The following is a 115,343-nucleotide window of genomic DNA, read 5'->3' as shown; positions in this document are numbered from 1 at the left end:
GCCCGGTAGAGGCCATTCCGAAGGCGCTGAAGCAGGCTGGCCTGAAGCTGGACGATATCGACCAGATCGAGCTGAATGAAGCGTTTGCCGCCCAGGCATTGGCCGTGGTAAGAGAAACGGGCATCGATCAGTCGAAACTCAACCCGAACGGCGGGGCTATCGCCTTAGGCCATGCCTTAGGCTCTACGGGCGCCCGGCTCTCTGTTCAGATCCTGAATGAAATGAAACGCCGGGGTCAGAAATACGGCATGGTGACAGCCTGTGTGGGCGGTGGCCAGGGCGTAGCGGGCATCTATGAGATGCTGTAAAGCGATTGATGTTATGATATTTTGGATAGGGGCGCCGTGTGCGCCCCTTTTTTAGTTTATATTTTAATAATTATGTCTGATAAATCGAGGGGTGAACCAGAGGAGAGGTTAAGCATGAAAATTGAACCAATATTTCTTTTACCTAACCCTAAAACGGTTGGTAGTTGTCTACCTGTTTATATTTGAATCCGAAGCTGGTTGACGTAGCTGATAGACCGTTTTCCCGGATCACTGCTTATATACTTTCCCGTCTTTCATGACAAATGTTACGTTCATGAGGGTGGCCACATTGGTTTCCGGGTTTTCATCTACTGCAATGATATCAGCCAGTTTTCCGGGTGAGATGCTCCCGATCTGGTCTTGCATTTCAAGAACTCCGGCATTGACTGCTGTAGCCGTTTTCAAGGCTTCCATAACGGGCATCCCGGCTTCGGTCATATAAATAAATTCTTTGGCATTGTATCCGTGAGGGAAGACCCCGGCATCGGTTCCGAATGCGATATGTACCCCGGCTTGGTAAGCCCGGGCAAATGCTGCCTGGATCAGAGGGCCTGTTTCCAGCGCTTTTTTGGCGACGAACGGATGATAATAACCCGGAACCCTGGCCGAGTCAGCCACCGTTTTTCCTGCAATAATCGTTGGCACCAGGTAAGCTCCTTTTTCCTTAAAAAGCGCTATGCATTCGTCATCCAGAAAAGTACCGTGCTCTATCGTTCTTACACCTGCCCTAAGCGCCCGTTTTATACCTTCTGTACCGTGCGCATGTGCTGCTACCCCAAAGCCGTAATCGTTTGCCGTAGAAATGATAGCATCAAGCTCGTCATCCTGGAATTGAGGTGCTTTTCCGCTCCTGGCAATGCTCAGCACACCCCCGGTAGCCGTAATCTTGATCCAGTCGGCTCCATCCTGGTAGCGTTTCCTGACGGCTTTTCTTGCTTCATCGGCTGAATTTACCACTCCGTCAGCCCTGTTTCCCTGCAGGGCCAGACCGTTACCTATTCCATTGGAAGGGTCAGCGTGCCCGCCGGTGGTAGCGATACTTTTCCCCGCTGTCAGGATCCGGGGTCCATCTACCAGGCCTTTATTAATGGCGTTTTTCAACGCAATGTTCACTCCGCTTCCTCCCAGATCGCGCACGGTGGTAAACCCGGCCATGAGCGTGGTCCGGGCATGCTTCTGGGCTTCGTAAGCCACATCGGCCTCGTTAGACTGAATCCTCCGCTGAAACTGGTCTTTAGAGGTTTCTCCTTCCAGGTGAACGTGCATGTCTATCAGGCCGGGCAGCACATATTTCCTGCTTAAGTCCACGATGGTTTCCCCGGGAGCGGCTTTTGTGAAACCGGAGCTCACCGCTGTAATCTTATTCTTTTCCACGGTGACGGTTACATTTTTCCGGATTTCTCCCTTTTCCGTGTCAATTAAGGCACCACAATGCAAAAGTGTTTTCTGGGCCAATGCCGGTACAGAAAGAAGCAACAGAGGGAGGAAAAGTTTTTTCATGATCGGGTTTTTTATCAAAGATACAAAGACAGGGTCAGATTGTAAAACCACCCCTGGATGATTTAAAAGGGCGGTGCTTCTATTTATAGCTGAGCCCCATCAAAATAAAAAACAGGATGGGCAGACTCGCTAAAAAAACACTTAGCCACCCCCAGAAGCGCCCTTTGTATTTACGGGGCTGATCGCCGATCCTGACCAGGCTGGCAATGCCCAGCGATGCGCCTGCTGCGAGGAGGATTAACAGGATAACAGGGTTAATGCGGTAAAGATTATAGTTGCCTAACAGGCCCGCCACGGCGGTTGTTGCGGCTGCGGCGCCAATAGCCCCCATAGGTTCTGTTTTTCGGCGATCAGGGATAGAATCGGGTTGGATGGCTTCCCGGTAAAAGCGGACTTCCGGCGACGGTTGCGGCAGAACCTGTACCTCATTTACGGCCAGGCTTTCCGGGCTTATCGTGCTGATTTCGCCTGGAATCACCCGGGGCTGATCGTTAATTACCGGGATTTCCGATACAGTAAGCACCGGCTCTCTCTTCAGACCCGGATAGTCGATAGAAGAAGAAGGCATAAAAGCCGTTGGCCGTACCTGGCACGAGCCCAGCGTTAAACAGCAGATCAAAATCAGCCCATGTCGCATATGGTAATAATAATTATCCCCGAAACTTTTACGAATATGTAAAAATTCCGGGGATAATCCGACTTATCCGGCCATTATTTTGAAAGATTGCGGGGTATCAGGACTTAATCCACATAAATCGACCCTGCAGAGGTCCGCATCTTTACTGATTTCCCGCCGCCGTTCACACGTCCGTTCACTTTTCCTTCTTTCAGGGTATTGGATACTTTGGCCAGCTTATCGCTGTAAACGCGGTTTCCTTTCAGGTCCAGGTCCATGCCTTCGTTGAAGGGCAGGTCCACCCTGATGGAGCCGGCGCTGGTGCTCAGGGTTACGAAGTCTTTGATGGCCACGATATTGCCTTCAATGCCGCCTCCTGAGGTGCTACCGCTGATATTGCCTTCCACATTGGCAAATTTAATGCTTCCGCCGCTGGTAGATATGTTCAGGTCTCCGTTGATATCGTTGGCCCGGATAGAGCCGCCGCTGGTAGTGCCTTTGATGTTTCCTTTCAGGTTGGAGAAGTTCAGGCTTCCTCCTGAAGTGGTCAGCCTGATCTGGCCGTCAGAGTTGTCTGCCGTGATGCTGCCGCCACTGGTAGACAGGCTGATATCACCGCTCAGCTGGTTCATTTTGATGGAGCCTCCTGACGTGGAGCCTTTGATGTTCCCCCTGAGAGCTTCAAGGTTCATGGAGCCGCCGGAGGTTTTAAAGCCCAGGTTCCCGTTCAGCTTTGACAGGGTGATGCTTCCGCCTGAGGTAGACAGGTCGGTATCTACCTTTTCGGGAGAGTCGATCTCAAACCCGATCGACAGGCGGTTCGAGTTGTTCCACGAGAAATTTTCTTTTTTAGGCTTCGCCGAACAGATCAGCGTGCCGTTGCTTACCTTCACTTCTAAAATATAGTTTTCCAGGCGCTCCCGGATCTCCTTCTCTGAAAGCTTGGTATTCCAGCTGTTTGAGCGGATAAAAACCTTTACTTTAGGCGTTGAAGCTCCGCCGTTTACTTTAATAGAGCCGCCGGATGTGCTTACGTCCAGGCGGTTGATGCGCTGACCCGAAAAGTCTTTTACCATATACGGTTCGATGTTCTGAGCGATAGCTACGCTCCCGCTGAACACCAGTGCTAAAAAGAGATTAAGTATTTTCATATAGTATTGTTTTTTGTAGAAGATGCAGAATCGTCAGAAATGGTTGCACAGATTGTAAAAAAAACGCGGAGAGTTTAGTAGGTTTGTCGTTCTTTCCTTAAAAACAAATGAAAAAGATCAATATAGACGGAATATATAAGGCTGCCGAGCGACTCTCAGACGTAGCCATAAAAACACCTCTGACCCGGAACAAGAACCTTTCAGACCTGTACGAAGCCAATATTTACCTGAAAAGAGAAGACCTGCAGGTGGTACGGTCCTATAAGATCAGGGGGGCGTATAACAAGATGGCGTCATTGGGGAAAGAGCAGCTGGCCCAGGGGGTGGTATGCGCCAGCGCAGGAAACCATGCTCAGGGGGTAGCCTATGCCTGCCATAAGATGGGTGTGAAGGGCACCATTTTTATGCCGACCACCACACCGGCCCAGAAGATCAGGCAAGTGAAGATGTTTGGAAAGGAATGGGTGGATATTGTGCTGGCCGGCGATACCTATGACGACTCTTACGAGGCCGCACAGAAGTTCGACGGTGCCGTGTTTGTACATCCTTTTGACGACATCCAGGTGATTGAGGGGCAGGGAACCGTAGGACTGGAAATCTTTAAGGAGCTGGATGTGAAGGTAGATTACCTGGTCTTTGCCATCGGTGGTGGCGGACTGGCCTCGGGGGTTTCTACCGTTTTCCGCACATTGAGCCCCTCCACCCGGCTGATCGGTGTGGAGCCGGAAGGGTCACCTACGTTAAAAACTTCTCTTGATAACGGCCGGGTAACCCCTTTAGAGCACATTGATAAATTTGTAGACGGCGCAGCGGTCAAGAAGGCCGGTGAGATCACGTTTGAGATTGTGAAGGAGAATATAGACGATATCCTGCTGATACCGGAAGGGAAGGTCTGCTCAACGATCCTGAAGCTATATAACGAGGAGGCCATTGTGGCAGAGCCTGCCGGTGCGCTGAGCATTTCCGCCCTCGACTTCATGAAAGAAGATATCCGGGGGAAAAACGTGGTCTGCATCATCGGGGGAGGAAATAACGACATCACCCGGACAGAGGAGATCAAAGAACGCTCGCTCATTTATGAAGGGCTGAAGCATTATTTCATTGTGCGGTTCCCGCAACGCTCCGGAGCCCTTAACGAGTTCCTGGGCAAAGTGCTGGGCCCTACGGTGGATATTGTGTTCTTCGAATATTCTAAAAAAACCGCCCGCGAAAAAGGCCCGGCGCTGATTGGTGTGGAGATTCCCCGCAGAGAAGACTTTGTACCGCTGATTGAGCGAATGAACGAGCATAAGGTTAAATTTACCTACATCAACGATAAGCCTGACCTGTTTGAATTCCTGATCTGACCCGCGCTTTAACCTTAATTAACCTTACATTAAAGTTGATTAACCCTGCCGCATGGTTCAGGGATATAACTTTGTGCCCGATAAACTTTGTAAACGTATTCTATGAAAAAACTGATTACACTGGTGCTGGCGTTTGTCATGCATTATGCAGCGCAGGGCCAGACTTTAAAAGGACAGGTAAAAGGCCAGGACGGTGCTTTCCTGGTGAACAGCACCGTTATGCTGCTGGATACCAAAGACTCTACCATGCTGTCTTTTACAAAAACAAAAGAAAACGGGCTTTTCGAGGTTAAAAGTTCGGGTAAGGGCGATGTGCTGCTCCAGGTAAGCAACGTAGGCTATGAGAAATTCCTGCGGTATATTTCGCTTACCGGTGCAGACCAGAACCTGGGCGTGATCACCCTGGATTCAGCCACCCGTGAGCTGGCCGAACTGGTAGTGAAGGGCGAAAGGGCTGCTGTAGGGGTCAATAAAGATACCGTAGAGTTCAATGCAGGCTCTTTCAAGGTGCAGGAGAATGCCATGGTGGAAGAGCTGCTGAAGCGTATGCCGGGTATGGAAGTAGACCGCGAAGGGAACGTGACCGCACAGGGGAAAAACGTGACCCGTATCCTGGTAGACGGGAAGGAGTTTTTTGGAAGAGACCCTAAAATGAGCACCAAAAATATTCCTGCCAATGCCATTGATAAGGTACAGGTTTTTGATAAGAAATCAGACCGGGCCGAGTTTACAGGCATTGATGACGGGGAAGAAGAAACCACCATTAACCTGAAGCTTCGGGCCGATAAGAAGAACCTGGGCTTTGGCCGTTTTGTGGCGGGTGCCGGCGTAGACGGAAACAGCAAGTCGCGGTATAACCTGGGAGCAAATTATTACACGTTTAAAAACGGGAACCAGCTATCGTTTATCGGGAATGCCAACAATATTAACGAACAAAGCTTTTCTACCTCGGACTTCTCCATGGCCGGCATAGGCCGCGGGGGTGGCGGTATCAGCTTTGGCGGTGGCGGCATGGGTCTTGGCAGAACCGGCCTGATGCGGAATATCTCGGGAGGTCTGAATTTTAACAATAAGCTGAGCCCGAAAACCGAAATTAACGGGAGTTATTCGTACACCAATACCAACCTGTTTACCACAAGAGAGAGCACCACGGAAAGTGTGATAGGTACGCTGGAAACGAACGGTAATGCCGGATCACAGCAAAATACCGAGAGCGACTCGCACCGGCTGAATGTGACCCTGAACAACAAGATCAACGATAAAAACTCTATCCGCTGGATCAACCGCGTGGATTACCGGAATAACACGGGTAATACGCTCAGCGAAAGTGAAGAATACCTCAAATCAACCGGCGAGCTCAGGAACAGCACAGACCGGATGAATACCTCTAAGGGCAACAGCTTCGGACTGACCTCCCAGGCGCTGTACCGCAAGGCATTTGCCCGGAGAGGACGTTCCTTCACCACTAACCTTACCCTGGGTATCAATAACGGCGACACTGACGGTACCCTGGTTTCACATAACGGCCTTTTTGATTCAAAAACCGGTAGCATAGCGTATACCGACCTGAACCAGGTGAATAACCAGATCAGCCGGAAGTTTACAATGGGTGCAGAGGTTTCGTATACCGAGCCTTTGAATTCAACCAATTTCCTGGAATTTAACTACTCGTACCAGAAGGTAAATAATGACCTGGATAAGAGTGTATATAACGTGAAAGAAACCGGTAATACCCTGGATACTACTTTAAGTAACCGGTACAACAACGACTACGTGTATAACCGGGCCGGACTGAGCTACCGGATCAGCAAGGACAAATGGAACGGGAACATTGGAGCGGCTATCCAGGATTCCAAACTGGAAGGTGACCTGATCCTGAGAAACGAAACCATCCGGAAACGGTTCACTAACCCGGTATTTACCGGCCGTGTGCGGTATTCCATCAGCTCGGCCCGCTCTATGGACCTGAGCTACAATACCAACATTTCAGAGCCGTCAATGACCCAGCTGTCGCCGGTTCCGGATAATTCAAACCCGCTGAACATATTTGTGGGTAACCCGAACCTGAAGCCGCAGTATTCGCAACGGCTGAACCTGAACTTCCGCGATTTTAACCAGCTGAAGTTTACTAATTTCTTTGTAACGGCCGGCCTGAGCTTTACCGATGATAAAATTACCAATAAGGTGATTTACGATGAGGTAACCCTGGCACAGACCCGTACGCCCATCAACTACGGTAATGATGTTTCGGTTAACGGTAATATCAACTACGGTTTCCGGGTGAGGGCGATCAATACCCGTTTCTCTCTTAATTCCAATGTGAACTACGGCCGGTCAATGACCCTGATCAACAATATCGATAACATTACGAAAACCTTACGGAATGGAAATTCGATCCGGGCCGACTTTATGCCGGGAGATAATTTTAACATGGGTGTAAGTACAAGGCTGACCTTTAATAACTCGAAATACTCCCAGAATACCCAGCTGAACCCCAGCTATATGAACCAGGATTACACCGGTGACCTGCAATGGATACTCCCGAATGTGTTTACCCTGACCAGCTCACTGGATTATTCGATCTACCGGTATGCTACCAGCAACGAGGTGCAGCGCATCCCGATCTGGAACGCGGCATTGCTGAGACCGGTATTGAAAAACAAGCGGGGAGAGATCAAGTTCTCTGTAAATGACCTCCTGAATAAAAACCAGGGGATAACACAAACCGCCAGCGGGAATACGTTTACAGAAGAGAGAACCAACGCCCTGGGACGCTATTTCCTGTTTACCTTTACCTATAACCTGAACGGTGGAATACAGGGAAATATCCGCCAGGGCGGTGGGGGACCAAGAATAATCGGAAGATAAATTTATAAAACAATGAAAAGGATAATCATTACAGCATTTGCCGGGTTGCTTATGGGAGCAACCGCCCAGGCACAAACATTTGAAGGCGTAGTTAAATACAACCGCGTGAATGACCCGTCGGTAAGGTTTGCAAACAACCCCAATGCCGACCGTATGCGGGCCCAGTTCGGGAACATGGCCGAGCAGGCCCGGAGACCCATCATTTATGAGCTGACCGTAAAAGGCGAGGAGTCGGTATTTAAGATAGATGCCCGGCAGGATCCGGGAGAGAATACCGTGGTGATTAACGGCGAGAGCCGGTCGTTTACCCGGCGGCTGCCCAAAGACGAAACTTATTATAATGTATCGGATAAAACCTATAAAAGATACGAAGAATACGCGCAGCAACCTTTCCAGCTGTCGGGGAATTTTGGAAACCTGCGCTGGAAGGTAGACCCTGTAAGCACCCGTGAGATTCTGGGATACACCTGTATGAAAGCTACGGCCAGTGAGACGGAGAACAGGACCATCCCTTCGTTTGAAGACGGGAAAATGAACATGAGAGATACGGTCATCACCAACCAGATCGTGGCCTGGTTTACTGACGGCATCGCTTCTAATGTGGGCCCGGATAAATATAACGGCCTTCCCGGCCTGGTACTGGGTGTGGAAATTAATAACGGAGAGGTAACTTATACGGCTACGAATATCGAAAAGAAGGCGGTTACCGATGCGGATATGAAGATCAACTCCAAAGGGAAAAAGGTGACCCGCGAGCAGCTGGATAAGCTGAAGAAAGAGCACCAGGCTGAACAGATGAAGAACTTCAGGGGTGGCCCGGCAGCAGGAGGCCGCCCGATGATCATTATGGGAGGAGGGAATTAAATGAAAAGCAGCCAGAATACCACCGCACTTGTACTGATGGCAGCCAGCGTTTTGTTGCTGGCTGCCTCGCAGTATTTCTGGCTGAAAAGCGAGTATAAAGAACACAAACGGGCGTTTTACAGCAATTCCGACCTCTTGTTTAAGGAAACCGTGCGTACCATTGAAGATTCGCTGGTTTCCCGGATTGTCACCCATGAATTTTTTAACCGGCCGGATGAGAAGCAGGAGCCGCCCCGGAAAAAGACCGTGGTAATAAAGCAGCCTCCCCGGCTGCGGGTTCTTCGCCAGGCTTCTTTCCAGGCCGATACCATGGTCAGGGTAGAAGGTATTGACCTGGCCCATTTACGCACCGATTCTTCCGGGTCGGTCATTTTGAACGACTCAGGAGTAATTAACCTGATCCTCCGGTCGAGGAAGCAGGAGGATACCCTGAACCGGCTGAAAAGGGTGATTGCACAAATCCCCCGGATCACCATCCAGGCTGATTTTCCTCCCGGCCAGGAAAGGGAGGGTAACCCGCCGCACTCTCCCCGGAGACGACTGATGTTTGTGAGCGCACCGCTGGATTCTGTGGAGAAAAAATTCAATCACCGGATCCGTGAAATGGGGTATAACGTGGCGTTTGTCATTAAAAAAGATTCCATTACCCCGGATACCACCGCCCAGGGATACCGGCGGAACCTGAGGTCGTATTCCCTGATTCAAAAGAAGCTGCGGAATTCGCGCGACTCGGTGGTGGTTAACGGCGTGGCCGTGCTTAACCCGGAGAGCATCTCTTCCCTGTCTATCATTCCCACGGTCATTTTCAAGGCCTACCCGGATGGCCTGAATACGTATTTGTTCAGGAAGCTCAGGAAGAATGTGCTGTTTTCTTCTTTCCTGCTGGTGGTGACCCTGCTGACTTTCGGGTTAATTTTCAGGAATTTACAGAAGCAGTCGCGTTTAAATACCTTAAAGAACGACCTGATCAGTAATGTTACCCATGAGCTGAAAACGCCTTTGGCCACCCTGAGTGTTGCCCTTGAAGCGCTGCAGCAGTTCGGGGGCAATGCCAACCCGGAAACTACCCGTGAATACCTCGAGATCTCCCAGAACGAAGTGAATCGCCTTTCGCTGATGGTAGATAATATCCTGAAGGCTTCGCTGCTGGAGAAGCAGGGTGTAACCATCTACCCTTCACCGGTAGATCTGCAGGGGCTTTCAGCCATAGCGGTGAAGTCATGGCAGCCCCGGTTCTCCCAGGCCGGCGGGAGCATTCGTATAGATACGGAAGGCGCTGATTTCGTGGTGGAAGCTGACGAGGTCCAGGTAAGCAGTGTTATCAACAACCTGGTAGATAATGCGCTGAAATACTCAGGCACTTCACCTGAAGTTCATATAGCGATTCATTCGGAACCTCATTTTGTTACTCTCAAAGTAAGCGATAACGGTATGGGTATTCCGAAAGAATACCGCGACCAGGTATTTGAGAAATTCTTCCGTGTACCCACCGGTGACCGGCATAATGTGAAAGGGTACGGGCTGGGGTTAAATTATGTGAAACATATTATGGATCTGCACCAGGGTTTGGTAACTTTAGAAAGTGGAAGCAATGGCACCACGTTTATTCTTACTTTCAAAAGGAAACTATGAGACTGTTGTACGTTGAAGATGAGATCTTCCTGGGGAAAATTGTAAAGGAAACGCTGGAAAGCCGGGGTTTCCAGATCAGTATGGTGACAGACGGCGACCAGGCGGTGGAAGAATTTAAGAGCTATAAACCCGATGTTTGTGTGCTTGATATCATGCTGCCCAACAAAAGCGGCTTTGAGATTGCACAGGAGATCAGGGGTACAGACCCTTCTGTGCCGATTCTTTTTTTAACGGCCAAAAGCCAGGTAGAAGATGTCTTAAAAGGATTTGATTCGGGAGGAAACGATTACCTGAAGAAACCTTTCAGCATGGAAGAGCTTATAGCCCGGATTCATAATCTCAAAAATATGTCGGGGAAAAAGCGGGAAAACCCGGAGGCTGTAAGCCTGGGAAAGCTGACTTTCTTTCCTGCCAAACAGGAGCTGGTTTTGCCGCACAGGGAAACCATCAAGCTGTCTTTTCGCGAAGCGGAGCTGCTCAAAGTGCTGAGTGAAAACCTGAACCGAAAGGTGCTTCGTAAAGATATCCTGCTACGGGTATGGAACGACGATTCGTATTTCAACTCGCGCAACCTCGACGTTTACATTACCCGCTTACGGGATTACTTCAAGGCCGATCCCGGCGTGGAGATCATCACCCTGAAAGGGGTTGGTTACCTTTTCAAGGTAGATTCCTGATCATTGCCTTACGGAAAGCCCCAGGTTCACGCCCAGCATGCTGGGTCTGAATGTGGCGTCTGTGCTCTTTTGCAGCCCCGAGGTCAGGAAATGCTGGTAAGTGCCTCCCAGGTTAATATCAAGCACGGAAGTTACCGGGTAGCTTAAACGGAGCCCGCCCACACCGGCTATGTTGACCGGCTTAAAGTTAGAGTTCCCGGCATTAAAGCTCTGCTCGTTATTTTTTGCGTTCACAACGGTGCCCGAGAGCAGAACTTCGCTGCTTATACCGCCTACTGCATTCATGTTCAGCTTCCCGATCTTCAGTACTTCATAGTTCAGCAAAAGCGGTACCGACAGGAAATGATAGGAATAGTGCGAAGTTCCGTTAACGGAGATCAGCACTTCTGACATATTTTTATTGCCGCTTACATAATTGGCAAATGAAAAGCTCTCCGATTCACCGGTTTGCGTATTCACGGCATATACGTTAGAGGTATGGGTGGTGGTAGCCCGCGTAAATTTAAGCCCGCTCTCCAGGGCCAGCCGTTTCTTCAGCTTTCTGCCGAAGATCAGGCCGAAGCTCATAGACTGGCCCGGCTTGAAAGAGCTCCTGGCGTCGGTACGGCTGGAATAGCTGTACCGGTCAGCCACCGATGGCCCTTTGCCAAGCGCTAAGAAGGCATTTGAATTCTGCACCGCACTCAGGGCCTGTTGCTGAAACCCCGGAGCAGAGAAATGAGGGTTGAAAGGAGCGTTAGAAGCGATTACGCCCATCCAGCCTCTTTTTTCTTTTTTAATTATACGGGTTTCGGAAACCGCTTCTTCGGGTGCTTCTACCCGGGGATAGGGAGCATAGGCCTGCATTTCACGGAAAGGCAAAGACGCTAAATGATGCGCCGAAACGGTGTTTTCTTTAATGGGTTCTACAGAGAATACCGCTTCTTTTACGGGAATCTCCGGGTGTATGTCTTCTTCTCCGGGTTGTACAGCCGGCTGAATTGTAGTGGCCTGAGGGACCCGGGTGGCCAGCCGTACAGGCGGCGCAGGTGTTTCGGCCGGCTGTGCCGGAACAACGGGTGCTGTAGCCTCTGCCGGTGAGTCCTGCACTGATGCAGCAGGGTGGGCCTGCCCGTGTGAAACCTGCGCTTCAGGAGCGGCGTAATGCATAAAGAACAAGGTGCCCAGCACCAGGGCTACAGCTGCCGCCACCCCCGAAAGGAGGGCTGTTTTCTTCCGGGTCGGCTCCCGGAAAAGAAGGAACCGTGATTTTTTCCTGTTCAGTTCAGCCTCAACCCGGTCCCATATTTCAGGCGGGGGAGTTTGGGAAGCTTCGCCCAGAGCATCTTTCCATTGATCCTCAAAAGACTTATTCATTTATCTTCCAGTTTACTGTTTTCAATCTCAATTTTTTCTATCAAAATACTTCTCGCACGCGAGAACTGGGACTTGGAAGTCCCTTCTGAAATACCCAGCATAGTGGCTATTTCATGGTGTTTATAACCTTCTATCGCAAAAAGGTTAAATACGGTCTTGCAGCCTTCCGGCAAATTATTGATCATTTGCAGCAGCACCTGGTAGTTGAGCGATTCAAGCCCCAGGTTTTCTTCTGCAAATGAAATTTCATATTCTTCAAGGTTGTAGTTGATTTTCCGGCGTCCGATGGCTGTAAGGGCAGTATTGATCACTATGCGTCTCAGCCACAGCTCTAACGGACAATCGAACCGGAAGGAGTCCAGTCCGCCGAATATTTTAATGAACGCTTCCTGCAGGATATCGGCTGCCTCCTCCTTTGATTTCATGTATCGGAGGGAAACGGCATAAAGCTTACCGGCAAACTTTTCATAAAGTTGCTTCTGGGCTGAGCGCTCTCCTCTTTTACAGGCCTGTATCAGTTCCTTTTCATTAAACATAGATAGGGCATAAACCCTTAGGGGCAGGGTATATTATAGACCGGATTAACGCTTAAAAGGTTGGAATGTTCCTGTAAAAAAATAACCGGTCGTTAAGAATACGAATATTCTTCTCTAAAAGTATGCCGGAAGGGAGTTGCGGAGCAGAAATTCCCCCGCCTGTGGAAAGGGTACTTTTGATGACCCGGATCTCATCAAAAAGGCGCTGACGGATAAACGATTCGTGCACTTTTCTTCCGCCTTCTACCAGCAGGCTGTGAATACCTTTTTCTTTCAGTGAGCGCAGCACAGCGGTAAGATCAGCAGCCCGGATATATTCGGTAAGGCCTTCGGTTTTTGAAATTTCGCGGTTATAGATAAGGGTTTTTTGCGTGTTGTCAAGGATGTGCCGGCCGGGGAAAGGCTCGGGTGAGGAGGCCAGGATAACCCTGACCGGTTGCTTGTTTTCTGTCCAGTGCCTTACATTGAGGCGTGGGTTGTCAGACAGTACGGTATTTTTACCCACCAGCACAGCATCTTCTTCGGCCCTCCACCGGTGAACACTGATGTCGGTGACCGGGTTGGATATCTTTAGAGGGGAGCCGTCGGGCCGGGCAATGAAGCCGTCAGCGGTTTCCGCCCATTTCAGGATTACGTAGGGGAGGCCGGTTCGCTGTGCTTTGAAGAAGCGCCTGTTGAGCTCTTCCCCTTTTTCGGCCAGCAGGCCCGTTTCGGTAGGTATACCGGCGGCCTTCAGCAGGGCTATGCCCCGCCCGGAAACCTGCGGAAAGGGATCTTCGTTACAGATCACCACCCTTTTTACCCTGTGCCTGGCCAGGAGCTCGGCGCAGGGCGGGGTTTTGCCGTAGTGTGCACAGGGTTCAAGAGTAACGTATACCGTAGACTGCGGTAGCAAAGAAGGGTCGGCTACACTTTGAACCGCATGTACTTCGGCGTGGGCTTCCCCGTATTTCCGGTGATAACCCTCGCCGATAATTTTATTTTCATGAACAATAACGCACCCTACCATGGGGTTGGGACTCACCCATTCGCACCCTAAAGCGGCCAGCTCAAGGGCCCGTTCCATGTAAGTTACGTCATTCATGGTGTTAATGCAGGAAGTGCCGGATGCCGGTCATTACCATGGCCAGGCCGTGATCGTTGCAATAGTCAATAGAAAGCTGGTCTTTGATAGAACCTCCCGGCTGAACCACGGCTTTGATGCCGGCTTTATCAGCGATCTCCACGCAGTCAGGGAAAGGGAAGAAGGCTTCAGAGGCCATCACGGCCCCGTTCAGGTCAAAGCCGAATTCGGCAGCCTTTTCAATGGCCTGCTTCAGGGCATCCACCCGTGAGGTCTGGCCCACGCCGGAAGCCAGCAGCTGGCCGTCTCTGGCCAGCACCACGTTATTGGATTTGAGGTGCTTGCAGATCTTAAGGGCAAATTCAAGCGCTTTGTTCTGTTCTTCGGTAGGGGCTTTGTCTGTTACCACTTTGAAGCCGGCCGCTTTTTCGGTAGAGAGATCCTTGTCCTGCTCCAGCACCCCGTTTAACAGGGTTCTGAACTGAGATCGGGAAGTTTTTACCTCTTTTCTCAGCAGCAGCCGCCTGTCTCTTTTTTTCTTCAGGATTTCGAGCGCCTCTTCGTCGAATTCAGGGGCAATCAGGATTTCAAAAAACAGGTTATGGAGCTCGGTGGCTGTGGCTTTGTCCACTTTACCGTTGGTGATGATCACACCGCCAAAGGCCGAAACCGGGTCACAGGCCAGGGCGTTCAGGTAAGCTTCGGCAGGAGTGGCAGCGGAAGCAACCCCGCAGGCATTGTTATGCTTGACGATCACGTAGGTCATCTCTTCAAATTCATCAATCAGCCGCACACAGGCGTCTACATCCATCAGGTTATTGTACGACAGCTCCTTTCCGTGCAGTTGGGTGAACATTTTGTCGAGGTCGCCGTAAAAGCGGGCCGACTGGTGCGGGTTCTCGCCATAACGCAAAGGAGTGACTTTTCCTGAACGGAAATTTCCGCCGTTATCCAGCCCGGCAAACCAGGCATGAATGGCCGAGTCGTAATGAGAGCTGGTAGCAAAGGCCAGCTTCGCAAAGTGCTTCCTGTCTTCCGGGTCGGTAGCACAGCCTTTTTCAGACAGGATGCTGAAGACCTCGTCGTACTGGTTACGGGAGGACACAATCAGCACATCTTCAAAATTCTTGGCTGCTCCGCGGATCAGCGCGATTCCGCCAATATCTATTTTTTCAATGATGTCTTCTTCCGAAGCCCCCGAAGCTACGGTTTCTTCAAAGGGGTAAAGGTCTACGATCACCAGGTCAATGGGTGGGATCTCGTACCGGGCAGCGGTGGTGACATCGTCTTCCAGGCTTCTTCTGTGGAGGATACCGCCAAATATTTTGGGGTGAAGTGTTTTTACCCTTCCGCCAAAAATAGAGGGGTAGGCCGTCAGGTCTTCTACTGCCGTAACCGGTATGCCCAGGTTTTCTATGAAGGTCTGGGTACCGCCGGTGGAATAGAGCTTTACATCGTTTTCATGAAGTAATTTTACTATTTTATCGAGACCGTCCTTATAAAAAACGGAGATAAGGGCAGAGGAGATTTTCTTTGACATGCTTTGAAATTTTCCGCAAAAATAGGGAATTCACTTAATAACTAATAACTAATAACTAATAACTAATAACTAATAACTAATAACTAATAACTAATAACTAATAACTAATAACTAATAACTAATAACTAATAACTAATAACTAACAACTAACAGTTAAGAGGGAAAAACCAAAAGTTAAGGAAATTTCTTTACAGGGAAAGGAGCCCGGCTGCTGTATTTTACCGAAGCGGTTCATTAAAATTGGCTTTATTGGCCTCAAACGCAATTTCCTTTTGTAAGAAGGCTGATCGTTACTTACATTTACGGGATATTACTACCTTAACCCTACCAATTAGTGCATGGCAAACGGTCTATTTCAGCGAAAAAATATTGATCAGGCGGTACAAGATGCTTCAGATGAAGGCCACGGCCCGAGCCTGGAGCGGGTGCTTTCGGTAAAAGATCTGACCTTCTTCGGTCTTGCCGCCATAGTGGGGGCGGGTATATTCAGTACCATCGGGAAGGCTACTTTTGCAGGTGGTCCGGCAGTATCGCTACTTTTTATATTTGTTGCCGTGGCCTGTGTGTTTACGGCCTTAAGCTATGCCCAGTTTGCTTCTACGGTACCGGTAAGCGGCAGCGCCTATACTTATGCCTATGTAACTTTCGGTGAGCTTTTTGCCTGGATCATCGGCTGGGCGCTGGTATTGGAGTATGCGGTTTCCAATATTGTGGTGGCCATCTCCTGGTCAGAATATTTTGTGACCATGCTGGAGAATGTTTTCCGGATACACTGGCCCCGGTGGCTGGCCATCGACTCTTTTACGGCCTCCAAGGCGTACCATGATGTAATCCAGGCCACGGCTGCAGGCACTTTGTCTGAGCTCCCCACCCATTCGATCCGGCTGGCCCAGGTATACGAAAACGCGCCTTCTTTGGCCGGCATCCGGATACTGATGAACCTGCCGGCGGCCATCATTACCGTTTTGATCACCTGGCTGATCTACATTGGTATCAAAGAATCGAGGAACGTATCGAACCTCCTGGTATATATTAAAATAGCTATTGTGCTCCTGGTGATTGTGGGAGGCGTTTTTTACGTGGACACGGCCAACTGGACGCCCTTTGCTCCTAACGGCGCCAAGGGAGTGATGATGAGCGTGGCGGCGGTGTTTTTCTCCTTTATCGGTTTTGATGCCATTTCCACTACGGCTGAAGAAACCAAAAACCCCCAGCGCGACCTGCCCCGCGCCATGATCTATGCACTGATCATTACCACGGTGCTGTATGTGCTGATTACCCTGGTGCTGACGGGTATGGTGAGCTATAAAGAGCTGGGGGTGAATGACCCGCTGGCTTTTGTTTTTGAGAAGCTGGGCATGAAATGGATGGCCGGGGTGATTTCGGTGAGTGCGGTGATTGCCATCAGCAGCGCTTTGCTGGCCTTCCAGGTGGCGCAACCGCGGATATGGATGGTGATGAGCCGCGACGGCCTCTTGCCCAAAGTATTCGGGGAGATTCACGCCCGGTACAAAACGCCCTGGTTTTCAACGTTGGTAACCGGTGTGCTGGTGGCGGTTCCGGCTATGTTTCTGAATATGGAGTTTGTGATTGACCTGACCGCCGTAGGAACGCTGTTTGCGTTTATCCTGGTTTGCGGGGGCATATTGTATATGGATCACACGGGCATCAGCCAGCGGGCGAAGTTCCGGGTACCGTATGTTAACGGGAAGTATTTTATTATTCCTCTCCTGGCTGTGGCCATCTGGATAGTGTATGCGCATTTCGGGGCGGAATACCTTAATTTTATGGTGCACCCGCTGTACGGCATCTTCTGGCTTACCTGGGCCGTGCTGGGTGTGCTGGCCTTCCGGTATAATTTTTCATTGTTACCGGTGATCGGCATCCTGGTTAACCTGTATCTGATGGCTGAGCTGGGCACCAGTAACTGGACCATGTTCATTATCTGGCTGATCATCGGGATGGTAATCTATTTTACGTACGGATTTAAGCACAGTAAGCTGCGAAAAAATCAGAGGGAATATTGACAATCGGCGGTTCCCGTCAAGCCGGGCCGCGCAGACCCGGCTTGACGAGAACCGCATTTTTATTACCTCCCGAAGTCGTCCTGCACCCGTACGATATCGTCTTCGTCAGAAGGATTATTTTTATCCGTGTGCTGCCAGATCTCGGCTACAATGCCCCAGCCGTTGGTGCCCAGCAGCCGGTGTCTTTCTCCGCATTTAAGATTGATGACCTGCCCTACACTTAAAGGAATGGCCGGGGTTTCTTCATCGGTAGAGGATATAACCACTCCTGCTACCCCGTGGATCAGCTTCCAGATTTCCGCCCGGCGGTGGTGATACTGCCAGGAGAGCCGCTTATCAGGAGCCACGATCAGGATCTTCGGACTGAGCTTCTCAAAGCCCGAAAAATCATCCAGGGTAAGATGGGAAAAGAATTTAGCGATAAATTCAGGTGCCTGGCTCTCGTCGAGCACAAAAAAGCCTCCCCAGGGGCGTGACATGTCTTTGTTTACGATACGCAACTGTTCTTTTTCCAGGAAAGATTCCACTTCACTGAAAACTTCCTCTTTGGTACTTCCTAAGTGTATATTCATATCTGTATTTTTTTCACTTTTGAAATCAGTAACCGAAACCCTGCAGCTTGGCTTTTTTCTGGCGCCAGTCGGGCTCCACTTTAATGTATTGTTCCAGGAAAACCTTTTTTCCGAAAAACTTTTCCATTTCCTCTCGGGCTTCAATGCCTACTTTTTTGATGCGTTCGCCTTTGTGGCCCAGCAGGATAGCGCGCTGGGTAGACCGCTCCACGTAGATCTCGCTGGAAACCCGGATCAGGTCGTCAGATTCCTTAAAGGCGGTGATCACCACCTCGCAACTGTAGGGAACTTCCTTTTTGTAGTTGAGAAATATCTTTTCCCGAACAATTTCTGCCGCAAAGAAGCGCTCCGGCTTATCGGTCAGCTCGTCTTTCGGGAAATACGGGGGGTGAACAGGAAGATAGGTAAGTATACTGTCCATGAGCTCGGCTACACCCGTTCCGTTCAGGGCCGAGAGGGTCAGGATCTGCGCGGGCTGAAAAATATTCTTCCAATGAGTGATTTTCTCTTCAATGTCTTCGGCGGTGGCCAGGTCGGTTTTGTTGATGATCAGCAGGATAGGACATTCCGTTTTTTTCAGCCGGTCTATCACATCTTCTTCATCGTATTTCTCGTAGATGTCGGTAACAAAGAGGATCACGTCTCCGTCTTCGATAGATCCGTGCACAAACTCCATCATTGATTTGTGAAGCTCGTATACGGGCTTGATAATGCCCGGCGTATCGCTGTATACCAGCTGGAAGTCAAAGGCCGATGTTTCACCGTTAACGATGCCCATGATCCGGTGGCGGGTGGTCTGGGCCTTGGAGGTAATGATGGAGAGCTTTTCGCCCACCAATTGATTCATCAGTGTGGATTTTCCCACATTGGGCTTTCCTACAATGCTTATGAAACCGGCTCTGTGTTCTTTCATATATCTAAAGAGTTCCGAGTAAAGAGTTCTGAGTATTGTTTCTTTGACGGGAGACCGCCCTGCAGGGCTTTGCCTGCGTCATTTTCTCATACTTCTTCGCTCACTGCTCATGGCTATTTCACCGTAAACCGGTCATCGATCATCCGGTTCTGGAATTGCTGGATATAGGCTTTAAAGTTTTTTTCCAGCATTTCTGCCGCAGCCTTGTCCGAATCCAGCAGGTTTTCCTTCAGCAACTTGTCGGTTTTATACCGGTAAAGCCCCACCGGTTTGTTGCCGGCATCCATTTTAAGCAGGTAATCGCCGTAAATGTACTGATAGTTTTCATATTTATTAACGGCAAAGTCTTTGGTTTTATCAGAAAGCAGGTTTTTCCCGAAAGAAATAAAGGGCTGATCGTACTGCAGGATCTGCAATACGGTAGGCATGATGTCGGCCTGTTGGAAAACCCGGTCTGATTTCCGGGAAAGGTCCAGTCCGGGAGCATAGAAGAAAACGGGTATCCGGAATACGCCCACGCTGTTCCTGAATTCAGGCAGGTCGCATTTGGGCGAGGTATGGTCGGCACTGATAACAAATAGCGTATTGTTGAACCAGGGTTCGTGCCTGATGCTCTCAAAAAGCTTACGCAGACCGTCATCGGTATAGGCAAAGGCCTTGAAGATGGGATGCGGGCCGGCCGGGTATTTGTTTTCCGCCTCTTTCGGCACTTTAAACGGATCGTGTGAGCTCACCGTAAACAGGGTGGTAAAGAAAGGCTGCGGGAAGGTCTTCAGCGTTTTGCTGAAGTAAGCCAGGAAGGGCTGATCCCAGATACCCCAGATGCCGTCAAACTGGGAGTTGTCACCGAATTCGTCTTTCCCGTAATAATGATCGATTCCCATCAGGTGGGCAAACGACTGAAAGCCCATCGATCCGTTTGGCGCACCGTGAAAGAAGGCCGTATAGTACCCTTTGTCTCTCAGGATCTGGGGAAGGCTGTAGATTTTGTTGGAAGAGTATTTTGACAGCACATAAGGCTGCGTATAGCTGGGAATGCTGCCCCAGATGGTGGGCAGGGCCTCAATGGATTTTTTGCCGTTGGCAAAGCTGTATTCGGTGTAAAAAGATTTCCTGCGGAGAGAGTCTACAAAAGGCATGAACCGGTTGGTAGAGGGGTCGGTGTTTGAAACCGAGGAGGCCTCTTCGCTGAAGCTCTCCAGTACCAGGACAACCACGTTCATTTTGCGAAAATCGCCCCGGGTTTCGGCCTGCTGAACAGGATTGAAGTATTCTTCAAGCTCTTTTTCGTCTGAAAAGTAGCTGTATTTTTCAAGACGGGTCTCGCCGATGGTCCTGAAAATGCTGAATGGGGTACTGAAGACCAGGGCCACATTTTGCGGTGAGCGTACATATTTGCCGGCATCGTTCAGGCCGAGAGGGCGGGTAGAGTACCGGAGGTTTCCCCGGAAACCGAACATGCAGAGAACAAAGGTGAGCAGCACAACGTCTACGTAAGTATGCGTGCCGTATTTCCTGGCGGATGACCTGACGTTGCGGACAATCCATACCAAAGCGATAATGAAGACCAGCCAGATGGCCCATACATACCAGTACCGGACCAGGAAGCTCGACAGCAGCTCAGTGGCATTGTTAAAGCCTTTGAGCTCGCCCAGGGAGCTCCAGGTGATTCTTTTCAGGTTAAAGGCGTAGTAGGCAGCGTCAATACAATTCAACAGGAGGCCCGCCGCGTTGGTAATTACGAAGAGGATGTCGAATATGCGCGTGGCAGTGGTATTCCGGCTGGTGGGCAGCACGGTGAAAAGAATATACAGCAGGTTGATATACAGCACGGCCACCACGTCAAAGCGCAAGCCGCCGGCCAGCACCCAGAACCATTCTCCAGGCTCCAGGGGCCCGAAAATTTCATTGTTCTGGAAATAAAAAAGTACACGGGATACCGTGAATAAGAGGAGTACAAGGGCGATCCGCAGGATCACCGTCATCCAGGGGGAGTACCGGTAAGGATTATTTCTCAGAGAGGCCATGTCACTATAGCGCGAAGGTTTATTGAGCTCAGTGCTAACTAAAAAGCCCAAAGAATCAGGTAGTGATTTTTGGGCTTAAATGGTGGGAGCAAAGGGATTCGAACCCCTGACCCTCTGCTTGTAAGGCAGATGCTCTGAACCAGCTGAGCTATGCTCCCTTTTCTTTATAATATGCCTGTGGAGGCGGTTTGTGTGGGAGCAAAGGGATTCGAACCCCTGACCCTCTGCTTGTAAGGCAGATGCTCTGAACCAGCTGAGCTATGCTCCCTTGAAAAGGTTTGCAAAAATGCAGGTCTTTTCGGTCTTAAACAAGCTTTTTGATTACTTTTTTTTGCGTTTTTTTGCAGCACCCTCAAAATCAGCAATTTCTTTCATGACATCTTTGAAGGTTCTTGATTCCTCATTGGAGAACAGGAGCGTTTCCTGGTACTCCAGGTCGGAAAGTGTCTGGGAAGCGATAGAATAGCCCAGGTAGCGCTCGATTTCATCAAGAAGCGGGAGCTCTTCCTTGCTGCAGAAAGATACGGCTTTGCCTTTGTGGGTTCCGCGCCCGGTACGGCCGATGCGGTGCACGTAGTTTTCAGCCACTTCGGGCAGGTCGTAGTTGATCACATATTCCACCTCCGGGATATCTACCCCTCTTGCGCTGACGTCAGTAGCGATCAAAATGCTTACTTTGCCGGTTTTAAAGGCATTCATGGCTTCTTTTCTTTCCTGGTGGACCTTCCCGCTGTGGAGGGTAACGGTGGCTATGTTTACCCGCTGCATGGCGGCAGCCACCCGCTCTGCCCGCACTTTGGTTCGTACAAATACCACCATTTTTTGCCCGGAGTTTTCAAGCACCATGCGTTCCAGGAAAAAGCGCTTGTCGTCCATCTCCACCATCACCACCGAATGGTCAATGTTTTTTGAAACGGGATCATCCGGCGAAATCTGGATACGGATGGCATTTGTGACGGTAGAATAGGCCAGTTTTTTGATTTTGTCGTCAATAGTGGCCGAGAAAAATAAGGTCTGGTGCCTGCGGGGAAGTAATTTTTTTACGTCGTCTATGTCTTTGTAGAAGCCCAGGTCAAGCATGCGGTCGGCTTCATCGAGGATAAGGAACTTCACATGCTCAAAGCGGATGTGTCCCTGCGCGTGCAGGTCAAACATCCTCCCCGGTGTGGTAACCAGGATGTCTACTCCCTGTTGCAGCGCCCGGATCTGCGGATCCTGTTCGGTACTCCCGAAAAGTGCCAGTATTTTAAGGCGGGTGTGCCTGCCAAGGCTTTTGAACACATCGGCAATCTGCTGAGCCAGCTCATGCGTGGGTACCATTACCAGGCACCGCAGGGTTTTAAATTTTTTTTCGGAGGCCAGGAGGTGCAGGACAGGAATGACGAAAGCGGCTGTTTTGCCCGTACCGGTCTGGGCAATGCCCAGGATGTCTTCACCGGCTAATACTTTGGGAAGAACCTTGTACTGGATGTCGGTGGGTTTCCGGAAGCCCTGTTCGGCGATGGCCCTTTTGATTTCGGGCAATATTCTGTATTGCTCGAACTTCATCCCCAGGTGATCACGTTATTTTTCTTTTTGCCTTTGTTCCACTCCCGCGGCCTTTTGTGAACGGCCTCACCTTCCTTATCTTTTTTGGCTTCGGAAACCACCATGGTTCTGCCCATTTGTTCCGAGCCATTCAATTCTTTAATGGCCCGGAGGCCGTCTTTTCGTTCTCTCATCTCCACAAACCCGAAGCCTTTGTTCTGGCGTGTCGACTTGTCGATAATAATTTTCACGGAAACTACTTCTCCGTAGGGAGAGAAGAGGGCTTCCAGGTCTTTTTCCCTGAATTTGAAAGGGATGCTTCCTGCAAAAATGTCCATGGGGCTATTGCGTTAACTCTCTGAATGTCTTTTCTAAACTCTGATTTTTTGATTTTAGTTCGTAGAGCGGGCAATCGGCTACAAGATTTCCTTTATTAATGATGATGGCCCGGTGGCAGAGGGCTTCGGCCTCCTGCAGGATATGTGTGCTCAGGATGATGGTTTTATTTTTGGCAATTTCCTTAATGAGAGCCCTTATTTCCGTGAGCTGGTTGGGGTCAAGGCCCGTGGTGGGCTCGTCAAGAACCAGGATGTCAGGGTCATGGATCAGGGCCTGGGCCAGCCCTACCCGCTGCCGGTATCCTTTGGAAAGCTGCTCTATTTTTTTGTGCTTTTCGGGGGAGAGCCCTACCCGGTCAATGATGTTTTCTACCTTTTCTTTCAGCGCTTTGCCTTTGAGCCCGTTCAGCCTTCCCGCAAAAAGAAGGTATTCGCTTACATACATATCCGGATAAAGCGGGTTGTTTTCAGGAAGGTAGCCCATGTGTGACTTTAAGGCTATGGTATCGGGGCCGAAGGCCCGGCCGTGAATCCTGACGGTCCCCTCAGTAGGAGATATAAAGCCGGTAATGATCTTCATGGTTGTGGATTTACCCGCGCCGTTGGGCCCCAGGAAACCCACAATCTCACCGGTATTCACCGAAAAAGAAATCCCGTTTACCGCTACCTGGTTTCCGTATATTTTTTTCAGACCACTGACCTCTATAGACATGCCCTTGTTTTTATCAATAACGCAAAAGAAACGAAAAACAGCATAAAAAGAAAAGACGGTGTCTAAAAAGTACACAAACTGCTGCGTTGTTTTCAGAGTCTGTCCTCAGTTACATACCAGAGTATGCTTCTTCGGTCTCTTCCCCAACGCCTTGCATTTTGCGCCCTTTTCAGGCACCGTCATATTTTCAAATAGCGGAGTCCTTTTGGACAGCCCCTTTAAAAAGTTTGTACGCTTATTGGGCAGCGATGAAATCAACTACCGCGTTGTAGTTTTTAAGGTCTACACCGCTTTTCTCCAATGCCGCACCGATGGTTTTGGTGGTCAGCACCACGTCGAATTCCAGGTCTCTGTTGGGTGCAGTATCGAATCTGCCACCGAAGAGCTGGGTATCCAAGCGGTATTTTACTTCTACAACCCCTGTTTTATAACCGTAGCCCAGGCGCTCATAAACACCACTCATATCTATGGTGTAAGTGGTAGGCAGAGCCTCCAGGTTACCGTCGTTCATTTTAACGAAAACCACGGCATATTTCTCGGTAGTGATTGCGTCATTTTTCAGTTCGGCTACTCCCCAGGTGCTGGTAGAGGCGATGCCCACACCGGAAATCTCTTTGGCTTTCCAGTCGCCGGTTTTTACTGTAAAGGCAAGCCGCTGTACATTGGCGTTACCCATTGGGCCTACGTCACCTTTATCCCCTTTATTCCCTTGAAGGCCTTGATCACCTTTAAGGCCTTGAGGACCGGCAGGACCTTGAACACCTTGAGGCCCTGTCTCCCCGGTATCTCCTTTACATGACCAAAGGGCAGTGCTTGCTGCCAACGCAACAATGGCTAAAAGTTTTGTAATTTTGTTCATAACTTTAAAAATTAAATAATATTTTACAACCAGAATTGGAGCAAAAATATCTAATTGGACAGAACTTTGCAACATTCTTGTATCGATTATTTATTATACGGTATTTTTTTAATCATAAGCTAACAAATTATAAATGGAAAAATTGGATTGCCTTAACCAGGTTGCTGAATTTCACAGAACGTTTCACCATCCCATTGAGCCCGATCCGCTTATCCCGGCGCCGGCGCGCTGCGAGTTGCGGGTTTCGCTGATTGCCGAAGAGCTGAAAGAGCTGGAAGAGGCTATCCGGAACAGGGACATTGTGGAAGTGGCCGATGCCCTTTGTGATATCCAGTACGTGCTTTCAGGGGCTGTCCTGGAGTTTGGTCTGGGCAATAAATTCAGGGCTCTCTTTGATGAAGTGCAGCGGTCTAACATGAGTAAAGCCTGCAGAACCGTGGAGGAGGCCGAAGAAACCGTAAAATATTACCGGGAGCAGCGGGATACGGAATGCTATTATAAAAAAGACGGTGACCTGTACCTGGTGTACAGGGAGGGCGATAACAAAACCCTGAAAAATATCAATTATTCTGCTGCCGACCTTAAACGGATTCTTGCCGAATGATAGCCGACCGGATCAGACAGCTGAAGAATGACCTGCCGGGTCATGTGAAGCTGGTGGCGGTTTCGAAGTTCAAGCCGGCGGCCGATATCATGGAAGCCTATGCCGCCGGCCAACGGGATTTCGGAGAAAATTATGTGCAGGAGGTGGTGAGTAAGTCAGCCGAATTACCGGCCGATATCCGCTGGCATTTTATAGGTCATCTGCAAACCAATAAAGTAAAGTATATAGCCCCTTTTGTGCACCTGGTTCACTCGGTCGACAGCCTGAAGCTGCTCAAAGAGATCAATAAGCAGGCCGGCAATTATAACCGGGTTATTGAATGCCTGCTGCAGGTGCATATTGCGCAGGAGGAAACGAAATCAGGCCTGACAGAGGAAGAGCTTCTGGCGCTGCTGGAGGCACCGGTGTTTGGTGAGATGCGCCACGTGAAGGTTACCGGTGTGATGGGTATGAGTACGCTCACCGATGACCCCGCAGTGGTACGTGCCGAATTCAGGGCGCTGAAGAATATTTTTGAAAAGGGCCAACGCCTTTTGCCAGGCATGAAGGAGATTTCAATGGGTATGAGCGGCGACTGGCCCGTGGCCGTGGAAGAAGGGAGCACGATGGTTCGGATCGGAAGTACTATCTTTGGGACACGGAATCAGAAATAAAGCTGCGGGGCAATAATTGTCCGGTACCCGAAATTAATTTTTATATATATATGAACAAATTCTTTATTTTAGCCGGGGCGGTCTCCGGTTTTCTCGGCGTAAGCCTGGGGGCATTCGGAGCACATGCCCTGAAAGATTTTTTAGCGGTATCGCAGCGCACAGATACGTTTGAAACGGCGGTAAAATATATGTTTTATCACGGCCTGGCCCTCATTCTCACCGGCATTCTTCAGAAAGAGTATCCTGTTTCAGCGATCAACAATGCGGGCTGGGCCTTTTTTGTGGGTATGATCATTTTTTCGGGAAGCCTGTTCCTGCTGTGTGCCACCGGGGTAAAAATGCTCGGCGCCATTACGCCCATTGGCGGAGTAGCCATGATTGCCGGCTGGGTGCTGCTTTTCTGGGGTGTTTATAAAGGATAAGCAGAAGGAGATTTAGTCAGATGAAAATAATCAGCATATGAGTTCAATAGTGTGGGAAACCGTAAAAGAATACGAAGATATTACCTATAAAAAATGCGCAGGGGTAGCCCGGATCGCCTTCAACCGTCCGGAGATCCGGAATGCCTTCCGGCCCAGAACCACCTTTGAGCTGTACGATGCGTTTGAAGACGCCTCCCATGACCCGAAGGTAGGAGTGGTGCTGCTTTCGGCCGAAGGACCTTCTCCGAAAGACGGGATATGGTCTTTCTGTTCGGGAGGTGACCAGAATGCCCGGAATAAGGGTGGATACCGGGCCGAAGACGGTCGCGACCGCCTGAATATCCTGGAAGTACAGCGCCTGATCCGTTTTATGACCAAGCCGGTCATTGCCGTGGTGCCCGGCTGGGCAGTTGGGGGCGGGCACAGCCTTCATGTGGTGTGTGACCTGACCCTGGCCAGCAAAGAGCACGCTATTTTCAAGCAAACCGATGCCGATGTGGCCAGCTTTGATGCCGGTTACGGATCAGCTTACCTGGCCCGGCAGGTGGGACAGAAAAGAGCCCGGGAGATTTTCTTCCTGGGCAGGAACTACTCAGCGCAGGAAGCGTATGAAATGGGCATGGTAAATGCGGTGGTGCCGCACGATGAGCTGGAAGAAACGGCTTTTCAGTGGGCCCGGGAGATCCTGAAGAAAAGCCCGATGGCTATACGCATGCTGAAGTTTGCCTTTAATCTGATCGATGACGGACTGGTAGGCCAGCAGATCTTTGCCGGCGAAGCCACCCGGCTCGGCTATATGACGGAAGAGGCCCAGGAAGGGCGGGATGCTTTCCTGGAGAAGAGGCCGCCGGATTGGGATAAGTTCGAGCGGTACTCGTGAACGGCTACGCCTCATTTATTTTAAACCATATAAGGCACATGAGACATATAAGGTCTTTCCGGAGTATGACTAATGTGCCTTATGTGGTTTAATAAAGCACTACAGCTTTTAAGGCCCGGGGCTTTCGCACTTGCTTATAATCAAGCTATTTATTCTTTCAAAAATTTTGTTCGCAATATTTTTTCCTTAACTTTGCAGCCCCAAACACCGTGTGGAAATGCTGCCCGCGTTTCCATGCCTGAGCAAATTATAAGAAAAGTCCGGATTCCGACGGCCTTTACGTGCTTGATATTAGCGCCTTATAATTCATAAACAGGATGCTGTCTCTGAAAGGCTATTTGGGTAATGCATGAAGAGAATAGCTTCCGGAAATTTTTAAACTAAACGTAAAAAATTAGTAAACGTGGATCAACTAAGTTATAGGACGGTTTCAGCTAACCGTCAGACTGTAGAAAAAAACTGGGTAGTAATAGATGCCAGTAACCAGGTGTTGGGTCGTTTTTCAAGCCAGGTAGTGAATATCCTGACCGGCAAAAACAAGACCAGCTATACCCCCAATGTGGATTGCGGAGATAACGTAATTGTGATTAACGCTGAAAAGGTACGTTTGACGGGCAAAAAACTAACTGATAAAGTATACACCCGTCATACAGGGCATCCGGGAGGACAGCGTTTTGCTACTCCTAAAGAGCTTTTTGCCAAAGACGGAAGAAAAGTAGTGGAAATGGCGATCAAAGGTATGCTCCCTAAAAACAGACTGGGCAGCAAGCTTTACAGAAACCTGTATGTGTACGAAGGCGCGGAGCATCCGCACCAGGCACAAAATCCTACTAAAGTAGAACTTTAATTATTTAGAACGTTAAAAATTTTTAATATAACATGCAGGTAATCAATACCGTAGGTAGAAGAAAAACAGCTGTTGCCCGTATCTATCTGAGTTCAGGCAAAGGCGACATGACCGTAAACGGCCGTAAAGCATCGGATTATTTTCCTACTGAAGTTCTTCAGATCATCCTGAATCAACCGTTCGGATTAGTAAACGGTGAAGGAAAATTTGATGTGAAAGTAAACGTAAGAGGAGGAGGTATCGCCGGTCAGGCAGAAGCCGTACGTATGGCTATCTCCAGAGCGCTTTGTGAAGTGGATACCGAAAACCGTCCGCCACTGAAGAAAGAAGGCTTCCTTACCCGTGATTCCAGAATGGTAGAACGTAAGAAATACGGTAGAGCAAAAGCCCGTAAGAGATTCCAGTTCTCCAAACGTTAATATTTGTCCAGACAGGGCTTATCGTGCCCGATGCCCTGTGCTGCTTATTTTATATTTTTTTATACATTTTAAACGCAAGAAATGGCACAAATTCAATACAAAGACCTGCTTGATGCAGGCGTACACTTCGGTCACCTTACCCGTAAGTGGGACCCGAGAATGGCTCCGTATATCTTTATGGAGAAGAACGGAATTCACATCATCGACCTTAACCAGTCGCTGGAATCTCTTCAGACAGCCCAGGCTTTCCTGAAAGGGGTGGTTCGTTCAGGCCGTAAAATAATGTTCGTGGCTACCAAGAAGCAGGCTCAGGAAATTGTTTCCGAAGAGGCCAAGCGTCTTAAAATGCCTTTCGTAACAGAAAGATGGCTGGGTGGTATGCTGACCAACTTTGCTACCATCAAGAAATCGCTTAAGAAGCTTTCTAACATTGAAAGAATGCTGGGCGATGAGGAAACATCCAAAAACATTGCCAAAAGAGAGAAGCTGATGCTGGGCCGGGAGAGGACCAAGCTGGAAAGATTGCTGGGCGGTGTAACCGACCTGAGCAGGCTTCCTGCCGCTCTGTTTGTAGTAGATATCAAAAGAGAGCACCTGGCTATCGCTGAAGCGAAAAGACTGGGTATTCCTGTGGTAGCCATGTGCGATACCAACTCTAACCCTGAGCTGGTAGACTACGCTATCCCTGCCAATGATGATGCTTACAAATCTATTTCCCTGATCACACTGGCTATCGGTAAGGCTATTGAAGAAGGTATCCTGGAAAGAAAAACCGATAAGGAAAATGCTGCCCTGCAGGAAGAGGAAGATGCCAAAAGAGCGGTAGATTCAGCCAAAGAGGTAGTAGGCAGAGAAGATACCGGCAAAAGAAAGCGTCTGAAAACAGCCGATGAGGCTTCAGATGAGGAAGCGGAACCTGCCGCAGAGTCTTCATCAGAAGAAGAGGCTGAAGCATAAAATATTTGCTTCGCATCTGACAGCCCGAAGCATCGCTTTGGGCTGTCGTATTTAATACAATTAAGATCGATTTTTTAACAAAAAAATAATAAAAAATGAATATTACAGCTGCTGACGTAAATAAGCTGCGTCAATTAACCGGAGCCGGAATGATGGATTGTAAAAAAGCTCTGACAGAAGCAGAAGGAGATTTTGACAAAGCCGTAGAAATATTAAGAAAAGCAGGTCAGAAAGTAGCCGCCAAGCGTGCCGACAACGAAACCTCTGAAGGGGTAGTGCTGGTAGAAGTAGCGGCTGACGGTAAAAGCGCCAAAGTGGTTGCTCTTGCCTGTGAAACCGAACCGGTATCGAACGTTGAAGATTTCAAAAACCTGGCTTCCGGTATTCTTAAGGCTGCTGTAGCCGGAGATATCAAAGATACAGAAGGCCTCCTGGCCGCTACCCTGGAAAACGGGCAGACTGTACAGGAAAACATTACCGAGCTGGTAGGTAAGATCGGCGAGAAAATTGTTATCAGCGCATTTGCGCATGTAGAAGGCGACCAGGTAGCTTCTTATATCCACTCTAACAAAAAAGCAGCGGGTATTGTGGCCTTTGAAGGCACAGGCGGAGCAGACGTGGCCGACCTGGGTAAAGATGTGGGTATGCAGATCGTGGCCATGAAGCCTGTAGGCCTGGATAAAGACGATGTGGATCCGGCTATCGTGGAGAAAGAAATTGAGATCGGTAAAGAGCAGGCCCGTGCAGAGGGTAAGCCTGAAGCCATGCTGGAGAAAATTGCAATGGGTAAGCTGAACAAGTTTTACAAAGAGCAGACCCTCCTTAACCAGGAGTTTGTGAAAGATCCTTCACTGACGATCGCCCAGTTACTGGATAAGACCGTAAAAGGCCTGAAAATAGCTTCTTTCAAGAGAATTGCTATCGGCTGATCCGGTTTTTAGATATAAAGAAAGTCCGGAAGGTTCACCACCTTCCGGACTTTTGTTGTTATGCCTGTAGCTGGGGGAACCCCACAATCAAAACAACTCTCCTGTACGGTATTTGGGTACGATATTCAGGTGCCTGTAGGCCTTTTCTGTAGCCTCGCGACCCCTGGCAGTACGTTTCAGGAAGCCCTCCTGGATCAGGAAAGGTTCGTATACCTCTTCAATGGTTTCGGCTTCTTCGCCCACGGCAGTGGCAATGGTGCTCAGCCCTACAGGCCCGCCCTTGAATTTCTCAATGATGGTGCTGAGAATCCGGTTATCCATCTCGTCAAGGCCATCCTGGTCCACATCCAGGGCTGAGAGGGCAAACCGGGCTATTTCCACCGTTATAATGCCTTTCCCTTTCACCTGGGCGAAATCGCGGGTACGCCGGAGAAGATTATTGGCAATACGGGGTGTTCCCCTGCTGCGGCGGGCTATTTCATAGGCGCCGTCCTCGTCGATGGGCGTGTTCAGGATTCCCGCAGAACGCACCAGGATCCGGCTCAGCAGCGCGGCGTCGTAGTATTCAAGCCGTGAATTGATGCCGAAACGGGCGCGTAACGGAGACGTCAGCAGGCCCGACCGGGTAGTAGCCCCTATCAGCGTAAAGGGATTGAGGCCGATTTGCACGCTTCGCGCATTCGGACCGCTATCCAGCATGATGTCGATCTTGTAATCTTCCATGGCCGAGTACAGGTACTCTTCCACAATGGGGTTCAGGCGGTGTATCTCATCAATAAAAAGTACGTCATTCGCCTCAAGGGAGGTCAGCAGGCCGGCCAGGTCACTGGGCTTGTCGAGTACGGGGCCGGAAGTGATCTTCAGGCTGGCGCCGAGCTCGTTGGCAATGATATGCGACAAGGTGGTCTTCCCCAGCCCCGGAGGGCCGTGCAGCAGCACGTGGTCAAGGGCTTCTTTTCTCAGGCGGGCAGCGGCTACAAATATCTTCAGGTTTTCCAGGATCTTATCCTGACCCGAGAAATCGTCAAAGCTGAGCGGGCGTAAAGCCTTCTCCAGCTCCCTGTCGCGCGGGGAGAGTTGCTCGCTGTCACCGGTAAGAAAATCCTGTCTCATTTAAAACATATAGTTTCTGTAGGGAAAATTCCATCGTAATCCCACTGTAAAGATATTCTCCTTAGCGCCTTTTACAAAGGAATCCTCGCGCATTCTGTAAATAACATCAGCGCTTATATTGTGCCAGAGCATATAAGATACCCGGGTTTCGAGGAAAGATATCCTGTTTTTAAAGCCCTGGCCCTGCTTTACGCCGTAGTCGCCGGGCCGGTTGATGATATTGATTTTTTTGATATCGCCCCCGTAATTGGTACTGTCGGTGTCCATGCCTTTTGTGGCTATAGATCCCATCACCTTGATTTGTAGCTTTTGCACGGGCTGATACCGGACAATGGCGATATTTTCTATAAAATTGGCCCCCAGCGGGTGAGCTACGGGCAGGTTGTAATTGACAAAATTGGAATAGGTGGTAAAGTGCGAATAGGTATACGGCCGTACCTGGTTATGTTCTACCTGGAGGTCGAGCCCGCTGATGCCGAAAGCATCAAAATATTTGCCTCCTATCTGCCAGCCGTACTTTCTTGCCCACCAGTTGTCTTTTTTAAATTCTTCTTTGTTGAACTCGTCCAGCACATACTGTCCATACAGGCTGAGGGTTCTCCACAGGTTCCATTTAAAATCGGCCCCTACTATGGCGTTATCCGAACTGCCCAGGTAGCCTTCCACAAAGCGGTAAAAGATCACCGGGTTCATGTAGTTGGGGTCAAAACCGATCTTCCGGTTGCCGAACATAACGCTTTCGAAAATACCCACATTCAGGTTCCGGGTGATATTGGCGTTCAGGTGATGAAACGCCATGTATTTGGGGCGGTTGGTTTCCTGGCTGAAGGGTACAATTTCAATTTGCCGGTTGGTCATCTGCCCGAAAATATTCTGGTACTGGAACCGGCCCAGCCGCAGGTCAAGCCGCAACTGGAGGTAAGGCGCGCTGAAATCGCTCAGTATAAGTGAGCGCACCCCGTTTCCTATGAAATTTTTGTCGTGGCCAAAGGTCAGCTGCAGGCTTTTTACGGGTTTAAAGGTAAAATAGCCCAGTGCCTGGAAATAATTCAGGCGCAGGCGGGTGCTGTCGTCATCCCGGATCTTAATAAAAGATTCGTACGGGAAAGCCAGGTACTGGTTAAAATAATCTGCCTGGTAGCTGTCGGGTGAAGTGATATTGTCGGTTAACAGGGTATAAAAGCCAATTTTACGGTTGATCCGGGCCCGGATCTCCACCCCGCGGGTGTTATTGAAGACCGTTCTCTTTTCGTGATCGCCGTATTCCGGGTCGCTTCCCTGGCTCAGGTAAAGAATGGGTGAGGCATGAATATCGAAATCGTCATTTTTATAATGTACAAAATCGGATTCCCGGCGAAACAGGTATCGGAGAAGGGGTTTCCTGACTGCCGGAAGCGAGTCGTCGAAAAACTCCCAGTTGTCCTGTTTTATAAAGTCGATATTGCGCCGGTCCATGTAGGAAAGGTTATAATATTCGCCCGAATTCAGTCCTGAGAGGTATTTGCTGACCGCTTCGCGGGAGAACGGCCGCACGGAAGTATGGAACTCGTTTGAAAGCCGGCCGGCTTTTACTTCTACCTTGTCCAGGAAATATTCGGAATCGTGGTTCAGCGGTATAAATGAACTTTGAGAGAATCCATAATTTATTCCGGAAAACACAAGAAATAAAAGCAGCCTCTTGACCATTAGCCGTAGGGGTAATTTTACTGATGAAACGCGAAATTAATCATAAATGAAATGCTTCCGCGAGAATATTTCCATAATTTTGGAACAAAGCCCGGAATAGCCAGGTTTTGAAAATGAGTAATGTTTGAACAGTAATGAAGACATTTGATATTCCGGATAAGTTTAAAAGCCCGGTAATTTCAGTGATAAAGGAAACCCGGAGGACAAAGGACAAATTGAAACGGAATTTTAAGCCTACCGTGTTGAAATTTGACCGGCTGACCCTGCTCATCGCCCGCCACTTTGGTTTCTGCTACGGGGTGGAGAATGCCGTGGAGATTGCCTACCGTACTCTGAACGAGAACCGGGGGAAACGGGTTTTCCTGCTGAGCGAGATGATCCATAACCCGGATGTCAATACCGACCTCCTGTCAGAAGGGGTAAAGTTTCTCATGGATACCCGGGGCAACCGGCTGATTGACTTTGAAACCCTGAACTCAGATGATATTGTGATCGTACCGGCCTTTGGCACCACGCTTGAGATACAGGCCGAGCTGTCGGCCCGCGGCATTAACCCCTACGGGTATGATACGACCTGTCCGTTTGTGGAAAAGGTCTGGAATCGGGCTAACCAGATAGGCGAAAGGGGCTATACGGTAGTGGTTCACGGCAAGCCCAACCACGAGGAAACCCGGGCTACTTTTTCGCACAGCACATCAAAGGCCAATACGGTGGTTATTAAAGATATTGAAGAGGCCCGGGAGCTGGCAGCGTATATCCGCAAAGAAAAACCCGCAGAAGAATTTTACCGGCGTTTTGAGGGCCGGTACTCCGAAGGGTTTGACCCGGAAAAGCACCTGGTAAAGCTGGGCGTGGTTAACCAGACAACCATGCTGGCGTCTGAGACCCAGGAGATCGCCAATTACCTGAAAGAAGAGCTGGTCAGGTTTTACGGGTTGGATGACAGCACGGTATCACAGCATTTTGCAAGCACCAAAGATACCCTGTGCTATGCTACCAACGACAACCAGGATGCTACCTATGCTTTGATGCAGGAGGAGGCCGACCTGGCCATTGTGGTAGGAGGGTATAACAGTTCCAATACCACGCACCTGGTAGAGCTGCTTGAACAGAAAATTCCTACGTATTTTATCAAATCGGCGGCAGGCATTCTTTCTGACCGGGAAATTGTTCATTTTGATATTCACGAAGGCCGTGAGGTGCTTTCCCATGATTACCTGGCGGAACTTCCGAACCCGAAAATCATTCTTACGTGCGGGGCATCGTGCCCGGATGCGGTAGTGGAAGAGGTTCTTGCCCGTATTTTAGAGCTCTTTCAGGAGAAAAAAAACCTGGATGACGTTCTTGAAAAAAGTCTGATCAATTTTTGATATATTTTTAATAAAATTTTGTGTATTTTCGTTATCATGTTAAACGCTTAAATACTCTATAATTATGTTAGAATACATCAAAGTAATTTTAGAAAAAGTAAGTTTTGACAAGGTGCTGTTTGAGAAAGAATTACGAAAGGGAATTAAGGAACTATTACCCAATGAAATCAAAGATCTGAAGATGTGGTGTTACGACAAGTTCGGCCAGATATACTTTAAGGTATTGAACCGGGTATTTGCCAGAATGTCTATGGCGTAAGGCTTCTCTGAAAACACAAGTCTGCGAAGAGCAACTTTCTGCTAACGGAAGTTGCTCTTCTGCTTTTACAGCAACCCGGGCCTCTTAAATAATTTAGGTTTTTTTAGGAGCAACTCTTGACTGGTATTAAAAATCGATCTACCTTTGCACCACCATTTCAGAGAGGTCTTCCTCCTGACGGAATTCCCGAATAGCTCAGTCGGTTAGAGCATCTGACTGTTAATCAGAGGGTCGCTGGTTCGAGCCCAGCTTCGGGAGCTTGAAGATGAAAGAGTTACATGAAAATGTGGCTCTTTTTTGTTTTAAGGTGCACCCGATGTGCACCCGATTCTCGCTTCATATTTTCTATCCAATTATCTATACTTTTAACCAAAGTATATCATTAATCGTTTTTAGTTTCTTACACTTCAAATTTAATCTAAAAAATGAATTAATCTTTTAAATTAAAAGAACCCTACCCTCTAATTTTAAAAATTAAAAGGTAGGTAATCGTAGCACTCAGCTTACTATCTCAAAGAAACGGTGCTGATAACTTCTTCCGGATATAAGAAACTCTATCGAACTATCATTTCCATTGCTCTTGACCATTTCAACGGCCACCATCTGATTGAGAACGTAACGATCTACCGGGCTCCTACAGCGCACAAAAAAAGGGCAATATGCCCTCCTTAGTTTCCCTACCCGATCCACAAACAATATTGAGAAAGGGTCTATTACTTTAAACGGTTTGTTCATGTGAGAAACCAGCTCGGTTCATTTTTGTTGAAAGATTCTGTCAGGTGATGAATAACCTGTGATGCATTTAATCCCCGGTTCAGGAAGCTGTCGATATAAGACATCTTATTGGCTCCTGTAAATAGGTTATACAGGTTCCACAGACTTATATCTCCTGTATCTGTTCTGCTGAAATCTGCATCAGCCAGGTAATCTCTTGCTACCATACTTAACTGGTTCTCTCCAAACATAAATTCAGGTAAACCCTTCTTCTCCTGTGAAGGCAGGTACTGGTACAGCTTCGTTCTTCCCAGAAAGGTTACGAACTGGCTTTCTGTCAGGTAGTATTCCGGAAATTGCCTCAAAAGCGTTAACTGATTCTCAAAACCACTCCGTGCAAAATATGCAAAACATGCAAAAATCTGCTTCATCAGCTCTGTGATATTCCTTGCTTTGATAGTGCCAGTATAACCATCTGACCAAATACACATATTGCAGCATACCTTATTCTGAAAGCCGATGAATACCTTGAAATGCTCGTCTGATCCTTTGCGATTGTACAGGTTATCCAAGTTGTAGGCCTTAATACCGCCTATCGTTAGATTGAGCTTATTGCCGTTGATCGTAGAACTGATTGAGGGTATTTCCAACACAAAGGCCATCCGCTCATAATAGATGGTCTTCTCATGCTCTAACAGCTCCTTAGCAGGCTTATCTTTCGCTTCGGGTATTCTGCCTTTGATTGGGTGAGAAACACGAATAGAAGGCCTTAAAATGGTCTCATGAGGGAATACCTGTCCTGATACCTCCTGAACGCAGTTAATGAAGTCCTGATGCGATATCACAGGCTCATTATCCTTTACAAATACCGGAATGATATGCTCATGTTCCAGCTCAAACAAACTCATAGGGCTGGTATTGGCCACTATGAAAGGCAGCTCTGTTGATGACTGCTCCCCGGTGACGAGGTGACGATCTACTTTAACTAATTCCATTACTTGCATAATTTGGGGTTAACTGAAGTTTTCTTTTTGTAAAATCAGAGTTAAACTGCTGTTGTACCTCTTTAGAAACACTTTCAAATAAGGAAAGAAGTTCTTGTAGGTTATTGCAGCTCTTAATCAGGGTCTCATAGTCTCTAACTACGATTTCACCTGTCTGACACCAGTTCAGAATCTCTTTGCCGGTATCTTCTGTGATCTGAAAAGGTAACCTACCTGAGAACAGACCTGTGCGATCTTTGGTGGTGATGGCATTATGCTTGATATCCAGCTCAAACATCAAGGTAAGTTCATAATCCGTTCCATCCCTCTGAATAGCTTTCATCCCTACCTTTTCAGGAGCCAGCTTACCTTTCTCATTTTCTGTCAGCACATAATCCTGCTTAGACCGGAGTGTACAGATGATATGGATATCAGCATGCAGGATTGCCTGAATGAATTTCTGATGCCTTGGTGTAAACCTTGCCCAGTTGGTATAAGAGTTACCGGTAAGCTGTGAATGAGCATCAAGGATATACTCCCACTCCATTGAAATGCTGTCAATGATTATAGCCTGCATACCATGCCTTACACACAGGTTAATAGCTTCGATATACCTTTCCGGGCTGTAAGGAGGTTTAAGATCAAGGATGTTAAAGTCTCCCAGGTGTGAATATAGACTGGAAGATTTATTCTCCGTATCAATTACCACGATCTTTGACCAGTCATTGGTCAGGCCATAAGCCAAAAGTAAGGCACTGTAACTTTTGCCACTGCCGCTCGGCCCCTGCAAGCCAATCTTAATCTTGGCCTGCTCTCGTTTTGCGAGTTCGATTTTCATAAACGTTTGATTTAAGTGAATAAAAAAAGAGCAAACCCGGGTGAGTTTGCTCTGAAAGATTTTAAATGAACTATATCCTATACGTTGAGATATTTTTTGACAATTTTCACAAAAAGACTCTCCAATTTATTTCTTTTCTACAAAATAGTCAGGGACCATAGTATTTACGAAAGTATAAACACTATCTGAACAAGTTATATGCTTAAAGTCCATCAATCGCTTGAAAAGGAGTTGATAGTATGTAATATTTGGTGCAATGCTTTTCTTTAAGTGGATTAAATCATTTCTTAAGTCTATTACTAAACAAATGTTATCATAATCCTTTGGATTAGTTTGTTGAAAGTCCACTCCTATTATATAGGGTAATACTCGTCTAAGCTTTGTATTAATATCTAACCATTCTATTTCGTCTTTATTCTTCTTAATTCCATTAATTTCAATTTCCAGAGAGTCTGGTAAAAGTTGATTAATAAAACCTTCTATTGTTGTGCTTAATAGAATCACTCCTTCGGAAGTTTCCTGAAAATATTCTATAAAATTGTCGTAATGATAGTCAGTGTCAAAATGCTGTTCCTCTGTAAAGAATTTATTTTTTAAAGCGTATGATTGCTGGAGATGACGGTTTGCAGAATTGTAATAAATACAAATAGGATTAGGCTCTGGAAATGTAAAGATTTTACTTTTACTACTTGAGCTTTTTATCTGTGTATTTACATAAGTATTATCCCCTATATTACTACCAATAATTGCACCTTGTGATTTGCTTATAATCTCATATATTTGGGTGAAAAGTTTATTAGTTTGTTCCTCATCTAGATCTGTCAAATCATACTTTTTCTCAGATGATACGTTCAAGTTTAGGCTGTCAAAATTGGTTAATGGCTTTAGTTCGACTTGTTTAAGTTGTTTCATATATTGTTTGTATTATATTGAGCTAAAAATTTGAATTAGATTTGACCCGTAAAACTATATTTTCTCATTATCCTCAATTGGAATAAAGTTTATCGGAACTGCTGGTATACTTGGGTCATGGTTTATCTTTTTCCTTTCTTCATCGTAAATCAAGAAAGACAAATACAATATAGCTGATCTACTTAGTTTTAAAAGCCGAAATGTCTTATCGTAAAACAGTCCTCGATCAATCTCAAAGGTTTCAGTTTTTTCACTCCAACCATCCTCAAAAGATTCAACAATTTTAAAGGACTTATGTTCTATAAAGTTTCTAATTGATGCAATTTCTTTTGCGTCAGGCTCAATTGATGAGTCAAATTCTTTTTCAAATAAATCTTTACTTAACCAAAAAAGTCCACGAATAGCCCAATTTTTAGTTATTAAAAACTGATTATTTAACCCTCTGTTTTTATCTAAATTAGTATACCACACTGTTCTAAAACTCACTCTGTATTCATCTAATTTAAGATTTAAATATCTGTTTAAAAAGTATGCTATTTTATCAAACACTGAATAACATACTCTGAAAACCATCTTTATCTTTTCTAAAGTAAATGAATAAACTGAATAATCTAAAGTATCCATTAATACTACATTTTTATCAGCAAAATGAGGATGGTAATTTTGAAGAGCCTCATAAAACAGAAATCTTGCACTGGTATATTCCTGTTTTAATTGATTAAACATGCTTTGAAAAAATAGCTTTTCATTTGGGTTCCATATCAATGTCGGAATGAATAAGGAATCTTCCGCGATAACACTTTCTGTAAGAATATCATTTAAGGGATTTATAAACAGCTTATTAATTGCGCACCATTCCTTATACTCCTTCTCATTCTTCTTAATACCTCGATAGAAATTATTATAGCTTCTAAAATCGTTTAAGTCATCAACAGAAAAAGCATTTTCGATCTGTTGTATCATTTCACCGAAAGCATACTTTGCTTCATTGTATACCTGTTTTGATAACATTGCATTCATGAGATCTTTTCTTGCATATTTCATGAACATAAATTGTTGTATTGGATCAAAGATTACCCTAGCATAATAATACAAGCCAAAGCCTCGGTTGCCAATTGCCATACCAAAATCGTTGTTTATTTCTAAACATTGATTAAAATACTCTTGTGCTTCGGAAAATCTACCAATATGACTAAAGAGATTTCCAAGATTAGTTAATATTTGACACTTATTAAAATCGTCGTCAGTCTCTGCCATCAAATTGTTGGCAATCCTCAAATGTATAATCTGCTTTTCCAACTCTACCGTTTCTAAAGGAAACTCTTCGTTAGGGAATTTTATCCGTTGGATATATGACCACGCATTACTAATATTATAATTCAAGAGGCCCCTTTCTCTGTCACTAAAGTTTTCACTCTCTATGAATGTTAACGATACTTCAATACTTTTTTCAAGCTGCGAAAGATCATTTCCCTCTCCGGCATTTTCAATTAATTCTCCTAAAATACCAATAATTTCAAGAGGGACTTTCCCCTCAAAATCAATTATATTCATTGTTCGCAAAATGTTAATGGTTGAAAAAAATAATCAGGTTATTAGAAGAGGTAGTATTGGGGAGTATATAATAAACAATGGATTTAACTTCCACTATTTCTTTAACCAGTATAACTTGTCTTCGTATGTATAGTTTGACCTAATGAATGACTTTACATCAAAGGCATTTCCAAAGTCTTTCATTAATTGGCTTTCAATACTCTTCCTGTATTCACGAATTTTTTCATGGTTTTGTATACCCAAGCTTATCAAAGATAAATCTCGTTCCTCTTGACTCTTACCTTTTATATTGTGCGATATTTCATTTAAGAGGAAAATATTTAATTCAAGTAAAATGTCAGATAGTTTTTTACTAAGCCAAAAGGAGACGTTAACAGATGTTCCAACAAGTATTACAATTGAATTAAAATGATCTTCACCTGTGGCACAAATTCTATTACATAAAGCACCATTATCTAGTTTTACTTGTATACTTAATTCATTAGATAAGTTCAGAATCTCCTCTTGAGCATAAATCCTGCGTTCAATTATCTTTTTGTAATATTCCTGTTTGTAGTTTAAACTTTGAATTCTAAGACTAACTAATCCCGTTAAAATTGCGGATAAAACTGAACTTGATATTACAAGGGTTATTGCTTCTGTTACAGTCATAATTTTGAGATTGACTTATATTTATTTTTACATTTTCCGTAATTAATTTATTCTGACCTCTTCCCGAAAACTGTCTTTATTTGCCATTACTGCTAATCTTCAAATATACGAAATTTCATATATAAAGCTACTTTCATGCTGCTTTTCAGTTTCTTACAAATTATTTTCATATCTCTCCCAGAGAAAGAAGAAAAGTGAGCCAACCAAAACAACTACCCCTTATATACATATTGTTTTGGTTATCTCTATAGATATAGATTTATAAGTAAACCTAACCAAATAAATACATATATATAGGAGAGATTTTGGTTGGCTGGGTTAGATCAGGCATCAAGAGCCTCACCAACTATTTTCCTTTCTCCGGATTCAATAGGAACAAATGTATTCCTGAAATTGATCATCACTTCTTCACCAGTATCCTCATTAACATAAGAATAAGGCTCACACTCTTGTTTAATGATTGTACCAGGCATCTGTTTACCTATCATCATCTTACAAGTAGCTTCATCAAAGGTAGTACTCATCCAACATCTCTTTAAGGTAGCATAATGCCTGCCGGTAGTTTCTGAAACGTTAAACTCAATTTCATCTGATTGAAGCTGAATAGCAAAATACTCTCTTCCTTCCAAGGATTTTCTCTTTTGGAATGCAATTACGTTTACCATCGTTTTAAAAGGTTTTAGTTAATAAATAATTACCGAGAGACAGACTTAATGCTATAGTTTAAACTTGAGATATTTAGAAATTAGTTAGGCAACTAATCCTAAAAAGTATCTAAATTTAGGCTGATACTTTCTTACTCTCATTTAAACCATAGGGGGATAAGGCCATATCTCGGAATCGTAGGGGTCTAACTACAACCTAGGGCCGGGGGTATGTGGATAAAATCGAAAATTGTATGGATAACTTCTTACAGGATATTAGTAAAAATTGCATTGCGTACATTCTGTACAATATTATTATCGTATTTCTCAATAGTCTATTAAATCAAAAGCGAAGACTACAACTTTATATAGAGCCATTCATGGACAGCGCCAAATTTAGTTATATATTTAATTTTCAATTCTTTAGAGTTTAGAATTATGACTTTATAATTCAACTCTGAAGTTACCTCTCCCCACCTTAACTGGCTATCTTCAAAGAGAAACTTTAATTCCATAGTTGATTCCGTATACTGATACTTAAATTTCGTAATTAATGAATCGCCTTCTTTTGAAAAGCCATCTCTATCAGAAGTAAAATGCAGTGTTCCCACTTCATCATTCGGATTAAATTCTTCATATACTAATACATTGTTCCCAACACTGGTTACACTATTATGGTACATTGCTAAGCCCCATTTACCTAATAATTTATTAGTTTCTACATTATCCTTTTTGCAAGAACTAAAGCAGAATAAACATATCCCAATAAAAGTATAATAGTACTTCATTAAAAAATTTGGTTTGAAAATTGTCGTCAGAAAGCGTGTTTAACGCATATTAAAACGTAGCTGAAAAATGAGACCTGGACTGTAAAATATTATTATCCTATCTCTCAATGGTCTGTTAAATCAAAAGCAAGAACTACATCTTTCTAAGGGTATATTCTATAAAATAATCATATTGCTGCCCGGTGCTGCCATCACCAGTTCTTAATATAAGCTCTTTAGAAGTCGAGGAAACAACCTTAAAATCTTGAGTAATAGAACCAAAGCCTCTTGGATCTTTAAAACTTAAACTTAATAGCTTTGTTGATTCTATATAATTTGTTGATGCTGTATAAAAATAATATGTAAACTTATGAGGTACCCCATAGCCCAAAATATAGCCCAACGATTCCCCCTGAATAGAGTTTTTGCATTTATAAAAGCCCTCACTATGAGAAGTAAAATTATAAGTAACCAACTCATCAGCAGGATCAAATTCACCAGACGTCCATGGAAAATTTGATTCAACTTTGTAAAGGCTCCATTTTCCTAATAATTCATTATTTCTTAATACTTCATTAGTTGCTAAGTCATCTTGTTTTCTAAGCGTATGTGTATATTGAGTAGAAACACCATCAATTGAATCCATGCCGGTTAATATAAGTTCTTTAGAAGTCAAGGATATAATCTCCCAAAGGACTATATAATCACCATAGACTCCCTTTGAAGTTTCCATGTCTTTATAGGTTAACTTTAATTGCTTTGTTGATTCTTCAAAAAAATATTCAAATTTTACTATTCCTTCTTCGTCCGATCGGCCTTTCAAAAAGCCTTCTTTATCCGAAGTAAAATTATAAATCGCAATCTCATCAGCAGGATCAAATTCGTAAACAGCATACTTTCCTTCCGCACTTACTTTTGTTTTGTAAATACTCCATTTTCCTAATAATTTATTAGTTCCTACGTCATCTTTTTGGCAGGAACTAAGAAAGAAGAAGCATATCCCAAATAAAATATAATGGTGAAAGTATTTCAATTTTAAAATATTCATAATAGATCTGTATTGTCTTCTAAAAAGGGTTATTGAAGGTTACTTTTAACAAATAAGATTCTGTAAATTAGCCATTTATAGTTTAACAAGCGTTTTCTCCGAAACCCGATTTGCATTTGCATAATCCGAGTAATAGCTCGTTTTGAGCTTCATCTGCTTGGAATTTAGTGAGATTACTTCGTAAACATAACTGAGGTTATACTTATCAATAATGGTTATTTTTTTTGTAGATTCTGTATAAGTGTATTTACATGTAAGAACTTGGCTTCTTAATTTATATAAGACTTCATCTTTAGAAGTGAAATGGAGGCTCATAGATTCATCAGACGGATTATACTTGTCTTCTCCTTCATACTTCTTGACGCCTCCACTTTCTTCATAATAATAATCAGTCGATAACGACCACTTCCCTATAAACTTCTTTGGGGTTATGTCTTTGTTGTCACATGATGCTAAAAATATTAAGAAGGGGAAAAGGTAAAAACCTTTTAGAGAACTCTTAACGGTATATAGTCTAAAAAGCAATTGGGTAATGCTCGTCAAAATTGTTGAGTTATGCACCCGGTATTTTTTATCCATGTCTTTTTGTCTTAGATAATTGGTAGAACCCCATGTTTTAAACTAAAATTGTCACATTCTGCTTTTTAACATTTTTGCATATTCTCGTTTATCTTCCATCTCACTTGCTATTGAATCAAAGCCCTCTTGGGAAAAACAAACTGCCAGGTTGTTAAAAGCATCATTGTTGATAGGCATGTTTATTAATGCCTTTTTAAAATAGGTTATAGCACCCTCAATATCATCCTCCCTGTAAAGTTTTGCTCCCATTCCTACCATTTCATCAGTTTTTCCAGCGATTTCCCATCTTTCCTTTAGTGAATATGCTTTCCAAACTTTTATATAATTATCCATATCTTTAAAAGTTGGAATTTGTGATAGCATTTCATTCTCTTTACTTAGATTAAAATATGAGTATTTATCTTGGATCCAATCCAAGCCAAAATCTTGAGGCTGTATATAAGCTTTGATTGGGAAACTGGAAACATAAACCTTCCAATTGGGAAACTTAGATCCTCTTTGTAGTAGCTTTTCAAACGGAAGTTTGTCTTTTCCCCAAAATGGAGAGGCGGCTATCCAATTAATCAGGAATATTAGACTTCTCTTTAATTCCTCCGAAATATTATCATCCAAGCACTTCTTCAAATTATTGTGAAAAAGAATAAGCTCTGGTTCACGGATCCAAAAACACAAACCTTTACCTTCAATATCTTCTATGATTAAACTTTTTGAATTGCAAAAAGGATCAGGTATTAATTTCGACTCAATCAATTCATTAATAAGCCTTATGTATCCATTTTCAAACTTATAATTCCGATAAAAATCTTCCATTATTTATTTAATTAAATCTTGTAGGTATATTAAACTTGCTCTTTATGTACCAGCTCATTAACGCAGTGTTCTGTAGGTAGATGGTCAAACGACTTTCTATATGAGCATATATTAATGAGTTGTTTCTTAGATAAGATTGTATCCGTAATTCTTACAATACTCCTTTTCACAAATCAATTATTAATATTTGTACATAACACCCGTTACACTAGCTTTAGGGGCACCACTCAATGTCTCACGGTTGTTACCCGCTTTACTGGTCGTTGTCAAAATGAGTATAGCATGGCATCCTTGTTTAGCAGCGTCTCTTTTGAGTTTATCCATTGCCTTCTTCTCTAATTTTCCTACATTAGTTGTGTAACTCCAGTTATTTTGGGCCTTAGCCATAATTTCTCCAACGCGTGTTAAGCCTGCAACATCGGACTCAAGATTTGTGATTATTACTTTTTCCCAATCTTGTTCTCCATTAATCTCAATTTTTTCAGAGACCTTTTGGGTTCTCCCACTTTCAAATTTTATTTCAGAGACCAAATTCTTAGATAATGAATTAATCATATCCTCTCCGGAATACTTAAACTTAATGGTTCTATCTCCCATTTCGGTTACTTTCCCCTCAATGGTTTCTCCTTTATGAGTGCGGATGATATCCTGTGAAAATGCGGTGATACCCGACATAGTTACAGCTAGAGTAAAAATAAATTTCTTCATTGTTTATTTTTTATATTTTCCTTACTTATCAGGCATCAGGATTCCTTTTTAGCATAAGACACATTTGTTTATTTTTAGAAATTGACATAGTAAATACAAAAAACGTGGGCTAATTCCCTTTGCCTGTAACAGAGGTTCGACCAAGAACCCACAACACAAAGCAAAAAGGAACGCCCACGTTTTCGTAGGCGTTTCCACTTTTCACTTTCCCCGTGTTGCTAAAAATTTGGTCGATTTCTGTTACGGGAAAATCTTAAAGCGAAACGCTAATATTTTATATGTCTTTCTACAGTTTTATCTCATCCAATATTTTTTGGTACGATACAAATATAAATATTCTTTGAAAATTACAATTAGATCAACATGAAAAAATAAACCCTTAACGCCTGGTAAGGCGGATGGTCTCCTAAGGAGAAGCGTTCGCGGTGGTGCGGGTGCAGCAGCAGTATCCCTATAGAATATCTGGTGATGTTCCACAGCTTTGTTAATGCCATTATCGGCCAGGCACCGATAACTATAAAAACCATGTGGCTTTAATTGATTTAATGTAAATTTGGTAAAAATTATTTCCCAATGGAAGTCACCATCAAAGATATCGAACGAAACCTGCGGACACTTCCTGAGAATCTTTTGAATCAGGTAAATGACTACGTAGACTTTCTGAAAGATGTGTTTTCGGAGAATATCCCGGAGTGGCAAAAGGAGGAAGTTTTAAAGCGAAAAAGAGAAATGGACAACCATCCTGAAATTGCTATTAGTGAGCAGGATATGTCTCTTTTTCTAAAAGAGCTTGAAGGTTAGGGTGTAATATGAACTGTGTAAGTTAGACCTCAATAGAAATCTTTACTTTTCCTCCTAATCCCTTTTCTACAATATCAAATAGTGTTTTTAAGGTAACATTGCTACCATTATTTTCTACTCTTGAAATATACTCCCGCTTCTTATCCACAAGACCAGCAAGCTCTGACTGGGTTAATTGTTTTTCTTCACGGGCTTTTTTTAGAAGCAGGCCTATTTTAAAGGACTCAAAATCTCTTTCAAGCTCGTCTCTCCGTTCGGTTCCTACTGCTCCGTAAACATTATCCTTTATCTCCTTCCAGCTTTTAGTTTCCATATCAATTAGATTTTTGTTCGTAATATTCATCCATAATTTTTAACGCTCTGTCTATTTCATTCTTAGGGGTTTTCTGTGATTTTTTCTGAAATCCATTCATCAAAACCACCAATTTCTCCCCATCAAAAAAACAGAATACTCTCCAGATGTTAGAGCCGAGCTGAATCCTAGCTTCGTACAATCCGTTAGTTCCAACTAAATGTTTCAGATAATTGGCCGGAACGCGTTCCAGAGTTTCTATAGCTTCAATTATCTTAAAGATTTTGTCCTGAACCTTTCGTGGTTGTTCAGTGAGAAAATCCTCAAAGTAGTTTTTAAAAGCTATGACTTCCCTTACTTTCATTTTACAAAGGTAATTTATAAGTTACATTTTTGCAAATCTGTGATTTTCCGGAGAAAAGAAAAAAAAGCAAGCCAACCAAAATCCTATCCTATATATACATATTGTTTTGGTTGACTTTAAATGTATATACATAGATATAGATACCTAACCAAACCAATACATATATATAAGAGATTTTTTTGGTTGGGTGGGTCAATTCTTTCTTTTTCTCTGCAAATGGGAAGGGGTAAGCCCGACCAGGATGACCCGGCCGGGCGAAGATGATCATTCCTCCTTCATTTCAACCCTATTTAGAGTATAGTAGGTCTTACTCCCTTTATTGGGTAGAATACTGAATTTCCAGATTCTACCTTCTTCATCTTCAAACTCTCCATTATTTTCCTCTATGATCTTCTCTAGCCTATCTTTGACCGTATTCTTAGTGCAATCAAAAATATCTATCAACTGGTTAACTACTTCCTGTTGAGAATACTCTTTGCCAGACTCTGGCATAATCTCTAACAGCGCAGCCTTCACATCCATGACGTCTGCTTTTCTTTTGCTCGCTTTCAGGCTCTTAGCTTCTTCTTCCGAAAGGGCCACTAACATTTGCGCCTTCTCATCGTACTTCAAGAACTGGTTCGGAAGCCGTTTAGAATGCCGGTTTTTTTGATAGCTCAATGTTACGATTCCTTTGGAAAGATCATACTGACCACTGTAGCTGATCGACATAGCAGTACTACACTTATTCCCCAGCTCAGTTCCTGTATGCCCCCGCCCTTTGTCGCTTCCTGGATTCTGGTGAATAACGGCGATGATCGTAATGTCCTTTTCTTCAGCCAGATTACCCAGATAGTCAAACAAATCCAGCGTTTCACTGGGGATATTAAAGTCTTTTACGCAATCAGTTATGACATCAATTATTGCCACAAGGTGATCTGCGGTTTTCTCCTGAAGATAATCTACATACGTCTTAATCATTTCGAGCCTGTCACCCCGGGAGAACCCTTTCACTGATACCGGGTGAAAATATTCCTCCACGTTTTCATTCCCACTATGACTTTGAATGGCACTTATCGCCGGGGGGAATTCCAGCAGGGTGTTCCTCTCTGTATCAATGTAAACTACGTGAGCGGGAGAACCATTCGGTTTTTCAAAACCCATGCCCCCTTCAATTGAGTTCCTGTCTGAACACATCAGGGAAGCGAACCCACCAGCCAAGCGGCTTTTGTGGCTACCCTGCTTACCCATTATAGCATTGATGGTGCCTTTGATAATCACGGGGTTTCCCTGAAACGTAATAAGCGGTTCCGGTCTCTCTGTGTTTTTCGCCCTATCTTTGAGGGCTTTTTCCATCTCAAGCATCTGGCGTAAATTATTATCCAGGCTGACTGATGACGATTCGCTGGCCACACTGGAGGTGTGTACCTGAGCATTAGCTAAAGCCTGTTCAAGTGGCTCAATATCCAGTCCGGCTTTAAACCAGTCCGAAATATCTTTGCCCCCGTATTCTTTCAGAGCATCAGGTAGAGTACACACCTTCAGGTTATGCTGCTGCGCTACCTTATTAGCCCCGTCAACACCTGTCGTATCGGTATCGTAGCACACCATCAGATTTCTGCACCTGGATTTCAAATCTGTTATAGTGGCAGCCGGTATCGACGTATGGACACTATCCACCCCTACGGCATAGATGTCCTTGTGATTTAGATTCACATTGGTCACGAAGGCATCTTTTAACCCCTCGACAATCACAATGGTACCGCACTTCTTAGGCAGTTGCTGTATTCCCCACACGTCCTGATAGTCTGAAGGCTTATTCTCTTTTCCCAGCCACATATGCTTAACTCGCCCTTCTGGTTGATAGAGCTTGTAGCAGTTGTCGGCTATTTTAAATCCAACAATGAGGTTATCCTTTGATCCTGTATATATATGTCCATTATGTGTATAAGATTCTATATTTAATATATCGTATCGCTCCAGGTATTCTCCTATCCGCTCCGCAGGGCAATAGTCATTGAAATAATTAATTGGAGAACCTGCAATTTTCAGCTCCAAAGCTGCTTTGTTTTCGCTCATTTTTTTGGCATTGAGTTTCATATCTTTTACAATCTTTTCTATAGCCTGGTCATAAGTAAGACCACCTCTCTTCATTATAAAATCTATACAATTTAATGCCTCCCCGGTACCAAAGTCTTTGAGCAGGTACTGCCCGGTGTCCACTTTAGATATGCTGGCACTTGGATTTTTCTCAGCCCGTAAAGGTGATAAGAAAGGTTTCGAAGTTCCATCAAATTCTGGCAGATAGTACTTGAAGACAGCTTCTCCACCATTTGTTTTTTCTAAGAGTTGATCTTTCGTCATTTACAACTTCTAAAGTTTGAGGTTAAAATTTTACCATCATTTAGCTGCTGATACCTTCCTGACCTCTCAAATGTGAGAATATAATCTCTTTTGTTGTGAGAGAAAGAGTCGCCCGCAGTTCTCTGATAGGTAGTTTTATCAGACAGTGGGATATACTTTACTGACCCAGACACATTAAGATACTCTTCAGTATCAAACCCCTTGACCTTAGCCGTGGGTAAAGTAGAACTGACATTTGGGAGCCCTTTTGGGGCTACCTGCTGAATGATTTCGGAGTGTTCCGAAGACGTTTTTGTTCGCATATAGTTTTTCTTTAAAAAAATCTTATGCAAACATAAAAGAAGATAAATTGTTATAAAATACTGATAATAAAGTATGTAAGAGATGTAAAAAAGTATGTAAGGAATGTAAAAAATAAGTGTGTGAGAAGCCCTATGAAGGCTTTCTCCTAATAGAGGAAACACTGATGATCTCTTTTCCCCCTCTATCAAGAAGGCACCCCGTTATGAAGTTGTTAAACTTTTCTCTGTCTCCTTGAAAGTATGTGCTTTCAAAGATACAATCTAGTAAAGTACCTAACATTTCCATTTTACACCCTATGGAATAACTTAACCTTAATCTTTGTTCTACGGGGAGTGCTACCGGGTTTTTATTAAAAGTAATAAGTCTTTCATAAAACTGTCTAAAGGACATATCGTCAAATACTCTTTGATTTTTTAGTTCTAATTCAAATAGTTTCTTTTTATCGGTTTTAAATTCTTCATAACCTTTATCGGGTTCTTCAGATTTTAAAGTAGACGATACATCATCCTGGATCTTTTCTTCAGGAACATTGAAAAGGTAATAGTTTTCTTCTTTTCGGTTACTTATCAGATGCACAAAGCCGGTCTCCTCCTCTCGCATATCACTAAAAGGCTCACGAATAAATTCCTTTAGCTTATCTATGTCATATTTCGGATACTCCTGAACATCTAATTGGCTAAGCTCCTGGATAACCCTATCTATAAGTTTAAAAATAGTGTCCAGGATAGCTTCTTTAATTTCTGGGAACCGTATTCTAATATCTAAAACCTTATAAGCAGCGTGGTTTAAACTATTAAGGACGTTTTTTAATGCCTCAACTTTTCCATTATCAGAACCACACAAGTCGGTATCTGACAAGAACACTTCAAAGTCCTTCAACAATTTTTTTGTGAACTGATCTACTTTGGTGGTATAATAATTAGAGATAAAAAAATCTGCATCCATTTCCATTAACTCACCATTACCATTCTTGGGGAAAACTCTTGAATAATCTGCCAAATCAATACTAGGGGATGTGGCCTTATCTCCTAGAGCTTCTATAGCTTTAGCACTTTGCTCGGAAAGCGGAAATGAATGAAGATATTCAATAGCCTCCCTGTGCAGACTTTCACTTGTTATTTCCTTAAAAAAGTCTACTAAGAAGTCTGTTTTCATTTTTATTAGCTCTTTGGTAAAAATTAAGGACTGTATAATAAACAGTCCTTAATCAAATTTAATGAGTTACTCAAAATCCAGCAACTTTTCTGCAACCTCTCTTTTGGATTCATCCTCAAAACCGGCAAAATAGTTCATGGTGGTCTTGATATCGGTATGTCCTAGTGCCTCACCTACAGCAGCTATACTAACTCCTTTCCGGATCAAATGTGTACTGAAAGAATGACGGGCGTAGTAGGTGGACACATCGCCATCGATCCCTAAACTCCTAGCGTACTTGCGGAAGTTTTGGTTTACGCTCCGGGTAAAGAGTTTTTTGAGGTCGTTCTTCCTTTTGGCGGTCAGACCATGATTAAGATAGGGAAACACAAATTGCTTCCCCGTTTGGTTCAGATTGCCATAGCGCCGGATCACATCTAAGGCAAAATCATTTAAGTAAACCTCAATAGGTTCTATCTGCCGTCTTGTAGAGGCCGTTTTCGCCCTTACAAAAGTCAGCTTGTCACCGGAGATATCTTTTACCTGTAGGTTAAGGATATCCTTCATGTTCATTCCGTTGCAGAAGTAAGAGAAAAACCAGAAATCCTTAGCTCGCTGTTGTTCAGGTGTAAGAGGCTGACCGGTGAATAATAATTTGAGCACATCATTGTCAAGCACCTTCTTTACCTTCCGGGATGATTTGATGATGTACTTCCGCGCCCCAAAAGGATACTTTTCCTTTGGAATACCGGCATCATTAAAGACGGCCCGTAGGTTCCTGAGATAGATGCCCACGGTGGTAATAGATTTGCTTTCTTCGTGCAGGCAAAACTTCTCAAAGGCTTCAAGAAAGCTTACGTTGATCTCTTCAAATTCTAAAACATCCTTTTTGGCGTATCTCAATAAGCACTTTAAAGCGTGCTCATAGCTTTCGGCTGTACTGATGGCCTCTCTGGTCAGATGATGTTCAATTTTCTGCTCAAAATAGTAATTAACTGGCTTGACCCGGCCCGGTTCCTGCAGCGCAACCTGCTGCACATCTGGCTGTATATCCTCTCCCTTAATGAGACTCTCAAATTTAGAAAGAGAAAAGGGAATGATCGTTTTTGCCAAGTCTCGTGCAGAGGATTCCAAGTCCCTTAGCTCCTCCCATATTTTATAATGTTTGGTCTTCTTGTTAGGTTGAGTGGGCCAGATATGCCCAAATTCATTCTCTGTGAAATTATAAGGTGTTGGGATTAATTTTCTTTTTGAATCTTTCTGTGTGTAAACCCTGATTCTTACAGGATAGGTGTTATCAGCATTCTGACGTCTCTTATCCAGCGTAATACTGATAAGAAAACCGGGGTTGATTTCCGCTAGCATAATCGTAAAATTCTTGGCCGATTACGTGCACCCAATGTGCACTCAAAGCCATTGTTTAACATGAATTTTATGATTAATGATACTTTGGTGTATTTTGTAAGTATTTGATTTTTAGATAGTAATAGGTTTGAAAATAGCTCATTTTTTGACTGTTAATCAGAGGGTCTCTGGTTCGAGCCCAGCTTCGGGAGCTTGAAAATGAAAGAGTTACATGAAAATGTAGCTCTTTTTTGTTTTAAGGTGCACCACATTTTGCACCACATTACGGGTCAATTTTTTTTCATTAAAAACAGTCTTACAGGAGCATAGAAGAAAGGGGCAAAAATTGTTCAGGATGATCCGGACCGGATAGTAAGTGCTGAGGAAATTGAACCAGGGTTTAACATATCCAAGATACACCGCGAGGGCAGCATAAGAATCCCTGACCGAATCAGGGGGGGTAGAAATCATCCGGGTAAGCAAGCGGAAGCAGGGTTTTATTAAACCACAGAATTTTGAAAAAGCAGTGAAAAAATATTCTTTTCCCTCCTGAAGTATTTCCCCGCCTTTGCATGCTTACGTGTAGGTGATAGATATTGCCGGATTCCTTCGTTAAAAGTGCATTTTTAACATAATTTTTTCTTCCGCAATAGTTTTGTTCCATTTTATTACTATTTTTAGGTGTTTTGGTACAAAACCTATGGATTGGCGTATCTGTAGTTAGCGTAAACCTATTAATATTGAATGCATTATGTCTGGTATCAGATTGAAAAGAGAACAGGAGGAGACCATTAAGATAACCAAACGCGAAACCCTCAAGCCCATTCTTTTTGAAGTAGCATGGGAAGTCTGTAACCAGGTAGGAGGTATTTACACCGTTATCCGCTCGAAAGTGCCGTCTATGGTAGAGGAATGGGGTGAGAATTATTGCCTGATCGGGCCTTATTTCCCGCAAACCGCCAGCATTGAGTTTGAAAGACTCGATCACGATGATTCCCTTTTTTCCCGGATTGCCCGTGATCTCCGTGCAAAGGGAATAGAGGCGTTTTACGGGCGCTGGCTGGTGACGGGAAACCCGAATATTATCCTGGTGGATTTCAACCAGGCCCTGGCTAAAATTGATGCCCTTAAGTATGATCTTTGGGAGCGGCACCGGATTTCTACATTGAACAGTGAGCTGCTGGTCAACAGTGTCATTGCCTTTGGCAGCATGGTGAAAGATTACATTACGGCATTTGCCGAGGCCAAGCCGAGAAGCCAGGAGTGTATTGTGCATTTCCACGAATGGATGGCCTCAACGGCCCTTCTTGACCTGAAGAAAGACAATGTGAATGTGGCTACCGTTTTTACCACCCATGCCACCATGCTGGGGCGGTACATTGCAGGAAATGTGGACGACTTCTACGAAAACCTGCCCGGCTATGACTGGGAGAAGGAAGCCCGGCACTACGGGATAGAAGCCCAGGCTACCATAGAAAGGCTTTCGGCGCAGCAATGTAATGTGCTGACCACGGTTTCAGAAGTTACCGCCCGCGAGTGTGAAGTGTTTTACGGGAGAACCTGCGACCTGATCCTCCCTAACGGACTTAACATTACCCGTTTTGCCGCTACGCACGAGTTTCAGAACCTGCACCTGAAATACAAGCAGAAAATCAACCAGTTTGTGATGGGGCATTTTTTCCAGAGCTACTCCTGGGATCTTGATAATACGCTTTATTTCTTTACTTCCGGACGGTACGAGTTTAAAAATAAAGGATATGACCTGACGCTGGAAGCCCTGAAGCGGCTGAATTTCAAAATTGTGCAGTCGGGCCTGGATATTACCGTGGTCATGTTCATTATTACACGAAACCCGGTATTTTCCATTGACCCCCAGGTGCTGCAGTCAAGGGCAGTAATGGAAGAGATCGAGGAAACCTGCAAGTCGATTGAGAAAGAAGTGGGTGAGCACCTGTTTCATGCGTCGGCTTCCAACGAAGATACCATCATGCCCGACCTCAACCAGTTTGTGAGCGAATACTGGCGGCTTCGTTTGCGCAGAACCATCCAGACCTGGAAAACCAAGATGCTGCCGCGAACAGTAACTCATATTTTAAAGGAGAAAGACGATATCGTACGGTTTTTTGAGCAGACCAACCTGCAGAACCACCAGCAGGACCGCGTAAAGTTTGTCTACCACCCTGACTTTATCTCCTCTACCAACCCGCTTTTCGGGCTGGAATACAGCCAGTTTGTAAGGGGCTGCCACCTGGGGATTTTCCCGAGCTATTATGAGCCGTGGGGGTATACGCCTCTTGAATGTATTGTAAGGGGTATCCCTACAGTTACCAGTGACCTCTCGGGCTTCGGAGATTACATCCAGGGACTCATGGCAGACCACGAAAATATGGGTATTTATGTGGTGAACCGGAAAGAATATAATTTTGACAAAGCGGCCGATCAGCTGGCAGATATCATGTTCAAGTTTGTTACCCTGAACCGGAGAGAGAGAATTATGCAGCGAAACCGGGTAGAGAATATTTCAGATGTCTTTGACTGGACCAACCTGCGGTCGTATTACGACACGGCCCATGACCTGGCTATCAAGAAAAAAGGCCGGTAACTGAACGCAGAACGTGCCTGAAAAATCCGTAAACAGCTTTGTTTGCTGCCGGGTTTTTCAGGCACGTTTGTTGTTTTCAGTCAGTAGATCACCCCTGAATTCCGGGATTACGATGCACCGAACAGCTTCGTGAGAATAGTTACGGTATTCGCGATATCTTCTTCTGTAGTGAATTTGCTGAAAGAGAAGCGTACATTGGCGCGGTCATTGTCGAGCTTCAGCGCATTCAGCACATGAGAGCCCTGGTTGGTACCGCTGGAGCACGCGCTGCCGCCTGAGCAGGAAACCCCCTCGATGTCGAGGTTGAAAAGCAGCATCTCATTATCGGCATGGGCCGGGAAGCTCACATTCAGAACCGTGTAAAGACTGTTTTCCACGTCTGCCGACCTTCCGTTAAAAGATACCCCCGGTATATTTTCCTGTAAGAGGCGGATCATCTGCGATTTTAAGCCTTTTACATGCTTCTGGTGTTCTGCCAGTCCTGCATTGGCCAGCTCCAGCGCTTTGGCCAGCCCTACAATACCGTACAGGTTTTCCGTGCCGCCCCGCATGTTGCGCTCCTGGGCGCCGCCGTGGATAAAAGGAGATATTTTATTCCTGCCGTTAATATAAAGGAACCCTACGCCTTTGGGACCGTGAAATTTATGGGCAGCTCCTACAATAAAATCAACCGGCAGCTGCTGCAGGTCAAAAGTATAATGGCCCATGGTCTGAACGGTGTCTGAATGAAAAACAGCCCCGTGCTCCCGTGCCATCCCGCTGACCTTCTGAATAGGAAGCAGGTTGGCAATTTCGTTGTTGCCGTGCATGAGCGATATCATGCTGCGCGGGTGCTTTTCAAGCAGCGCCGGAATAGCATCAATGTTCAGCACGCCCTCCTGGTCATTCTCCAGGTAGGTTACACTGACCTTTCCTGCTTTTTCGAGGTGATCCAGGGTGTGCAACACGGCATGGTGTTCTAAGCGGCTGGAAATAATGTGCTTTACGCCCAGGGCTTCCACGCTTTGGGTAAGCGCCGTATTGTCGGCTTCGGTACCCCCTGAAGTAAAGAATATTTCACCCGGTGAAGTATTTAAGACAGAAGCTACGGTCTTCCGTGCATTTTCTATTGCGGACTTCACTTTTCGTCCGTGCGAATGAATGGAGGAGGGGTTTCCGAAGAAATCGGTAAGATACGGCATCATCACTTCCAGCACCGCAGGGTCTATGGGTGTGGTGGCCGCATTGTCGAGGTATATTTTTGTCGCCATGATTTTGTTTCAATGGACCGCAAAATTAAGAAAAATATACCACTAACGTTTGTTATACGAACAATTCAGCGGATTATTTATTTGTGCCGGCGCTCCAGTCGTCTTCATCGTTTTCATGAATAGGGATCTGGCTCAGGATTTTATTGGCTTTCGGGTCGGAATAGATGCTGTAACCGTTAACAAAGATGCCCATCGCGCCGTCGTTCTTGTTACGCATGGCATACAGGGTAGCTTCGTCGTCCAGGTCGTTAAGCCCCGTAAACCGGTAAACTTTGTCAATAACAATGTCTGAAATGTTTACCTTTTCTCCGTCTTTTTTGTAGGAGATATGTTCTTCCAGCAGGTTGAAGTCTTCGGTATAGCCTCTCTGGCGGAGTACTTCCATGACTTCGGATAGTGTTTTTTCGGTAAAGATCATAGGATTTCCGGTTTGATGTCTTCTGTTACAAGATAACGTATAAAAAGAAAAGAAGGTGTCTGAAAAGGGCACAAACTGCTGCGTCATTTTCGGAATCCGGGCTCATTTACATACTGGGGTATGCTTCTTTGCCCTCATCTTCAATGTCTTGCTTTTGTACGCTTTTCAGACACCTTCGTTGCTACACTCTTCAGGAAGAGGGGTGTAATCAGTATTTGGCTGCCTGCCCCTCTTTCGGCGTAGTTATCCTGATAAACTCCCGGAGGTCTTCATTGCCCTGGATCAGGTCTTCTTTCCGCAGGTACATCATGTGCCCGGAGCGGTAGCCTTTCCAGTGGAATCTTTCCTGCAGCTTTCCGCCCGGATCTGCCTGCCACATATTGTATTTGGCATTAAAGTAGTCGCAGGCTCCGTCATAGTAGCCCGACTGGGTCAGCACATGCAGATAAGGGTTGGCGGCCATGGCCCGGCGAAGGTTCTCGGCCAGGTTGGTCCTGTCCTGGGTCCAGGGATGTACCGGCCCGAACATGTTGTATTTCAGATCGGTCTTAAATTTCAGCTCTTCTCTCAGGTACATGTTGATGGGCGGGGTAAACGAGTGAAGCCATGAGGTCAGCTCGGCGTTGAAGTCGGGCCTCTCGCCTCCGTCTTTCAGGTCAATGCCCAGGTACCGTGAGTCGAGGCGGCCAATGGTGTATCCTTTGTCGCGCAGAAGCTCTTTCCAGAACAGGTTGGTGCTGATCTGGAGATTATTCTGCAGGATTACCTCTTCTTTTAACCCGGAATAACGGGCTATCCTGGAAACAATGGCTTTGCGTTTTTCAGGGCTCATGCTTCCGGCCTGGTTGAGTGCGGGAAGATATTCTTCAATAGTGAATTTCTCCACTTCAGGAAGAATGTCGAGCAGGTCTTTTGACTGAAGCGAGCTCTCCAGTACTTTATGATACCAGGCGGTAGCGGCATAATAGGGCAGCATGAGGCCGGCAGAGTTCACCGGGTCGCGCTCAATGCCCAGACCGGTAGGAGATACCAGCACCACGCCGTTCAGGTACATCCAGTGATTGTTCTGCAATTCATAGGCAAGGCCTGAAACGCGGCTGGTGCCGTAGCTCTCGCCGATGAGGTATTTGGGCGAAGCCCAGCGGTTTACCCGGCTCACAAATGTATTCAGCCATTCGCCCAGGTACTTGATATCGGCATTTACTCCAAAAAAGGTGCTTTTAGGCACACTGTTGTCGATAATCCTGCTGAAGCCGGTATTTACCGGGTCTATAAAGATAATATCGGCTACATCCAGGATAGAGTACGAATTGTCTTTATAGCCGTATGGCTGTACGGGGTATCCTTCATCATCAATATTCAGCACTTTCGGACCGGTATAGGCCAGGTGCATCCAGGCTGAAGCCGAGCCGGGCCCTCCGTTAAAGGAGAAAACCAGGGGCCTCCTGCTTTTGTCTTTTACGTCGGTTCTTTCGTAATAGGTATAGAAGCACGATGCGATGATCTTGCCGTTTTCATCCCATACGGGTTGTGTACCGGCTATAGCCTTGTACGGTACACGCTGTCCCTTAATGGTAACGGCGGCCTCTGTCACCACGGTCATATCGGGATCAAGCATTCTTGATTTGGAAACGGGGGCGTCGCTTTTGGGCCTGGCTTCAGCAGGAGCATCCGCTTTTTGGGCCGGTGGAGCCTGGCGCTGCCCCTGGGAGAAACCGCCTATACTGATCAGCAGCAGGCTGACGAAGAATAGATTTTTTTTCATAGGTGAAAGGTTATTTGTTGTACTTAATGGCATCTAAAAGGCTGTCCATGCTGCTGTCGCTTACAGGAATCTCAAATTTCCCTATGCTGATCCGGTGGTTACGGATAGACTCGATCTTGTCGAGATTCACAATAAAAGACTTTTGAACCCGCAGGAATTTCCCTTCAGGAAGCTTTTCCTCAATTCCTTTGAGAGTAGACTTGGTAAGAATAGGGTGAGTAGCCGTGGTTACAAATATTTTGATGTAATCTTTAAGCCCTTCAATATGGGTAATGGTTTCAAAATTGACCTTGACCAGGGAGTATTCCACGTTGACGAACATGTAGTCGAGGTCGGTGCTCTTATTATTTTCTTTGACCACCAGGTTAAATCGCTCATACGCCTTGTTGGCCGCTTTGGTGAAGCGTTCCACACTCACGGGCTTCATCAGGTAATCAATGACCTCCAGGTTGTAGCTTTCCACCGCAAACTCTTCGTAAGCGGTAACAAAGATGATCATGGGCTTGTGGGTCAGGCTTTCCACAAACTTGGTACCGGTCATACCGGGCATCTGTATATCCAGGAAAATAAGGTCTATTTCGTTGGATTCCAGCAATTCCATGGCCTCAAATGCATTTTTGGCCGTTCCCGCCAACTCCAGAAACGGGATAAGGTGGATGTTTTCCACCATTAAATTCCTTCCCAGCGGCTCATCGTCTACCACTATACATCTGAGCTTCATTTTTCTGATTTTTTAAGGATTAATCTCAAATATACATCAAAAATTCCATCTTTTTCCTGCAGGCGCAGTTCGTGTGCATTAGGATAAAGCAATTCAATGCGTCTTCTGACATTTTTAATACCAATGCCCGAATCCCGGTCTTTGGCCTGTGCCTCCTGTTGGCTGCACTTGTTTTTTACCGAAAACTCCATCACGTTTCCTTCCGATATTTTCAGTGTGATGTTGATGAAGGGGTCTTTTAAAAGCCCTACCCCGTGCTTGAATGCATTTTCAACGAAGGGAATGAGCAGCATGGGCTCCAGGCTGAGCCCGGCAGGATTTCCGTCTATATGAATCTGGATGTCTACATCTTCACCGAATCTCACCTTCTGGAGCCCGGCATAATTCTCCAGGTACCCGATCTCTTTTTCCAGGAGCACATATTTGTTCTCTGATTCGTAAAGCATGTAGCGGATCAGCTTGGAGAGCTCTATGGTGACTTTCTCAGCATTTTCTGATTTGATCCGGATCAGGTATACGATGCTGTTCAGGATGTTAAAAATAAAATGCGGGCTGATCTGCGAGCGAAGGAAGGCCAGCTCCGACAGCATCCGTTCGGCTTTTTCTTCTTCGGCTTTCCTGGACTGGGATAAAATAAGCGTTATCAGCCCGTAAAGGGTACTCATGCCGGTAACAAAAATGACTGGAAAGAGGGTGCGGGCATCGTAAACCCGTACGGTATGGCTGTCTACCAGGTAATCTTTGAGATAAACATAGCAGGCAAGATAGATCACAAAAAGGCCGGCCATGCTGAAAAAGTACCGGGCAATTTTGCCTTTATGGAGGTACTTGGGCGCCAGGAACTCAGCATTCAGGTAGAAAAAAGGGATCCCCAGCAGGTTGGCGGGTAAGGTAAGCATCTGGTACTCCAAACGCTTTTCGGCACCGTCAAGAACAGCATTCAGGATAGGAAGAACTACCCAGAGAAACCAGAAGGCAATGGAGAATATCCCCCTGAAAATGATGTCATTTCTGAAATTTTTCAATTTGTTTTCAAGTTGCTACGGCCGCAATTTCACATATTAATGGTATACCTGAAGCAACAATAAGACAAAATTGATTAATCTATAGATTTAATGCACTAATTCTGACGATTTATCCTGATAAAATCCGGGTTTTAACCCGCTGATCGTACTGTGTATTTTGATTATCAGATATTTAGCAGAGAAATGTAAGCAGAAAAATAAAAAAGAGCTCTTTTTGCCTTTTATCCTCTTTATCCTGCCATTGGTCTAAATTAGGATTTACGGAGGTACGATATGCTGTAATTTTGTACCCGGAAATTTAAAATTTAACGAATGCTGAAAAAAATGTTTACGGCGGTGCTGGTCACCGTGACCAGCTTATCTTTTGCACAAACCGGCGCTCCGAAAGGAGACGGCCGCATTACAGGTATCCTTACCGACAGCACCAGCCACGCACCGGTTGAGTTTGCTACACTCAGCTTATACAGAATGCCTAACCTTGCCCAGCCGGTAGACGGGGCCATGACCGATGACAAGGGGAAATTTGACCTGAAAGAGCTGGCTTACGGCGATTATGTGATACGTTTTTCGTTCATTGGGTATACCGATAAAATTTCAGATGTGATTTCTGTTTCGGCGGGCAGCCGTGTAGTGAACCTGGGTACGGTTTTCCTGGCTCCATCGGCCCGGATGCTGAAAGAAGTGGAAGTGACCGGGCAGGCAGCCGTGATTGAAGAGCGGGTAGACCGCCTGGTATACAATGCCGACCGGGATATTACTTCTAAAGGAGGAGATGCCACGGAAGTGTTGCGGAAAGTTCCGCTTTTATCGGTTGACCTTGACGGAAACGTGCAGCTCAGGGGTAGCTCAAGCATCCGGGTACTGATCAATAACAAACCTTCTACCATTATGGCTACCAGTGTGGCCGATGCGTTGAGACAGATACCTGCTGACCAGGTGAAAACGGTGGAGGTGATCACCTCTCCTTCTGCGAAATACGATGCGGAAGGCGCCACCGGTATTATCAATATCATTACCAAAAAGAATAACCTGGAGGGCTACTCGCTCGGAGTGGACCTGGGAGGCGGAAACCGGGGCGGAAACCTGGGACTGAACGGAAACCTGAAAATGGGAAAGCTGGGTTTCACCATGGGCGGTTGGGGAAGAGGGAATTTTAACCCTACCAAAACCGATTTCTTCCAGGAAGGGATGGGCCTGCCCGGAGATACCACCTACATTACCCGCCAGTCGGGTGACGGGAAAGACAAAATGTTCTTCGGCCGCTACTCGTTAGGAATGGATTACGATATCAGCACCTCCAAATCGATTTCGGCGGGCGCGCGTTTTGGTACGTTCTCTTTTAACCGCGACCAGGACCTGATCATCAACGAGTTTTTTAAATTTAACGGAAAGGAATCGCCGTTAAGGAGCTCGCACCTGGATGTAAACAATAAAATGCCTACCAACAGCTGGGATTTTAACCTGGATTACCTGCATGTGATCAAACCACAGAAAGAGTTCAGCATCTCAACGCTGTATTCAAGAACCAATTCGAATTCGGGCTTTTCGCGTACTCCGGTGGCCGGAAGCGAGGGCATGATCTTTGACAATACCAATGACAGCCGGAACCAGGAATTTACGATACAAACCGATTATACCACCCCGTTCAAAACCAACCAGATCTTTGAGCTGGGACTGAAAGGTATTTTCCGGATCGTGGATTCGGATTATGAGAATATCAGCCGGGTTGGAACCAGCCGTTTTTCTACCATAGGTGACCTGGTGTACAACCAGAATATCGGCGCTGCCTACCTGGGCTACACCTATTCCACAAAAAACAAATATACGTTTAAGCTGGGCGGAAGATATGAGTTTACCGATATCACGGCCAGCACCATGGGGCTGGTAGCCGAAAGCCGGAATCACCTGAATATCCCGTCGTACGGAAACTTTATTCCGAGTGTAAATATATCCAGGACCTTTGCCCAGCGGTATACGGTTAAGCTGGCCTATAACCAAAGGATACAGCGCCCGGGAATGCAGCACCTGAACCCCAACGAAAACCAGGCTAACCCGCTGCGGATTTCAAGGGGAAACCCGGAGCTTGACCCGGAAATCAGCAACAATATTGAGGCCAGCATAAGTGCCGGGATCAACAAATTGTATTTCAACTTCTCGGTATTTACCCGGTTTACAGACAATGCCATTTCATCGCTGACCACCAAATGGGAAGAAAGAGGAGAAGGCGTGACCCTGACTACTTTTGAAAACGTGGGAAAAAGCCAGACCACCGGCATCAACTTCTTTGGTAACTACCAGATTACGCCAAAATGGTCATTTAACGGCGGGCTCGAAGCGTTTTATATGGTATTTGACGGCCTTGCTCCTGACCTGAACGGTTTGAGCATGGACTTTAATACCCAGGGATGGAACCTGAACGGACGGGTGATGAGCCAGATCTCCCTGAATAAGGGCTGGCAGATCCAGGGTTTCGGGTTTATGCGGGGAAACAGTGTGATTGCGCAGGGGGTACAGAGCGGCTGGAGCCATTATGCCCTGGGCTTCAGAAAAGAATTTGCCAACAAGAAGGGAAGCATTGGTCTCAATGCCCAGAACTTCTTCAAAGATCACATGAAGTTCACTTCTACCCTGAATACTTTCCAGAATATCCAGGAATCAATTGACTACCGGTATAGCCGAGGCTTTAACGTGACGCTCAATTACAAGATCGGAAAGATGGGCCCCGAAGCCCTGAAGCCGAAAAAACGGGCCAAAGGCGTTAAAAATGATGACCTGAAGGATGCGGGCGGAGAGCAGCAACAGCAGCAGCAATAGATAAGAAGACGCAGATAACGCAAACAGGCACAGGGAGATACCCTGTGCCTGTTTGCGTTAATAGCCATAATAAGTCACTTTCCTGTATTAAAACACGGGTGAAAGTACAGGATTGAACAAGAGCGGATAATTACATTGCGATGATGCCGTTAGCGCTATTTACATGCCTTACCGGGATGTAATGGCAGGCAATGAATGCAGCTGCTTCAGAATTTCTTTGAACCATACGGTATATTTCTCCGGAGACTCCTCTGCATCAGATTGCAGATCATCCATGTCTACCCAGCGGTAGTCGGATATTTCCTGCGGGTCAGGAGAAATGGCGCCTTCGTATGTGCCGAAGAAGACATGGTCGATCTCGTTTTCGAAAAGGCCGTTTGTGAAAGCCGCCCGGTAATGAAAGGTAAACCGGTGGGTAAGTGTACAGGTGAATCCCATTTCTTCTGCCAGCCGCCTTTCGGCAGCTTCGCCGATTTCCTCTCCCCGGTTAGGATGCCCGCAACAGGTATTGGTCCATAGCGATGGCGAATGGTATTTCCCGTCGGCACGCTTTTGCAACAGCAGCTGTCCGCGCGTATTAAAGACCAGGACAGAAAATGCCAGGTGCAGCAGGCCTTTTTTATGAACTTCTATCTTTTCTTCATAACCGGTGATATTTCCTGCTGTGTCGGACAAAGGGATAATGATTTCCATGAAGCTTCTCACTTTTAATTCAAAACATGCTGTAATGCCCTTAAGGTTCATTATCCGGGTAGCATAACCGTAAAATCGGGAGGATTTACAAAAAAATAAGAAAAGGAAGAACATATTTTACGTAAATATGCTAACTTTGCACCGCAAATAATAACCTGTATTGTTTGCACCATGATAGACTCATCCAAGCTTCTTTTTGAAGCACTCACCTACGACGACGTCCTCCTTGTTCCGGCCTACTCTGAAGTTCTCCCGAAAGATACAAGTACCCGTACCCGGCTTACCCGGAATATCTGGTTAAACCTGCCTTTGGTATCTGCTGCCATGGATACCGTTACTGAACACGAAATGGCTATTGCCCTTGCCCAGGAAGGCGGTATTGGCATCATCCACAAAAATATGACCATTGAGCAGCAGGCCGATGAGGTCAGACGGGTGAAACGTTCAGAAAGCGGGATGATCATTGACCCGATCACTCTGGATGAAAGTTCGGTGGTAGGCGATGCCCTCCGGATCATGCACGAGTTTAAAGTGGGAGGTATTCCGGTAATTGACGGTGCGAACAAATTGAAAGGGATTGTCACCAACCGGGATCTTCGTTTCCAGACCGACAGGAGCCTGCCTATCCGCCAGATCATGACGGTAGAAAACCTGGTCACAGCCAATGAAGGCATCAGCCTGGAAGAGGCAGAGGGAATCCTCATGACCCGGAAGATTGAGAAGCTGCCTATCGTAGACAAAGAAAATAAGCTGGTAGGGCTGATCACTTACCGGGATATCCTGAAAAAATTAAATAAGCCGAATGCAGCGAAAGATAAGCTGGGCCGGCTGCTGGTGGGCGCTGCCGTAGGCGTTACAGCCGACCTGGTAGAAAGGGTTACCGCCCTGGTGAAGGCCGGCGTAGATGTGATCAGCATTGATACGGCGCACGGGCACTCAAAAGGCGTGATAGATGCCCTTTCCAATATTAAAAAGCTGTTCCCGAACCTGGAAGTGATCTGTGGAAATATCGCTACGGGAGAAGCCGCTAAAGCGCTGGCCGATGCCGGGGCGGACGCCGTTAAAGTAGGTGTGGGACCCGGAAGTATCTGCACCACCCGGATCATTGCCGGTATAGGCATGCCGCAGCTCTCGGCAGTTAACCTGTGTGCTGAGGCCCTGAAGGGAACAGGCATCCCGGTGATTGCTGACGGTGGTATCCGTTTTTCAGGCGATATCGCCAAAGCCATTGCCGGTGGCGCCAGTACCGTGATGATCGGATCGCTGCTGGCCGGAACCGAAGAGGCGCCGGGCGAGGTGGTGATCTTTGAAGGAAGAAAATTCAAATCGTATCGTGGTATGGGGTCTCTGGAAGCCATGGAAGACGGGTCAAAAGACCGCTATTTCCAGGATTCAACGGTAGATGCCAAGAAACTGGTGCCGGAAGGTATTGTGGGCCGTGTACCGTATAAAGGGGCTGCCCGTGAGATCATTTACCAGATGACCGGCGGTTTAAAAGCCGGTATGGGTTACTGCGGAGCCAAAGATATTGAAGCGCTTCAGGGAGCCAAGTTCATTAAAATAACCTCTTCCGGTATGCGCGAGTCGCATCCGCACGATGTGCAGATCACGAAAGAGGCACCGAACTATTCGACAAAGTAAGAGAATTGAGGTAAATATGCCCGGTTCTCGACTACACTCGAACTGACACGTAGCGGCTGCCATTTGTCAGTTCGAGTGTAGTCGAGAACCAGGAACCCGCACCGGACCATTCATCAGAACAATAATCCCGCAAAGGTGGCCGACATATAGCTGGCCAGTGTACCCGCTACCAGCGCCTTCATGGCCACCTGGGTCAGGTCTTTCCTTCGTGACGGCTCCAGGGCGGAGATCCCCCCGATCTGGATACCCAGGGAGCCTAAGTTGGCAAACCCGCATAGGGCAAAGCTCACAATGGCAATGGTTTTGGGAGAGAGTGTGCCGTGAGCAATAAAATCTTTCAGTTGCAGGTAGGCCACAAACTCATTTGCTGCAAGCTTGGTGCCCATTAATGACCCGGCTTGTATCACCTCGCCTGAAGGCACACCCATAGCCCAGGCAAAGCCGGAGAAAAGATAGCCCAGGATCAGGTCAATGCTTAAATCGGGAATGCTCAGAAGCCCGCCCAGCTTACCCAGGATGAAGTTAAGGAGGGCAATGAGGGCCAGGAAGCCGATCAGCATGGCCAGCACGTTCATGCCCACTTTCAGTCCGTCAGAACAGCCGGCTGAAATGGCGTCAATCACATTGGTATGCTCTTTGGCTACTTTGAGCTTTACTTCACCGCTGGTTTCAGAGGTCTCTGTTTCGGGGTACATCAGCTTGGCAATGGCCAGGGCGCCCGGTGCGGCCATGATGCTGGCCGCAATAAGGTATTCCGCCTTCACGCCGAATTGAATATAAGTGGCCATCACTCCGCCCGCTATACAGGCGTAGCTCCCGGCCATGGAAGCCATCAGCTCAGAGCGGGTCATGCCCTTCAGGTAGGGCTTGATCATAATCTGCGCTTCTACCTGGCCTACAAATGTACTGGCAATATTGGAAAGCGCCTCTGCCCCGCTAACGTGCATCAGCCACTTCATGCCCCTGGCCAGCCATTTGATAATAAATTGAATAATGCCGAAATGATAGAAGATGTTAACCAGCACCGCTACAAAAATGATGGTGGGGATGATCTTGAAGAAGAAGATAAAACCGCCGCCACCCAGGGCTTTGTTTACCGCTTCCACATTGGCTAACGGGCCGAAAACAAATTCACCGCCATCGTTGGCGAAATCGATGATCCGGGTAACCCAGGCGCCCAGGGTACCGAAAATGGTTTTCCCGATGCTCGTTTTCAAGATAAAAAGCGCTAACAGAAACTGCAGGCCTATACCTACACCTACGGTTCTGAAATTGATGGCTTTTTTGTTATTGGAGAGTGCATAGGCAACGCCCAGGATGAGGATGACACCTAAAATGCCGGTAAAATTTTGCATCGGGTATAAATGTAAAATTAGGATTGGTTTTGCTAAGGTAGAAACTAAAAGTGAAAAGTGAAAAGTTTAGGAACATTTAGTAATAACCCCGGCTCCTTAACCGGTTACTTCTCACTTTTAGCTTTTAGTTTTTACCTTTTCACTTACTTACTCCTCCCACGCCCAATCTATCTTATGCTTCATGTCTTTGATCACCATCTGGTTGGCTTTAAAATAAGCCCGTATTTCGTCTACCTTGTCGTATTGCTGGGCTGATTTGTACTCTTTGTAGAGCTCCAGCATGCCCCTGATGACGGTTTCGTCATTGCCCAGCGACTCTTCCTCAAGCCCGAGAATCTCTTGTGTGAATGTCAGGAAGGAATTGACCAGGTCATTGAAGTTCTGCCCGCCGAGCGCCGCAGGCGGAAGCTGGTTCATATAAACCATGTTGATGAACTTCAGCAGGGTGAAAAGCTGGGCCACGGCTACGGCCGTGTTCAGGTCATCATTCAGGGCATCATAAAAGGAAGAAATGGCTTTGGTCAGCTCGTTGACCTTCTTTTCGTCAATGGCCACCGAGTCATCCGGAACATATTCCAGGCTGCGGGCTATTTTCATCCCGTTCAGTATCCGGCGATATCCCTTCTGAGCAGCCTTCAGGGCGTCATTGGAGAAGTCGAGGGTAGACCGGTAGTGCGATTGCAGCATGAAAAACCGTACGGTCATCGGACTGTACGCCTGCTCCAGCAGCGGGTGGTTACCGGTGATCAGCTCGCCGGGAAGAAAGCTGTTGCCCAGCGATTTAGACATTTTCTGCCCGTTTACGGTCAGCATATTGGAGTGCATCCAGTACCGTACAGGATCTTCACCGGTCAGCCCGATGCCCTGGGCTATTTCGCACTCGTGGTGGGGAAACTTCAGGTCCATGCCGCCCCCGTGAATGTCAAACTGGTTGCCCAGGTATTTTACACTCATGCAGGTACATTCAATGTGCCAGCCCGGAAATCCTTTTCCCCAAGGGCTGTTCCATTGCATAATATGTTCTGGCGCCGCCTTTTTCCAGATGGCAAAATCAAGCGGGTTGCGTTTTTCGGCCTGCCCGTCCAGCGTACGCGTTTCGTTCAGCAGATCTTCCAGGATACGGCCCGAAAGCTTCCCGTAATTATTTCCCTGCTCGTTGTACCGGTTGATATCGAAATACACCGAACCGTTAGATTCATAAGCCAGCCCTTTACTGATCAGGTCCTGAACGGCCTCGATCTGCTCAACAATATGCCCGGTAGCCGAGGGTTCAATGCTCGGATTCAGGAAGTTGAACATCCGGAGTACGTCATGGAAATCATTGGTGTACCGCTGGGCTACCTCCATGGGTTCCAGCTTTTCCAGCTTGGCTATTTTCCCGATCTTGTCTTCACCTTCGTCGCCGTCGCCTACCAGGTGGCCCACATCGGTGATGTTCCGTACATACCGCACTTTATAACCGGTATGAAGCAGATAACGGTAGAGCACATCAAACGTGAGAAACGTACGCACATTTCCCAAATGAACGTTATTGTATACGGTAGGACCGCAGACGTACATGCCCACGTGGCCTTCATTAATCGGTTGAAAAACTTCCTTTTTCCTTGAAAGTGAATTGTAAAGTTTTAACGGTTGCATTCGATGCTTTACTAAAATGTTTTGCAAAATTACCGTTTTAAATACAGGATTGTTTATTTAATTGCGATTAATATGCCATTTTCTTCAGTTCTGCGGTATTTTTATGCCCCGTGATAAAAGAAAATCATCCTCTAATTAAATAAAAATAATGAAAAACGTAGTTTTAGCGGCTTTCCTGTTGGTGTTGTATTCCTGCTCGCCTGCAAAGAAATATGCGGAATCTTCCAGACATTGGGAAAAGGAGATTTCCGAACTGGTCAGGCAGGATGAAACGCGGGTATACCCGGACAATTCCATCCTGTTTATCGGGAGCAGCAGTATCCGCCTGTGGGATAATATTGAAAAAGATATGGCTCCTTACCCGGTGATCCAGCGGGGCTTTGGCGGCTCTAACCTGCGTGATGTGCTGGTTTATGAGAACCGGCTGGTCAATCCCCATAAGTTCAGGGCCATTGTGGTTTTTGTAGCAAATGATATTTATGGAGGAAAAGAAGATATTACGCCCGAGGAAGTATTGAAATTGTATACCCAGCTGGTGAAAAGCATCCGGAAGGAACATAAAAAAGAGCCGGTCTTCTGGGTTCAGATCACCCCGACGGAGTCACGGTGGCATGTCTGGGATAAGATTCAGCAGGCCAATACGCTGATCAAAAATTACACGGAAAAGCATAAAAACCTGTATTATATTGAAACGGCCCCGGCATTTTTAGGAGCAGACGGGAAGCCCATCAAAGAATATTTCCGGGAAGATAAGCTGCACCAGACGCAGAAAGGGTACGATGTGTGGGCATCAATTATTAAAAAGTCATTAGATAAAAATTTGAAATAGCCATGAGCAGTCAGCTATCAGCTATCAGAAGTCGGGCACACCGGGTGACGTATCACCAACCGGCCCATGAATAAGCGGTCCGCCGCTGCGGCTGATAGCTGAAGGCTGAAAGCAAAATTTATACATTATGAAAACATTATTCTATTTGCTGAGTGCAACAGTTGCTCTTTCGGCCTGCACAAAGCAGGAAAGTAAGCAGGACGGGTACGGGATCCTGGTGGGTACCTATACCCAGAAAGGCTCTGACGGAATCTATTATTACCGCCTGGATGCCGATATGAAGAACCCGGAGCAGGTTTCTTCTGCCAAAGGGGTTAAAAATCCTTCCTTCCTGGCGGTAGAGGGCGACCGGGTGTATACGGTAAACGAAGAAGAGCAGGGTAAGGTGCAGGCCTACCGGCTGGATAAAGAGACCGGGGCGTTTACGTTGATCAATGAGCAGGAAACCGGCGGCGCTCACCCGTGCCATCTATCCACTACGGGCAAATGGCTCTTTGTCGGTAACTACAGCGGAGGAAACCTGGCGGTTTTTCCGTTAGAAAGCAGCGGAGCGTTGGGCAACCGTACACAGTTGATCGCCAATTCGGGTAACGGACCCGTTAAAGATCGGCAGGAGAAGTCGCATGTGCACTCCGCCAACATCACTCCTGACGGGAAGAGCTTATGGGTAGCTGACCTGGGAACCGATGAGATCCTGGTTTTTGATATAGAAAAAGAAGGTATACGCGAAAAGCACCGGATCAAAATTACACCGGGAGCCGGTCCGCGTCATATAGCGTTTCATACCGCCCTGCCCGTGGCCTACCTCATTAATGAGCTGAACAATAAGGTTTGCGTGATTTCTACCACTGATTTTTCCCTGCTGCAGGAGATCTCGGCCCTGCCTGAGGGCTTTGAGGGAACCAGCTTTTGTGCGGATATCCATGTTTCTCCCGACGGTAAATTCCTGTATGGCTCTAACCGGTATTCCGATTCGATCGTAACTTTTAAGATCGACGGGCAATCGGGGAAAATAAGTACGGAAGGGTATGTTCCGGCGGGAGGAAAGGTGCCGCGTAATTTTGCGATATCGCCTGACGGGAAATACGTTCTGGTGGCGAACCAGGATTCGGATAACGTGGTGGTATTTGAACGGGATGCTGCAACCGGGCTGTTAAAAAATACCGGCACGGAAATCCCTGTTTCCATGCCGGTGTGCGTGAAATTTTTGTAGGAATGCGCTTCGCAGGAATGTGCCCGGAGGCGCGTTCCTGCAACGATCAATGATGATGATGTCCGCCCGGGCCGTGCACATGCCCGTGATCCATTTCTTCTGCTGAAGCTTCCCGCACGGAAATGATTTTGCCTTCAAATTTCAGGGTTTTTCCAGCCAGCGGATGATTGAAGTCAATAATGACTTTATCGCCCTGAACTTCCAGTACCCGGCCCTGGATCTTCGCACCGTCGTCGTTGGTGAAAGGAATAGGATTTCCGGGTTCCAGGAAGCCGTCAGGAACTTTCCCGTCTTCAATTTTAAACATATCGATACTGAACTCAACTACATTGTCCTCATAAAATTCCCCGAATGCGTCTTCTGCTGATATTTCAAAATTATAGGTATCTCCTGCCGAAAGGCCATTCAGGTTTTCTTCAAACTTCGGGGGAAGGCCACTGTGGCCGGCCAGGTAGTGCATGGCCTCGTCGTCAGCTACTTCTTCCACCAGTTCAAACTCGTCGTCAGGTGACAAAGTATAAAGCGTATAAGCGGTAGCAACCACCTTTCCGTCAGAAATTTTCATAGTGCTCATAGTTTTAGAATGTTATCAGCTTCCGGCAATAAGCATTTGCGTTTGATGCGTAAGCTGATTGCTCATGGCTATTTCGTTTATTTTAAGACAAAGGTAGGACTTATGCCCGCATTAAAGATGCGATCAGGGCAATTATCTTTAGGAATATAGTCCTACTTTTGCAAAAAAACAGGAAGTGAATGGCTCTTTTAGAACCGCTTTACAGGGTTTCGGAGATTTGTGCTTTTGGCGGTATTGAAAATGTGGTGATTTGTCCGGGCTCCCGGAGCGCGGCCCTTACACTCGCATTTGTCAGGAGTAAAAAATTCAGGATACAGGTGATTACCGATGAGCGCAGCGCAGCATTTGTGGCCTTGGGACTGGCGCAGGCCAGCGGCAAGGCTACCGTGCTGATCTGTACGTCGGGTACGGCAGCCCTTAATTTCAGCCCGGCAGTGGCAGAGGCCTTTTTCCAGGAGATTCCTTTGCTGGTGCTTACGGCTGACCGTCCGCCGGAATGGATTAACCAGCACGACGGGCAGACTATCTTCCAGCAGGATATTTACGGCCGGCATATCATTAAGTCGTATGATTTCCCGGCCGACTACACGCATCCGGATGCCGTTTGGATGATTGAACGCCAGACCAACGAGGCCCTTGCCTTTGCGCGCCGCGGACCGGTGCATATCAATATTCCCATCCGGGAGCCTTTTTACCCGGAAGAAGGCGAGGTGTATGCGGGGGCGTTTCACCCCGTATCTTACCTCACCGGCAGCCCGGCCCTGGAGGATAGCACATGGAAGGCGCTGCTGGAAGCCTGGAACCGGGCCCGCACCATCCTGGTAGCGATAGGGCAAAACCACGAGAACCTGGATACACCGCTGGAAGCACTTTCAGAAGACGGCCGGGTGAGTGTCGTGGCAGATGTGATCTCCAATGTGAATATAAAAAATAAGATCAGCTTGCACGATATCTTCCTGAATAAGATGCAGGCTACACCTGATCTGCTGATCACCTGCGGGAAATCGTTTATATCCAAGTCATTCAAACAGTTTTTCAGGAAAAACAAGCCGGCTGTTCACTGGCATGTGGAAGAGAAAACAGAGCTCACGGATCCTCTTCAGTCTGTCACTGCTAAAATTACGGTTCCTGCGGCTTATTTTCTGAAAGAGCTGGCGGCACGGGCCCCGGGCAGAGCGGGAAACAGTGCGGAAGAATGGCGGCAGATGGAAGAAAAATCGGCTGCCTATCTTACCGGTTTCCTGGAAGAATGCCCGTTTGGTGAGCTGAAAGCCACGGCTATGCTTTTTCAGCACCTTCAGCCGGGCGATATCCTGCACCTGGGCAACAGCATGCCGGTGCGTTATGCCAACCTGCTGGCCAGCCTGCTTCCGGGAGGAGTGAAGGTATATGCTAACCGGGGAACCTCCGGTATTGAAGGAGTGGTCAGCACGGCTGCCGGCCAGGCGTTGGGCAGTAAAGGCCGCGTGCACTGCCTGGTGGGTGATGTGTCTTTCTTTTACGATAGCAATGCCTTGTTTGCAGCCCGGCCGCAAAACCTCAGCATCTACCTGGTTCAAAACGGGGGCGGAAATATATTCCGTATTATTAACGGGCCCGGGAAACAGGAAGAGCTGGAAAGGTGTTTCATTACCCCTCCGGGAAGAACCGCGGAGTCCCTTTGCCGTGAAGCGGGTTACGGTTATACAGCTATACGGTCAGCCGAAGATCTGCAGGAGGTATTAAAAAACAAAGAGGACGGGCTTGTCAATAACGGGCCCGCCCTCTTTGAAATCTATACCGACGGAGTGCTTGACTCCGGTTTGTTTCATCAGCTGAAAGCCGGGTTTACTTTGTAAAAGCTACCCCTTCAGCCGGCTTGTCAAACGTCCATTTGGTAGTGACGTTGGTTTTGCGCTTGTCTTTGGTGTTGATATAGGTATACGCAACCGGTAGTTTTACCCCGATAGGCGTGGTGTCGTATCTGGTATAGTCCATGGTATGGGTGATCCCGTTTTCTATCAGCACCTCCCGGACTACCAGGCCTGTGGCGTTATCAAAGTAATATTCTCTTTTCAGGCCGTCTTTTTCTATGGCCAGCCGGGTAGTGGCCTTGCCTTCTATCGTAGCTGCAGAAACGGGAGCGGTCAGCTTATACCCTTTCTTGTCGTAATTAACAAAAGGCAGCACGCCGTCTTTGGCTTCCAGGCTGAGCTCTGACAGCTCTTTGTCGCTCAGGTCTTTTGTGCTGTAGGTGGCCTTCTTGTCGGGGCTTCCCATAGGTATCTTGATCCAGCCCTCATTGCCGTTCAATATATAGTAAAAGTCTCTTTTCAGAAGAGTTTTCTTCCGCGAAAGCTGGTTTTTGGCGCCTACAACCACCACTTCTTCGTCATAGTCGGTAGTGGCATTAGCTACATACGCGCGGTTATATTTGAAGGTGGTCACGTCTTCAATTTTGTCTTTTCCGCCAGTGGCTTCCAGGTATTTCTCTATAACGGCGTTTGCATCCTGGGCCTGGGACAGGAAAGGAACAAGCGCCAGCAGGAAAATTTTAGTGATTTTCATATTTGATTATGCTATTGGTTTTATAGTTTAGACGTAAATACGGGCAGATGTTTCTTTTCATTGCCTCCGTTTAACAAAATATTAACGAAGCGGGAAGCCGCCCCGATATTTAACAGGCCTTAAAATCACATTAATTCTTTATTGCACCGGCAAGAATAGCGGTGATTTCTTCCAGGTATTTTTTATCGGTTTCGTCAAAGTCATTCAACCGTTCGCTATCAATATCCAGCACCCCGATCACATGGCCGCGGGTGTCTTTCAGCGGAAGCACAATTTCTGACCGGGAAGCCGAGCTGCAGGCAATATGACCGGGAAACTGGTCTACATCAGGCACGAGTGTGGTGGACCGGGTAGTGAAAGCGTGGCCGCAAACGCCCCGGTCATACCGGATCCGGGTACAAGCAATAGGGCCCTGGAAAGGCCCGAGCACGAGCTCACCTTTCCGGTCATCAAAATAAAACCCGACCCAGAAGAAATCAAAAGCCTGTTTGAGGGCCGCAGCCGTATTGGCGGTATTGGCCACGAGGTCTTCCTCGCCGGCTATGAGATTACGGAGCTGCGGAATGAGCGCTTCGTAGATTTCCGCCTTTCCGGCGCCCTCAGGTATATAAAGATTCTCTGCCATTATTTAAGATAATTTTTGAACTCTCTTTTCTGAACAAAGGTTCCCGGCTCATAGCTCATAGCTCATAGCTCATAGCTCATAGCTCATAGCTCATAGCTCATAGCTCATAGCTTCTTCGCTTCGTTCCAGAATACATCCATTTCGGCGAGGGTCATTTCAGAAAGGTTCCGGCCGGTTTCCCGGGCTTTACCTTCCAGGTAGGTGAACCTTTTGATAAATTTCCGGTTGGTCCTTTCCAGGGCCGTTTCAGGGTTGATACCGGCAAAGCGGGCATAATTGACGAGAGAAAACAGGACATCGCCAAACTCGTCTTCTTTTTCTTCCGGTGTGCCGTTTTCTGCCTTTTCTTTGAATTCGGAAATTTCCTCTTCCACTTTTTCCCAGACCTGCGCGGTTTCTTCCCAGTCGAAACCTACTCCACGGGCTTTTTCCTGGATACGCATGGCTTTTACCAGTGCCGGTAAGGAGGCAGGCACACCGCCCAGCACCGATTTATTCCCCTCTTTCAGCTTAATCTGCTCCCAGTTTTTCTTGACGTCCTCTTCGTCTTTTACCTCGGTATCTCCGTAAATATGGGGGTGCCGGATGATCAGCTTTTCACAAATGCCGTTAATCACCTCGGCCATGGTAAAGTCATTGGTTTCCGAGCCGATTTTTGCATAAAAAACAATATGAAGCAGGAGGTCGCCGAGCTCCTTTCTCACTTCCGGCAGATCCTTTTCCAGGATGGCATCTGAAAGCTCATAGGTTTCTTCTATGGTCAGGTGGCGGAGGGTGTCCATGGTTTGTTTCCTGTCCCAGGGGCATTTCTCACGCAGGTCATCCATAATATCGAGCAGGCGGTTAAATGCAAGCAATTCAGCCGAGCGGTTTTTGGAAAAAGGTAGCGGAAGTGTATTTGACATGAGTTTTTGGGAGAAATTTTAGCGGTACAAAGGTAAGGATTTTAACGGTAGAAAATTTTGAATAGATCACTTTACACTTTAAAGAGCAATTGAAACGGATAAGACCCATAATTCTATCCCTGAAATCGGCATTCTGTCCCGGAAATTTCTTCTATATGCCAAAGAGAATGAACTTTGGATAATACAGTAGGTCGCCGAAAATACTTTATAGAGTAGGCAAAAAACAGCATTATGTATTATGAGAAAATTATTTACAGCAAAAATCTGCACATTATTTGTTGCAGCACTATTATTGGCAGGATGTGAAGGCAAAGAAGGCCCGCAGGGACCAGCCGGGGCCAAAGGAGAGGCGGGTGCGACCGGAGCTACCGGACTCCAGGGAGCTACCGGAGCTACTGGTGCAACGGGAGCTACTGGACCCCAAGGAGCTACTGGTACTGCCAATGTAATTTATAGCGATTGGTTAGCTATTCCTGCAACACCCGACTTCAAGGGTAGTAATTACAAAGAGTATGGAATTTCTGCTCCTAAAATCACTCAAGAGGTATTTAACAATGGTATTGTATATGCTTATGTAAGGTCTGGGGGTAGTGCTTCTATTTTTCCGGTACCACATACTTTCACAAATACTTATACTTGCCAAAGTAGAATACTGGTAGGCTGGGTTATGTATGGGGAATATTGGGTAACAGGAACGGTCAATTCGACTTGGATAAATAATCCTAAGACCGACTATTTCTCTCATCTACGTTATGTGATAATTCCCGGTGGTACAAAAGCCAGGGTAGCCGGTTTGGATTACTCAGACTATGAAGCGGTGAAGGCTTATTACGGTTTGGAGGATTGATTTAGTCAAAAATTAAAAAGGGGGGCAATTCAGTATCCCCCTTTTTTAATGCCGGCAAAACTGTTTTACTTTGTAGCTTATGCGACATTCATTTTTTCTACTTCTTTTCGTTGGCTATTTTACAATGGCTCAGGATATTGATATAGAAAAGAGCGTAGAAAGATTAGACAGCCTGATGAGTTTGCATCACAATAATTATGACTATGTAGAACAGGAAGCCGATGCCTTATATCATCTGCTGAACACAAAATATACGGCTAAGGAATACATTGGCTTTAAAGTAGATGTGATGCTTCTTAAGGCACAGGTCTATTTGCAAAAGAGAGAAAACAAGAAAGCCCTTCAGATAGCTATCGAAGCTTCTGACAAAGCCCGGGAATACCAACTGCCCGAAAAAAAATATCGCAGCAGCCTGATAATAGCACTCACGTATGAGATTACCAGCGATTTTATTTCATGTAGAAAATACTTAGACGAGGCATATAGAATATCCAGACAGCATCAACTCGATAGTGTTTACAGTGCCTATTGTATACGTATGTCGTCCTTTTATCGCCTGACGAATAAGCGGGATTCGTCTGCTCATTTCGCTTATGAAGGACTGGAGTATGCCCAAACGTATAATAACAGCAGGGAAATAACAGATGCGTATATACTGTTGGGAATGCTCCTGCGTAAAGACAACTATAAGGAATCGGTAAGATATTCATCACTTGCTGCAAAAAGACTTATCGAGAGAAAAGATTTTTTGCCCGCTGCAATGCAGCTTTCAAATATTTCCAGAACCTTATACGAACAGAAGCAAATAGACGGGTCTTTTATGTATAATGACTCAGCATTATCCTTGTTGGAAAAAAATAATATTGCCGGTCTGTTCAGGATTTATCAGTACAGAAGCAATTTATTTGAAGCGGTCGGAAATATAGATTCCGCTTTTTATTATTTTCGAAAATACCACGATAGTTATTTGAGTTACATTGAAAAAACAGAAGTAGCCGAGACAAGGAAAATAACCGAGCAATACGAAAACGACAAAAAAGAAGCCGTCATCAAAAGCAGGGAACACCAGCTGTTTTTTATAGGCAGCTTGCTTGCGGTAATTGTTTTCGGGTCAGTGGTATTGTTCCGTAAAAACAGGCAAATCAATAAGCAAAACAGGATTATCAGTACACAGCTGGGAGAGCTGACCAAAACACTGGAACAGAAACAGATGCTGTTGTCAGAATTACAGCACAGGGTAAAAAACAACCTGCAGCATGTCATCAGTATTCTCGAAATCCAGAAGGAATCCGTAGACTTTAATAATATTGACGAGCTGATCAGAGGCAATCAAAACCGTATCCATTCGATGGCTCTGCTGCATAAAAAGCTGAACGTATCCGACAATGTGCATGAGGTGGATGTAAAAAGGTACGTAACCGAACTTTCCGAACTGGTCAAAGATTCTTACGAGAGTCACAGCAAAAAAGTGAACCTGCAGGTACATGTGGAAATAGAAAAAATCTCCTTAGAAAAAGCCCTGCCTTTAGGCCTGATTATAGTAGAGCTGGTCAGTAACAGCATGAAACACGCTTTCAAAAAACTAAATATCGGAATCATCAACATAGAGCTTACCAAAGACGCCAATGGCCATACACTGTACTACTCCGACAACGGAAGCGGTTTTGATTTTAACGCACCAGGTGAAAAAGGGCTGGGCCAGGAAATCATCAAAGGGCTGATAGACCAGTTAGGCGGTGTAACCGAAACCAAAAGCGACAACGGATTTGAGCTTACCGTTTATTTCAAATAATCAGGACATGAAGATAATATTACTCGTAGAAGATGATTTCCTGAACAGAAGGCTTTCCCGGAAAGCATTGGTAGAAAACGGGTATCGTGTTTTGGAAGCCAAAAACGCTAAGGAAGCTCTCGAAACGCTGAAAAAAGAACCGATAAGCCTTGCCATTCTTGACATCAATCTTGGAGAAGATGAGCAGGACGGCATCAGCTTAGGGCAGCAAATAAAAGACAAATATGGGGTTCCTTTTATTTACGTAACGGCTTATGATAACTCCGAAGTAATTAACAGGGCAGTGGCCACCACCCCCTATTCTTATTTGACCAAACCGTTTAAAAATGTAGACCTGATCGCTTCGGTAGAAGTAGCCATCCGGCAATCCGGCAAAAAACATGTTCCGAAAATTTCGGTTAAAGACGGAGATTATACTACTGAGCTTCCGATAGATGAAATCAATTATATAGAATCTGACGGGAATTACCTGCTGTTCCATACCGATAAACAAACCTACAAGTCCCGCTCTACTCTCAGGCAGGTGCTGGAAGAGCTTTCTGAAAGTACTTTTGTACAGGTACACCGGGCGTATGTGGTCAATAAAGCTAAAATCGAAAAATTTAACCAGAAAGCGATAGTCATTAAAAGCACGGAAATACCCGTTTCTAAAAATTACTGGGAAGGAATTACAAACGACATTTAAACTTTGTCGGAGCCGCTGTAAAAACTATATTTGAGTTCAAATAACCTTACTTATGAAGAAACTCACGCTGTTTTTCCTTTTTGTGGCTTCCGCCCTGTTGGCCCAGACCGAAACGCCTGAGCAGAAGAAAGACCGCCTGGCCTGGTGGACGCACGACCGTTTCGGTATGTTTATTCACTGGGGACTTTACTCGGTACCGGCCCGCCACGAATGGGTTCAGAATTATGAACGCATTCTGGCTGATCAGTATAAGGAGCGGTATTTTGACAAGTTCAATCCCGACCTCTATGACCCGAAAGAATGGGCGGCGGAGGCAAAGAAGGCCGGGATGAAATATGTGGTGCTGACCACCCGCCACCACGAAGGGTTTGCACTTTGGAATACAAAATACAGCGATTTTAAGGCGCCGAATACACCTGCAGGGAAAGATTTGCTGAAGCCTTTTGTGGAGGCGTGCCGGGCAGAAGGCCTGAAAGTAGGATTTTATTTCTCATTGATCGACTGGCATCATCCTGATTTTACGATAGACCGCGTTCACCCGTTGCGATCGGATAAAGAGGCACGGGAGGCGAATAAATCCAAAGACATGAACCGGTTCAGGAAATTCCTGAAAGACCAGTTGACGGAGCTGCTGACAGAGTACGGCAAGGTAGACCTGCTTTTCTTTGATTTCTCGTACCCGGGAGAGGATGGAAAGGGCCGCAAAGACTGGGACAGTGAAGGACTTTTGCAGCTGGCCCGTAAACTGCAGCCCGGAATCATCATCAATGACCGTCTTGACCTGAACGACGTGGCCGGAGGATACGATTACGTTACCCCCGAGCAATTTATGCCGGCGCAGTGGCCCGAAAGAAACGGGGTGCGTGTTCCGTGGGAAACATGCCAGACCTTTTCCGGGTCCTGGGGGTATCACCGCGATGAGAATACCTGGAAATCACCCAACCAGCTCATTGCCATGCTGATAGAAGTGGTATCAAAAGGCGGTAACCTGCTGTTGAATGTAGGCCCTACTGCCCGGGGTAATTTTGATGCCCGGGCTACCGGCCGGCTTGACGCCCTCGGAGAATGGATGCATTACAACAGCCGCTCTATTTATGGCTGCACTGCTGCTCCCGAGGGCTTTCAGAGACCTGAAAATACTTTCCTGACGTACAACCCGGAAACCCGGCGCCTGTACGTACATGTCCTGCAGTGGCCGTTTAAGACACTTTACCTGCCCGGTTTCAAAGGGAAGGTCCGGTATGCGCAGTTTCTGCATGACGGCTCGGAGATCCGGTATACGGCTTCTGCCCATGCCGATGCGTCTAATCACATGGCCATCACCGCCGGTGAGCAGGACCTTATCCTGCAGATGCCGGTGGAGAAACCGGGGGTGGAGATCCCGGTGATTGAGCTGTTCCTGGAATAACTTCGGGACTAAGGGGCCGGCGACTCACCCTGTTGTACCGTGCATACAGGAAGAGGGCAGAGAAGGTCAGCCCCAGGAGCAACCCGAACCAGATGCCTACAGAGCCCAGGTGAAAGGCGAACCCCAACACATAGCCGGCCGGCAGAGCAATCAGCCAGTAGGCAACAAAGGTGATGTAGGTGGGAACCCGGATGTCAGCCAGTCCGCGAAGCAGACCCAGGCCCACCGACTGGGCACCGTCAGACAGCTGGAAAAAGGCGGCAATCATCAGCAAAGGCAGTGCTGCCGCCAGAACGGCGCTGTCGTCAATGTAAATTTTAATGATCCACTGCCCGAACAGGAGGATAACCAGGCTGCAAAGGCCCATGAAGCCGATCACCCAGGTATAGGCGGCCCGGCCGGAGAGCCGGATCCCCGTACTGTCGCGTTTTCCCCAGGCTTCCCCGATCCGGATGCTTCCTGCATGGGCAAAGCCTGTAGCCATCATGTAGGTGGTAGAGGCTACGTTAATGGCAATCTGGTGAGCGGCGAGCTCGGTTTCACTGAGCCAGCCCATCATGATCACGGCGAAAGAGAAGGCGGCAATTTCAAAAAAAGCCTGGAACCCGGCGGGTATGCTTCGTTTCAGTATTACAGAAAGGATAGACCGGTCGGCCTTCCACCGGGAGAAGTGAAAAAGCACCCGGAAAGCAGGCTGATTCCGGATATAGAACAGGAGGATACCCAGCATCAGCAAACGGGAAAAGATGGTGCCGATAGCCGCTCCGTTCAGGCCCAGCTCGGGAAAAATCCAGAGTCCGCGGATAAGAACCACGTTTCCTGCAATGTCAAACAGCAGGCCGAGCAGAGTAATGTACATGACAATAGCCGGCTTTGAAAACCCGTCGGTAAATTGCTTGACCGCCAGGAAGAAGATCATGGGGATGTTGGAAAGAATAATCAAAATGAAAAAAGGAGCCCCCAGGCTTTCAATGGCGGGTGTTTGGCCCAGAATGGAAAATTGCCGGTATACGATGTAACCCACCAGGGAAAGGAAGGTGCCGTACAGCAGGGCTGCCATAAGGGAGTTGAAAAACAGGGCACTCAGCTGCTCGGAGGTATCACGCTCTGCACGAAGCTTGGAGACCATAGGCGCTATGACCGCCATGCCGCCTACGGCCAGGGAACCGATCAGGAAGGCAACAGAATTGGCTATACCTGCCGCACCCAGGCTGACCGGGCCCAATAATCTTCCCACAATCACGTTATCAGAGGTACCCATCAGGATAACGCCCAATTGGCTGATAATAATAGGAAGGGCTAATTTATAGGTTTTGGAAAGTTCTGTTCGTAAACTTTTTTGCGTCATTTGCTTTGAATTAAGGGTGGTAGTCAGGAATTTTGCTTCTTATATCTGTTTCGCACCATGTTGAAATTTTTTTGCCGGATCTTTATTCTTTTTTTTGTCTTATCCTGCCAGCAACCGGATAAAGAAATCACATTTAAAGGGGTTTGGATTGAGAAATCGGTTCTGGAAAACAAAGATAAGGCGGAAACGGTGGATTCTCTTGCGAAGTTTCCCCTAATCCTTTTCGAGCAGGAGGGCGGCGACTCGGTCCTCTTTTATTATGATCACTCCAAGCGAAACGTATATCCTGCAGAATATGCCTACAATTCGTATTTCGTTCATTTCGATAAGCACAACGAATATTTTCTCACCCCTGATTATACGACGGGAGAACTGGTCTTTTCCAATCTGAAAGACGATGAATTTTACCGGTTTGTAAAGATAAAGCCGGGCCTTACACGTGCGGAAGTGTTAAACCCGGCCTTTGATATCGATTCGTTTATACAGCTTGTAGAGTGAAGATCGTGATTTCCGGCAGGATGCCTACCCGGCCGGGATATCCGAGGAAGCCGAAGCCGCGGTTAACATAGAGCATCTGCCCGTTTTCTTCGTACATGCCGGCCCATTCTTTGTACCGGTATTGCGCCGGGCTCCACCTGAAGCCGGGTATTTCTATACCGAACTGCATGCCGTGGGTATGTCCTGCAAAGGCAGCGTCAATGTCGGTCTGGCCTAATACCTGGGCCCGCCAGTGGCTGGGGTCGTGCGATAGCAGAAGCTTATTGGTAAACTCTTCTGATCCCTGCAGGGCTTTCTTTAAATCGCCTTTCTGCGTAAAGCCGGCCCCCCAGTTCTGAATACCGATAATACCCAGCTTTTCTCCGCCCAGTGTAATGGACCGGTTTTCGTCCATGAGCAGATCCCAGCCCATTAAGCGGTGGCCTTCCATGAGGTTAAGCAGGTTCTGCTGCTTGGCCCGGGGAGAAGCCCAGCTGGCGTAGTCACCGTAATCGTGGTTTCCTAAAGTGGAAAACACGCCCAGGGGTGCCTGAACCCGTTTAAAGGTGTCGAAATACTCCTGTAGCTCGGTGGCCCGGTCGTTGACAAGGTCACCGGTGAAAAACACCACGTCGGGTTTTTCAGCCAGGAGCATGTCTATCCCGCCGTTTACCGCTTTTTTATTGTAGAAGCTGCCCGAATGGATATCGGAAAGCTGGGCGAGGGTCATGCCGTGAAACTGTTTCGGAAGGCCTTTCAGGGGCAGGCTTACCCGTCGTACCCGGTAATCGTATGCCCCGGAAAGAATACCGTAGGTCAGTATTCCGAACTGCGTGACACCCAAAGCCATGGCCGATTTAGCGATAAACTCAGAGCGGGTGAGAATGGATTCTGTTGAGGAGGGACGGATGATCTTCCGGCCGGTATTTTTCAGGATATTCAGTCCGTTACCCAGGAGGTAAACAATTGCCCCGATCATCTTGGACGAGTAGATCATGAAAACCGCAACCCCGAAATAACGCTTAACCTTCGGAGAGGTGGTTTCAGGCGCCAGGAAGAACAGGTAAATAAACCCCAGGATAAAAATAACCGGGATGGCCCAGTAACCCAGGGTGATCCAGCGCTGCGTGCTGGCTTGAAAATTACGGATGCTGTCTTTTAGTGCTTTGAAGAAAAAGTAATCTACCGCAATAAAAAAGGTAATTACCAGTATAGTAAGAACTGTTCGGTTCATTTGTTAATTATTTTGAGGCTACCTGTTATGAAATCTGCCAAAAGGTTTACCCCTGCCGTTTTGAAAAGCAGGCACGATTTCGCCCGGCTCTAATGTAAACTTTGTTTTTAGTAATAAACCTGTGGAATCTTTTTTTAGTTTAAGCGGGGAGGATGATTTTGGCTCAAACGGACATATCGGGAGATGAATGGGACAGGGAGATCCCTTCTTGAGCAGAACGGTATTGCGCGGGCTTACACCTCAAAAATCTCTCCCACTTCTGCCAGGTACAGCGACTTTCCGGCATCAGCAAAAGCCTTCTTTGCCTTTTCGTGGTCAATATTGATGGGAGGGAAGGAGTCGTAATGGCAACCCACAATGGTATTGCATTCAATGAAATCAGAAGCCAGGATGGCGTCTTCGTAACCCATAGTGAAGTAGTCGCCTATGGAAAGGATGGCAAAATCCAGCTTGGGGCAGATCATCGGAATCAGCTTCATGTCGAGGGTTAGCGCGGTGTCTCCCGAATAGTAAAAGCAGGAGTCTTCATTCCAGAAAACAAAGCCCATGGGATTGCCGCCGTAGCTGTTGTCAGGCAGCATGCTTGAGTGGATGGCGGTTACCAGCTTGAAGGTGAATCCGTCGAGGCTGAGCTTACCGCCCGTATTCATGCCGTGGCCCGCGATTCCCAGGGGCTCAACAAACCGGGTCATGATGTCAAAGCTGGTGATGACCGGGGCGCCGGATTGCTTAGCGATCTGCTCCAGGTCTTTCAGGTGGTCAGCGTGGCCGTGCGACAGGAAGATATAATCCGGGTGAATGTCTTCTGTTTTAATATGCTGTGCTATGGGGTTTCCGCTGATAAAGGGATCCAGGAGGATCTTCTTTCCTGCGAAATGGATCATAAAGCACGAATGTCCGAAATACTGTAGTTTCATAGTTTTGATCCTGCGTTCAGGAGTTTGTTTTAAGTCAAACTCTTACAGAGTTATATCTTTTTCCCGTTTTTGGAATAGTAAATTAATTTCTGCAAAAATAGAAAAGTTTCTGATGAAGTACCAACTAATCCAAAAACAGGAGCCATCTTATTGAAAGCTTTTGTGTTAGTTTGGTATAAAAAATAACAGATATGGAGAGTGTTAAAAGAAAGCTATAGAACTTTTCCCATTTTGGGATCTGTAAAGCTCTCTTTTCCCGTTTCCACGTGCCCGGCATAGTGCCATTCAAAATCAGGATAACCGTTTACCGTCAGCTTGAAATCATACCAGTTGTGGCTTTTTTTCAGGTCAGCGGAAATGGTCTTTTCTGCCTCTTTCTTCAGCTTTACCCGGGTAATGCCGTTATGGTAAGAGGGGTCGGTAAGGAGCAGCTCCAGGTCTTTCCCCGAAGTGTTCCGGAAGTTAAATTCGATGTCTCCCAATGGACGCCCCTGCCGGTTTTTCGGGTAAGAGACGGTCACCTCTACCGGGGTTTCACGGGCTCTGAAGCTGCGGTAGAAGCCGTTAGGGCCATGTACCCGTACATCCAGGAGCCCTTCTAAGCGCTCTATGGCGTCGCTGAGCCGGTCTCCTTTTTTCAGGGTATAGTGCCGCGACTGGAATTCGCCTTTTTCTGTCCGGAGATTAGCAAAGAACGGAGCCCCGCCCGTTTTGAATGTATTTCCCACTGCCAGATTCAGCTCGGGTTTGCCGTTTTCTGTCACACGGATGTCTGCAAAGAGCTCATACGGGATCGGCAGGGCCTTTTTGATGCCTTTCTCCTGCTGCGGCATCCAGGGCGATGTTTCCGGTGAAGTATTGATCTGCTCTATTTCGTCCGGGGTCAGGGCTTTGAAGTTATTGGGCAGCTCTTTGTCCCTGGCACTGCGGATCGACTTCATGAATTCGGTTTTCTGTACAAATTCATCGAATTTGCCCGACTGGAAAGGCGTAAATACCGAGCTCAGGTCGCCACATACCGTTCTCCGCCATTCGGTAATGTTTTCTTCTGTAATGTCTTTCTTGTAGCGTTTCGCGATAAATTTCTCCAGGAACATCAATATCGAGGTATGATCGAATACTTCCGAGCAAACCTTTCCGCCCCGGCTCCAGGGAGAGGCAATGACCAGCGGCACCCGGAATCCCAGCCCGATCGGCCCGTCAACTACCCGGTCATAAGGCCTTTGCTTTTCGTGTTCCAGGTTTACCTGCTCGGCCCACAGGTCAATTCCTGCGGAGGCTTTCCCGGTTTCCGGTTTTTCTGGGTGCGGTGCCACAAAGGGAGGCACATGGTCATAGTAGCCGTCGTTTTCATCATAGCAGAGAATAAAGACAGTCTTCTTCCAGACTTCCGGGTTTTGGGTCAGGATGTCAAGCACTTCAGACACATACCAGGCGCCGTACCAGGGAGCACTGGGGTGATCGGAAAAGTTCTGAGGGGCAACAAGCCATGAAACAGGCGGAAGTTTCCCCGATTCAACGTCTTTCCTGAATTCATACAGGACATCACCTCTGGGTACGGCCATTTTTTCGCCGCTATCGGTCTCTGCTTCCGACAGGCTGTGGTAGTCAGCATGAGCCCGGTTGGTGGTAAATGCCTTGCGATGAATATTTTTTTGAAACTCCGGCAGCTTGTCAAAGTTTTCCGGGGTATATTTCTGCAGGTCTTCAAGCGCAGTTTTATACTGCTGCCCGAGTGCCGCCAGCCTGTCCTGATCTTTTTTATCGGGATTTTCTTTTTTCTTCAGCGCTTCTATTTCACCGGGCAGGGTAACTATTCTTTCCTGAAGATACCTGAGGTATTCCGGGTGAAACCTGACCTGGTATTTTTCAAACCACTCGATGGGGTTATCGGTAAAGTTGCTCAGCCAGCTCTCTTCTTCGCCCTCGAATCCTACCGGCAGGCTGATTTCGTTCTGGTAAATGCGCCAGTCTATCCCGTGCTCTTCCAGGCGCTCGGGGAACGACTTCCAGCGTGCAGGCCGGCCATAGTCAATGTCTTCGTTTTTGACATTGGCCTTGTGGCTGAAATCTTTTTCCCGGCGAATGGTACCGCTCCAGAGGTAAAGCCGGTTAGGGGTGGTGCCGGTTAACGAAGAAGAAAAATTCTGATCACAAACGGTAAAGGCATCAGCAAAGGCATAATAGAAAGGGATGTCCTCGCGGTTAAAGTGGCCCAGGGTAAGCGGTATATCTTTGTAATCTTTGTTTCCTGACTGTTTTTCAGAAAGCCACTGGTCGTATTTGCCGTCGTTACGGGCCCTTACCTGGTTTTCCCAGGAGTGGGGCAGGTCACGCATCCAGGTGGCTTTGGTATCTTTGATGTTCAGGCGGAAAGGTACGAAGGTCTCGTTTTTGACGTTGGTTTGCAGCCACACCTTGCGATTGTCGGGCAAGGTTACCGCCCGGGGGTCGTTAAAGCCCCTTACGCCCCGGAGTGCACCGAAGCTATGATCAAAGGAGCGGTTCTCCTGCATGAGAATGACCACGTGGTCGGCATCCCAAACGGTTGAACCTTCAGCAGGGCTGATAGAGCTGGCCCTGATGACTGATTCCGGTAAAAGCACTCCACCGGCAATCAGTCCGGCCTTTTTGATAAATTCGCGTCTTGAATCCATACGATGACATTGTGGATTCAAAATAACAAATTAAAGCGGAAAGTTAAAAGTAAAGGATTTGTTAAGACGCGAAACGCCCGCCTGTGATCAGTTGTTTTTCAGGTCATCCTTAAGCTTTTTGACGTCTTCTTTAACGTCTTTTTTCAAATCTTTCATATCGTCCCTGAAGTCTTTCATCCCTGATTTGATCTTTTCATTCAGGTCTTTCAGCTCTTTGTCGAGCTCGTCTTTCCTGGCCTGCCATTTTTCTTTTTCTTCTTTGGTGCCGGTTTTGATCTTTTCATTTACCTCTTTGAGCTCTTCTTCCAGTTGCTGTTTTTTCTTTTCCAGCTCCTCCTGTACGTTGTCTTTGATTTCTCCGAGATTTTCCTGTGCTTCCCGGGCGTTATCCCTGAGCTCATCCTGCGCGGCTTGCAGGTCGTCTGCCGCTTCGTGCTTTTCTTTCGAAGTACAGGAGGCTGCAAAGGCGGCCAGGGCCAGAATCATTACTATCTTTTTCATGTTATTGTATAATATGGTTTACTTTATAAATGGTTTACGGCCCCGGATATTTTGTTTGAATATCAATTTTAAGGAAAATTTAAGCTGGAAGCCGTATTGAAAACTGCCGTATTTATTTGGTACGGCGATGCAATTGGCCTTATCTTTAAATAAAAAAATTATGGTAGCGGATACCACCGGTTCCATTAACCGCATTTTTGAAGCTCAGAAAGCCCATCAGTATAAAGTGGCCGAAAGCTCATGCGTCGAAAGGAAGACAAAACTGCTGGCGCTGAAGAAAGCCGTGGAAGAAACGTTCAGGCAGGAGATCCGGGATGCGCTCTTTGCCGATTTCAGAAAACCCCAGGCAGAGACTGACCTGACCGAGATTTTTGCAGTTACTTCCGAGATCAACCATACGGTGAGCTACCTGGAGAAATGGATGAGCGACCGCTATGTAAAAACTCCCCTGTCGTTTTTCGGGTCTTCTTCTTATGTCAGGTATGAGCCTAAGGGCACCTGCCTGATCATATCGCCCTGGAATTTTCCTGTGAACCTGAGCCTGGGGCCCCTGGTTTCTGCAGTGGCCGCCGGGAATACGGCTGTTATTAAGCCGTCTGAATACACTCCCCATAGCTCTGCCGTGCTCAGGAAAATAGTCGCGCATGTTTTCAGCCCTGATGAAGTGGAAGTGATAGAAGGCGGTGTGGAGACTTCTACGGAACTCCTGTCGCTGCCGTTTAACCATATTTTTTTTACGGGTTCGCCGCAGGTAGGAAAGGTGGTCATGAAGGCCGCCGCTGAGCACCTGGCTTCGGTTACCCTGGAACTGGGCGGGAAGTCGCCCGTGATCATTGACGAAACCGCTGACATACAGGCTGCTGCCCGGCGACTGGCCTGGGGCAAGTTTATGAACAGCGGCCAGATCTGTATAGCCCCGGATTATGTTTTTGTACACCGGTCAAAAGCCGGGTCTTTCCTGGAAGAGCTGGAACGCGTACTGGCAGATTTCTACGGCCAGGCTCCCCTGGGCAGTGACTCGTATTGCAGCATGGTGAATGAAAAACATGCCGGCAGGGTACATGCTTATCTTGAAGATGCCGTAGAAAAGGGGGCCAAAGTGGTTTTCGGCGGGGAGAAAGAAGCCGGGCGCATCAGTCCTACGGTGATTACGGAAGTTGCTGCCGGTTCAAAGATTCTGCAGGAAGAAATTTTCGGCCCGCTGCTGCCGGTTCTGACCTATGACGACCCGGAAGAGGTGGTGAGGCATATCCGTTCAGGCGAGAAGCCGCTGGCGTTGTACATTTACAGCCGGAAAAACAGTCGTATTGAATACTTTTTGTCTCATACCCGTGCAGGCGGCACCTGCATCAATAACAACGATATGCATTTTCTCCAGCCCTATCTGCCGTTCGGGGGAGATAATAACTCGGGCATTGGTAAGGCGCACGGAGAATGGGGCTTTAAGGCGTTCTCTAACGAGAGAAGTGTTTACCGGCAGCACCTGCCCAGCGTGCTTGAAAAGCTGATGCCGCCCTATACGGCCGGGAAAAACCGGGTCATTGAGTGGATCGTAAAGCTGTTCTGATTTTGTTTTTGGGCAATACTTCCTAATTTTGGGGCCGATTTAATACACTCCTCCTGATGACCAAGATAGACAGGTATCTTATTAAGCGCTTTCTGACCACCTATGTCTTCGCGGTGTTTATCATTGTATTGGTGATCCTGGTCATTGATTTTGTGGAGAAGAATGATGACTTCCTGGAAACCAAACCTTCCAATAAGGCTATTTTCTTCGACTACTACATGAACCTGGCGCCTTACTGGGCCAATTACATCAGCCCGCTGATGATCTTTATCTCCACTGTTTTTTTTACGGCCAAGATGGCCTCGCATACGGAGATCATTGCCATCCTGGGTTCGGGTACCAGTTTCCGCCGCCTGATGCTGCCGTATTTTATCGGTTCGGGGATAGTGGCGGTTTATTCGTTTGTGATGGTGGGCTGGGTGTTGCCCCGGGCGAACCTCCCGCGGATCGAGTTCCAGAACAAATACATTGAAGGCGATTTCTTTTTTTCGGGGCGGGATATCCATATGGCCGTTCAGAAGAATGTATACGCGTACCTGTCGAGCTACGATAACGGAAGCAATACCGCGTATGATTTTACCCTCGAGAAGGTAGAGAATAACCGCCTGGTAGAAAAGCTGTCAGCCCGCCGGGCCACCTACGATGACTCCCTGAAGAAATGGAAGCTGTACGATTACCAGATCAGGAAGCTGGGCATCATGAAAGACCAGATGACCTACTCGCAGGCCGTTCCGCTGGATACCAGCATCAACATGTTTCCCAGTGATTTTACCAATGCCAAGAACCGCCAGGAAACCTTGACCATCCCGCAGCTGCAGGACTATATCGCCTTGATCAACAGCCGGGGTGCAGAAGGGGTGGAGATCTATAAGATTGAGTATTACCAGCGCTTTGCCACCCCGTTTGCCGTGGTGATCCTGTCGATCATGGGGCTTATTGTTTCTGCCCGCAAAGCCCGTGGCGGAGTGGGCCTGCAGATTGCCATCGGGTTTGTACTGGCTTTCCTCTATATTATTTTTTATATTCTCTCAAAGGGTATTGCTGAAGCCGGAAGTATGAACCCCATACTGGCGGTGTGGCTCCCCAATATTGTCTTTACGCTGATTTCTGTGCTGATGTATTTCACCGTGCCCCGGTAAGCCCTATTTCCATTTGATCTTCTGCGGGTTGGAAAAGAGGGTGACGATACCGAATACCACCAGGTACAGGTTGTAAAGCAGGTCGTACCAGGGGATTTTCCAGGCGTTAAGCGTGCCACCCAGCTTTTTATTGACTCTGGCCAATACGACCCATTTGATCAGCAGGTAAGCCAGGAAAACGCCGGTCACCAGCCGCATCCAGTCGTTGAAAGGGTACCAGTGGGCCAAACCGTATTCTGCCAGCACTTCTACGGGAACCCGGGACCATTCGGGCGCTTCAAACCAGAACGGGAAGATAAAAAGCGCCGGGATGAGGAGCAGCCAGCACAGGATGCCGCTGATCCAGAGCAGACCCAGGTTAATGCGGTCGCGGGTTTTGTATTTTTTACCTACCGAAAGATGCCTTTTCTTTTGTACGTACCATTCCTGCCAGGTAGTTTTGGGCGTAGATGTGGTTTGCCCGGCTTCTTGAATACAGATGCTTGCATTGGTTTTGGAAGAGGCTTTGTTAACAAACAGGTCGTCGTCGCCGCTCAGGAGCATGTTATGGCCTGAGAACCCGCCGTTTTTCCAGAACAGGTCTTTTTTGTACATGAGGTTCCGGCCCACGCCCATAAACGGCATACCGGCAAGGGCGAAAGAGAGGTACTGGAGGGCGGTCTGGAAGGTTTCGTAACGGATGAGGGCATTGAGTCTTCCCGGGAAATACCGGTATTTTGAGAAGCCCAGTACGATTTCTTTTCCTTCTGCAGCCTGGGCCATCATGCTGCTGATCCACTGGTCAGATTCCGGGCGGCAGTCGGCATCGGTAAACAGGAGCCACTCGTGCCGGGCTTTTTTGACGGCCAGGGTAACGGCATATTTTTTGGCCGTATAGTGATCAGGCAGGTCCTGTACGCGCAGGTACCTGAGATGACGGATGTTGTCTTCGTTGTTAATGAGGTAATCGTAGGTGCCGTCGTGTGAGCGGTCATCGGCCACAAGAATCTCAAATTCGGGATAATCCTGCTTATCCAGCAGCGGCAGCAGCTCACGCAGGTTCTCCAGCTCATTGGAGGCAGCGAGAATCAGGGTTACAGGCGGCTGATGATCTCCGGGTTCCAGGTCATGATGGCCCGAGAGCTTGGTGAAGATAAACAGGATATAGAATAACTGTATAGCGATAGCCCCAAAAAATAAGATTGGGAGAATGGTTTCCAAAGGTTTTCTACGGTTATAGTGAACGCTATCGCAAAAATAGCACCACTTTGAAGATTTCCTACTATGAAGAGAATTAAAAATGAATGGATTACAGGCCCTTTTGTGCAGGAGAGAGGGAGATTTTGAGTTTTTCTGTTGAAAATGCTGAAAGTAAGCATGAACTTTGCTCCATGATTTTTGAAATTCATTCCAAAGACCCGGGATCAAAAGCCCGTGCGGGCAGGCTGGTGACCGATCACGGCGAAATTCTCACCCCTATTTTTATGCCGGTAGGCACGGCAGGAACCGTGAAGGGCGTTCATCAGCGGGAGCTTACAGACGACATTGCCGCACAGATCATCCTGGGCAATACCTATCACCTTTACCTCCGGCCGGGGCTGGAGATCCTGGAAAAGGCCGGGGGGCTGCACAAGTTCAATGGCTGGAACCGGCCCATACTGACCGATTCAGGCGGGTACCAGGTGTTCAGCCTGAAGGAGATCCGGAAAATTACGGAGGAAGGTGTATTTTTTAATTCGCATATCGACGGCTCCCGGCATCTTTTCACGCCGGAGTATGTGATGGATATTCAGCGGGTTATTGGCGGAGATATCATTATGGCGTTTGACGAATGCCCGCCTTACCCGTCTGACTACCGGTACGCAGAGAAGTCGATGCACCTGACGCATCGCTGGTTAAGCCGCTGTGTGGAACGCATACGCACCACTGAGCCCAGGTACGGGCATCGCCAGAGCCTGTTCCCGATTGTGCAGGGAAGCACCTACAGGGACCTGCGGGAACAGTCGGCTGAATATATTGCCGCCCAGGAGCAGGACGGCAACGCCATCGGCGGGCTGTCGGTAGGAGAGCCGGCAGAAGAGATGTACCGGATGATAGAGGTGGTAAATGCCATTCTGCCCGAAAGCAAGCCCCGCTACCTGATGGGTGTGGGCACCCCGGAAAATATCCTGGAGGGCATAGCGCTGGGGATAGATATGTTTGACTGTGTTATGCCTACCCGGAATGCCCGTAACGGCATGCTGTTTACCACAGAGGGCATTATCAATATCCGGAATAAGAAGTGGGAAGATGACTTCAGCCCTATTGATGCCGGGCTGGGCGGATATGTGAGCACATTTTATTCCAAAGCTTACCTGAAGCACCTGGTGAAATGCCAGGAGCTGCTGGCAGCACAGATAGCGAGTATCCATAACCTGCGGTTTTACCTCTGGCTGGTGGGAGAGGCGCGCCGGCATATCCTGGCCGGAGATTTTGCTGACTGGAAGGACGGCGCAATCCGAAAACTGATGACGCGGCTGTAACGTTTTAAAAATAAAAGGCCCGCGTATGAATTTTAGTACTAATTTTGCGGACATTTTTTAACAACAAACAATAGTAATGGCAGGTAACAGAACATTTTCCATGATCAAGCCGCACGCAGTGGCGGATAATCACGTAGGAGGAATACTGAAACTTATTGAAGAGGGCGGATTCAGAATCGTAGCACTTAAGAAGCTGCACCTGACCGGTGCTCAGGCCGGCAAATTTTATGAAGTTCACTCCGAACGTCCTTTTTACGGAGAGCTTTGCGAAATGATGTCTGAAGGCCCGATCATAGCTTTCATCCTGGAAAAAGAAAATGCAGTGGCCGATTTCCGGAAGCTGATCGGTGCGACCGATCCGGCAGAGGCGGAAGCAGGAACGGTAAGAAGCATTTATGCGAAATCAAAAGCAGAGAATGCCGTACACGGATCAGATTCTGATGAAAACGCAGCCCTGGAGAGCGCGTTTTTCTTTAGCGCTCTGGAGAGGTTTTAAGTTTATTATTTAACCACATAGAAACATAATCATTATAGAGAAGTGAATTCTCTTATGCTTGTACCTGGCAAGAAGCTATGGGTCTATGTGGTTAAAAATAAGCTCCGTCATTCTGCCTGCAGCTGCTGTATAAATGCGGCAAATTCTTTCCTGTATTCATCGTAATAAGAACCTGTGCCCGGCCCGGTAAAGCCGGTATGGATCTTACGCACCTGCCCTTTCCTGTCTACAATGATAGAGGTGGGGAAGGCCATCACGTGATTCAGCTGGGGTAATTTTTCACCCGCATCCTGGGTGGTTCCTGCCAGAAGCACCGGGTAATCTACCCCGAACCGTTCAATGAAACGGGCAATTTTGGGGTAGGCAAATGAAGGTTCGGCGCTTCTTTCAAAAGCCAGCCCGATAATTTCGATACCGGGGTTTTCCTTTTTGTATTCTGTCAGAAACCGGGTTTCATCCAGGCAGTTGGGGCACCAGGTACCCAGTATCTGGACCACGGTTACTTTTCCCCGGAACCGGGGATCGGAGAGCGAAACGTCAGTGCCGTTGATATCCTTAAAGCTGAAGTTGAAACGGTCGTTTCCTTCTTTCAGGAAAGTCAGCTTAGAGGCATCCGCCAGTGCATAGCTGTCATTTTTCACGCCTGAAAATGCCGAACCTTTTCCGAAGGGCGTGTAGGAGATGCCGCCGGTCAGGCTGTCGCCTTTGATCCGGGCTTTGTACATGACGGCCGTAGAGCCGAGCGCCGAAAGATAGAGGCTGTCGCCCGATATATTTCCCTGCAAATAGCGGTAGTCGCCGGTATTGGTCAGGAAAGAGCCGTTTACCTGGCCGTTATTAACTTCGAAAACACCTATAGCAGGCGATTCTTTTCCTGAAGATTCGTTTTTGAATGCAATCTGGTATTTGGGAGCCAGGGTGCGTGCCGCACCCGCAGCTCTGTTCTTAAACCGCGCAGGATCATTGGCGGTGCCTGTAAAAGCTACCTGGCGGTAAAGCATATCGGCTCCGCGCTTGTTGAGAATCCCGTTCAGCTTCCCGTCTTTTATGGCCAGGATCAGCTCCAGGTCGTAGAGCTCCATTCTCAGGTGAAGCTTGTCTTCTACGGTAAATACCCGGTCAAATTCCAGTTTTTCGCCGGCATTGATGGCAAAGGCTTTGCCGTCGTTCGTCAGCAGCAGGTGCACCGGGATAGCGCCGCCCTCGCTGGGGATTTCAAGGCGCCACAGGGTTTCCTGGGCCATGCTCAGAAAAGGAAGGAAAAGAAAAAGAAGCAGTTTTATTTTCATTATGTAAAAATGTTACGGGTGATGAACAGCTGGCAGGAGGCAACTCGCCGGCAGCTTCGAATAACTCATCCCCATTGGGTTTAACGATTATTTTATCGGCCTGGTTTCCTGTTTTCAAAAGTGATTTTCCCTTTTTCGTCATATTCAATGAGCGTGAAGGGCTCGGTTTCATCAAAGTAGTTTACGGGATACTGGATTTCTTTTTTCCGGCGGTTGTTGCCCTCATAGTACTCTACCCATTTCCCTATTTTTTTGTCGTCATCGTAGCGGCCTTCTTCTGCCAGTGCGCCGTTTTCGAAGAAGCGGTAATAATTGCCGCTTATTTTTCCGAACCTGAGGGGAACCACCTCCCTGATGCGGGAGCTGTCGGCCCCGTAATAAGAGATCCGGGATTCTTCGTAAAAGCCTTTGTTGTAGTTTTCTTTGTCGATGAGGGTAAAATCTTTATCGTATTGCAGCCAGCGCCCGTCTTTTACGCCCATGTAATAATATCCTTCCCTGACCAGGTTATCGCCCCTGTATTCCCGGTAAGGGCCGTGCAGGAGGCTGTTGGTTTTGGGGTCTCGTGAGAGGACTTCGGAGATCCGCTTGTTTTTCTCGTCGAACCAGGTAAACACCCGGCGGTAGGGCAAAGGCTCCTTGTGTTCTTTCAAAACGTAAAATTCCTGGTAGAGGAGAGATGAACGTCTTTTCAGGATCCGTTTTTCTACGGCCAGCCCTTTGTAGCTTTTGCCGTCAAAGAGCTTTGCTTCCTGTTTTTTTAAGCTTTTAGCCGCTTTCTTTGTCCGTTCTTTTACGCTTTTCCCGTAATCGGGAACGGTCTCATTGACGTATTTCCGGGCATCTTCCAGGGAGCTGATCTTCTGGCTTCCGGGGGCGTTAAGGCTGGCGGAGGGCAAAGAAACATCTACCGGAAGCGTATTTTCTATCTTTTGCTCCAGTGTCATTTTTTTTCTTTCGGCTTTCCGTTGCTCTTTGGTTTTGGCTTTAGGAACCACATCCTGCGCCGCTGCCTGCAGGCTGAAAAAGAGGATCGCTATGATTGCTGTTATTCTCATTCCTGTTCAAAGATACCTCAAAAATAATACCCGGTTTTAATTTGAGTGACTTATGTCGTAAATTTGTGGTTTATATTTAAAACGGTATAAATTAAAAGGAAATTGGAAAAATCGGGTAAAATATACGTAGCGGGCCACCGGGGTATGGTAGGTTCGGCCATAGTGAGAAGACTCCGGGCGTTGGGATACAACAACATTATTTTCAGGAGCTCGGCAGAGCTTGACCTGAAAGATTTTGATAAGGTAGTGCGGTTTTTGCAGGAAGAAAAGCCCGATTATGTGTTCCTGGCGGCTGCCAAGGTAGGCGGGATCGTTGCCAACAATACGTATAAAGGACAGTTCCTTTTCGAAAACCTCCAGATCCAGAACAGCGTGATCCACGGTTCCCACCTGGCCGGGGTGAAGAAGCTGATGTTCCTGGGGTCATCGTGCATTTACCCCAAGCTGGCACCTCAGCCGCTGAAGGAGGACTACCTGCTGACCGGCCTGCTGGAACCTACCAATGAGCCGTATGCCATTGCCAAGATTGCCGGGATTAAGATGTGCGAAGCCTACCGCGACCAGTACGGCAGCAATTTTATTTCGGTCATGCCGACCAACCTGTACGGTCCGAACGATAACTACGACCTGAATAATTCGCATGTGCTGCCGGCCATGATCCGGAAGTTTCACGAGGCCAGGCGTGATGGCAAGCCTGCAGTAGAGCTGTGGGGTACGGGCTCACCCATGCGGGAGTTCCTGCATGCCGATGACCTGGCCGACGCCTGTGTATACCTGATGGAAACCTATAACGACAGTACCCTGGTGAATATCGGAACAGGGGTGGATATCACCATTAAAGAGCTGGCCGAGACCATTAAGGCCGAAACCGGCTACGAAGGCGAGATCGTATGGAATACGGATAAGCCTGACGGTACGCCCCGCAAGCTGATGGACGTGAGCAAGCTGCACGGCCTGGGCTGGAAGCATAAGATTGACCTGAAAGAAGGAATAGCCATGGTCTATGACGAATATAAAGCGCAGCATTCCTGAGTGGGGAAGGTAACCCGATATGCAGGTGCCGGCAGCTTTTTGGTTTTTACCCTGCTGCCCTTGCTGAGCTCCTCTTTCCTGACCTACCTGCTTTATGCGCACCAGGCCAGCCTGGGTGAGCTGGGCGTGGGGCAATGGATTCTTTTTTCTTTTGTGCTGGCGGTGTTGTGCGGGATAGCGGTGATTCCGCCTACCTTCCTGGCTATTGTGATGGGCTATTTCCTGGGCTGGGCGGCGCTTCCGTTACTGATCATGATCAATGTGCTGGCCATTGTGCTGATTTACGGGTTAAGCCGCCGGCTGAATCTTTCGCGGATAGAAAGCTGGTTGCGGGATAACCCCAAACGTTCGGCTGTGCTGAGCCGGATCAGGCAGGAAGAGCTGAAGATCATCTTCTTTACCAAGCTGTCGCCGCTGTTCCCGTTTGCAGTCACTAATCTCATTTTTGCGGCTTCGGGGGCTGCCTTCCGGAATATTGTGCTGGGCGGTTTCCTGGGGATGATCCCGCGGACCGTTCTGGCCGTATATGCAGGTACGCAGGCGCGTGGCCTGCAGGAGCTGATAGAAAACCCGGAGGGGTCTTCGCTGAGCCAGTGGCTCATCAGCGGACTGGTGCTGGCCTCGCTGGCCGGGTTATTTTTTGTTTTAAAGAAAGCATTCCGATGAACTGGGAACAATTATACTCCAATAAACGGCTGGCGAGCAGCTCGCCTGTACAAACCGAGAGCGGCCGGGGCGATTACATCCGTGATTACGACCGGGTGATCTTTTCATCCCCTTTCCGGAAGCTGCAGAACAAGACACAGGTTTTTCCGCTTCCCGGCGCTTTTTTTGTGCACAACCGGTTGACACACAGCCTGGAGGTGGCCTCGGTGGGCCGAAGCCTGGGCAAGCTGGCCGGTGAGAAAATTGCGGAAAAATACAAAGGGACATTCAGCAAGGCAAGTGACGATTTTTACCGTTTTGAGCTGTCGGATGTGATCCAGACGGCCTGCCTCGCCCACGATATCGGGAACCCGCCGTTCGGGCACTTCGGCGAGGAGGCCATCCGTGCTTTTTTTGAAGATTTTTTTGCCCGGAACGGAGACCTGGGGCTGAACCCGCAGCAGCAAAGAGACTTTACCCGGTTTGAAGGAAACGCCAATGCCTTCCGGATCCTGACCACGCTCTTTGTGAAGGCAGGCCTGAAGCTGACCTATACCACGCTGGCTTCGGTGGTGAAATACCCGGCTGATTCGTTGCAGGGGTTTGATAAGACCCGGCTGGCCACGAAGAAGTCCGGCTTCATGCATTCCGAAGCCCCGTTTTTCCGGGAGATTGCTGCCGGGCTGGGCATCCCGGAAAAAGAGACAGGCTATGTGCGTCACCCTTTTGTGTACCTGGTAGAGGCGGCCGATGACATCTGCTACCGGGTAATTGACCTCGAAGATGCCTTTAAGCTGAAGGTAGTGGGGTTCCGGGAAGTTCTGGAGCTGTTGCAGCCCTTGCTGAACGGCAGCGCCCAGGAAGACTACCTGGAAAAAAAGCTGAAGAGCATTGCCGATGAAGAACAAAAGCTCTCCCTTCTGCGGGCGCTGCTTATCAACCACCTTACCCGGCTTTGCACAGAGGCCTTTCTTGCGCATGAGCCGGCTCTGCTGAACGGCGACCTGGACCATTCACTGATCGACCTGCTGGATGAGCCCCTGCAGCAGCAACTCCGGCGGGTAACCGACTTTTCTGTAAAACGGATCTACAATCATCATTCGGTGATTGAGAAAGAGCTGGCGGGGCATCATGTGATTTACGGGCTGCTGGAAGATTTTGCCAATGCCTTGCTGGCACCAGCTTCCGAGCGGTCGAAAAAGGTGCTGCGGCTGCTGCCGGTAGCGGTGGTGCCGGCAGAGGACAATTACGTCAACCTGCAGCGGATAGCAGACCATATTTCGCAGATGACAGATGACTTTGCGATGGATCTGTATAAGAAGATCAGGGGGATATTCTGAGACAGCCAATCCTGAGACCATACATGCTTTAAACCCTGAAAATAGGGTTATTCCTGCTTTAAGGGATTTTACTACCCCTAAGATTACGTAGAAATACGGATAGGGTGGAGGGTGTTTTCACCCAATTTTATAGTTGTGCTGATTTTCCTCTTTTTAATTTATTTTTCCCTGTTTATTTTCGCCCTCAATACCCTTTGAAGCATAAACAGGCGGAATGCAACTATTACAACTTCTTTCAGGCTCCGGCCTTATTTTTTCCTCCGGACGAATGTTATTCCGGACATCCGCTATACAGGCGGGCAATACAATGAAACCGGGTTTCCCATTAAAAAGGCTGTTTCAGGATCAGAAGCCTGACAGACCAGCTGCAAAGAGTATAATTATGCATAATCCTGCAGTTATGTTAAAGGCCCCGCCCTGAATGAGGCGCCTGGAAGTTATCAAATCAATTTATGAATAATAGAATATGAATTTATGTATCGTACAACAATTTTAAAATGGTGCCTGTTGCTGGGCTGTGTATATCAGGCCCGGGCACAGCGAATAATCATAGAAACCGATTATGAGCAGAAAGCCCCCGTGATATTTACCAACGACAACCCGGGAAAACATTTTTATTCCCGGTTTATGGATAACTCGGTTATTGTTTCTGACCGCGACAATAAGCTGGGGAAGCTGGATGTGCGGTCAAAAACCATGAAACGGTATGAAAATATCGAGGTGAGCCCGGGTACGGTTTCCTGGACACAAGACGGATTTATTTATTTCCTGGAAGATGACCGCAGGAATAAAACCGGGAAAGTGGTTTCCCTGGATGTCACCAGCGCTGCCAAAAAAGAAAGCTCCTCCGTCGGCGAGAATCCTCCCTTCCGGCTGAACGCCGCTACCTGGGAAAACGCCTCTTTCCTGTGGATGTTCGGTGGCGAGTATATTCACCCGGAAACCGGTGAATTTATCTTTCTGAATGACTTCTGGCAGCTGGATAAAAAAAGTAACCGGTGGACACTTTTACGTACCAGGCAAACGCCCGAACCCGGGAGCAGGGCCGTTACCTGGATGTATGAGAATACCCTGTATCTGTACGGAGGATATAACATAAATCCCTTTAAAGATATGTGGAAGTATAATCTGAAAGAGGCGCAATGGGAGAAAATGGAAATCAATGAAAAAGAACTGTCGCCCGGGTTAAGGTTAGATGCACATAGCTGGGTGAGTGACGGTGAGCTTTGGCTGTGGGGTGGGGAAAACTTTACCACTGATATTGAGCCGTTTTTCTGGATTTTTAACCTGGAGAAGCAGAAATGGAACCGGGTGTTTCCGAATAAGCTGATCAACCCGCGCGACTGCAATTCTGTTTTTTACGAAGAAGGTGTACTCTACCTTCAAATGCACACGGAGAAGAATAATGTACTTATTGCGAAAATCATTCCCTTAGAAAAAAAATGAGATCTTTCATTACTACACTCACCTTACTGTTTTGTTTAATCAATATATACGGACAGCAATATAACCATCAACCCAATTTTATTAACCCGTCGCCGCAGGCAGCATCTTTAGGCGTGTACGGAAATGTTAACGCTAGTTTATCTTCAGGGGCCGCTTCTACCTCTGTTCCGCTTTTCAGCCTGAAAGAGCAATCGCTGAATTTAGATATTTCCCTGGCTTACAATTATTCCGGGTATCGCCCGTCTGATCCGGGGGGCGTATTGGGAATAGGGTGGAACCTGCTGGCCGGGGGAGTAATTACTCGGAATATTAACGGGATGCCTGATGAACACCCCAGTGGCTTTATGAACGTGGGACAGTTATATTCATCAAATGGGCCTAGCAACCAGCTAATAAATGATTTGTCTTACGGTATTTATGATGGCAGCCCTGATCTATTTACGTTTAACTTTATGGGGTATTCCGGAACCTTTTTCTTCGGAAATGACGGCCAGATTCACCTGAAAGAAAAGAAGCCGTTTAAGATATTCTATGAGTCTTCCGGCACCAACCCGCCCGGGTACCCTTTCAGTATCCCCCACAAGCAATTGGCGAGGTTTATTGTTAAGACAGACGATGGCGTAACCTATGTTTTCCAGGATATAGAGCTAAGCAGGGTAACCGGAACCGGTGGAGCGGGTACAGATCATCCCAGTTCCAACCAGATCACCTCATGGTACCTGAGTAAGGTTATCGGCATCAACGGGGAGATTATCACTTTCAATTATATCCGGCGGGGTGGGGATGAGACCAATATTTCCGAAAGCATATCGGAAAAAAGAATTCTTAAAACACCTGAAATCCCCAATGCTATGCGGATAGTTCAAAACAAAACGTTTGAAGTGCACCTCAGCAGTATTGAAGGAAGCCTGTGGAATGTAAATTTTGAATATACAAGCAAACAGGGCCCGCCTCCTTCCGGATCGGGGACCCGTTATTTCAGGAGCCTGGACAGGATCATTCTGAGCGATAAAACATCAGAGCAAAAAAGATTTGAATTTACATACAGTAATGAAACACACCGCCATCTGCTAAAGAGTATTACTGAAAAAAGCGCAACCCAGTCGGCAAAACCGTATTTGTTTGATTACTATGATGAACTCTCTTTGTATCCTAAGAGCATCCGTTCCATTGACAAATGGGGGTATTATAATGGTAAGCCTAACTCCACCTCTATGATTGCTGAAATTGATGCCAACAGGAATCCTGATTTTACCTATGCCAGAACATTTGCGTTGAATAAAATAACGTATCCTACGGGCGGTACTTCAACGATCAGCTATGCCGCCAATACTTACAGCTATTTAAATGGGAATGCCTATGTGGAAAATGTTGAACAAACCCAGACCTATTTGTTCCAGTGGTCGTATGAGAATTCAAGCTGGCGTTTGCTGGAAAATACCAGCTTTTACCTGGCTCAATCTACAGAGGCTGTCATAGATGTTGCTTACACCCCTGTACCAGATCCGAAACCTCATCAATGTATGGAAGAGCACAAGGTTGTATGGCTGTCGGCAGGGTGGCATGACGCAAATGATTATGAATTTCCCACAGAACAATGCAGGAACATAGTTAAGAGCCAGACTTCCCGGATAGATTTTACGGTTAAGGTGAAAAAGATGGTTCCCCATGGATATGGCGGGACTCCTTTAACTGCAGGAGGAATACGGGTGAGCCAGATAATCAATAACCCTATAGATTCTCCGGAAGAAATAATATCCTATACTATTAACAATTTTCAGAGCCCTACAAATTCCAGTGGAAGTATTTTAAATCTTTCTCCTTCTTTTTTCGAATTATCGATTAATGGGTTTGCGGGAAAATATTATTCTTCAGAGCCTCTCAACCTGATGTCTCGGGCTCCTGTCATTTATAATAATATTACAGAGTTAAAAAATAGTGCAGTTTACAAAAGATATTATTTTTCGGCATTTGGGGGTGAAACACCAGGAGGGGTAGATAATTATGGATTTACAGTCCAGACCGGATTCACTATAAGTCAAGGGCAGCCGCAATTTTTTGGACCTGCAGATGATTTCAGCTTCCTGAGAGGGCTTCCTTTGAAAACCATTCATTTCAACAACCTTCCGGGTATCAAATCTCTTGTTGAAAAAAACCAATATGCTCTTCAATATGATTTAGAGACATCACCTACTGCATATAAAACGTATGCTTACCATAACGAACTTTTATGGTGGGAGAAAGTGAACAATGTAGATTATCCCATATATGCATTAAAGAAATATACTATCAGCTCGGTATGGCCGCGCCTTCAGAAAAGAACGGACTCCACCTTTACGCATACGGGTGAGTTCATGGCTGCCACCTCCACAGAGTACCTCTATGATAACCCGGTACACCAGCAGGTTACCCAAACCAAAACCTCTCTCAGTGACGGGAGCTACCGCAAAGTAGTTAATAAATACCCTAATGATTATACAGGTACTATTCACCCGGTATACCAGGCTATGATTGACAGCAACCGGGTAAATACGCGTATTGAAAGTCTTCAATACCTGGTCAGGCAGGGTCAGGCAGATCAGCTGTATGATGCTACCATCAGCACGTTTAAAACGGCCACGGGAAACAACCGGAAATCCAGCCTGATCGTGCCGTATAAGCTGTTCCGGATGGCCTCACCCGGTCCCGGTGCTTACTCCGCGGCCTCTAATTCTACGGCTCCGGCAGGGTACCGCGAAATACTTGATTATACGCATTATAATACGTATGGAAACCCGGAAGAAATTACCTGGCACGGTACCAGTACCCTGGCCCTGCTGTGGGGGTATAAAGGGCAGTTTGTAGTGGCACAGGCAAATAATGCTACCCGGAGCGATTTAAACACCGCTTTAAGCGGAATCGGACAAAGCTTTACCTCCATTTTTAATCTTACCAATGAAGCTACCCTCAGAAGCCACCTGAATAACCTGGCAACACAGCCGGCACTGAGCCCGGCAGCCCTTACTTTACAGACGTTTCACCCGGTATACGGCCTGGCTTCTTTGACTACTCCCGAAAAAAATACCGGGTATTTTGATTACGATAAGCTGGGCCGGCTGAGCTCTACCCGCAACATTTCAGGAAATCTCACGGGCCATTGGCGATACCGGTATTTTCAGCCGAATGGAACTAAAAACCATATCATAAGCTATGCGCCGCGGGTAGCTGCTACAGACACCAATGTGCTGAATAATTCAGGGAATGCCGTAATAGAGTATAATTACATAGGAGGCTTGGGGCAGGCCCTGCAAACGGTGGCAAAAGGGAATAGCCCTTTGAATAAAGATGTGATCACAAGTGCGGTTCAATATGACAACTACCGCAGGCCTTATAAACAGTTTTTAACGGCACCGGCATCTGCTTCTGCAGGAGCATACCAGTCTAACCCGGAAGCGCTTGCTGCTAATTTCTATGCCGATACAAGACCGTTTTCAGAAGTGACCAGCTATGATAATTCTTCTTTAAACCGGGAGATTGTTAAATACAATGCCGGGCAGAGCTGGTTTAGTAATACAAAAAGCATAAGAACGTATCCTGCGCCGGTATCATCTGATGTACGGCAGTACAAGACAGATGCCTCAGGTAATCTTACGTATACATTTTACCCGGCATTAAGCTTATCTAAAACACTGGTAACCGATGAACAGGAAAATGGAGAAACCCGGATACTGGATTCGGAAAACCGCCTGGTAGAGAGAAGAAATATCGGGCAGGATATTGTCACTTCTTATGTATACGATGAAGCCGGCCGGCTGAAAGCGGTCATTCAGCCGGAGGGATATGCCCTGAATGCCTCTATCACGTATAACAGTGAAAATTTCAGCCGGTATGTGTTTTTTTATGAGTATGACGGGAAAGGAAGGCTGATCCGGAAGCATGTACCGGGAGAAGGGTGGACGGAGATGGTATACGATAAAATTGACCGGGTAGTGATGCAACAAAATCCTCTTCAAAAAGTCAATAACAGATGGAGCTTTAAAGAATACGATGCTTTAGACAGAGAGGTGGCCACGGGAGAAACCGGGAACAACATTACCCGTGAAAGTGCCCAGGCTTTGTTTGATGCGCATACGGTTTACCACGAAACCTTAAGCGGTGACACCTATTACGGCCTCAGCTTCCCTTCAACGGTAAGGCCCGCCGCGAATCAGGCCTTTAAGTACAATTTTTATGATACGTATTCATTTGCGGGTACTGCTTTTGCATTTAACTCCAATGGCAGCTACCATACGCAGAAAACCCAGGTTAAAGGATTGCTCGCCGGGGTTAAAAAGCGCGATTCACGTGATAATTCGAAATGGTATACGGAAGTATTCTACTACGATGACCTGAACCGGCTTATACAAAAGCAGGCTACGCATCAGCTGAGTACCAGCGGAACCACGAATGTCATTATCCGGAATTACGAGTATAATTTTGCCGGTGAGGTAACCAGCGAGAACATCCGGTATCCGTTTACCACCGGAACCATAGAAGTTAAGAACAAATCGCAATATGACCATGCCGGCAGGATCACCCGCTCAGGTGTGGGCATCAATGCCGAGCCTTCAGATATTATACATTACGATTATGATGAGATCGGGCGTCTGAAGCAGAAGAAATATACAGGAGCAGGTACCACACCACCGGCAGACCCCTGCGATGTGCTGACTGACGGACTGGTGATGGGCACGTGGACGGTAACCGGCCACCCGCTGATTGCCCGCTACTTCCATAACAAATGGTGGCTGATACAAAAAATCGGCACCAGTCCCGAGAGGTTTGTGGTACGGGGCTCTGAAATGCTCAGCCGTTCAGATGTTACGCTGAATAATCCGGGCTATTCTTCCCTGGTCAATTGTTTTGAATGGAAGTACAGCGATTACGGCGGCCTGATGCCTCCGGCCACACCGTCGGTGTTTCCCGTACCTTCAGGGTATTCTTATGTATCGGAGAACAGTGAAGATTTTTTTGAGGCCAATTCAAGCGTTCCGTGTTCTACTCCTGCAGCTATTGTAGCCAGTGTGACGTCGCCGGCGGTTAATCAGCAGGTCACCTTAAGCACCAGCTGCAGCACGGGAAGCCCCAAATGGAGCACCAACGCCACTACGAACAGCATTACGGTGACGGCTACCGCCAGCCCGGTAACCTACTCTGTTACCTGCCAGGGGTCGTCCTGTACCACCAGTGCTTCGGTATCCATTACGGTTACGGGTGTGCCTTCGGGCCCCTGTGCTGTTCTGACCGACGGCCTGACGATGGGCACGTGGACGGTAACCAACCACCCGCTGATTGCCCGGTATTTCCATAACAAGTGGTGGCTGATACAAAGAATCGGCACGAGCCCGGAGAGGTTCATTGTAAGGGCGTCTGAAATGCTCGGCCGTTCGGATGTTACGCTGAATAATCCGGGCTATTCATCCCTGGTAAGCTGCTTTGAATGGCAGTACAGCGATTACGGCGGCCTGGTACCACCGGCCACGCCATCGGTGTTTGCAGTGCCATCGGGGTATTCGTATGTGTCAGAAAACGGCGAAGAATTCTTCCAGGCCAATTCAAGCGTTCCGTGTTCTACTCCTGCAGCTATTGTAGCCAGCGTGACGTCGCCGGCGGTTAATCAGCAGGTCACGTTAAGCACCAGCTGCAGCACGGGAAGCCCCAAATGGAGTACCAACGCCACTACGAACAGCATTACGGTGACGGCTACCGCCAGCCCGGTAACCTACTCTGTTACCTGCCAGGGGTCGTCCTGTACCACCAGCGCTTCGGTATCCATTACGGTTACGGGTGTGCCTTCGGGTCCCTGTGCTGTTCTGACCGACGGCCTGACGATGGGCACGTGGACGGTAACCAACCACCCGCTGATTGCCCGGTATTTCCATAACAAGTGGTGGCTGATACAAAGAATCGGCACGAGCCCGGAGAGGTTCATAGTAAGGGCGTCTGAAATGCTCAGCCGTTCGGATGTTACGCTGAATGATCCGGGCTATTCATCCCTGGTAAGCTGCTTTGAATGGCAGTACAGCGATTATGGCGGCCTGGTACCACCGGCTACGCCATCGGTGTTTGCGGTGCCACCGGGGTATTCGTACGTGTCAGAAAACGGTGAAGATTTCTTCCAGCAAAACCAGGGCGCAAGAATGGCAGCCGGGTTTACGGGGAATACGGAATGGACTGAAAGCGGCATCAAGCTATTCCCTAACCCGGCAGGTGACCGCTTTGATCTACGGGTCAGCTCAATTCAGGCTGTAAAAGATGTGCTATTAAGCATTACGGATATGAAGGGGAGGGTCATTTACTCGGGCAGGGTAGATCTCCGGCCCGGTGAAAATACATACCCGGTGAACAGCTCGTCATTCCCTGATGGTACCTACCTGGTCAGTTTGAACAAGGGGTTGTACAGTAAAAGTACCAAAGTGGTCATCATGCGATAAAACAACGGGCTACTATAAAACAGAATAACAATGAACACAAAACAGATTATATATATTACCCTGTTACTCCTTCAATGGGGAAGGTTATCAGCACAGGAACCGGAAAAGATTTCTGCCAGGAGTACTCCCGCAGATACGCTTAAACCGGGTAAGGGTGGGCCCTTAATGAACTCCACTGCAGAAACGTATATGCAGATCATTGATTACACATGGCATATCCGTGGCGGTCTTTTGGGCATTAACCTGAACGGCTCGGGGAGCCCGGTTCCCGACGGCACGGCGAAAGACCTGTTCAGCTATAAGCTGGAGTACGAAACGGCCGGGCAGTGGGGCGGCAATATCGGGAAGCAGTCGTGGAATCATGTGAACGGCACTACGCCTGTAGGGATAAGGAGCTATACATACACGTATGATACGCAGTCGCGGTTAAAGACGGCCACCTACAGCGGCATCGGCAGCGAGAACTACAGCATTCCGAATATCAATTACAGTAAAAACGGCAATATCACCCAGCTTCAGCGCAATGGGAAAACGGGCGGTTCTTTCGGGCTGATGGATAACCTGAGCTATACGTATTCAGGAAACCGCCTGACATCGGTCAATGATGGGGTGAGCGGCAATAACGAAGTAGACTTTGTGAAGCGGGGTAGCGGAGGGTATACGTATTATGCCAACGGAGCGCTGAAGAGTGACGAAAATGAACAGATCACCAATATTGTTTACAATACATATTTAAATTTACCGGAAGAAATTACGTTAAGTGGAGGAAGGTGGATCAAATATACGTATGACGGTGACGGGCAGCTCCTTAAAACCGAGTATAGTACAGGTGAATACTGGGAATATGTAGATGGGTCGGGCGGCGTTCCGCTTGTTTTTAGAAACGGTCAACCCTACCAGGTATCCGTTCCTGACGGAAGAGCGATCAATGAGTCGGGAGTGTGGAAGCTGGAATTTGATTACAAGGATCACCTGGGGAATACGCGGGTGAGTTTTAAGGAGGGCTCATCGGGTGTGGTACAGACGGCGAGAACGGATTTTGATCCCTGGGGTGTGCGGCTGAATGGTACGGGGATTGTGAATGCGTATCAGAACCGTTGGGAGTTGCAGGGTAAGGAGAAGGAGAGTACCTTTAACCTGAACAGGGTAGACTTTGGGGCCAGAGTGTATAATCCGACGATTGGGCGGTGGGATCGAAACGACCCTGCGGCTGAGCTGTATTACGGGTATTCGGGGTATAATTATGTGCTGAATAATCCTCTTTCGCTGACGGACCCTAACGGTATGTGGGTGAATGATGGAAACCGGGTGACAACCGATATCCCTGAGGAGATTGCAGCGTTTATGGATGGGGTTAGAGGGAACGGAGGAGATAAAGATAAGGACAAAAAGAAAACCGGTGTAACTAAATCTCTTGTAAGCCGAGAATCTATAGCGGAGATGAATGAAGAAATATTACGTTCAGCTCCTAAGCTAGAAGCATTAACGGGTTTTTGGGAGAAATTAAATTATTACATTAATGGGAGAAAAGAGGGTAATATTGTATATGACATAGAGGGCAATCCTGTAAAAGTAGATTATACAGTCATTGGTAGTCCTGATTTAATAGGAGGGGTAAAAGGAGCGGCGAGTTTACTTAAATTAGCTGCAGGAGCTGAGAGGGGAAAAGAATTATTTAACTTTAGTTCAAGGGCGGCTGAACACATGGCAAACCCTGGTAGATCGGTTCCTGTTCAAATTTTGGAACAAGCTATTAAAGATTCAGAAGGATTAGCAGACCCCAAAGGCTCTAGAGCTTTAATGCACACCATTGAAATGTTTAAAAATGGGAAGGCGTACAATCTTGAAGTTCTCTACGATAAAGCAACCAATTCGATTTGGCATTTTAAATACAGCCCGATAAAACCCTAACGAATATGTACGAAAAGAGTGATAAACGAAGATTGTATTGGCTTATTGACCAATATTTGTCAGGCAAGATTGATGAACCAACATTTTGCGATGAATTCTATTATTCATACGATTTAGAAATTAGTAATGAAACCCTTTCAGACGTAGAGCAGCAAACCTTTGCAGAATTAAGTAATGTATCCAGTAGGTTCTCCCAGTATGAGGAAGACCATAAATTAGATGCACGAGCTTTTTCTACTGTGCAAGAGTTGAAGCAAAAGATAATAGAAACGAAAAAGAAGTTACAAGAGCAAAGCCCGATTTCTCGTTTAGACAACTAATAAAAATGCATGGGGATGACATAATTAGTATGTCTATAAAAGTCCGGTACCGAGAGCCGGCCTCATTTCAATTAGCATAGCCGTCATTATGATAATTAAGGAGCTAAATAACTAGTGACACTTGGTTTACCAATTACGGAACTGTAAACGTTCTATGGGAAGATAAAAGACCAATCAGTTCTCCCTGATGTTTGATTGTGTGGATCCGATGTCGGAAAAAGGGTCGAACTCACGCTATATATTTTCATAGTAATAACTCCTTTTGCTGACGGATCCTAACGGTATGTGGGTGAATGATGGAAACCGGGTGACAACCGATATCCCTGAGGAGATTGCAGCGTTTATGGATGGGGTTAGAGGGAACGGAGGAGATAAAGATAAGGACAAGAAGAAAACCGGTGGTATTACTACCAGGACAGTGGCATCAGGGATGCCCGCCAATATAGCTTTTGGTATGGGTGTTTACGGAGGTTTACAACAAACGGGGCAATTTTTAGGTAGTTTAACTACAGCTGAGGGTTGGTCTGATTTGGGGCAAGGGTTTGTAAATATGATGCAAATGACAGCGCCAAATGCTCAAGGGACTTTTATGAGAGCTAATATGGGTATGGCTGTGGAGAATTATATAGAGGGTATTCCCGGCATGACTCTGGGAGAAATGGCATACGACATAGGATACGGAAGTGAAAAAGTTGGAGAAGCGGCAGCTATCCGAAATATATCAACGGGAGCTGGAGTTGGAATAGGGAATGTACGTGTACTTTCTAACACTACTTTGCGGGGGACAACGCTTTTCAAAACAGGTAAAAACTTTAGAATTGATCTTGACTTACGTAATGGACTACATTATCACAGGAGAGGGCCGGGAGGCATTGGACGACATCGTCCTTGGCAAACAAAACCGGGAGATAACGGTAATTTTGGAAAACGTTTCTAAATGGATATTTGTATGAAACTTTTTAAAGAAGAACTATTGACAATTTTGGAATCTACTCTAAGTTGGTCGGAAGACTTTGTGAAAGGTAAGAAAGATTATGATTTTGACATTGATACTCTTTTGAATGAACTAGCTTTTAAATATGGTATAAATTTTAGCAGAGGTTCTTTTAAGCTGATTTACAATTTACTTGATTTTTATACAGATGCTATTAAACATGAGTTTATAGATATTCAGGAAGGGTATTCGGTCAAGCAGGGTAGAGATGATATAAAAAAAATTATATTGTTAGTACGGGGTACTGAACAAACCTCACAAATTGAACTTCCAGAGGACTTAAGTATTAGATTAAAGCTTATTTAGACGCTCCCGCAAGATGCCCCATAGAACTAATCACATGATTAATAAACAATTACGCAGAAATTGTAGGGAAAAGCTACCTTCCGGTAGCTGAGGGGTACTACGGATATTCGGGTTATAATTATGTACTGAATAATCCTCTTTCCTAACGGTATGTGGGTGAATGATGGAAACCGGGTGACAACCGATATCCCTGAGGAGATTGCAGCGTTTATGGATGGGGTTAGAGGGCAAAAAGGTGGAGATGACGATGACAAGAAGAACAATCTGAATAAAATGCAGTCTTTACCAACCCATGACTGATGCTACCAAGCCAATTACGAGGTTAGATAAATTTGCTAAGTTCGGAAAGTTTGCGTCCTCTTTAGGAACTGGTCTATCGGTCATCTCCACGCTAACTGATGTTGTTGCATATAGTGAGGGGTCATTAAGTGGAACTCGTTTAGCTTATCGAAGCGTGGGGACTTTTGGCTCCATTAGCGTCGCCTCATCTTTTGGAGGCCCATATGGAGCATTGGTGAGTGTAGGTTTTACAGGATTAGAAAAAGCTTATGATGCTACAGAGCCTGTAAGAAAAGAAATAGTAAACAGCTACGGGCAGTTCAAAAGAACATTAACAAGTTCATGGGTGAAGTTTAAATAAAAATATGAATACTTACAGAGTTACAATAAATACTCATTTTAGATTTTTGCTAAGTACTTTGCTTTATGTGGTGATTCCTGTAATCATAGGAGTTCCTTTAATTTTGTATCTAAAACGAGGTTCTTTTGATATAGATATAGCATATTCTATTGGGGTTTGGGGAGTATTACTTCTCTTTATCCCCAAACTACTCATTCATTTAAATTACTACTTTGAAAACAAGAATATGGTAGTTTACTATGAAGAAGCCAAGAAGCAACTTAGGGTAGCAGACACAAAGAGAGATGTAACATTTACTATGCAGGACATTACGAAGGTAACAGAATACAAAACCTACCCTAAAGCCGAAAATCGAACTACATGGATGCCGTGGGATGATTACCATTACTCTTTAGTAGAACTTAGAAATGGGGAGAAATTTTACTTTACCAGCCTGATACTTCCTAATCTGGATTTACCCATTGACAAAAGTAAAATAACACTTAAAAAGCGGTTTTATCCGGCTATTTGGTAGGGCCTTTTAAAGAAAGTACCGGATTAATACAGGTTTATTCAATAAAAATGCTCTTCGAAGAGAGCGTTTTTATTGCATAGCTTTAAGCTTGACATTGTTTGGAAGTAATGTAGCGAAAGAAGCGGGAAATGCACATGAAGAAAATCCATTTACAGATTTATCGGGTAGAAGTTTTAAAAACCTTACGGATGCAGATCAAACAGTTGATTTATTAAACAATATTATTGGAAGAGGCATTGGTAGTGCTAATTCAGGCGCAAGTATGGACAACTTAGCAAATTTAGTTCTCGATGAATTTAGAAATAATGGTCTTTATACTGCAACAAAAGATAAAGATGGAAATTGGAATGTATCAAGAACCAGACTATCTTCTAAAAAATATGAGCAATTAAAAGAAATTTTCAAAGGACTTAATCGGAACGGAAGAACAGCGGCTGAGCAAGAAATTATAGATGATAAGGATGAAAAAGAAGCCCGAACTTGGGAAAGAGGCCCAAAATGGTAGAATTATGAAATATAGAAACATACTTATATTGAGTTTCGTAGTACTTTTCAATGCTTGTTCTAATCAAAATGATTTTGATAACATTTTAGCAAATGAATTTGAAAAATGTTCAGAACAAAGGGATGATTGTGTAGTCGATTTTTCAAAAATTATGAAGTTTGAATGGGATACGATGTATTATTTTTCGGGATCAAACTCATTAGAAGATATAAATAAGAGTTTAGGGTTTGATTTTAAACAGTTTACAGATATTGCAGATAGGGTAATTTTTCTCAACAGAGGGAAAGTTGTTTATCAAAAAGAATGGTTTTCTAATCCAAGCAAAGAATTACAAGGAGTTGTATTTGCTACTAATTTGAAAACTTTTAAGGTTGATAAATCCAATGCCAAATTTAAAATAGCAAAGCAAGGGAAAGCCTTTTATTTGGAAAAACTATAGAAAGTGCCTTTAAAATTAAATATAATTACTTATTGTGTTTAAAAAGGGCCAACCCTAGCAGGTCTCCGTTCCTGACGGAAGAGCGATCAATGAGTCGGGAGTGTGGAAGCTGGAATTTGATTACAAGGATCACCTGGGGAACGCGCGGGTGAGTTTTAAGGAGGGCCCAACGGGTGTGATTCAGACGGCCAGAACGGATTTTGATCCCTGGGGTGTGCGGCTGAATGGTACGGGTGTGGTGAACAGCTTCCAGAATAGGTGGGAGTTGCAGGGTAAGGAGAAGGAGAGTACCTTTAACCTGAACAGGGTAGACTTTGGGGCGAGGGCGTATAATCCGACCATCGGGCGCTTCGACCGGGTCGATCCACTGGCAGAAGAAAGATATTCTCTTACACCCTATAATTATAACAGCAATAACCCCGTTAATCGCATTGATCCTACAGGGGCTTTGGATGAACCAATTTACAAAAAGGCCTGGGATTGGATTAAAAGTGCTATTAGTGGATCAGATGCAAATAGGGCTACTCAATCGGTAGCAGCTTCTACATCACATACTTTGGTTAAATCTGAACAAGTTAGAAAGGAGTATGTTCAGAATGTTTCAAATATGGATAAGACGAACTCTCAAGGGAGAACGCAGGCAAAAATGGAAGCTAGAGAGAAAACACCTGCTGTTATGAGAGAGGTAGCAGAACGAATGAGACCTAGTTCGGGGGAAAGTTCTCGTGTAGGGGGAACTGCTAACAAAACGAATGCAGGAGTTAATTCTATGGTAGGCAAACTTGGAGTTGCAGGTAAGGCTGCGGGAGTGACCGCGGTTGGTTTCTCTGTATATAATGTGTCTGTTGCAGAAAATAAGCCTCAGGCTGTTGCAACAGAGGGAGGTGCATTATTGGGAGCTGTTGCCGGGGGCGAAATTGGGGCTCAAGCAGGAGCAGCTATTGGAGTTTGGTTTGGAGGGGCCGGGGCATTACCCGGTGCAGTTATTGGTGGTGTTTTAGGAAGTATTGGTGGTGGTATAATTGGAGCAAAAGCAGGAGAAAGCTCCTATAATATGGTTAAAACTAAAATAGAAGAAAAGCAATGAAACTACTAAGGAAGTTGTTTAGTAAAGGAGCCAATCCAATGGCAGCAAAGCTAGAAAAGTTAACTAATGAAAACTTAGTAGATATTTATTATTCTTTTGGTTTTGTTTTTACCGATGAAAACCTTTTGAAATTTAGGAAGAACTTAGATTCTAACTCCTTAGAAAAGGTTAGGAATGAGTTAGAATTTGATGTAATGCAGGATAATCTAGAGGTTTTTTTTGCTACAAATTCTAAAGGGAAGAAATGTATGTACTTGATTGTCGACTATTTTGAACCGTTACGAAAAGAAGTTCTTCTAGAGCAATTATGGATAAAAGAATTCCCAAATGTAAAAATGGAAAAAGTTAAATGAAATGTAAAACGCCCTCTCCGGAGGGCGTTTTTTATTGAATAGCTTTAAGTTTTACGTTATTAATCATAGCATCCAGGGCATAGAGTATATGCTGCTTATCCTGTTCAGAAAACCGGGCAATATCATTGAGTCGCTTCATCATGGAGGGGTCTTTTAAGAGTTCCCTGTCTTCGGTCTCACCGAGCAGATAGCCTACGGTGGTATCCAGCACATCGGCCAGTTTTTTGACCACCTCAATTGTGGGTTTTACTTCATCACGTTCATACTTGCCCATAATGGAATGCAAGATTTTTTTAAGTGCTCTAAGGTAAAATATCCTTTTCCAGGATGCCTAGGCTAAACCCTTCGGGCTGCCGGTAAAATAATCTCTCCCGAAGCTGAGTGAAACTAAAATACACTGCCCTTATTTTTTTTTCAACTGAACGCCGGCCGAATGAAAGGGAAAAAGTATCTTGAGCATACAGGCGTAAAGTTCTTTGGGTTAAGAGCCTGAAAAAGTGATTGGAGGGTTGCACAGACCCGAACAAGTGGGAGTTGCAAGGAAAGGAAAAAGAAATGACCTTTAACCTGAACAGGGTTAATTTTGGAGCAAGGGTGTATAATCCCACCATTGGGAGATGGGATTGGGTGGATCCATTGGCGGAGGAGTATTATTCCTATTCCACTTTTAGCTATACATTGAACAACCCAATTATTATGATAGATGCGGATGGAAATTATTTAGGAGATGGTGGGAAAGACGACGGGAAAGTGTATCAGTTAGAAAGTAAATACCGTGCAAGATTTGAAAACAAAAACGTTAATTAGGGTGGAACTTTAAGCGAAAAACATTATATTGAACTTCAAGCAAAATCTAATGATTTAGGTGTCGCAGAAGTACGAATGACATTTACCGGCGAAGCAAATTCTAAAACCCAAAACAAGCAGACGGGCAACTTACTATAATCCAAGTTGCAGGAGGTAAAGAATTTACAAGAGCACGTTTTGATGCTGTTGGAGGGCCTTGGGGCAATGGTTCGCCTGAAAGTGGAGATTATTTAGTAAATACATTACAGGATAGAAGTCCGTCCGGTTGGTATAACGAAGGAATGACAAAGGAAGGAGTCGGATTTAGTTTAAATCTTGCCCCTAAATTTAAAAACAGGAAGAACTCTACTTCGTATTCACCCAGACGGAGGAAAGTACTTTGGAACACAGGGTTGTATAGGTTTGACTTGCGGTAAAACGGGATTAATTAATTTCAGAGATATGGCCCAAAATGCTTTATCAAGACAAAAAAATGTGCCCTTAAATGTTAATATTCTAAACAATCCTAACAATAATGGATATGGCAAAAAAATTAAATCTAATGGTGAGTAATGTACTAATCATTTGCCTTTGTCTTTTCTGCGGGTGTAAAGGCGATAATAACAAAAGCAAGAGTGTTGAAAATGTGGGAGGAGTAATCCATACAAATACGTTTGTTCCTGATAGTTCAATAAACAGAAAATTGCTGTTGAACAATGACCGCTCTTTGCAAGAATTTTATCAAAATGTAAACACATTAAAATTAATTGAATTTGTAAGAGAAAGCCCAATAATTGCGTTTTGTAATATGTCAAAAAGTGAATACTTGTTTGCATACCAATATGAAGGAAACACAGCCAATGAGTTTAGCTGTTTTGAAGTTGGATATTTTGATAAAAAAATAGAATCCTATTCACAGAGCAATTACAAAGAATTTGCAACTGAAAGCGGTTTACGCTTGGGCTTATCATTGGTGGACGTTGAAAGGATAAAAGGAAAGGACTATACAAAACAGGGCAATAAGATAATCTATCAAATCAGTGACCCTAACTCTGCCTTTTTGCGTAATTATAATATGCCTGAATACTTTTTAGAGTGTGATTTGCAACAAAACAAAGTTATTAAAATAAAATTTGGGTTTGTAAATCCATAAAAATGCAAGGGGCGATCCAAAAATGAGTTGCTCTTATTTTTAAAGTATCCTAGAAATACAGCACTTAGCAAACGCAGAGTAGTTCGTTTGTGGGCAGTAACTTTGACCCGTGAGGTGCGCGTTTAAATGGTACAGGAAGTGTGAACAGCTTCGAGAACCTGTTTGAGTTGCAAGGGAAGGAAAAGGAAATGACCTTTAACCTGAACAGGGTAGACTTTGGGGCCAGAGTGTATAATCCGACGATTGGGAGGTGGGACCGAAACGACCCTGCAGGTGAGCTGTATTATGGATATTCGGGGTATAATTATGTACTGAATAATCCTCTTTCGCTGACGGACCCTAACGGTATGTGGGTGAATGAGGGAAACCGGGTAACAACGGATATCCCTGAGGAGATTGCAGCGTTTATGGATGGGGTTAGAGGGCAAAAAGGTGGAGATGACGATGACAAGAAGAAGAACAATCTGAATAAAATGCAGTCTTTACCTATTGGTGATATAGGAACTGGTTTAGGTTTTGCTGGTGAGGTTTTCTGGGCGTTGGGAGAAAATAAGAGTGCTGACCTCTATAAGGAGGGTTTCAGAAGGGGTATAGAAGGGAACTATAAACTTACAGGACGAAACTTCTCACTTTTTGGAAACCAACCAATGACTGAAGCGAGTAAGCCGCTAACGAATCTAACAAAAATAGGTAAACTTGGGAAAAATGCGTCTAATGTAGGTACTATGCTTTCTGTTGGATCATTATTGGCTTTTGATATTCCATCGTATAATGAAGGCTCAATAAGTGCATCTAGGTTAGGTTACAGAGTGTTAAGTACAGGAAGTTCGTGGTTAGTAGCTTCGTACGTGAGTGGTCCTTATGGAGCATTATTAGGAGCTGGCCTTACCGGACTAGAAAAGGTTTATGACGGGACAAAACCAACGAGAAAAGAAATAAGGAATAGTTATGATCAATTTAAAAGAACCTTAACGAGCTCATGGCTTAACTTCAAGTAAATATGGAAATTTATAAAATTAAAGCACAAACTCATTATCGTTTTTTGAAGAGCATTTTACTATATATAGTGCTCACAGCAGTAGGGATGCCTATTATTAGCTATTTTAGAAAAGGTTATGTTGACTGGGAGGCATCTATGACCGGAGGATTATGGGGACTTGTTTTACTCGTTACTCCTGCTGCTCTTATGCATTTTAACTATTATTCTACCAACAAAAATATGGTGGTATATTACGAAGAATCGAAAAAGCAATTACGAGTAAGCGACAAAGATCGTGACGTAACTTTTACCATGTCAGATATAGAGTCTGTAAAGGATTTTAAGACCTACCCTAAAGCAGAAAACCGGACCACATGGTTTCCGTGGGATGAATATCATTATTCATTGGTAGAATTGAAAAACGGGGAGAAATTTTACTTTACCAGCCTGATACTTCCTAATCTGGATTTACCCATTGACAAAAGTAAAATAACACTTAAAAAGCGGTTTTATCCGGCTATTTGGTAGGGCCTTTTAAAGAAAGTACCGG

Annotated in this window: 104 protein-coding genes and 3 tRNA genes (1 of these 107 cut by a window edge); 53 read left to right on the top strand and 54 right to left on the bottom strand. The window is 46.3% G+C overall.

The genetic code is table 11. The features are described 5' to 3' along the window. Positions 1-308: the 3' end of an acetyl-CoA C-acyltransferase gene (locus AB2U10_RS14575; protein WP_367916455.1), read on the top strand. It extends 868 nt beyond the left edge of the window; the window shows 308 of its 1,176 coding nt (coding positions 869-1,176); its start codon lies beyond the left edge, outside the window; the stop codon is at positions 306-308. 228 nt (positions 309-536) lie between these two features. Here AB2U10_RS14575 and AB2U10_RS14570 read toward each other — a convergent pair whose 3' ends face one another. The 3 genes from AB2U10_RS14570 to AB2U10_RS14560 form a co-directional block, all read right to left on the bottom strand. After that, positions 537-1,808: a metal-dependent hydrolase family protein gene (locus AB2U10_RS14570; protein WP_367916454.1), complete on the bottom strand. Its 1,272-nt coding sequence runs from the start codon at positions 1,806-1,808 to the stop codon at positions 537-539. 79 nt (positions 1,809-1,887) lie between these two features. Beyond that, on the bottom strand, positions 1,888-2,427 hold the full coding sequence (locus tag AB2U10_RS14565) for a hypothetical protein (RefSeq protein ID WP_367916453.1): 540 nt from the start codon (positions 2,425-2,427) through the stop codon (positions 1,888-1,890). 122 nt (positions 2,428-2,549) lie between these two features. Beyond that, entirely contained in the window at positions 2,550-3,575 is a 1,026-nt protein-coding gene (locus AB2U10_RS14560) for a DUF4097 family beta strand repeat-containing protein (RefSeq protein WP_367916452.1), read from the bottom strand. 107 nt (positions 3,576-3,682) lie between these two features. On the opposite strand from AB2U10_RS14560, the gene ilvA reads away from it, so the two are divergent. From ilvA to AB2U10_RS14535, 5 genes are all read left to right on the top strand, one after another. Continuing rightward, positions 3,683-4,921, top strand: a complete 1,239-nt coding sequence (ilvA, locus tag AB2U10_RS14555; RefSeq protein WP_367916451.1) for a threonine ammonia-lyase IlvA — start codon at positions 3,683-3,685, stop codon at positions 4,919-4,921. Between the two features lie 102 nt (positions 4,922-5,023). Next, positions 5,024-7,789, top strand: coding sequence for an outer membrane beta-barrel protein (locus AB2U10_RS14550; protein WP_367916450.1), 2,766 nt, complete (start codon positions 5,024-5,026; stop codon positions 7,787-7,789). Between the two features lie 12 nt (positions 7,790-7,801). Beyond that, a complete protein-coding gene (locus AB2U10_RS14545; RefSeq protein ID WP_367916449.1) occupies positions 7,802-8,653 on the top strand; it encodes a GLPGLI family protein in 852 nt (283 codons plus the stop codon). Next, positions 8,654-10,285 (top strand): sensor histidine kinase, encoded by a 1,632-nt coding sequence (locus tag AB2U10_RS14540; RefSeq protein ID WP_367916448.1) that lies wholly within the window; start codon positions 8,654-8,656, stop codon positions 10,283-10,285. It abuts the gene before it with no gap. Continuing rightward, positions 10,282-10,962, top strand: a complete 681-nt coding sequence (locus AB2U10_RS14535) for a response regulator transcription factor (RefSeq protein WP_367916447.1) — start codon at positions 10,282-10,284, stop codon at positions 10,960-10,962. The genes AB2U10_RS14540 and AB2U10_RS14535 overlap by 4 nt, the downstream gene beginning before the upstream one ends. Here the strand turns inward: AB2U10_RS14535 and AB2U10_RS14530 are convergent, their stop codons facing one another. The 4 genes from AB2U10_RS14530 to purH are packed head-to-tail and all read right to left on the bottom strand — an operon-like array spanning position 10,963 to position 15,457. Continuing rightward, a complete protein-coding gene (locus AB2U10_RS14530; RefSeq protein ID WP_367916446.1) occupies positions 10,963-12,318 on the bottom strand; it encodes an outer membrane beta-barrel protein in 1,356 nt (451 codons plus the stop codon). It lies immediately after the preceding gene. Then, positions 12,315-12,854 carry an RNA polymerase sigma factor gene (locus AB2U10_RS14525; protein ID WP_367916445.1) on the bottom strand — a complete coding sequence of 180 codons (540 nt, stop codon included), beginning with the start codon at positions 12,852-12,854 and terminating at the stop codon, positions 12,315-12,317. Before AB2U10_RS14525 ends, AB2U10_RS14530 begins: the two co-directional genes overlap by 4 nt. Positions 12,855-12,906: 52 nt before the next feature. Further along, positions 12,907-13,938, bottom strand: a complete 1,032-nt coding sequence (gene ribD / locus AB2U10_RS14520; RefSeq protein ID WP_367916444.1) for a bifunctional diaminohydroxyphosphoribosylaminopyrimidine deaminase/5-amino-6-(5-phosphoribosylamino)uracil reductase RibD — start codon at positions 13,936-13,938, stop codon at positions 12,907-12,909. Positions 13,939-13,942: 4 nt separating this feature from the next. Beyond that, on the bottom strand, positions 13,943-15,457 hold the full coding sequence (gene purH, locus AB2U10_RS14515) for a bifunctional phosphoribosylaminoimidazolecarboxamide formyltransferase/IMP cyclohydrolase (protein ID WP_367916443.1): 1,515 nt from the start codon (positions 15,455-15,457) through the stop codon (positions 13,943-13,945). 338 nt (positions 15,458-15,795) lie between these two features. Here purH and AB2U10_RS14510 point away from each other — a divergent pair, with 338 nt between their 5' ends. Further along, positions 15,796-17,484 carry an amino acid permease gene (locus AB2U10_RS14510; protein ID WP_367916442.1) on the top strand — a complete coding sequence of 563 codons (1,689 nt, stop codon included), beginning with the start codon at positions 15,796-15,798 and terminating at the stop codon, positions 17,482-17,484. A 62-nt stretch (positions 17,485-17,546) separates the two neighbouring features. Here AB2U10_RS14510 and AB2U10_RS14505 read toward each other — a convergent pair whose 3' ends face one another. The 9 genes from AB2U10_RS14505 to AB2U10_RS14465 all read right to left on the bottom strand — a co-directional run bounded on the left by AB2U10_RS14505 (position 17,547) and on the right by AB2U10_RS14465 (position 24,249). After that, a complete protein-coding gene (locus AB2U10_RS14505; RefSeq protein WP_367916441.1) occupies positions 17,547-18,056 on the bottom strand; it encodes a cupin domain-containing protein in 510 nt (169 codons plus the stop codon). Positions 18,057-18,081: 25 nt separating this feature from the next. Beyond that, on the bottom strand, positions 18,082-18,969 hold the full coding sequence (era, locus tag AB2U10_RS14500) for a GTPase Era (RefSeq protein WP_367916440.1): 888 nt from the start codon (positions 18,967-18,969) through the stop codon (positions 18,082-18,084). Between the two features lie 113 nt (positions 18,970-19,082). Further along, a complete protein-coding gene (locus AB2U10_RS14495) occupies positions 19,083-20,996 on the bottom strand; it encodes an LTA synthase family protein (RefSeq protein ID WP_367916439.1) in 1,914 nt (637 codons plus the stop codon). 80 nt (positions 20,997-21,076) lie between these two features. Continuing rightward, positions 21,077-21,154 (bottom strand) — tRNA-Val (locus AB2U10_RS14490). A 35-nt stretch (positions 21,155-21,189) separates the two neighbouring features. Continuing rightward, positions 21,190-21,264, bottom strand: a tRNA-Val gene (locus AB2U10_RS14485). 53 nt (positions 21,265-21,317) lie between these two features. Continuing rightward, a complete protein-coding gene (locus AB2U10_RS14480; protein ID WP_367916438.1) occupies positions 21,318-22,544 on the bottom strand; it encodes a DEAD/DEAH box helicase in 1,227 nt (408 codons plus the stop codon). Next, a complete protein-coding gene (locus AB2U10_RS14475) occupies positions 22,541-22,861 on the bottom strand; it encodes an RNA recognition motif domain-containing protein (protein ID WP_367916437.1) in 321 nt (106 codons plus the stop codon). The genes AB2U10_RS14480 and AB2U10_RS14475 overlap by 4 nt, the downstream gene beginning before the upstream one ends. A gap of 4 nt (positions 22,862-22,865) precedes the next feature. Then, positions 22,866-23,573, bottom strand: a complete 708-nt coding sequence (locus AB2U10_RS14470) for an ATP-binding cassette domain-containing protein (RefSeq protein WP_367916436.1) — start codon at positions 23,571-23,573, stop codon at positions 22,866-22,868. A gap of 235 nt (positions 23,574-23,808) precedes the next feature. Next, positions 23,809-24,249, bottom strand: coding sequence for a hypothetical protein (locus AB2U10_RS14465; RefSeq protein WP_367916435.1), 441 nt, complete (start codon positions 24,247-24,249; stop codon positions 23,809-23,811). 316 nt (positions 24,250-24,565) lie between these two features. On the opposite strand from AB2U10_RS14465, the gene AB2U10_RS14460 reads away from it, so the two are divergent. The 8 genes from AB2U10_RS14460 (at position 24,566) to tsf (ending at position 30,143) form a co-directional block, all read left to right on the top strand. Continuing rightward, positions 24,566-25,036, top strand: coding sequence for a pyrophosphohydrolase domain-containing protein (locus AB2U10_RS14460; protein WP_367916434.1), 471 nt, complete (start codon positions 24,566-24,568; stop codon positions 25,034-25,036). Continuing rightward, complete coding sequence (locus AB2U10_RS14455) at positions 25,033-25,689, top strand: YggS family pyridoxal phosphate-dependent enzyme (RefSeq protein ID WP_367916433.1); 657 nt, start codon at positions 25,033-25,035, stop codon at positions 25,687-25,689. Before AB2U10_RS14460 ends, AB2U10_RS14455 begins: the two co-directional genes overlap by 4 nt. Positions 25,690-25,739: 50 nt before the next feature. Continuing rightward, the gene (locus AB2U10_RS14450; RefSeq protein ID WP_367916432.1) at positions 25,740-26,111 is read left to right on the top strand and encodes a DUF423 domain-containing protein; all 372 of its coding nucleotides are present in this window, start codon (positions 25,740-25,742) and stop codon (positions 26,109-26,111) included. 37 nt (positions 26,112-26,148) lie between these two features. After that, positions 26,149-26,991, top strand: coding sequence for a 1,4-dihydroxy-2-naphthoyl-CoA synthase (locus AB2U10_RS14445; RefSeq protein ID WP_367916431.1), 843 nt, complete (start codon positions 26,149-26,151; stop codon positions 26,989-26,991). Between the two features lie 403 nt (positions 26,992-27,394). Then, positions 27,395-27,838, top strand: a complete 444-nt coding sequence (rplM, locus tag AB2U10_RS14440; RefSeq protein ID WP_367916430.1) for a 50S ribosomal protein L13 — start codon at positions 27,395-27,397, stop codon at positions 27,836-27,838. 32 nt (positions 27,839-27,870) lie between these two features. Then, complete coding sequence (gene rpsI / locus AB2U10_RS14435; RefSeq protein ID WP_367916429.1) at positions 27,871-28,257, top strand: 30S ribosomal protein S9; 387 nt, start codon at positions 27,871-27,873, stop codon at positions 28,255-28,257. Between the two features lie 81 nt (positions 28,258-28,338). Further along, complete coding sequence (gene rpsB, locus AB2U10_RS14430) at positions 28,339-29,214, top strand: 30S ribosomal protein S2 (RefSeq protein WP_367916428.1); 876 nt, start codon at positions 28,339-28,341, stop codon at positions 29,212-29,214. Between the two features lie 95 nt (positions 29,215-29,309). Beyond that, complete coding sequence (gene tsf, locus AB2U10_RS14425) at positions 29,310-30,143, top strand: translation elongation factor Ts (protein WP_367916427.1); 834 nt, start codon at positions 29,310-29,312, stop codon at positions 30,141-30,143. Between the two features lie 87 nt (positions 30,144-30,230). Here tsf and ruvB read toward each other — a convergent pair whose 3' ends face one another. Together ruvB and AB2U10_RS14415 are read right to left on the bottom strand one after the other, a co-directional pair. After that, entirely contained in the window at positions 30,231-31,256 is a 1,026-nt protein-coding gene (gene ruvB / locus AB2U10_RS14420) for a Holliday junction branch migration DNA helicase RuvB (protein WP_367916426.1), read from the bottom strand. Beyond that, positions 31,257-32,942 carry a capsule assembly Wzi family protein gene (locus AB2U10_RS14415; RefSeq protein ID WP_367916425.1) on the bottom strand — a complete coding sequence of 562 codons (1,686 nt, stop codon included), beginning with the start codon at positions 32,940-32,942 and terminating at the stop codon, positions 31,257-31,259. It abuts the gene before it with no gap. A gap of 134 nt (positions 32,943-33,076) precedes the next feature. On the opposite strand from AB2U10_RS14415, the gene AB2U10_RS14410 reads away from it, so the two are divergent. The 3 genes from AB2U10_RS14410 to AB2U10_RS14400 all read left to right on the top strand — a co-directional run bounded on the left by AB2U10_RS14410 (position 33,077) and on the right by AB2U10_RS14400 (position 34,829). Further along, positions 33,077-34,312, top strand: coding sequence for a 4-hydroxy-3-methylbut-2-enyl diphosphate reductase (locus AB2U10_RS14410; RefSeq protein WP_367916424.1), 1,236 nt, complete (start codon positions 33,077-33,079; stop codon positions 34,310-34,312). 64 nt (positions 34,313-34,376) lie between these two features. Next, on the top strand, positions 34,377-34,571 hold the full coding sequence (locus tag AB2U10_RS14405) for a hypothetical protein (RefSeq protein ID WP_367916423.1): 195 nt from the start codon (positions 34,377-34,379) through the stop codon (positions 34,569-34,571). 184 nt (positions 34,572-34,755) lie between these two features. Continuing rightward, a tRNA-Asn gene (locus AB2U10_RS14400) sits at positions 34,756-34,829 on the top strand. 473 nt (positions 34,830-35,302) lie between these two features. On the opposite strand, the gene AB2U10_RS14395 is transcribed toward AB2U10_RS14400, so the two are convergent. The 10 genes from AB2U10_RS14395 to AB2U10_RS14350 form a co-directional block, all read right to left on the bottom strand. Next, positions 35,303-36,280: a DUF3871 family protein gene (locus AB2U10_RS14395; RefSeq protein ID WP_493820632.1), complete on the bottom strand. Its 978-nt coding sequence runs from the start codon at positions 36,278-36,280 to the stop codon at positions 35,303-35,305. Next, complete coding sequence (locus AB2U10_RS14390) at positions 36,267-37,106, bottom strand: AAA family ATPase (RefSeq protein ID WP_367916035.1); 840 nt, start codon at positions 37,104-37,106, stop codon at positions 36,267-36,269. Before AB2U10_RS14390 ends, AB2U10_RS14395 begins: the two co-directional genes overlap by 14 nt. Positions 37,107-37,232: 126 nt before the next feature. After that, complete coding sequence (locus AB2U10_RS14385; protein WP_367916036.1) at positions 37,233-38,018, bottom strand: hypothetical protein; 786 nt, start codon at positions 38,016-38,018, stop codon at positions 37,233-37,235. Between the two features lie 54 nt (positions 38,019-38,072). Beyond that, entirely contained in the window at positions 38,073-39,572 is a 1,500-nt protein-coding gene (locus AB2U10_RS14380; protein ID WP_367916037.1) for an LA2681 family HEPN domain-containing protein, read from the bottom strand. Between the two features lie 93 nt (positions 39,573-39,665). Beyond that, a complete protein-coding gene (locus AB2U10_RS14375; protein WP_367916038.1) occupies positions 39,666-40,223 on the bottom strand; it encodes a hypothetical protein in 558 nt (185 codons plus the stop codon). A gap of 323 nt (positions 40,224-40,546) precedes the next feature. After that, positions 40,547-40,888 (bottom strand): hypothetical protein, encoded by a 342-nt coding sequence (locus tag AB2U10_RS14370; protein ID WP_367916039.1) that lies wholly within the window; start codon positions 40,886-40,888, stop codon positions 40,547-40,549. A 335-nt stretch (positions 40,889-41,223) separates the two neighbouring features. Next, complete coding sequence (locus AB2U10_RS14365) at positions 41,224-41,655, bottom strand: hypothetical protein (protein ID WP_367916040.1); 432 nt, start codon at positions 41,653-41,655, stop codon at positions 41,224-41,226. A 133-nt stretch (positions 41,656-41,788) separates the two neighbouring features. Beyond that, positions 41,789-42,682, bottom strand: a complete 894-nt coding sequence (locus AB2U10_RS14360) for a hypothetical protein (protein ID WP_367916041.1) — start codon at positions 42,680-42,682, stop codon at positions 41,789-41,791. 630 nt (positions 42,683-43,312) lie between these two features. Then, the gene (locus AB2U10_RS14355; RefSeq protein WP_367916043.1) at positions 43,313-44,071 is read right to left on the bottom strand and encodes a tetratricopeptide repeat protein; all 759 of its coding nucleotides are present in this window, start codon (positions 44,069-44,071) and stop codon (positions 43,313-43,315) included. A gap of 180 nt (positions 44,072-44,251) precedes the next feature. Then, positions 44,252-44,779, bottom strand: coding sequence for a hypothetical protein (locus AB2U10_RS14350; RefSeq protein WP_367916044.1), 528 nt, complete (start codon positions 44,777-44,779; stop codon positions 44,252-44,254). A gap of 573 nt (positions 44,780-45,352) precedes the next feature. Here AB2U10_RS14350 and AB2U10_RS14345 point away from each other — a divergent pair. Beyond that, on the top strand, positions 45,353-45,580 hold the full coding sequence (locus tag AB2U10_RS14345) for a hypothetical protein (RefSeq protein WP_367916045.1): 228 nt from the start codon (positions 45,353-45,355) through the stop codon (positions 45,578-45,580). 22 nt (positions 45,581-45,602) lie between these two features. On the opposite strand, the gene AB2U10_RS14340 is transcribed toward AB2U10_RS14345, so the two are convergent. From AB2U10_RS14340 to AB2U10_RS14320, 5 genes are all read right to left on the bottom strand, one after another. Continuing rightward, the gene (locus tag AB2U10_RS14340) at positions 45,603-45,893 is read right to left on the bottom strand and encodes a helix-turn-helix domain-containing protein (protein ID WP_367916046.1); all 291 of its coding nucleotides are present in this window, start codon (positions 45,891-45,893) and stop codon (positions 45,603-45,605) included. A 1-nt stretch (position 45,894) separates the two neighbouring features. Then, entirely contained in the window at positions 45,895-46,236 is a 342-nt protein-coding gene (locus AB2U10_RS14335; protein WP_367916047.1) for a type II toxin-antitoxin system RelE/ParE family toxin, read from the bottom strand. A gap of 264 nt (positions 46,237-46,500) precedes the next feature. Next, entirely contained in the window at positions 46,501-48,579 is a 2,079-nt protein-coding gene (locus tag AB2U10_RS14330; RefSeq protein WP_367916048.1) for a hypothetical protein, read from the bottom strand. Positions 48,580-49,011: 432 nt separating this feature from the next. Then, positions 49,012-50,037 carry a hypothetical protein gene (locus AB2U10_RS14325; protein ID WP_367916049.1) on the bottom strand — a complete coding sequence of 342 codons (1,026 nt, stop codon included), beginning with the start codon at positions 50,035-50,037 and terminating at the stop codon, positions 49,012-49,014. 66 nt (positions 50,038-50,103) lie between these two features. Continuing rightward, positions 50,104-51,381, bottom strand: coding sequence for a tyrosine-type recombinase/integrase (locus AB2U10_RS14320; protein WP_367916050.1), 1,278 nt, complete (start codon positions 51,379-51,381; stop codon positions 50,104-50,106). Positions 51,382-52,111: 730 nt separating this feature from the next. Here AB2U10_RS14320 and AB2U10_RS14315 point away from each other — a divergent pair. After that, positions 52,112-53,962, top strand: a complete 1,851-nt coding sequence (locus AB2U10_RS14315) for a glycogen/starch synthase (protein ID WP_367916051.1) — start codon at positions 52,112-52,114, stop codon at positions 53,960-53,962. Between the two features lie 107 nt (positions 53,963-54,069). Here AB2U10_RS14315 and AB2U10_RS14310 read toward each other — a convergent pair whose 3' ends face one another. The 5 genes from AB2U10_RS14310 to AB2U10_RS14290 form a co-directional block, all read right to left on the bottom strand. Beyond that, positions 54,070-55,212 carry a cysteine desulfurase family protein gene (locus AB2U10_RS14310; protein ID WP_367916052.1) on the bottom strand — a complete coding sequence of 381 codons (1,143 nt, stop codon included), beginning with the start codon at positions 55,210-55,212 and terminating at the stop codon, positions 54,070-54,072. A gap of 73 nt (positions 55,213-55,285) precedes the next feature. Next, a complete protein-coding gene (locus tag AB2U10_RS14305; protein ID WP_367916053.1) occupies positions 55,286-55,630 on the bottom strand; it encodes a hypothetical protein in 345 nt (114 codons plus the stop codon). A 208-nt stretch (positions 55,631-55,838) separates the two neighbouring features. After that, positions 55,839-57,395, bottom strand: a complete 1,557-nt coding sequence (locus AB2U10_RS14300; protein WP_367916054.1) for a S10 family peptidase — start codon at positions 57,393-57,395, stop codon at positions 55,839-55,841. Between the two features lie 10 nt (positions 57,396-57,405). Next, entirely contained in the window at positions 57,406-58,116 is a 711-nt protein-coding gene (locus tag AB2U10_RS14295) for a LytR/AlgR family response regulator transcription factor (protein ID WP_367916055.1), read from the bottom strand. Next, the gene (locus AB2U10_RS14290; protein WP_367916056.1) at positions 58,113-59,141 is read right to left on the bottom strand and encodes a sensor histidine kinase; all 1,029 of its coding nucleotides are present in this window, start codon (positions 59,139-59,141) and stop codon (positions 58,113-58,115) included. Before AB2U10_RS14290 ends, AB2U10_RS14295 begins: the two co-directional genes overlap by 4 nt. A 312-nt stretch (positions 59,142-59,453) precedes the next feature. Here AB2U10_RS14290 and AB2U10_RS14285 point away from each other — a divergent pair, with 312 nt between their 5' ends. Next, positions 59,454-61,955 carry a TonB-dependent receptor gene (locus tag AB2U10_RS14285; RefSeq protein WP_367916057.1) on the top strand — a complete coding sequence of 834 codons (2,502 nt, stop codon included), beginning with the start codon at positions 59,454-59,456 and terminating at the stop codon, positions 61,953-61,955. Between the two features lie 168 nt (positions 61,956-62,123). On the opposite strand, the gene idi is transcribed toward AB2U10_RS14285, so the two are convergent. Continuing rightward, positions 62,124-62,648, bottom strand: a complete 525-nt coding sequence (gene idi, locus AB2U10_RS14280) for an isopentenyl-diphosphate Delta-isomerase (protein WP_367916058.1) — start codon at positions 62,646-62,648, stop codon at positions 62,124-62,126. A gap of 171 nt (positions 62,649-62,819) precedes the next feature. Between idi and guaB the strand changes: the two genes are divergently transcribed. Beyond that, positions 62,820-64,289: an IMP dehydrogenase gene (guaB, locus tag AB2U10_RS14275; RefSeq protein ID WP_367916059.1), complete on the top strand. Its 1,470-nt coding sequence runs from the start codon at positions 62,820-62,822 to the stop codon at positions 64,287-64,289. Positions 64,290-64,402: 113 nt separating this feature from the next. Here the strand turns inward: guaB and AB2U10_RS14270 are convergent, their stop codons facing one another. Together AB2U10_RS14270 and cysS are read right to left on the bottom strand one after the other, a co-directional pair. After that, positions 64,403-65,644, bottom strand: a complete 1,242-nt coding sequence (locus AB2U10_RS14270; protein WP_367916060.1) for a NupC/NupG family nucleoside CNT transporter — start codon at positions 65,642-65,644, stop codon at positions 64,403-64,405. Positions 65,645-65,791: 147 nt separating this feature from the next. After that, on the bottom strand, positions 65,792-67,282 hold the full coding sequence (gene cysS, locus AB2U10_RS14265; protein ID WP_367916061.1) for a cysteine--tRNA ligase: 1,491 nt from the start codon (positions 67,280-67,282) through the stop codon (positions 65,792-65,794). Between the two features lie 148 nt (positions 67,283-67,430). Between cysS and AB2U10_RS14260 the strand changes: the two genes are divergently transcribed. Both AB2U10_RS14260 and AB2U10_RS14255 read left to right on the top strand, forming a co-directional pair. Further along, positions 67,431-68,111 carry a GDSL-type esterase/lipase family protein gene (locus AB2U10_RS14260; protein WP_367916062.1) on the top strand — a complete coding sequence of 227 codons (681 nt, stop codon included), beginning with the start codon at positions 67,431-67,433 and terminating at the stop codon, positions 68,109-68,111. A 127-nt stretch (positions 68,112-68,238) separates the two neighbouring features. Next, the gene (locus tag AB2U10_RS14255) at positions 68,239-69,324 is read left to right on the top strand and encodes a lactonase family protein (protein ID WP_367916063.1); all 1,086 of its coding nucleotides are present in this window, start codon (positions 68,239-68,241) and stop codon (positions 69,322-69,324) included. A 46-nt stretch (positions 69,325-69,370) separates the two neighbouring features. Here AB2U10_RS14255 and AB2U10_RS14250 read toward each other — a convergent pair whose 3' ends face one another. Then, a complete protein-coding gene (locus AB2U10_RS14250; RefSeq protein WP_367916064.1) occupies positions 69,371-69,889 on the bottom strand; it encodes an FKBP-type peptidyl-prolyl cis-trans isomerase in 519 nt (172 codons plus the stop codon). Between the two features lie 188 nt (positions 69,890-70,077). Between AB2U10_RS14250 and menD the strand changes: the two genes are divergently transcribed. Then, complete coding sequence (menD, locus tag AB2U10_RS14245) at positions 70,078-71,736, top strand: 2-succinyl-5-enolpyruvyl-6-hydroxy-3-cyclohexene-1-carboxylic-acid synthase (protein ID WP_367916065.1); 1,659 nt, start codon at positions 70,078-70,080, stop codon at positions 71,734-71,736. On the opposite strand, the gene AB2U10_RS14240 is transcribed toward menD, so the two are convergent. The 3 genes from AB2U10_RS14240 to mazG all read right to left on the bottom strand — a co-directional run bounded on the left by AB2U10_RS14240 (position 71,726) and on the right by mazG (position 73,975). Next, positions 71,726-72,445, bottom strand: coding sequence for a hypothetical protein (locus AB2U10_RS14240; RefSeq protein ID WP_367916066.1), 720 nt, complete (start codon positions 72,443-72,445; stop codon positions 71,726-71,728). The two genes, menD and AB2U10_RS14240, sit on opposite strands and share 11 nt — an antisense overlap. 130 nt (positions 72,446-72,575) lie before the next feature. Beyond that, positions 72,576-73,070: a GAF domain-containing protein gene (locus tag AB2U10_RS14235; protein ID WP_367916067.1), complete on the bottom strand. Its 495-nt coding sequence runs from the start codon at positions 73,068-73,070 to the stop codon at positions 72,576-72,578. Positions 73,071-73,174: 104 nt separating this feature from the next. After that, positions 73,175-73,975 carry a nucleoside triphosphate pyrophosphohydrolase gene (gene mazG / locus AB2U10_RS14230; protein WP_367916068.1) on the bottom strand — a complete coding sequence of 267 codons (801 nt, stop codon included), beginning with the start codon at positions 73,973-73,975 and terminating at the stop codon, positions 73,175-73,177. 238 nt (positions 73,976-74,213) lie between these two features. On the opposite strand from mazG, the gene AB2U10_RS14225 reads away from it, so the two are divergent. The 4 genes from AB2U10_RS14225 to AB2U10_RS14210 all read left to right on the top strand — a co-directional run bounded on the left by AB2U10_RS14225 (position 74,214) and on the right by AB2U10_RS14210 (position 78,707). Then, positions 74,214-74,822: a collagen-like protein gene (locus AB2U10_RS14225; protein WP_367916069.1), complete on the top strand. Its 609-nt coding sequence runs from the start codon at positions 74,214-74,216 to the stop codon at positions 74,820-74,822. 967 nt (positions 74,823-75,789) lie between these two features. Further along, on the top strand, positions 75,790-76,614 hold the full coding sequence (locus AB2U10_RS14220; protein WP_367916070.1) for a sensor histidine kinase: 825 nt from the start codon (positions 75,790-75,792) through the stop codon (positions 76,612-76,614). A 7-nt stretch (positions 76,615-76,621) separates the two neighbouring features. Next, the gene (locus AB2U10_RS14215) at positions 76,622-77,299 is read left to right on the top strand and encodes a LytR/AlgR family response regulator transcription factor (RefSeq protein ID WP_367916071.1); all 678 of its coding nucleotides are present in this window, start codon (positions 76,622-76,624) and stop codon (positions 77,297-77,299) included. Between the two features lie 52 nt (positions 77,300-77,351). Next, the gene (locus tag AB2U10_RS14210) at positions 77,352-78,707 is read left to right on the top strand and encodes an alpha-L-fucosidase (RefSeq protein WP_367916072.1); all 1,356 of its coding nucleotides are present in this window, start codon (positions 77,352-77,354) and stop codon (positions 78,705-78,707) included. On the opposite strand, the gene AB2U10_RS14205 is transcribed toward AB2U10_RS14210, so the two are convergent. After that, positions 78,640-80,055 carry an MATE family efflux transporter gene (locus AB2U10_RS14205; RefSeq protein WP_367916073.1) on the bottom strand — a complete coding sequence of 472 codons (1,416 nt, stop codon included), beginning with the start codon at positions 80,053-80,055 and terminating at the stop codon, positions 78,640-78,642. The two genes, AB2U10_RS14210 and AB2U10_RS14205, sit on opposite strands and share 68 nt — an antisense overlap. A gap of 57 nt (positions 80,056-80,112) precedes the next feature. On the opposite strand from AB2U10_RS14205, the gene AB2U10_RS14200 reads away from it, so the two are divergent. After that, positions 80,113-80,553, top strand: a complete 441-nt coding sequence (locus AB2U10_RS14200) for a hypothetical protein (protein WP_367916074.1) — start codon at positions 80,113-80,115, stop codon at positions 80,551-80,553. Here AB2U10_RS14200 and AB2U10_RS14195 read toward each other — a convergent pair. From AB2U10_RS14195 to AB2U10_RS14180, 4 genes are all read right to left on the bottom strand, one after another. Then, a complete protein-coding gene (locus AB2U10_RS14195; protein ID WP_367916075.1) occupies positions 80,534-81,766 on the bottom strand; it encodes a metallophosphoesterase in 1,233 nt (410 codons plus the stop codon). The two genes, AB2U10_RS14200 and AB2U10_RS14195, sit on opposite strands and share 20 nt — an antisense overlap. 233 nt (positions 81,767-81,999) lie before the next feature. After that, the gene (locus tag AB2U10_RS14190) at positions 82,000-82,683 is read right to left on the bottom strand and encodes a metal-dependent hydrolase (protein WP_367916076.1); all 684 of its coding nucleotides are present in this window, start codon (positions 82,681-82,683) and stop codon (positions 82,000-82,002) included. Between the two features lie 212 nt (positions 82,684-82,895). Beyond that, on the bottom strand, positions 82,896-85,340 hold the full coding sequence (locus AB2U10_RS14185; protein WP_367916077.1) for a phosphocholine-specific phospholipase C: 2,445 nt from the start codon (positions 85,338-85,340) through the stop codon (positions 82,896-82,898). Between the two features lie 87 nt (positions 85,341-85,427). Then, entirely contained in the window at positions 85,428-85,841 is a 414-nt protein-coding gene (locus tag AB2U10_RS14180) for a hypothetical protein (RefSeq protein ID WP_367916078.1), read from the bottom strand. 160 nt (positions 85,842-86,001) lie between these two features. Between AB2U10_RS14180 and AB2U10_RS14175 the strand changes: the two genes are divergently transcribed. Together AB2U10_RS14175 and AB2U10_RS14170 are read left to right on the top strand one after the other, a co-directional pair. Next, a complete protein-coding gene (locus AB2U10_RS14175; protein WP_367916079.1) occupies positions 86,002-87,408 on the top strand; it encodes an aldehyde dehydrogenase family protein in 1,407 nt (468 codons plus the stop codon). Between the two features lie 56 nt (positions 87,409-87,464). Beyond that, positions 87,465-88,547 carry an LptF/LptG family permease gene (locus AB2U10_RS14170; RefSeq protein WP_367916080.1) on the top strand — a complete coding sequence of 361 codons (1,083 nt, stop codon included), beginning with the start codon at positions 87,465-87,467 and terminating at the stop codon, positions 88,545-88,547. 3 nt (positions 88,548-88,550) lie between these two features. Here AB2U10_RS14170 and AB2U10_RS14165 read toward each other — a convergent pair whose 3' ends face one another. Further along, positions 88,551-89,747: a glycosyltransferase gene (locus AB2U10_RS14165; protein WP_367916081.1), complete on the bottom strand. Its 1,197-nt coding sequence runs from the start codon at positions 89,745-89,747 to the stop codon at positions 88,551-88,553. Between the two features lie 170 nt (positions 89,748-89,917). Between AB2U10_RS14165 and tgt the strand changes: the two genes are divergently transcribed. Both tgt and AB2U10_RS14155 read left to right on the top strand, forming a co-directional pair. Further along, on the top strand, positions 89,918-91,048 hold the full coding sequence (tgt, locus tag AB2U10_RS14160; RefSeq protein ID WP_367916082.1) for a tRNA guanosine(34) transglycosylase Tgt: 1,131 nt from the start codon (positions 89,918-89,920) through the stop codon (positions 91,046-91,048). Between the two features lie 76 nt (positions 91,049-91,124). Beyond that, positions 91,125-91,544: a nucleoside-diphosphate kinase gene (locus tag AB2U10_RS14155; protein ID WP_367916083.1), complete on the top strand. Its 420-nt coding sequence runs from the start codon at positions 91,125-91,127 to the stop codon at positions 91,542-91,544. 107 nt (positions 91,545-91,651) lie between these two features. Here the strand turns inward: AB2U10_RS14155 and AB2U10_RS14150 are convergent, their stop codons facing one another. After that, a complete protein-coding gene (locus tag AB2U10_RS14150; RefSeq protein ID WP_367916084.1) occupies positions 91,652-92,833 on the bottom strand; it encodes a TlpA family protein disulfide reductase in 1,182 nt (393 codons plus the stop codon). Between the two features lie 92 nt (positions 92,834-92,925). Beyond that, positions 92,926-93,891, bottom strand: a complete 966-nt coding sequence (locus AB2U10_RS14145; RefSeq protein ID WP_367916085.1) for a toxin-antitoxin system YwqK family antitoxin — start codon at positions 93,889-93,891, stop codon at positions 92,926-92,928. Positions 93,892-93,993: 102 nt separating this feature from the next. Between AB2U10_RS14145 and AB2U10_RS14140 the strand changes: the two genes are divergently transcribed. The 15 genes from AB2U10_RS14140 (at position 93,994) to AB2U10_RS14070 (ending at position 111,875) form a co-directional block, all read left to right on the top strand. Beyond that, on the top strand, positions 93,994-94,923 hold the full coding sequence (locus AB2U10_RS14140) for a GDP-L-fucose synthase family protein (protein ID WP_367916086.1): 930 nt from the start codon (positions 93,994-93,996) through the stop codon (positions 94,921-94,923). Next, positions 94,924-95,589, top strand: coding sequence for a TVP38/TMEM64 family protein (locus AB2U10_RS14135; protein WP_367916087.1), 666 nt, complete (start codon positions 94,924-94,926; stop codon positions 95,587-95,589). Next, positions 95,586-96,908, top strand: coding sequence for a dGTP triphosphohydrolase (dgt, locus tag AB2U10_RS14130; RefSeq protein WP_367916088.1), 1,323 nt, complete (start codon positions 95,586-95,588; stop codon positions 96,906-96,908). Before AB2U10_RS14135 ends, dgt begins: the two co-directional genes overlap by 4 nt. Before the next feature lie 474 nt (positions 96,909-97,382). Then, positions 97,383-98,354, top strand: a complete 972-nt coding sequence (locus AB2U10_RS14125; RefSeq protein ID WP_367916089.1) for a Kelch repeat-containing protein — start codon at positions 97,383-97,385, stop codon at positions 98,352-98,354. Further along, entirely contained in the window at positions 98,351-104,806 is a 6,456-nt protein-coding gene (locus AB2U10_RS14120) for a DUF6443 domain-containing protein (RefSeq protein ID WP_367916090.1), read from the top strand. Before AB2U10_RS14125 ends, AB2U10_RS14120 begins: the two co-directional genes overlap by 4 nt. A 30-nt stretch (positions 104,807-104,836) precedes the next feature. Beyond that, complete coding sequence (locus AB2U10_RS14115) at positions 104,837-106,717, top strand: RHS repeat domain-containing protein (RefSeq protein ID WP_367916091.1); 1,881 nt, start codon at positions 104,837-104,839, stop codon at positions 106,715-106,717. Between the two features lie 5 nt (positions 106,718-106,722). Then, positions 106,723-107,037, top strand: a complete 315-nt coding sequence (locus AB2U10_RS14110) for a hypothetical protein (protein ID WP_367916092.1) — start codon at positions 106,723-106,725, stop codon at positions 107,035-107,037. Positions 107,038-107,299: 262 nt separating this feature from the next. Next, complete coding sequence (locus AB2U10_RS14105) at positions 107,300-107,974, top strand: hypothetical protein (RefSeq protein WP_367916093.1); 675 nt, start codon at positions 107,300-107,302, stop codon at positions 107,972-107,974. A gap of 12 nt (positions 107,975-107,986) precedes the next feature. Further along, positions 107,987-108,337, top strand: a complete 351-nt coding sequence (locus AB2U10_RS14100) for a hypothetical protein (protein WP_367916094.1) — start codon at positions 107,987-107,989, stop codon at positions 108,335-108,337. 292 nt (positions 108,338-108,629) lie between these two features. Then, the gene (locus tag AB2U10_RS14095; protein ID WP_367916095.1) at positions 108,630-108,977 is read left to right on the top strand and encodes a hypothetical protein; all 348 of its coding nucleotides are present in this window, start codon (positions 108,630-108,632) and stop codon (positions 108,975-108,977) included. A gap of 4 nt (positions 108,978-108,981) precedes the next feature. Further along, on the top strand, positions 108,982-109,491 hold the full coding sequence (locus AB2U10_RS14090; RefSeq protein WP_367916096.1) for a PH domain-containing protein: 510 nt from the start codon (positions 108,982-108,984) through the stop codon (positions 109,489-109,491). 94 nt (positions 109,492-109,585) lie between these two features. Further along, on the top strand, positions 109,586-109,996 hold the full coding sequence (locus tag AB2U10_RS14085) for a hypothetical protein (RefSeq protein ID WP_367916097.1): 411 nt from the start codon (positions 109,586-109,588) through the stop codon (positions 109,994-109,996). Further along, positions 109,953-110,435, top strand: a complete 483-nt coding sequence (locus AB2U10_RS14080; RefSeq protein WP_367916098.1) for a hypothetical protein — start codon at positions 109,953-109,955, stop codon at positions 110,433-110,435. The genes AB2U10_RS14085 and AB2U10_RS14080 overlap by 44 nt, the downstream gene beginning before the upstream one ends. Before the next feature lie 100 nt (positions 110,436-110,535). Beyond that, complete coding sequence (locus AB2U10_RS14075; protein ID WP_367916099.1) at positions 110,536-111,522, top strand: RHS repeat domain-containing protein; 987 nt, start codon at positions 110,536-110,538, stop codon at positions 111,520-111,522. Continuing rightward, the gene (locus tag AB2U10_RS14070) at positions 111,519-111,875 is read left to right on the top strand and encodes a hypothetical protein (RefSeq protein ID WP_367916100.1); all 357 of its coding nucleotides are present in this window, start codon (positions 111,519-111,521) and stop codon (positions 111,873-111,875) included. Before AB2U10_RS14075 ends, AB2U10_RS14070 begins: the two co-directional genes overlap by 4 nt. A gap of 31 nt (positions 111,876-111,906) precedes the next feature. Here AB2U10_RS14070 and AB2U10_RS14065 read toward each other — a convergent pair whose 3' ends face one another. Further along, positions 111,907-112,149 (bottom strand): helix-turn-helix domain-containing protein, encoded by a 243-nt coding sequence (locus tag AB2U10_RS14065; protein ID WP_367916101.1) that lies wholly within the window; start codon positions 112,147-112,149, stop codon positions 111,907-111,909. Between the two features lie 227 nt (positions 112,150-112,376). Between AB2U10_RS14065 and AB2U10_RS14060 the strand changes: the two genes are divergently transcribed. The 4 genes from AB2U10_RS14060 to AB2U10_RS14045 all read left to right on the top strand — a co-directional run bounded on the left by AB2U10_RS14060 (position 112,377) and on the right by AB2U10_RS14045 (position 115,321). Beyond that, positions 112,377-112,682: an RHS repeat-associated core domain-containing protein gene (locus AB2U10_RS14060; RefSeq protein ID WP_367916102.1), complete on the top strand. Its 306-nt coding sequence runs from the start codon at positions 112,377-112,379 to the stop codon at positions 112,680-112,682. 520 nt (positions 112,683-113,202) lie between these two features. Next, positions 113,203-113,814, top strand: coding sequence for a hypothetical protein (locus AB2U10_RS14055; protein ID WP_367916104.1), 612 nt, complete (start codon positions 113,203-113,205; stop codon positions 113,812-113,814). Positions 113,815-113,954: 140 nt separating this feature from the next. After that, positions 113,955-114,812 carry an RHS repeat-associated core domain-containing protein gene (locus AB2U10_RS14050; RefSeq protein ID WP_367916105.1) on the top strand — a complete coding sequence of 286 codons (858 nt, stop codon included), beginning with the start codon at positions 113,955-113,957 and terminating at the stop codon, positions 114,810-114,812. A 2-nt stretch (positions 114,813-114,814) separates the two neighbouring features. Continuing rightward, positions 114,815-115,321 carry a PH domain-containing protein gene (locus tag AB2U10_RS14045; protein WP_367916106.1) on the top strand — a complete coding sequence of 169 codons (507 nt, stop codon included), beginning with the start codon at positions 114,815-114,817 and terminating at the stop codon, positions 115,319-115,321. The last annotated feature ends 22 nt before the right edge of the window (positions 115,322-115,343 follow it).

This window comes from Leadbetterella sp. DM7 (assembly GCF_040829825.2).
GTDB lineage: Bacteria > Bacteroidota > Bacteroidia > Cytophagales > Spirosomataceae > Leadbetterella.
The sequence above is the reverse complement of the archived record's forward strand: the minus strand, read 5'-3'. Positions and strand labels throughout refer to the sequence as shown.

Excerpts from the sequence above, each read along its gene's own strand:
- AB2U10_RS14570 (WP_367916454.1), bottom strand. The coding sequence starts at position 1,808 with ATGAAAAAACTTTTCCTCCCTCTGTTGCTTCTTTCTGTACCGGCATTG.
- AB2U10_RS14560 (WP_367916452.1), bottom strand. The coding sequence starts at position 3,575 with ATGAAAATACTTAATCTCTTTTTAGCACTGGTGTTCAGCGGGAGCGTA.
- ilvA (WP_367916451.1), top strand. The coding sequence starts at position 3,683 with ATGAAAAAGATCAATATAGACGGAATATATAAGGCTGCCGAGCGACTC.
- AB2U10_RS14550 (WP_367916450.1), top strand. The coding sequence starts at position 5,024 with ATGAAAAAACTGATTACACTGGTGCTGGCGTTTGTCATGCATTATGCA.
- AB2U10_RS14545 (WP_367916449.1), top strand. The coding sequence starts at position 7,802 with ATGAAAAGGATAATCATTACAGCATTTGCCGGGTTGCTTATGGGAGCA.
- AB2U10_RS14540 (WP_367916448.1), top strand. The coding sequence starts at position 8,654 with ATGAAAAGCAGCCAGAATACCACCGCACTTGTACTGATGGCAGCCAGC.
- AB2U10_RS14535 (WP_367916447.1), top strand. The coding sequence starts at position 10,282 with ATGAGACTGTTGTACGTTGAAGATGAGATCTTCCTGGGGAAAATTGTA.
- AB2U10_RS14530 (WP_367916446.1), bottom strand. The coding sequence starts at position 12,318 with ATGAATAAGTCTTTTGAGGATCAATGGAAAGATGCTCTGGGCGAAGCT.
- AB2U10_RS14525 (WP_367916445.1), bottom strand. The coding sequence starts at position 12,854 with ATGTTTAATGAAAAGGAACTGATACAGGCCTGTAAAAGAGGAGAGCGC.
- ribD (WP_367916444.1), bottom strand. The coding sequence starts at position 13,938 with ATGAATGACGTAACTTACATGGAACGGGCCCTTGAGCTGGCCGCTTTA.
- purH (WP_367916443.1), bottom strand. The coding sequence starts at position 15,457 with ATGTCAAAGAAAATCTCCTCTGCCCTTATCTCCGTTTTTTATAAGGAC.
- AB2U10_RS14510 (WP_367916442.1), top strand. The coding sequence starts at position 15,796 with ATGGCAAACGGTCTATTTCAGCGAAAAAATATTGATCAGGCGGTACAA.
- AB2U10_RS14505 (WP_367916441.1), bottom strand. The coding sequence starts at position 18,056 with ATGAATATACACTTAGGAAGTACCAAAGAGGAAGTTTTCAGTGAAGTG.
- era (WP_367916440.1), bottom strand. The coding sequence starts at position 18,969 with ATGAAAGAACACAGAGCCGGTTTCATAAGCATTGTAGGAAAGCCCAAT.
- AB2U10_RS14495 (WP_367916439.1), bottom strand. The coding sequence starts at position 20,996 with ATGGCCTCTCTGAGAAATAATCCTTACCGGTACTCCCCCTGGATGACG.
- AB2U10_RS14480 (WP_367916438.1), bottom strand. The coding sequence starts at position 22,544 with ATGAAGTTCGAGCAATACAGAATATTGCCCGAAATCAAAAGGGCCATC.
- AB2U10_RS14475 (WP_367916437.1), bottom strand. The coding sequence starts at position 22,861 with ATGGACATTTTTGCAGGAAGCATCCCTTTCAAATTCAGGGAAAAAGAC.
- AB2U10_RS14470 (WP_367916436.1), bottom strand. The coding sequence starts at position 23,573 with ATGTCTATAGAGGTCAGTGGTCTGAAAAAAATATACGGAAACCAGGTA.
- AB2U10_RS14465 (WP_367916435.1), bottom strand. The coding sequence starts at position 24,249 with ATGGGTAACGCCAATGTACAGCGGCTTGCCTTTACAGTAAAAACCGGC.
- AB2U10_RS14460 (WP_367916434.1), top strand. The coding sequence starts at position 24,566 with ATGGAAAAATTGGATTGCCTTAACCAGGTTGCTGAATTTCACAGAACG.
- AB2U10_RS14455 (WP_367916433.1), top strand. The coding sequence starts at position 25,033 with ATGATAGCCGACCGGATCAGACAGCTGAAGAATGACCTGCCGGGTCAT.
- AB2U10_RS14450 (WP_367916432.1), top strand. The coding sequence starts at position 25,740 with ATGAACAAATTCTTTATTTTAGCCGGGGCGGTCTCCGGTTTTCTCGGC.
- AB2U10_RS14445 (WP_367916431.1), top strand. The coding sequence starts at position 26,149 with ATGAGTTCAATAGTGTGGGAAACCGTAAAAGAATACGAAGATATTACC.
- rpsI (WP_367916429.1), top strand. The coding sequence starts at position 27,871 with ATGCAGGTAATCAATACCGTAGGTAGAAGAAAAACAGCTGTTGCCCGT.
- rpsB (WP_367916428.1), top strand. The coding sequence starts at position 28,339 with ATGGCACAAATTCAATACAAAGACCTGCTTGATGCAGGCGTACACTTC.
- tsf (WP_367916427.1), top strand. The coding sequence starts at position 29,310 with ATGAATATTACAGCTGCTGACGTAAATAAGCTGCGTCAATTAACCGGA.
- ruvB (WP_367916426.1), bottom strand. The coding sequence starts at position 31,256 with ATGAGACAGGATTTTCTTACCGGTGACAGCGAGCAACTCTCCCCGCGC.
- AB2U10_RS14415 (WP_367916425.1), bottom strand. The coding sequence starts at position 32,942 with ATGGTCAAGAGGCTGCTTTTATTTCTTGTGTTTTCCGGAATAAATTAT.
- AB2U10_RS14410 (WP_367916424.1), top strand. The coding sequence starts at position 33,077 with ATGAAGACATTTGATATTCCGGATAAGTTTAAAAGCCCGGTAATTTCA.
- AB2U10_RS14405 (WP_367916423.1), top strand. The coding sequence starts at position 34,377 with ATGTTAGAATACATCAAAGTAATTTTAGAAAAAGTAAGTTTTGACAAG.
- AB2U10_RS14395 (WP_493820632.1), bottom strand. The coding sequence starts at position 36,280 with ATGGAATTAGTTAAAGTAGATCGTCACCTCGTCACCGGGGAGCAGTCA.
- AB2U10_RS14390 (WP_367916035.1), bottom strand. The coding sequence starts at position 37,106 with ATGAAAATCGAACTCGCAAAACGAGAGCAGGCCAAGATTAAGATTGGC.
- AB2U10_RS14385 (WP_367916036.1), bottom strand. The coding sequence starts at position 38,018 with ATGAAACAACTTAAACAAGTCGAACTAAAGCCATTAACCAATTTTGAC.
- AB2U10_RS14380 (WP_367916037.1), bottom strand. The coding sequence starts at position 39,572 with ATGAATATAATTGATTTTGAGGGGAAAGTCCCTCTTGAAATTATTGGT.
- AB2U10_RS14375 (WP_367916038.1), bottom strand. The coding sequence starts at position 40,223 with ATGACTGTAACAGAAGCAATAACCCTTGTAATATCAAGTTCAGTTTTA.
- AB2U10_RS14370 (WP_367916039.1), bottom strand. The coding sequence starts at position 40,888 with ATGGTAAACGTAATTGCATTCCAAAAGAGAAAATCCTTGGAAGGAAGA.
- AB2U10_RS14365 (WP_367916040.1), bottom strand. The coding sequence starts at position 41,655 with ATGAAGTACTATTATACTTTTATTGGGATATGTTTATTCTGCTTTAGT.
- AB2U10_RS14360 (WP_367916041.1), bottom strand. The coding sequence starts at position 42,682 with ATGAATATTTTAAAATTGAAATACTTTCACCATTATATTTTATTTGGG.
- AB2U10_RS14355 (WP_367916043.1), bottom strand. The coding sequence starts at position 44,071 with ATGGAAGATTTTTATCGGAATTATAAGTTTGAAAATGGATACATAAGG.
- AB2U10_RS14350 (WP_367916044.1), bottom strand. The coding sequence starts at position 44,779 with ATGAAGAAATTTATTTTTACTCTAGCTGTAACTATGTCGGGTATCACC.
- AB2U10_RS14345 (WP_367916045.1), top strand. The coding sequence starts at position 45,353 with ATGGAAGTCACCATCAAAGATATCGAACGAAACCTGCGGACACTTCCT.
- AB2U10_RS14340 (WP_367916046.1), bottom strand. The coding sequence starts at position 45,893 with ATGGAAACTAAAAGCTGGAAGGAGATAAAGGATAATGTTTACGGAGCA.
- AB2U10_RS14335 (WP_367916047.1), bottom strand. The coding sequence starts at position 46,236 with ATGAAAGTAAGGGAAGTCATAGCTTTTAAAAACTACTTTGAGGATTTT.
- AB2U10_RS14330 (WP_367916048.1), bottom strand. The coding sequence starts at position 48,579 with ATGACGAAAGATCAACTCTTAGAAAAAACAAATGGTGGAGAAGCTGTC.
- AB2U10_RS14325 (WP_367916049.1), bottom strand. The coding sequence starts at position 50,037 with ATGAAAACAGACTTCTTAGTAGACTTTTTTAAGGAAATAACAAGTGAA.
- AB2U10_RS14320 (WP_367916050.1), bottom strand. The coding sequence starts at position 51,381 with ATGCTAGCGGAAATCAACCCCGGTTTTCTTATCAGTATTACGCTGGAT.
- AB2U10_RS14315 (WP_367916051.1), top strand. The coding sequence starts at position 52,112 with ATGTCTGGTATCAGATTGAAAAGAGAACAGGAGGAGACCATTAAGATA.
- AB2U10_RS14310 (WP_367916052.1), bottom strand. The coding sequence starts at position 55,212 with ATGGCGACAAAAATATACCTCGACAATGCGGCCACCACACCCATAGAC.
- AB2U10_RS14305 (WP_367916053.1), bottom strand. The coding sequence starts at position 55,630 with ATGATCTTTACCGAAAAAACACTATCCGAAGTCATGGAAGTACTCCGC.
- AB2U10_RS14300 (WP_367916054.1), bottom strand. The coding sequence starts at position 57,395 with ATGAAAAAAAATCTATTCTTCGTCAGCCTGCTGCTGATCAGTATAGGC.
- AB2U10_RS14295 (WP_367916055.1), bottom strand. The coding sequence starts at position 58,116 with ATGAAGCTCAGATGTATAGTGGTAGACGATGAGCCGCTGGGAAGGAAT.
- AB2U10_RS14285 (WP_367916057.1), top strand. The coding sequence starts at position 59,454 with ATGCTGAAAAAAATGTTTACGGCGGTGCTGGTCACCGTGACCAGCTTA.
- idi (WP_367916058.1), bottom strand. The coding sequence starts at position 62,648 with ATGGAAATCATTATCCCTTTGTCCGACACAGCAGGAAATATCACCGGT.
- guaB (WP_367916059.1), top strand. The coding sequence starts at position 62,820 with ATGATAGACTCATCCAAGCTTCTTTTTGAAGCACTCACCTACGACGAC.
- AB2U10_RS14270 (WP_367916060.1), bottom strand. The coding sequence starts at position 65,644 with ATGCAAAATTTTACCGGCATTTTAGGTGTCATCCTCATCCTGGGCGTT.
- cysS (WP_367916061.1), bottom strand. The coding sequence starts at position 67,282 with ATGCAACCGTTAAAACTTTACAATTCACTTTCAAGGAAAAAGGAAGTT.
- AB2U10_RS14260 (WP_367916062.1), top strand. The coding sequence starts at position 67,431 with ATGAAAAACGTAGTTTTAGCGGCTTTCCTGTTGGTGTTGTATTCCTGC.
- AB2U10_RS14255 (WP_367916063.1), top strand. The coding sequence starts at position 68,239 with ATGAAAACATTATTCTATTTGCTGAGTGCAACAGTTGCTCTTTCGGCC.
- AB2U10_RS14250 (WP_367916064.1), bottom strand. The coding sequence starts at position 69,889 with ATGAAAATTTCTGACGGAAAGGTGGTTGCTACCGCTTATACGCTTTAT.
- menD (WP_367916065.1), top strand. The coding sequence starts at position 70,078 with ATGGCTCTTTTAGAACCGCTTTACAGGGTTTCGGAGATTTGTGCTTTT.
- AB2U10_RS14240 (WP_367916066.1), bottom strand. The coding sequence starts at position 72,445 with ATGAAAATCACTAAAATTTTCCTGCTGGCGCTTGTTCCTTTCCTGTCC.
- AB2U10_RS14235 (WP_367916067.1), bottom strand. The coding sequence starts at position 73,070 with ATGGCAGAGAATCTTTATATACCTGAGGGCGCCGGAAAGGCGGAAATC.
- mazG (WP_367916068.1), bottom strand. The coding sequence starts at position 73,975 with ATGTCAAATACACTTCCGCTACCTTTTTCCAAAAACCGCTCGGCTGAA.
- AB2U10_RS14225 (WP_367916069.1), top strand. The coding sequence starts at position 74,214 with ATGAGAAAATTATTTACAGCAAAAATCTGCACATTATTTGTTGCAGCA.
- AB2U10_RS14215 (WP_367916071.1), top strand. The coding sequence starts at position 76,622 with ATGAAGATAATATTACTCGTAGAAGATGATTTCCTGAACAGAAGGCTT.
- AB2U10_RS14210 (WP_367916072.1), top strand. The coding sequence starts at position 77,352 with ATGAAGAAACTCACGCTGTTTTTCCTTTTTGTGGCTTCCGCCCTGTTG.
- AB2U10_RS14205 (WP_367916073.1), bottom strand. The coding sequence starts at position 80,055 with ATGACGCAAAAAAGTTTACGAACAGAACTTTCCAAAACCTATAAATTA.
- AB2U10_RS14200 (WP_367916074.1), top strand. The coding sequence starts at position 80,113 with ATGTTGAAATTTTTTTGCCGGATCTTTATTCTTTTTTTTGTCTTATCC.
- AB2U10_RS14195 (WP_367916075.1), bottom strand. The coding sequence starts at position 81,766 with ATGAACCGAACAGTTCTTACTATACTGGTAATTACCTTTTTTATTGCG.
- AB2U10_RS14190 (WP_367916076.1), bottom strand. The coding sequence starts at position 82,683 with ATGAAACTACAGTATTTCGGACATTCGTGCTTTATGATCCATTTCGCA.
- AB2U10_RS14185 (WP_367916077.1), bottom strand. The coding sequence starts at position 85,340 with ATGGATTCAAGACGCGAATTTATCAAAAAGGCCGGACTGATTGCCGGT.
- AB2U10_RS14180 (WP_367916078.1), bottom strand. The coding sequence starts at position 85,841 with ATGAAAAAGATAGTAATGATTCTGGCCCTGGCCGCCTTTGCAGCCTCC.
- AB2U10_RS14175 (WP_367916079.1), top strand. The coding sequence starts at position 86,002 with ATGGTAGCGGATACCACCGGTTCCATTAACCGCATTTTTGAAGCTCAG.
- AB2U10_RS14170 (WP_367916080.1), top strand. The coding sequence starts at position 87,465 with ATGACCAAGATAGACAGGTATCTTATTAAGCGCTTTCTGACCACCTAT.
- tgt (WP_367916082.1), top strand. The coding sequence starts at position 89,918 with ATGATTTTTGAAATTCATTCCAAAGACCCGGGATCAAAAGCCCGTGCG.
- AB2U10_RS14155 (WP_367916083.1), top strand. The coding sequence starts at position 91,125 with ATGGCAGGTAACAGAACATTTTCCATGATCAAGCCGCACGCAGTGGCG.
- AB2U10_RS14150 (WP_367916084.1), bottom strand. The coding sequence starts at position 92,833 with ATGAAAATAAAACTGCTTCTTTTTCTTTTCCTTCCTTTTCTGAGCATG.
- AB2U10_RS14145 (WP_367916085.1), bottom strand. The coding sequence starts at position 93,891 with ATGAGAATAACAGCAATCATAGCGATCCTCTTTTTCAGCCTGCAGGCA.
- dgt (WP_367916088.1), top strand. The coding sequence starts at position 95,586 with ATGAACTGGGAACAATTATACTCCAATAAACGGCTGGCGAGCAGCTCG.
- AB2U10_RS14125 (WP_367916089.1), top strand. The coding sequence starts at position 97,383 with ATGTATCGTACAACAATTTTAAAATGGTGCCTGTTGCTGGGCTGTGTA.
- AB2U10_RS14120 (WP_367916090.1), top strand. The coding sequence starts at position 98,351 with ATGAGATCTTTCATTACTACACTCACCTTACTGTTTTGTTTAATCAAT.
- AB2U10_RS14115 (WP_367916091.1), top strand. The coding sequence starts at position 104,837 with ATGAACACAAAACAGATTATATATATTACCCTGTTACTCCTTCAATGG.
- AB2U10_RS14110 (WP_367916092.1), top strand. The coding sequence starts at position 106,723 with ATGTACGAAAAGAGTGATAAACGAAGATTGTATTGGCTTATTGACCAA.
- AB2U10_RS14100 (WP_367916094.1), top strand. The coding sequence starts at position 107,987 with ATGAAACTTTTTAAAGAAGAACTATTGACAATTTTGGAATCTACTCTA.
- AB2U10_RS14095 (WP_367916095.1), top strand. The coding sequence starts at position 108,630 with ATGACTGATGCTACCAAGCCAATTACGAGGTTAGATAAATTTGCTAAG.
- AB2U10_RS14090 (WP_367916096.1), top strand. The coding sequence starts at position 108,982 with ATGAATACTTACAGAGTTACAATAAATACTCATTTTAGATTTTTGCTA.
- AB2U10_RS14080 (WP_367916098.1), top strand. The coding sequence starts at position 109,953 with ATGAAAAAGAAGCCCGAACTTGGGAAAGAGGCCCAAAATGGTAGAATT.
- AB2U10_RS14070 (WP_367916100.1), top strand. The coding sequence starts at position 111,519 with ATGAAACTACTAAGGAAGTTGTTTAGTAAAGGAGCCAATCCAATGGCA.
- AB2U10_RS14065 (WP_367916101.1), bottom strand. The coding sequence starts at position 112,149 with ATGGGCAAGTATGAACGTGATGAAGTAAAACCCACAATTGAGGTGGTC.
- AB2U10_RS14055 (WP_367916104.1), top strand. The coding sequence starts at position 113,203 with ATGGCAAAAAAATTAAATCTAATGGTGAGTAATGTACTAATCATTTGC.
- AB2U10_RS14045 (WP_367916106.1), top strand. The coding sequence starts at position 114,815 with ATGGAAATTTATAAAATTAAAGCACAAACTCATTATCGTTTTTTGAAG.